Below are 114,740 nucleotides of genomic sequence, written 5' to 3'. Positions count from 1 at the left end.
ACAACCTCGAGGGTTTGCGCGAACAGGTTGCCGAGGCCACCGAGATCGCCGAACTCAAGCTGCGCATCACCAGCAGGGTGCAGCTGATGGGCAGCGCACTCGATGATTTTCAGGCACGCGAGGCGCAGTTGCGGCTCGAGTTCGAACAGCAGACCGCCGCAATGCGCGTGCGTATCCAGGAGCTCGACGAGCGTTCGCGCGAAGCGGAAACACGCATTGTCGAGCAGCGGCGGCTGGCACTGACCGATTCGCTGACGCAGTTGCCGAACCGCGAAGCGTATGCACGGCGCCTGGTCGAGGAATTCGAGCGCTGGAGGCGCTATGCGCGGCCGGTGTCACTGGCGCTGTGTGACGTGGACCACTTCAAGAAGGTCAATGACCGTCACGGACACGCGGTCGGCGACACGGTTCTGCGCGATGTCGCTACGACGCTGCGCAACCATCTGCGCGAAACGGATTTCCTCGCCCGTTACGGCGGCGAGGAGTTCGTGATCCTGCTGGCGGAAACGGACTCCGCGCAGGCTCATGCTGCCCTCGACAAGGCCCGCCAGGCCATCGCCGACAACGTGATCGAATGCGCAGGCGGGAAGCTCAGCGTCACCAGTTCGTTCGGCGTGGCCCAGTTCGGCGAGGGCGACGACCCTGAGCGCGTGTTCACCCGCGCGGACGCCGCGCTGTACCGGGCAAAAAACGGCGGGCGCAACCAGGTGCGGGTCTACGACCCCGGCGCGGACGGGAGCGCCGACGTCGACGGATGAGCCGCCTGGAGTGGAGAGCCCGGCAGTGAGCGGATGCGTGTTCCATTTCGGCATGCACAAGACCGGCAGTTCCTCGATCCAGAATTCGCTGTACCACGGGCTCGGGGATCCGGCATTTCACTATGCCGACCTGGGCCAGCCGAACGCCAGCGCCCGTATCGTCACCGCATTTCGCGCCGAGCCCGAAACCCAGAACATGAACCGCAAACTCGGACTCAGCCGTGAGCAGCTGCAACCACAGATTCGCGAAACACTGGAACGGCTGCACCGCGAGCTTGGCCACTGCACGCGGCAAACGGTGATTCTCTCGGGCGAACACATCGCGTTTCTCAAGCAAACCGAATTGCGACGCTTGCGGGAATTTCTCCGCGGACACACCTCCGAACTGCGGGCAGTGGGTTATATCCGGGCACCGCGCAGCTACATGGAGAGCGTGTTCCAGCAGCATTTGCAGGGAGGCCATGGCGTATTCGAGCTCGAGCGGCTCCTGCCCCGTTATCGGACGCGGTTCGAGAAGCTCGAAGCCATCTTCGGGGCGGCGTCGATGCACTACTGGTATTTCGAGCCGGAAAGCTTTCCCGGCGGCTGCGTGGTGCGGGATTTTTGCCGGCGACTGCAGATCGACTTCGATGCGCGCGCGATACAGCGGGTCAACGAAGGGCTTTCCCTTCCGGCCGTTCGCCTGCTGTATGCCTACCGCAAGTTCGGGCCCGGTTATGGCACCGGCGAGGTCGCGGTGCGCCAGAACGCGGCGCTGGTGCGCAAGCTGCGCGAACTCGCCGGGCCGCGGCTGCGTCTGCACCCGGAACTGGTCGCACCGGTGATTGCGCGGCACGCCGCCGAGATCGACTGGATGGAGCAACGCCTGCAGCGCTCGCTGGATGAAGCCGCGGCGGAACCGGGAGCAGGCGCCATCCGCGCCGAACACGAGTTGCTTTGCTTCGAGCCGCGGACCCTCGAATGGCTGGGTGCGCAACTCGGTGTGCGTACAACTACCAGGCTGCGCCCGGACAGCAGCGCCGAAGAGGTGGCGAGCCGGATGCACGAGCTGCGACTGGAAGCGGACCGCGCGGAAATGGCCGCACGCACCGGTTTCAGGCGCGGCGTGCGCCGTCTCTGGCGCAGGATCCTGCCACGAACGCTGCGCTAGCCCGCACCGCTCGCATCGCGCTGGCGAAATCCCTGCATCACGGCAATCACCGCCAGCAGCACCAGGCTCGCGCAACCCTGATGCACGACTGCGGCCGTCAGCGGCACGAGACGCAGCAGGGTGTATACGCCGAGCAGATATTGCACCGTCACCACCAGCAGCAGCGCGTGGATCCGGATTTGCCGGGAAGCCCCCCAGTCGGCACGGCGCGCGCGCAGCCACAATGCAGTCACCAGCAGCAACAGCAGGGTGCCGAGCCAGCGATGCACGAACTGCACGGTGGCATGACTCTCGAACAGATTGAGCCACCAGGGCTGCAGGGCCATGACCGCATCGGCAATCCACAACTCGCCCATTTTCGGGAAGGTGTTGTAACCGAGCCCGGCCCGAAGACCCGCAACGAATGCGCCGTAGACGATCTGCAGCACCGTCACGATCGCGATGCTCCACAACAGGGCGCGCGCGGACGTCGTCGTCCCGGGCGAGCGCTCGTCCACGGCAGCGGCACGCAAACCGAGCACCAACCACAGGATATAAGCCATGATCGAGAACGCCAGCCCCAGATGCAGCGCCAGCCGGTAGTGGCTGACACGAGGCTCGTCGACCAATCCGCTTTTTACCATCAGCCAGCCGACCAGCCCCTGCATCCCGCCGAGTGCCAGAGCACCCAGCAACTGCCAGGAGAGGCGACGGCTAAACGCTCCACGCACCCGGAACCACAGGAATGGCAACAGGAACACCACGCCGATGCCGCGCCCGAGCAGGCGATGCATGTATTCCCAGAAAAAGATCCCCTGGAACTCGGCCAGGCTCATGTCCGGGTGGGTGATCTTGTACTGCGGGAACTGCTGGTATTGCGCGAAGGCGGCCAGCCAGTCGGCATGACTCAGTGGCGGCAGGGTCCCCATGATCGGGGCCCACTCGACAATCGACAATCCGGAGCCCGTCAGCCGCGTGACACCGCCGACAACCACCATGCAGAACACCATCGCGATGATGAATACCAGCCAGCCGAGCACCGCCCGGCGCGAATGGCGCAAATCAGCCGGCGTCGGCATTCTTCTTGTCCGTTGCGTGCGGCGGTTCTTCCAGGTAATCCTCGAGCGACTTGCTCAGCTCTCCGTGAACATAATCCGAAACCTTGAACGCCCAGTTCCCCAGGCGATCATTGATGGTGCCGGGGTCCACTTGTTGCGGCGCCGCGCCGCCCGCAGCCATCGACGCGGCATCGGGATCACCACCCTCGACTGCCACCTGCTGCGCAGAGCCATCTTCGGCCCGGGCAGCCACCGCGAGTGCCCTCACCCGCACCCAGCTGCCACTTTCGTCCTTGATGGTCCCGATCTCCAGCCCCAGTCCGTCCGCGGTTTCGATCAGCGTCGTCGCGGTTTTGTCTGCCGCGAAATCACTCTGTTGCAACGGCTTCACATCCTCGATTTCCGCGCTGAGTACTGCCCGCGCCGCGCCATCGAACACCCCTTCGTAACGCGGTTTTCTGCCTGTGGGCAGTTCCCGCACGCCGAGGCTCGCCGCGCCTGGCGTCTCGCGCACGGCAACGAAACCGTTGCCTCCGGGCACCGTGCGCGTGACCCGCTCGACACGCGAAAAATCCACATCGAGAAAATGACGATCGATCCAGTCCGCGGCATCCGTCAATGGCTCCGGCGACTGGTCGATCAACCAGGTTTCGCTACCCGAGGCAGCACGGACATAGCGGCCGTTGCGGCTTTCGGCGGGATCGCCGATCAGCACCCTGACCAGCGCCTGCTCGGCGCCACTCCACAGCTCGAGCAATACCGCTTTGCTGTCCGGCTGCTCTATATCGACCAGACCAAGCCGCGAGAAATACTCGGGCCTCGAGGTCTTCTGCTCCAGCAGGCGGGCTTGCGACAGCGCGCGCAACAGTTCCTCGAGCCGTTTGAAGTCGACCGGGTAGCCGGAGCGCTCCACGACACCCCAACCGGCCTCCGTGCGCTCGAGCGTGACCCGCTCCGTGCTCGACTGCAGCGCCACCTTGCGCAGCTCCGGCAGCGCCGGCTTGAGTTCGGGCAGCCACAATGCGTTCTCGCGCGCGCTCTCGGGCGCTTGCTGGCGACCAAACACCGCCACCAGCAGCACCATCAGCGCGACCAGCGCCACCGCCACTGCCAATTTGCTGTTGCCCTTCATGACCCGACGCCTCCCTGCCCTGCCTTCCGCCTGGCGGCTCCTCGGCCCCGGCGCCACACATGCCAGCCATAGAGCAGCAACGTCAGCAGCAACGGCATGATCAGGATGTTCACCAACTTCAGCAGCATCCCGAGGTGTTCGATATCCTGGTCCAGCTGGTGACGGACTTCGCGCAATTCCTTGCGAATGCGCAGCTTCTCATCCTGGAATTCGAGCAGGGCATGCTCCTGCTCGGGCGACAGCACCAGCTGGTTGTTCTGCTCCCTGCTGCGCTGCAACTCGCCCAGCTTCTGCTCGGTCTCGTCGAGGCGCTGTTGCAACTGTTCCGCGCTGGCGCGGTAGCGCGCGTCCGCATTGAGACGGATCTGCTCCACCCGATCGAAGGGGCGCGAGAACCTGCCCCGGCTGCGGATACCGATCAACGAGGAACTGCCACCGAGGTTTTCCAGCGCATTCTGCGCGAACGAGGCATTGTCGGCCCAGGCGGTCGCCAGTCGCTGCCCGAAGAAATCCTGTACCTGCACCCAGAAGCGATCCGCGAGCATGTCGGCGTCGGCGACCACGATCAGGTTGATGTCCTCGCTTTCCGCAATGTGCTCCTGGCCTTCGGTCTGCGCTGCTGCAAAAGCCGATTTCGCCGGTCCGCTGATACGCGCCGCCAGCGTGTAACGCTCCCCGCTGGGCATGAAGCCTTTCAGCAAGGCGCTCGGATCTCGGCTCACCTGCACCTGCATGCTGTCGAGCAGCGCGACCTGATCGCTCGACTGCATGAGCGGCTCGAATCGGGTGCTCGCGCCGGGGGCCGGGGCGAGCGCACCGGCCATGCCGAGATTCAGCAGTTCGAGATTCCCGGTTACCACATCGTCACGCGCAAGGTTGGCAACACCGAGGCCGAGGAAGCCGAGATGTTTGACCGGTGGCTGATCGGCCGCAAAACTGATCTGCAACGCGGTACCCGCATCGCCAACGACCTTGTCGGGCGAGTATTGAACCCCCCAGGCCTTGAACAATTTTTCCAGATTCGACGAGGTAGGCGCAGACCCCTGCTCCAGCAGCGGGTTGGCCGAGGCCTTGGCCGATTCACAATACGGATCGACATACACGATGGCCTTGCCGCCCTTCAGCACGAACTGATCGATGGCATATTGCAAGGCATCGGAGAGGCCGGTCGGGTGCACAATCATCAGGGTCGTGATATCGGGGTCGATCTTGTCGGCCTGCGGTGCGATATTGCGCACCTCGAAGCCCTGCTGCAGCTGCTCCATAACGGCCCATGCCGGCGTTGGCGAGGAACTCATCATGTCGAAACCGCCGTTGATCTGCAGGCCTGAAATCAAGCCGACCACCGGCTTTTTCACCGTCACCAGGCTGTGCACCAGCTTGCTCAACTCGTATTCGAGAAACTCCTCGCGCTCGGGCTGGAAAAACGCGATGTGTTGCTGATCACCGTAGGCATTCGTGCCCGCCAGGCCGAAATAGACCTGTTCGCCGCCCTGATCGAGCGGCACCGCCTGCAGGCCGAATTCCGCCGCCTGGTCCTCGGCTTCCGAAAACGGCACCGGGTCGATGATCCTCAGGCGAATCTTGCCGTTCGCCTGCAATGCGTACTCCTCGATCAGTTCGCGCACCCGCTTGGCATAACTGCGCAGCGGCGCCAGCTCGCGCGTGGCCCGGTCGGAATAGAAAAAATACAGGTCGATCGGCTCCTCGATACTGTCAATGATCTCGCGGGTACCGGGAGAAATCGTGTACAGCCGGTTTTCGGTTAGATCGAGCCGCAGGCTGCCAAACAGCAGCGTGTTCAGGGCGCTGAAGCTGATCAGGCCCACCACCAGCAGCACCAGGCCGAGACGCGGATATATCTTGCGGTTCATGCTCATGTTTCTCAGTCCGCCTGTTTCATTTCGATCACCAGCGCCGTCGCCGCCAGCCAGACCACAACGAGCGACAGGAAGAACAGCAGGTCACGCAACCCGATCACGCCGCGCGCGACGGAATTGAAATGAGTCAGGAAACTCATTGCCGCGATCCCGTCGACCAGCACCCGTGGCGCCCAGGCGCTCACCGCATCGAGCACCAGCGGAAAGCCGCTCAGCACGAACAGGAAGCACACCACCACGGTCAGGATGAATGCGATCACCTGGTTGCGGGTCAGCGCCGACATGCACGAGCCGATCGCGAGAAAACTTCCTGCCATCAGCCAGCTGCCCAGATAGCTCGAGACGATCACCCCGTTGTCGGGCCTGCCGAGAAAATTGACCGTTATCCACAGCGGAAAGGTCAGGGCCAGTGCCAGCCCGGTAAAAAGCCAGGCCGCGAGGAACTTGCCCAGTACCGCCTGCATGCGTGTCAGCGGCAGCGTGAGCAGCAGTTCGATGGTGCCGCTCTTGCGCTCCTCCGCCCACAGGCGCATCGAGATCGCGGGCACCAGGAACAGGTACAGCCAGGGATGGAAATTGAAAAACGCGCTCAGGTCTGCCTGCCCGCGCTCGTAGAACCCGCCGATATAGAAAGTGAAGGCACCGCTCAGCATCAGGAAAATCAGCACGAACACATAGGCCAGCGGGGTCGCGAAATAGGCGCCGAGCTCACGCCGCGTGATGATACCGATCATGCTCATTACGCCGCCTCCCGGGTGATCTGGCGAAACACTTCATCGAGCCGTCCGCGCTCCACGTGCAGGTCATCGATCAGCCAGCCGCTGTCATGCACCAGCCTTGCGACCGCAGCGAGCGGATTGGTGCCGGGCTCGGCAATCACCACCAGGCGCCGGCCTTCGGCGTGTACCTCGACCTCGCTGACCGATGGCAGCGCGGCCAGCGCATCGCGGGCCGCGTAATCGGCCGCGAAATGAATATGCACCGCGCGATGGTAGCGCGAGCGCGCCTCGAGTTCCGCTGGTGTACCATCAGCCACGATCCGGCCACCCGATATGATGATCGCCCGATTGCACACCGCATGGACCTCCTCGAGGATATGCGTCGAGATGATCACGATCTTGTCCCGGGACAGCCCGCGGATCATTTCACGCACCTGGTGTTTCTGATTGGGATCGAGCCCATCGGTCGGCTCGTCCAGGATCAGCACCAGCGGATCGTGCAGGATCGCCTGGGCCAGACCGACACGACGTTTGAAACCCTTGGACAGGGTCTCGATGGGTTGCTCGGTCACACCCTGCAGGTTCATCGTCGCGACCACGTTCTCCACACGGGAATCGCGCTCGGCTCCACGGAAGCCGCGCACTTCGGCAATGAAGCGCAGGAATCCGGCCACGCTCATGTCTTCATAGCCAGGCGCGCCCTCGGGGAGGTAGCCAATCAGGCGCTGCGCCTCGAGCGTATCCTCGGTCACATCCCGACCGCAGACCCGCACCGAACCCGCGCTCGGCGTGACAAAGCCGGCAATCATTTTCATCGTGGTCGATTTGCCGGCGCCGTTGGGGCCGAGAAAGCCCAGCACCTCCCCCGGGCGCACCGTGAAACCGAGCTCGCGAACGGCTTCGATCCGTCCGAAGTGCTTGCTGAGTTGGGTGACTTCGATCATGCAGATTCTCCAGACACAGCCGTGGGAAAAGCGCGCCGCACTATAGCGGCGCTCCGCGGCCCCGGCAACCGGCTCGCGGTCGCCGCACCCGGCGCCAGCGTGAGTATTTCATTGTTGCGTGGAGCGCGGGCATCTATAGTGCCACTGGCTGCCACAAAGCCAGCTTACCCGCAGCTGGCATCATTGGGCGAATAGGACCGGACGCGAGGAAAAAAGTTTCAATGCGATTCCTGTATTGGGTAAAACTCGCGTTGCTGCTCGGTGTGTTCACCGCGCTGCCGGGCCGCGCCGAGGAGCCGGCACCGCAGGAGCGTCCGGCCTATGGCGTGATGTACACGGCATGGATCAAGGCGGGGCAACCAAGCGCCACCGTGCGCATCCGCCTGAGCCGGCATCCGGAATGGGTACGCTGGATGAGGTTCAATGCCGATCCCGCCCGCTACAGCGATTTCAAGGGAAGCGGCGAGTTGCGGATCGAAGGCCACAGCGTGTTGTGGCGCCCACCACAGCAGGATGCCTACCTGCAGTATCGGGTGAAGCTGGAAAGCCGCCGCGAATCCGGGCGCTACGATGGCCTGGTCACCGATACCTGGGCCCTGTTCCGCGCCGACGACCTGGTTCCCCCGGTGCACCTCGACATGCAGGACGGCACCCAGTCGCAGGCCAAGCTGCAGCTGAATCTGCCGCAGGGCTGGTCGGTGGAAACGCCATTCCCTCGATATGCCAGCGGGCGTCTGCGGATCGACAATCCGCAACGCCTGTTCGACCGCCCGACCGGCTGGATCGTTGCCGGAGATATCGGTACCCGCCGCGAAACCATCGGCGCGACCCATGTCACCATCGCCGCACCGACCGGTCAAGGTGTGCGCCGCATGGACATGCTCGCATTCCTGCGCTGGACCGTGCCCACGCTGCAATCGCTGTTTCCGCAGTTCCCGCCGCGCCTGCTGGTGGTGAGCGCCGCCGATCCGATGTGGCGCGGTGCGCTTTCCGCACCCGGCTCGCTGTTCGTTCACGCCGATCGGCCGATGATCAGCGAAAACGCGACCAGCACCCTGATTCACGAACTGGTGCACGTGGCCATGAGCGCGCGCAGCGTACCCGGTGCCGACTGGATCGTGGAGGGTCTGGCGGAATACTACTCGCTCGAGACCCTGCGCCGCTCCGGAGCGATCAGCGACAAGCGCTACGAGAAAGCCCACGCTGATCTCGCTGCGTGGGGCAAGGACAGCAAGCCACTGGATTCGGCGCGCTCCTCGGGCGCCATCACGGCGCGTGCAGTCGGTGTATTGCGCTCGATCGACCTCGAGATCCGCCGCTCGAGTGGCGGCAACAAGAGCCTCGATGATGTAGTGCGGGAACTGGCGCTCGAGGCAAAGCCGGTCACCCTCGCCCGCTTCCGCGAACTGGCGAATGCCGCTGCCGGCGCGCCGGTGTCATCGATTCCCCGGTAGCGCGGCGCGGGCTTAGCCCAGCACGCCGGCGGCTTTCATCCGCGCGATGCGCTCGCTGTCATAACCCACCTCGGCCAGCACTTCGAGCGTATGTTGGCCGAGCTCCGGCGCGCGCCCCGCGCTGCGCTTGGTTTCTCCTTCGACGAACACCGGACTGTTGACGGTATGCGTGGCGCTGCCGGGAACACCCTCGAGCGGCACGATACCGGCATTGGCGATCACCTGCGGATCGCGGATCACGTCATCGAGCGTATTGACCGAAATCAGGTCTATGCCCTGATCCGGCAGCAGGACGCACCAATGCGACCAGTCCTCGCGCTGCACCGTGGCAGCGATAGCCGCGATCAGCGCCCGGGCATTGGCCCGCCGTTCGGTGGTCTCCACGAAGCGCGGATCCTCCACCAGCTCGCGCAGCCCGAGGGCAATCACGAAGCGCACCCAGTCACGCTCCTCATCGAACAGCCAGGGGTAGAACCAGTGCCCATCACGGGTCTCGTACGCAACTGCAAGCGCATTGTCCATCTCGGGCCGCGGCGTCTCGAGTCCGACCTCGGCGCCGCTGAGCCGGGCCTGCAATGGAATACCGTTGGCCCAGATGCCGTTGGCCAGCAACGAAGTCGACACCTTGCCACCCAGCCCGCTGCGTTCGCGCCGGTAGAGGCCCATCATCACCGCGCCGAACAGCGACATCGCGCTGGCGTGATCGCCCCAGCCGAGAATGCCACCGGCCGGGGGATGATCGCGGTAACGCATGCGATCCATCATTCCGGAGCGGGCCCACCAGCCGGTACGGTCATAGGCCGCAAGATTCGCCTGTGGTCCCTGCTCTCCGTAACCCGAGAGCTGCCCGTACACCAGGCGCGGGTTGTGTTCGCGCAGATCCTGGTAGCGGATACGCAGTTTCTCCAGTACCGCGGGCGGAAAATTGCTGAGAAACACATCAGCCGTTGCGACCAGACGCAACAGTGCGGCGTATCCGTCCGGGTGCTTGATATCGAGCACGATGCTGCGCTTGTTGCGGGCGGTGAGTTGCCATGAATAGTTGTCGTTGCAGCGCGGAAACCCCGGCACGAACTGCGCGCACCAGCGGTAAGTGTCACCACCGGGTGGCGCCTCGATCTTGATGACATCGGCGCCGAAGTCGCCAAGTACCGTGGCCGCCGCCGGCGCCGCCACCCAGGTTCCGCAATCGATCACCCGGATACCCTGCAACATGCCATTTGCCTCGCTCATCCGCATTGTCCTCCGCCCACTGCAAAGCACCATCATAACGGGCGCGCGGCCCGTCGCCAGCAGAACGTCTCCTGCCGCGAATATCCGAAGCCGGCCGCAAGTCCGATCGTTTCATTCCCGATAAACAAAACGTAATGGCCCGGCGTTTGAGGCGGCAGGACAAATCGTCGACAATGGCCGCCTTTTTCGGGCTACGGAGCGGGATCAGGTGTCCATTCATGCGCGCGCCGGCAATGCCGCGTACGACTACATCATCGTCGGGGCCGGCTCCGCCGGTTGCGCGCTGGCCTCGCGCCTGAGCCGCGAGGCCAGCCGCCGGGTGCTCCTGCTCGAGGCTGGTGGCTGGCCGCGCAACCCCATGATCCACGTGCCGCTCGGTTTCGCGTTCCTGATGAATCACAAGGGCCTCAACTGGTGCTACCAGACCGAGCCCGAACCCGAACTGGATTACCGCAAGATCGCCTGGCCGCGCGGCAAGGTCGTCGGTGGCAGCAGCGCGATCAACGGCATGGTCTACATCCGCGGCCAGCGCGAGGATTACGCCGAGTGGGCCGCGGCCGGAAACCCCGGCTGGTCCTTCGACGAGCTGCTGCCCTATTTTCTCAGGAGCGAGCACAACACGCGCGGGGCGAGCGAGTTGCATGGCGTGGGCGGCGGCTTGTGGGTCAGCGAAGTCGGACCACCACTCGACGCCACCGATCTGTTCATCCAGGCGGGAGTCAGCATTGGTTTGCCGCACAACACGGATTTCAACGGCCCCACGCAGGAAGGGATCGGGCGCTACCAGGTGAGCGTGCGCAATGGCCTGCGCCAGACCACCGCAACCCACTACCTGAAGAGCGCGCGCGGGCGCGCCAACCTCGATATTCGCACCCGGGCGCTGGCCGAGCGCCTGCTGCTCGACGGCAAGCGCGTCAGTGGTATCGAGTACCGCCACCAGGGCGGTGTGCAGCGCGTGTACGCAAGCAAGGCGGTGGTGCTGTGCGGCGGCTCGATCAACAGTCCGCAACTGCTGGAACTCTCGGGGATCGGCAATGGCGCTCTGCTGGCCCCGCTCGGTATCGAAACGAACCACGAGCTGCCGGGGGTGGGTGAGAACCTGCAGGATCACCTGACCGTGCACGTCCAGCAGGGACTGCGCAATACCGGGACCTTCTTCGAGGAAACCCGAGCGCTGGGCCTGATCCGCAACGCGCTGCGCTTCGGCTTCAAGCGCCAGGGCCTGCTGATTCACCCCGCCTGCCAGGCGGGTGCGTTTCTGCGCAGCTCCGCGGATGTTACGCGGCCCGATGCCCAGATCCATTACACACCCGCCGCGGGACGCCTCAACGCCGCGGGCCGGATCTACACCGTGCCCGGCACCACGGCGACGGTCTGCAACCTGCGCCCGAGCAGCCGCGGCAGCGTGCATATCCGCACACCGTTTCCCGACTATCCGCCGGCCATTCGCGCCAATTACCTGTCCACCGAAGAGGATCGGCGCGTGACCATCGAGGCGGTCAAGCGGGTGCGCGAGATTTTCGCCTCGAGCGTGTTCGACGGATTCCGCGACGACGAGATCCTGCCCGGCCCCCACTGCGACAGCGACGAGAAGATCCTCGCCTACATCCGGCGCAGTGCCGGTTCGGTATACCATCCGGTGGGCACCTGTGCGATGGGCCGTGACGATTTCGCCGTGGTCGATCATCGTTTGCGCGTGCACGGACTGGAGGGGCTGCGTATCGCCGACGCCTCGGTGATTCCGCGCATCATCAGCGGCAACACCAATGCGTTGTGCGTGGCGATCGGCGAAAAGGCCGCCGATATGCTGATCGAAGACCATGAATGAGCCCGGACAACAGCCGAGTCCGGGCAAGATTCACACCCGAGTGGAGCAACTCACATGAACTCGATATCCGAACAAGCCAGTGCAACGGCCGATGCCTGCGCCGGTCTCAATGAACTCCTCGAGCGCCAGCGCACGGCGTTTCGTGCCGAGGGCGCGGTTGCCTACGGCACCCGTATCGATCGCATCGAGCGTTGCATCGCGCTGCTGGTCGACAACCAGGCAGCCATCTGCGCTGCATTGTCGGCGGATTACGGCTGTCGCTCCCCGTATATGACCCGCATGTCCGAGGTCATGACCGCGGTCGGCAACCTGAAGTACGTCAGGAAGCATCTCAAGTCGTGGATGAAGCCGGAACGACGCAGTGCCCCGGTGCCGATGAATCTTTTCGGCGCACGCGCCCGCGTGTATCACCAGCCCAAGGGAGTCGTCGGCAACATGACGCCATGGAATGTGCCTTTCGCCATGATCTTCAGCCCGATGGCGGATATTCTCGGAGCCGGCAACCGGGCGATGGTCAAACCCTCCGAGTTTGCGCCACAGACCTCCGAACTGGCCCGGACCCTGATCGCGCGCTATTTCGATCCCACCGAAATCGCGGTGGTAACCGGCGGCCCCGAGGTCGGCGCCGCGTTTGCCGCGCTGCCCTTCGACCACCTGCTGTTCACCGGTGCCACCTCCATCGGACGCATGGTGATGCGCGCCGCGGCGGAGAATCTCACACCTGTCACGCTGGAACTCGGCGGCAAATCGCCGGTGATCGTGAGTGCCAGCGCGGATATCGAGGATGCCGCCGACAAGATCATGAGCGGCAAGGCACAGAATGCCGGGCAGCTGTGCATCTCGCCCGACTATGTATTCGTCCCGCAGGCGCGGCTCGAAGTGTTCCTGGACGCCTGCCGACGCACCTTTGTCACCCAGTTCCCGACCACGGTCGGCAATCCCGATTACAACTCGATGATCAACGAGCGCCATTACCAGCGCGTGCTCGGCTATATCGAGGAAGCCCGTGCGAGTGGCGCGCGGGTACTCGAGTTGAATCCCGCCGGCGAGGATTACAGCGACCGCTCGCTGCACAAGATCCCGCCCCATATCGTGGTCGATCCCGGCGATGAGCTGAAACTGATGCAGGAGGAGATATTCGGGCCACTGATGATCGTGAAGAGTTATCGTGACCTCTCCGACTGCATCGCCTATATCAACGCCCGGCCGCGGCCACTGGCCCTCTACTGGTTTGGCAAGGACGCGGCGGAACGCGAACGCGTATTGCAGGAAACCATTTCCGGCGGCGTGTCGGTGAACAATGTGCTGATGCATTTCGCCTGTGACGATCTGCCGTTCGGCGGCATCGGTAACAGCGGCGTCGGGCATTATCACGGACGCGACGGCTTCCGTACCTTCAGTCACGCCAAGGGTGTCTATCGCGAGGGCAGGATCAATCTCGCCAAGCTCGCCGGCACCATGCCGCCGTTCGGACCGAAACTGGCGAAAATGCTCGACGGACAGATAAAGAAATAACCCGGCATGCCTCAGCGCGCAGGCGCTTCGCGCAGAAAATCGCGGACCAGGCGCAGGAACACCGCCGGCTTCTCGGCGTGCAGCCAGTGCCCGGCTCCGGCAATCACCTTGAGCCGTGCACCGGGAAACAGCCTGCGCGTGGGTTCCAGGTGCGAGGGAAGAATGTACTCCGACAGCTCGCCCTTGAGGAACAGCACCGGTCCCGGGTAGCTTGCGTCGGAGTGCGGGGCCGCAAGAATCTGCGCATAGTCACGCTCGATCGCCTCGAGATTGAAGCGCCAGTGCCAGCTGCCGTCGTCGCTCCGGGCACGGTTCATCAGCATCAGCGCGACCACCCCGGGCTCATCGATGTGCGCCTCGAGAATCTGCCGGGTGCGGTTGCGATCGGCCAGGAAATCCTCCGCTGCCTCGCGCAACGCGACCAGCAAGCGGCCGTGATGCGGCTGATAGTCGATCGGCGCGATATCCGCGACCAGCAAGCGCTCGATACGCCCGGGATGATCGAGCGCCGCCTGCATCGCGACCTTGCCGCCCATGGAGTGTCCGATCAGCGCCGCCCGTGCAATGCCGTCCGTGTCCATCAGTCGCACCACATCGGCGGCCATCAGCGGGTAATTCATTTCCGCCGCATGAAACGAGCGCCCGTGATTGCGCAAATCCGGCACCAGCACCCGGTAGTCACGCGCCAGCTCACGTGCGAGCGGTCCAAGATTCGCCGACAGCCCGAACAGGCCATGCAGCAGAATCACGGTGCGATCACCCTCTCCGAAACGCTGGAAATGCAGTAATTTATCCATGTTGTGCGCAATCTAAGCGTGCGTATTCCGGTGCAACCGGAGAGTCATGCCAGCCCAAACCGGACCGTCGTCGGAATGAGGCGGCTCGGGCAATGCGTCATGCGGCCAGGCGTGCGGCTCACGTCGATCGCTGTTGGCATTTACTCATTGATTCTCCGGGCAGATGAGGTTTGTACGCGCAAGAATATCACGTATGATAACGCTTCCGGTTTGCATTTACGGTGTCTGGTGCGCGGTCAATGGACTGCATGGAAACAACAAGGCCGGTTGAGCCCCGGCGTCATTCGTAATTCTGCCGCACATGAACGCGGCGACTGCGCGCCGATCACGGCGCCGCCCCACCCTGCAAGAGGGAGTCCTTCGTGAACACCGCGTCCATCCTGCTGTCCGCCTTCGTCCTGTCCTTCGTCGCCCTGCTGCTATTCATCTGGTCGCAGCGCAGAGGTCTGTTCGATCGCAGCAGTCGCGGCGCCGAAATCATCTTTGCGCCCGATGAAATCGGCCGCGTCGAAGAACCCGCGGCCACTGGCGTCGCACGCGGCGCGCTGCAAAAAGGCACTGACGCCGCACAAGGCGGCGCCATCGGCGACAGCGACAGCAACGAAATCCTCGAGCGCGCGCGTGCCGACGCCTCCACGGGGCCAGTGGTATTCTTCTTTTTCTGCTGTGCCATGGTGTGGCTGCTGGTGGCTTCGGCGGCCGGCCTGACGGCATCGATCAAACTGCACAATCCCGACTGGCTGGTGCAGCAAGCGTGGCTGAGCTTCGGGCGCATCCGCACCATTCACTTGAACGCGGTGGCCTACGGCTGGGCGCCGATGGCCGGGCTGGGCGTGGCGCTGTTCATCATCCCGCGGCTGCTAAAAACACCATTGATGGGCGCACGCTACGCATTCATCGGCGCGGTGCTGTGGAATGCGGCGCTGATCGCCGGGCTGGGCAGCGTCGGCGCGGGCATCAGCGACGGCCTGGAATGGCTGGAGATCCCCTGGCAGATCGGCACGTTGTTCGCGCTCGGCGGCGCGCTGATCGGACTGCCGTTGGTGTTTACGCTTGTCAACCGCAAGGTCGACCATCTGTACGTGTCGGTGTGGTACATGGCATGCGCGCTGTTCTGGCTGCCGGTGCTGTTCATCGTCGCCAAGTTCCCCGGCGTGCACGTCGGCGTCGAACAGGCCACCATGAACTGGTGGTTCGGCCACAACGTGCTCGGCCTGTTCTACACGCCACTGGCGCTGGCTTCGGTGTACTACTTCCTGCCCAAGGTCATCGGCCGACCGATCCAGTCGTACAACCTGTCGCTGCTGGGTTTCTGGGGGCTGGCGTTCTTCTACGGCCAGGTCGGCGGCCACCACCTGATCGGCGGACCGGTGCCTGGCTGGATGATCACGCTATCGATCGTGCAGAGCATGATGATGATCATTCCGGTGGCCGCTTTCACCGTCAACCAGTTCCAGACGCTGCAGGGCTACCTTGCGGCATTTCGTTATTCGCCGACGCTGCGTTTCGTCGGCCTGGGCGGGCTGATGTACACGGTCAGTTCGGTGCAGGGTTCGTTCGAGGCACTGCGCAGCGTCAACGTCGTCACCCACTTCACGCATTACACCGTGGCGCACGCGCACCTGGGGCTGTACGGCTTCGTCAGCATGGTCTTCTTCGGCGCCATGTACTTCGTAATGCCGCGCATTACGGCGCGCGAATGGCCGTTTCCGTGGTTGATCAGTGTACATTTCTGGCTCGTCAGCCTGGGCATCGCGATCTACTTCATCAGTCTGACCATTGGCGGCTGGCTGCAAGGCGAGGCGATGCTCGATGCTGCCAGACCGTTCATGGATTCGGTGACCCTGACCTTGCCGTATCTGAAGGGGCGCAGCGTCGGCGGCGCCATGATGGTGATCGGCCATCTGGTCTTCGCCGCGCATTTCATGCTACTGGTGCTGCATCGCGGCCCGCAACGCGACCAGCCTGCGCTATTCAGGCATTTCTTCGGCCGGGAGGCCATGTCATGAAAAGCGAGATCAAGCTGATCTCCGGAGCGATGGTGATGCTGGCGCTGTCGACCAGCGTGCTGGTGGTGCTGCCGTACCTGCAGGTACGCGACGTCGAGCCCACACCCGGCCTCAAGCCCTACACCAGCGCGCAATTGCGCGGGCGCGAGGTGTACATCGCCAACGGCTGCGTCTACTGCCATACGCAGCAGCCGCGCGCCCAGGATTTTGCACCTGACTTCAAGCGTGGCTGGGGCCGCGCCACGGTGGCCGGTGACTATGTCTACGACCACCCGCACCTGCTGGGCACCAGCCGCACCGGCCCCGACCTGATGAACATCGGCAAGCGTCAGCCCAGCGAGGACTGGCAACTGGGCCACCTGTACGAGCCGCGTGCCTATGTGCCCGGCAGCATCATGCCGGCGTTTCCGTTCCTGTTCGAACTCAAGACCCAAGCCGACAGGGAAGACCACGTCGTCAAGCTGCCGCCGAGCGCCGAGCCACCGGGCCAGGTGGTGGTGGCGCGCCCCGAGGCACTCGACCTGGTCAAGTATCTGCAGTCGTTGGATCGTAGCTTCCCAGTGGTGGCCACACCGGTCGCACCCGCCGCTTCGGCTGCCGCGAAATGAGCCGCACGCATCGCACCGAAGCAATGCGCAGCACGGAGGCGTGACGATGACCGATCCCGAAATCCGCGCTCAACAAGAACGCGAGAACCCGGAGCCCGAGGAAGGCGCGAACCCGATGCCGTGGTTCGTGATCCTGCTCACCGCCGCGCTGCTCGGCTTTGGCATCGTCTACATCGCGCGCACGTCGCTGGACAATCCGCCGACCTGGGGTGACGGTCGCAGCGTGGCCGAACTGCAGGGTCCCGCGCCCGCACCGGTCGGTGCCGAGGCGGACGGTGCGGCGGTGTACGCTGCACATTGCGTGGCCTGCCACCAGGCCAGTGGTGGCGGACTGCCGGGCGTGTTCCCGCCGCTGGCGGATTCCGAATGGGTGGCCGGCAAGCCCGAGACGCTGGTGGCCATCGTGTTGCACGGCATCAACGGGACGCTGAGCGTCAAGGGCACGACCTACAACGGCGCGATGCCAGCGTTCAAGGACCAGTTGCAGGACGCGGAGATCGCCGCCGTGCTGACGCATGTACGCGGTACCTGGGGCAACCAGTCGCCAGTGATCGACACCGATATCGTCGCCAAGGTACGCAAGGACACCGCCGCGCAGGCCGAGCCGTACAAGGGCGACGCCGACCTGAAGGCGCTGGAATAGGCCGCGGTGATGCGCACACCGGCTTCCCGCGACAGGCTCGCACGCCGGCTGAGCGCGGCGCTGTGCCTGGGACTGGTCACGCTGTCGGCGTGGGGGGCCTGGCACCATACCGCCGGCCTCTCGGTCTGGACCTTCGAGGGGCGCCGCGAGTTGCAAGTGGCCGCCGGCGAATTACACGCCCCCCGTGTGGCGATGCACACCGCCTTCGGTGACGACGAACTGGCGTGGCCAGCGAGCCCGACCGCCCCCGCGGCCTACCTGGTCGACTTCATCTACACGCGCTGCCCGAGCGTATGCCGCACCCTGGGCAGCCAGTACCAGCAGATGCAGCGTGAGCTGGCTGCGCAAGCGCGAACCGACGCGGCGGCAACAAGGGTTCGGCTGGCATCGATCTCGTTTGACGTACGCCACGATGGCACGGCCGAATTGAAGCAGCTCGCCGGCAGCCTGCATGCCAATCCAGCACACTGGAGCTTCGCGGTGCCGGCCAGCGAGGGCGATTCGAATACCCTGCTGCGTGGGCTGGGCGTGGTGGCGATCACCGATGGTGAAGGCGGCTTCGTGCACAACGGTGACATCCATCTGCTGGACCGGCAAGGGCGGCTGCGCGCACTGTTCGCCATGGACGAATGGCCACTGGCGTTGGCGGCGGCGAGCCGTCTGGCAGCACAACCGTCCGAGGGCAGGCGATGATGCGCAGCCCGCTGTCTGCACGCTCCGCGCTGTACGCTATGTTGGCGGCATTGCCGCTGCTGCTGCTATGGCCGGCGTTGCGCCACATGATCGAAGGCCGCATGTCGCTGCACATGCTGCTGGAATTTCCGGCACTGCTCGCGGGTGGTTGGGCGGCGCAGTACCTGGGGTTGCGCGCTGGCTGGTTGCACTGGATCGACTGGCGCGGCTGGACAGGCGCGACCTTGGTGACGCTGGTCAGCATCACCTGGATGCTGCCGTCGCTGCTCGACCTGTCGTTGCTGCTGCCGGCCGTGGCCGCCGCCAAGTACCTCAGCTGGTGGCTGGCCGGCTGGTGGCTGGCCCACAGCTGGCGCCGGCTGGACCCCGAAGTGCTGCTATTCGGTATCGGCAACATCGCCTGGATGACCGCCACCGCAGGCATGCTCTACCTGGACACGCCACAGCGGCTGTGCGTCAACTACCTGCAAGATGACCAACGCCACGCCGGCATCGGCCTGGTGCTGCTGGCGCTGCTGCTCGGCGCGGTGGCGATTCGCCGGGTCATGGAGCCGCATGGGACGGCACTGCCCCCGTTGTGCATCAAAGTGAGCGCAGATACTGCGACGGATCGTTGAGCTGCTGTGCAAACCGCCCGGGCGCGCTTGCGATCACGGCGATACTGCGCCATCGCGTCACCGCAGGACTGACTCGCCTTCCGGTGGTCGCAGCGCGAGCTTCACGCTAGAATCCATCGATCACGCCGACATCCCCGAGGAAATTCATCATGCGCATTTTCTGTCTCATGCTCACGCTGCTGCTGGGCGCCTGCGCCGGGGGAAACAGCGCTGGCGATGCCGGTGGCACCGCATACCAGGGCAGTTACGACGCGCAGCTCGCCGACAAAGCCCGTTTCGGGCGCATCGTGATCGCTCCGATAAATTTCGGCAAGCCCTCGCGCAGCTACCTCGCCGAGCACGACGCGCGTATCGACGCAATGATAGAAAAGCGTCTGCGCAAGGCAGGCTACGAGATTTTGCCCGGCACCCTGTTCGACGAGGCCTGGCTCGAAGGCGTGCGCAAATGGGGTGAACCCTACAACCCCACGACCGGCAAGCTGAACGACACCTCGTTCCAGTACGTGCTGAGCGAAGCGGTGCGCTGGCTCGAGGCCAACAGCCAGGCGCAGGCGGTGATGTTCACCAATCTCGAGGAGCTGCAGACCTACTTCTCGCCGAGCGGCAGTCACACCACCCATTTTCTCGGCGTGACACGCAAACCCTCCAGCCGTGGCGGTGACGGGGTTCCGGCTGATTTCGACTGGATCCAGGCAGTCGATGCCGTCGGGATCTACGTGAATGTCTTCGATCTGAAACTGCAGCGACTGTTCAATGGCGCCGGCGGAATCGAAGTCACCGAAACCCTGGATCTCAAGGGCTCCAAGCCGCTATGGAAGCGCCAGAAGAAGGTGCTCGACAATGACTCGTTCATCGAGGAGGGCTTGAACCTTGCCCTCCAACCCTGGCTGCGCCCCGAATAACTCTCAGCGCAACCCGGCATTGATACTGTCGAGGAACTTGACCCCCGGGCAGAGTTCCTTTTCCGTCAGCGAATTGAGCGGACGCCGTACCGTACCGAGGGTTTCGTGCAATTCCTGCGCATCGCGATTGATGTGCAGCAGGCCCGTCAGCACGCGTCCGCTCTTGCCGTGGTGGGCAATGGCCTGCAGCGCGGACTGCGGGTCCTCGATGTCGTATTCGTCATCGTGCTTGTGGAGCCTGATCACTGACCCGTCGTGCATGCAGACATCCTGGGTCGCGCCCGGCGCGTAGCTGGTGCGGATTTCCTCGCGCATCGGCACGAAATCAATCGGCGTAACATCCGCATGTTCGCGAAAATAGGTATAGCTCTTGGTGGAGCCCTCATGGTTATTGAACGTCACGCAGGGTGAAATCACGTCGAGAAATGCAAATCCCTTGTGGCTCAGCGCCGCCTTGACCAGCGGTACCAGTTGCTGGCGATCCCCCGAGAAGCTGCGCGCGACGAACGTTGCGCCCAGCTGTATTGCAATACTGACCAGATCGATCGGTTCATAGGGGTTCGCCATACCCTTCTTGTTCTTCGAGCCAAGGTCCGTGGTAGCCGAGTCCTGGCCCTTGGTCAGCCCATAGCAGCCGTTGTTCTCGACGATGTAGACCATGTTGAGATTGCGCCGCACCACATGGGCGAATTGTCCCATGCCGATCGAGGCCGTATCCCCATCGCCGGACACCCCTATGTAGACCAGTTCGCGGTTGGCGAGGTTGGCACCGGTGGACACCGAGGGCATGCGCCCATGGACCGAATTGAAGCCGTGCGAGCGGCCCAGGAAATAGGCCGGCGTCTTCGACGAGCAGCCGATACCCGACATTTTCGCGATGCGGTGCGGCTCGATCGGCAGCGAAAAGCACGCCTCGATGATTGCGGCACTGATCGAATCGTGACCGCATCCGGCGCACAGGGTCGAGAGCGCCCCCTCGTAATCGACACGGGTATAACCGAGCTCGTTTTCCGGTGTGCCGGGGTGACGGAAGGAAGGCTTCTGGTAACTCATGACTTTGATTTCCCTGCACCGGTGCGCTTGCCGCGCAGCGGCGTGACATTGGACCCGCTCATGCTTCCACGGATCACCGCGGCGATTTGCCGAGCGGTGATCGGCAGGCCGTCGTAATTCAGAACAGACACCAGTTTTTCCTTGACGGAAACGTGGGTTTCATTGATCAGCAGGCGACGCATCTGGCCGTCGCGGTTCTGTTCGATCACGAACACCGTGTCGTGGCCGGCGATGAAGTCCTCGACTTCGCGGGAGAACGGAAATGCGCGCAGGCGCAACGTATCGATCGCGAAGCCCTCGTCCGCGAGTATCTCGGTCGCCTCGTAGGCAGGCGATGCGGTGGTACCGAAAAACAGGGCGCCGAAGCGCGTGGGGCCGGACGGGGATTTGACCTTGGGTGCCGGAACGTACTGTTTCGCGGTCTCGAATTTTTTCAGCAAGCGGTCCACGTTACGCACGTATTCCGCGCCATCCTCGGTATATGCCGCATATTCGTCACGCGAGGTGCCGCGCGCAGTGCTTGCGCCCTTGGTCGGATGCGTGCCCGGATAGGTACGGTAGGTGATGCCGTCGCCATCCACGTCCTTGTAGCGGCCATAACGCTCGCTCAACTTGTCGAGCGCCTCGGCATCCAGCACCTTGCCGCGATCGTAGACACGATTGTCATCGAATTCCAGGGGTGGCGACATCCAGTCGTTCATGCCCAGATCCAGATCCGTGAGCATGATGATGGGTGTCTGCAGACGCTCGGCGAGATCGAACGCTGCAACGGTGAGGCTGAAGCACTCTGCGGGCGTTGCGGGAAACAGCAGCACGTGCTTGGTATCACCGTGCGAGGCGTAGGCGGCCGACAGTATGTCGGACTGCTGCGTACGGGTCGGCATGCCGGTCGACGGGCCGGCTCGCTGCACATCGATCAGCACCGTGGGAATCTCGGCGAAATAGGCCAGCCCCAGAAACTCGCTCATCAGCGACAGGCCCGGGCCGCTGGTAGCGGTAAATGCGCGCGCACCGTTCCACGATGCACCCACCACCATGCCGATCGCGGAGAGTTCGTCCTCTGCCTGCACGATAGCGTAATTCTTCTTGCCGGTCCCGGGGTCGATGCGCAGGCGCCTGCAATACCTGTCGAAGGCATCGACCACGGAGGTCGAGGGGGTGATCGGGTACCAGGCCGCAACCGTCGCACCGCCGTATACCGCACCGAGTGCCGCGGCGGTATTGCCATCCATCAATATGTGGTCGGTCTCGAGAATGTGCTTGGCAATATTGCCACCACGCTGCACACGCAGTCCGATCGGGCAGCTGAAATGCTCGACAGCATACTGATGACCGAGTTCCAGCGCGTAGATATTTGGCGTGATCAGCTTTTCCTTGCCCTTGAACTGATCGGTAATCAGGTTCTTGAGAATGCTGAAATCGATATCGAGCAGGGCCGCCAGCGCACCGACATAGATCACGTTCTTGAACAGCAGACGCTGGCGCGCATCGCTGTATTCACGCAGGCAGATCTCGGTGAACGGAATGCCGATGTAATTGAGATCGTCACGGATGAGGCGCACGTCGAGCGGCTTGGTCGAATCGTAGACAAAATAGCCACCCGGCTCGACTTCGCGCACATCGCGCTCCATGCTCTGGGGATTGACGCACAGCATCAGATCGACGCCCCCCCGCCGTCCGAGGTAGCCCTTGTGGCTGACCCTCACCTCGAACCAGGTCGGCAGGCCCTGGATATTCGAGGGAAAGATATTGCGCGGGCTGACCGGGATGCCCATGCGAAATATCGCCTTTGCGAACATGTGGTTCGCACTTGCCGAGCCAGTGCCATTGACATTGGCAAACTTGACTACGAAATCGTTTACCGCTTCTCTGGCGTGCATGCCTGTCCTGCCTTGGTGACGTTGTAGAGAAATTTCTGCATATCCCAGGCGCCGGTCGGACAGCGCTCGGCACACAAGCCGCAATGCAGACACACATCCTCGTCCTTGACCATGACCCTGCCAGTCTGTGCCAGGGTGTCGGAGACATAGAGATCCTGCGCCAGGTTGGATGCCGCGACGCGCAACTTCTGCCGCAGCGCCGCCTCGTCCTCATTGGCGATGAAATTGATGCAGTCGGTGGGGCAGATATCGACGCAGGCATCACACTCGATGCATTTGGCGGTGGTGAACACCGTCTGCATATCGCAGTTGAGACAACGCTGTGCCTCGAGCAGGGCTGCACGGGTATCGAATCCAAGCTCCACTTCGATCTTGAGATCCTTCAGCGCGAGCGCCTTGTCGACATGCGGCACCTTGTAACGGGCATCGTTGGCGACCTGGTTATCGTAGCTCCACTCGTGCACACCCATCTTCTGGCTGACCAGCGTCACTCCGGGCGCGAGCCGCTTGCGGACATCCTCGCCCCGGCACAGCAGATCGATCGAGACCGCCGCCTGATGGCCATGGGCCACGGCAGTAATGATGTTCTTTGGTCCAAGAGCGGCATCTCCGCCGAAAAAGACCTTGGGCAGCGTGGACTGGAACGTCGCGGACTCCACGACCGGCATGTCCCATTTGCCGAATTCGATGCCGATATCGCGCTCGATCCAGGGAAATGCATTGTCCTGGCCGATTGCGATCAACACATCATCGGCCGGGAAAAACACCGGCTCGTCGCCAGTGGGAACCAGGCTGCGCCGCCCGTTGGCGTCGTACACCACATCGACCTTGTCGAACAGCATTCCGCTCAGCTTGCCATCCGCGTGCACGAATTCGCGCGGCACATGGTTGTTGAAAATCGGGATGTCCTCGGCCATCGCATCGTCCTTTTCCCAGGGCGAGGCCTTCATCTTGTCGAATTCCGAGCGCACCACGACCTTCACGTCCTCACCGCCGAGGCGTCGTGCCGTGCGGCAGCAATCCATCGCGGTGTTGCCGCCGCCAAGCACCAGAACGCGCTTGCCTACCGCGTTGATATGCTCGAAGGAGACGCTGGAAAGCCAATCGATACCGACAAAAATATTCGCTGCCGCTTCCTTGCGCCCCGGAATATCGAGATCGCTGCCACGCGGCGCACCGGTGCCGACGAAAACGGCATCGTAATCCTGCTCGACGATCGTCTTCAGGCTCGAGACATAGGTATCGAACACACGATTTACGCCCATCTCGAGGATATAGTCGACTTCCTCGTCCAGTACCGCGGGCGGCAGGCGGAACACCGGAATCTGGCTGCGCATCATGCCGCCGCCTTTCTTCTGATCATCGTAGATATCGATGTCGTAGCCGAGCGGCGCGAGATCGCGGGCAACCGTGAGCGATGCGGGGCCGGCACCGATCAACGCGACGCGCTTGCCGTTCTTGCGTCGCGGGACCTTTGGCATTCGCGCCGCCACATTGCCCTTGTTGTCGGCGGCAACGCGCTTCAGGCGGCAGATCGCGACCGGTTCCTGCTCCAGGCGTCCGCGCCGGCAGGCCGGTTCGCAGGGTCGGTCACAAGTGCGTCCGAGAATGCCCGGAAACACGTTCGATTCCCAGTTGATCATGTACGCATCACTGTAGCGTTCCGCGGCGATCAACCGGATGTACTCGGGCACCGGCGTGTGCGACGGGCAGGCGTACTGACAATCCACGACTTTGTGGAAATACTCGGAATCACTGATATTGGTGGCTTTCACTGTGGTATTGCCCTGCCATTAGCACTCGTTTCAGCTGCGAACGGACGCGGCGAACGTCCTTCGCTTCCAGCTGTGAAATGTTATATCAGTGACTCGTCGCAGGTCGCTTGATTTTGAATCAATTAATTGTGAATTTGCCGTATCCGGGGCTCGGCCATCCGTTCGTTGGCGCGCAGGAACTCCAGCAACCGCGTCTCGTCCCAGACCTCTACGCCAAGCGAATTCGCCTTGTCGAGCTTGGACCCCGCACCCGGCCCGGCGATCACCAGCCGGGTGCGCGCACTCACACTGCCGGCGATCTTCGCACCGAGTCGCGCCAGGCGTTCGCCCGCCTCATCGCGGCTCATCGACTCGAGGCTCCCGGTCAGTACCACACTGGCACCGGCCAGCGGCGCCGACGCGGGCGGGTGCTCCGTATCGGCCCATTCGATGCCTGCGCAGCGCAAGCGCTCGATCAGGGCACGATTGCGTGGCTCACCCATGAACGCCTGCACATGCCCGGCCACCACCGGCCCCACGTCAGGAACCTGTTGCAGGGCTTCGGCATCGGCGGCCATCAGCGCGTCGAGGTTGCCGAAATGGCGCGCCAGCGCCAGTGCCGTCGCCTCGCCGACCTCGCGAATTCCCAGCGCATACAGAAACCGCTCCAGCGTGGTGTGCTTGCTGCGCCTGATCGCGAGCAACAGCTTGTCGGCCGATTTATCGCCCATGCGCTCCAGCGCCGCCAGTGCACCACGCTCGAGATGGTAGATATCGCTGACGTTGGACACCAGGCCCTTCTCGATCAACTGTTCGATGAGCCGCTCGCCCAGCCCCTCGATATCCATCGCCCGCCGTGACGCAAAGTGACGCACGGTCTCTTTCTGCTGGGCCGCGCACACCAGCGCCCCGGAGCAACGTGCCACGGCTTCGCCCTCGGCCCGCTCCACCGCCGAACCGCAGACCGGGCATTGGCGCGGCATGGCGATCGGCAAGGCATCGGGTGGGCGGCGCTCGCCAAGCACCCGCACGATCTGGGGGATCACGTCACCGGCGCGGCGCACGATCACGGTATCGCCGCAATGCAGGTCGAGGCGTTCGATCTCGTCCATGTTGTGCAGGGTCGCATTGCTGACCGTGACTCCGCCCACGAATACCGGCGCGAGACGCGCCACCGGGGTCAGCGCGCCGGTGCGTCCCACCTGAAACTCCACTTCCTGCACCACGGTCAGCTCTTCGTCGGCGGGAAACTTGTACGCGATGGCCCAGCGTGGCGCACGCGCCACGAAGCCCAGGCGCTCCTGCAGATCCAGGCTGTCGACCTTGAACACGATGCCGTCGATGTCGTGGGGTAGTTGCGCGCGCCGCTGCTGCATGCGCGCGTAATACTCCAGGCAGTGATCAACGCCATGCACCAGCCTGACTTCGGCGCTGGTTTTCACCCCGAATTCGCGCAAGCGTTCCAGCATCCCCGACTGCGTGCGCGGCAGGCCGGCGCCATCGAACACACCCACACCGTAGGCACAGAACTCCAGGGGACGGCGCGCGGTGATGCGGGGATCGAGCTGACGCAGGCTGCCGGCAGCGGCATTGCGCGGATTGACAAAGCTTTTCTCGCCCGCCTGCACCGCACGCCGGTTCATTTCGGCAAAACCTGCCCGCGGCATATACACCTCGCCGCGCACCTCGAGCCGCGCCGGAACGGCCCCGTCCAGCAAACGCAAGGGCACCGATGCAATGGTGCGCACATTGGCGCTGATGTCCTCACCGGAGCTGCCGTCGCCACGGGTCGCGGCGCGCACCAGCACACCCTGTTCATAGAGAATGCTGACCGCCACGCCATCGAGCTTCGGCTCACAGCAATAATCCAGCCCATCCCGGATGCCGAGCCGCTCCCTTGCCCGACGATCGAAGGCACGCAACTCCTGCTCGTCAAATGCGTTGTCGAGCGACAGCATCGGCAATTCGTGACGCACCGTGATGAAGGCCGCGAGTGGTTCGCCGCCCACACGCTGGGTCGGAGAGTCGGGGCTGAGCAGGTCCGGATGCGCCGATTCGACTTCCTGCAGGCAGCGCATCAGACGATCGTATTCGCTGTCCGGCACCAGCGGATCGTCGAGCACGTAATAGCGATGCGCGTGCAGACGCAACTGCTCTCGCAGCGAGTCTATTTCCTTGCGCAACTCATCGGCTTTGGTCATCGCCGGGCCGCCAGGAATGCGCCGCAGGATCTCTCAACGGCGTCTCCGCGCCCGGTGCACGAAATCGCGCACCCGCTGCCGGCAGTGCTCGACCGTCTGGGGCGTGAAAACGCTGTGGCTGTCATCGCGCAATTCGCCGTCCAGGTTCTTGGCGATGCTGCGGGCCGTCTCGAGCATGCAGTCAAAGGCTTCGAGCGGTTTCTGCGGGCCGGGGAGTTGCATGAAGAAGCTGAGACCCGGAGTACTGAAGGTCTCCATCGCATCCGGATCGAACACGCCCGGTTCCACGCTGTTCGCGATGCTGAACTGAACCGCACCCTGCCCTTTTTCCTCTTCGGTACGATGAAAAATGCGTTGCTGTCCGAATCGCACATCACACAACTTGAGGATTTCCAGCAACTCGCGCCCGGCAAACCCGCCGGGGGCGCGCGCCAGTACGTGGATTACCAGCACTTCCTCCGCCGTGGCATCGGTGGCCAGCGATTGCCGGGGGATACCCGCGTGGCGCGGCTCGGCAACCAACACAGGTTCGGGGAACAGGGCAGGCTCTGGCGGAACCGGAGCAGGCGTGGAGTCGATTCGCGGTTCGAGCCGCTCCGCCGCCCGTGCAGGTACGGAAGGGGACGATCCGGGCTGCGCGTCGCGTTGTCGCACCACCCGTGCCCCGCCGCCCGGGAGTTCCGAGTTCCCGGTTTCCGCTTCATCGCGCGGGAAGCCGCCGCCCATGCCGATCGACGCTTTGCCCAGACGGATCGGATTGCGCCGCTCGTTGCGATAACGGCGGTATGCATCCAGGAGCACGCCGACTATCAGCAGCGCGCCGATCGCGATCAACCAGTCCTGTACACTCAAATCCATGCGCTTCGAAAATCCTCGTTATGCGTGGCCATGGGGGCGTCCGACTGCCATTTTATAATACCAATATAGAAGGTTTCCGCGATTGCGCCCCCGCCATCGACTCAACCCGCCAGCGCTACTGCCTCGTCGACGTCCACGCTGACCAGGCGCGAGACTCCCGGCTCCTGCATCGTCACACCCATCAGGTGTTGCGACATTTCCATGGTGATCTTGTTGTGGGTGATCACGATGAACTGCACCTGCTCTGCCATCTCCCGCACCAGGCGGGTAAACCGTCCGACGTTGGCATCATCGAGTGGAGCATCGACCTCGTCGAGCATGCAGAACGGCGCCGGGTTGAGACGGAATATCGAGAACACCAGCGATATGGCGGTCAGCGCCTTCTCGCCACCCGACAGCAGGTGAATGGTCGCATTGCGCTTGCCCGGCGGGCGCGCCATGATCGCCACGCCGGTATCGAGCAGATCTTCGCCGGTCAGCTCCAGGTACGCGTGGCCGCCGCCGAATACGCGCGGGAAAAGCTCCTGCAGACCGTTGTTGATGCGGTCAAAGGTATCCTTGAAACGGGTGCGTGTCTCGCGGTCGATCTTGCGAATCGCGTTCTCCAGCGTGCTCAGCGCCTCCTCGAGATCGGCGTTCTGCGCATCGAGATAGGACTTGCGCTCGGACTGCGAGCGATGCTCGTCGATGGCCGCCAGGTTGATCGGCCCGAGCCGCTGGATCTGATTGCCCAGGCGCTCGAGCTGCGCCTGCCAGAGTACCTCGTCGGCATCCTCGGGAATCCCGGCCAGCAACGCATCGAGCTCGAAATGCCCGCGCTTCAGTTGCTCCATGATCGTGCCAACCCGCACCTGGATCGTCTGCGCGGCCAGCCGCTGTTGCTCGAGCCCGGTGCGTACGGCTTCCGCATCCTGTTCGATCAGGTGCCGGTTGCGCTCCGATTCACGCAGCTCATGCTCGACGGCCTGCACCTGGGAGCGCGCGCCCGTCAGTTCACCCTCCACCAGGAGCCGCTGCTGCAGTTGCGATTCCAGTCGCTCGTGCCCCTGCGCAATGGGCTCCGCGCTCGCCTCGATCTGCTGCGCCAATTGTGCCGTGCGCTGTTCGAATTGCGCAAACTGGGCCTCGATCCGGACGATCGCCGCGCCCAGGTTTTCCACCTGGGTGCCGAGCGACTGCCGGCGCATGGCCAAGCCGTGTGAACGGTCTTTTTCCTGGCGCGCCATCTGCCGCGAGCCATCGAGCTCGTTGCGCAGGCGTTCGCGCCGCTCCTGGAGCAGCTCGCGCTGCTGGCTGTCACGATGCATCGTGTCGAGCGCAGCTTCGAGCAAACCGCGCGCGCTCTGCAGTTCGGTCCTCTGCAGCTCGTGTCGCTCGCGACACTGTTGCTGCTCGGAGCGATTGCGCTCGCGCCGCAGGCTCATCTGCTCCAGCCGTGCGGTGCAGGCACTGAGCGCCGCCCGCGCCTCGGTGTAGCGCGCGGTAGCGGCACGCAATTCCCGCTGCAGGTTCTGCAACTCGTCCTCATCGGCGCGGCGCATCGCACGTGCCTCTTCGAGCGCCTCGGAGAGTCCAGCTTCACGCAGGCGACTGCGCTCGATGGCCTCTTCCAGACTGGCGATCTCGCGCCCGCGCTGGATCACACCGGCGCGTGGATCCGCATCGCGCGCGAGCCGCAGCCAGTCGCGTCCGAGCCAGATGCCATCGGAACTGACCACCGATTCGCCCGGCGCCAGCCCGGCCTGGACCTCGAGCGCTTCGGCCAGCGTGTCAACCGCGTATACCCCGGCCAGCAGATCACCCAGATCGAAATCCGCGCTGACCCGGTTGAGCAGCTGGGTCGGACGCAGCGCCGATACCGCTCCGGGCCGGGGGCTGAAAAGCCCGAGCGCACCGCGACCGAAGCCACCCAGCGAGGAAGCCAGGGCCTGCATATCGGCAACGCACACGGCCTGCAGATGGCTACCGAGTACGGTCTCGACCGCTGTTTCCCAGCCCGGCTCGACCGTCAGACGCTCGGCGAGACGCTGGTTGGCATCGAGCTGCTGTGTTGCCAGCCAGCCGCTGACCACCTCGTCGGTCTGCCCGAGCGCTGCCTGCTGCAGTGCCTGCAGCGATGCGAGTCGCCCGCGCTGTTCCTGGAACTCGCCGCGCGCCACATCGAGCTCGCCACTCAGATCGGCGATGCTCGCGCGCCGGCTATCGATCTGCTGACGCACGGTATCCGCCCGCTCCTGCCAGCCGTGGGAAACGGTCTCGAACTCCGCCACCCGCGCATCGAGATCGTCGCGCTGCGCTTCGATCGCAGCGGTATCGAGTTCGCTCTCCTCCTGCACCAGTTGCGCGAGCCGCTCGGATGCCTGGTTCAGGGATTCCTCGAGGTGACGAATGCGCGATTGCTGTACTTCCACCTCCTGACGCGGTTTCTCGGCCGCCGCACTGAAGGACTCCCACTCCGACAGCAGCGACTGCATGGCCTGCTCGGCCGCCGCCAGCGCTTCCTGCGCGCAAGCCTCGCGCATTTCGGCCTCGCCGAGCTCGGGTACCACCTGCGCGAGCTCCGCGCTGAACTGATCGCGCTGGCGCTGATCGTCACGCAGGTGGCGCTCGGCCTCGTCGCGGCTGCGCCGTGTCTGGTCCAGATCGAGGCCCAGCTGTCGTGCGCGCTCCTGCTGCAACTGCACGGCCTGCTCGGTACGCGCGATTTCCGCGCCTATGGCGTAAAAGCGCTCCTGCACACCGCCCAGCGCTTCATTGAGCTCGCTGTGCCGGTCGCGCGCTTTTTCTATATCGGCATCGACCCGCGCATGCCGGGCATTCACCGCCGCCAGATCCACCTCGCGCCGGCGAATCGCATCATGCACTCCGCTTCCTTCGGCATCCAGGATCCGCCACTGCAGCGCCAGCAACTCGGCTCCGACCCGGCGTTCGTCCGCCTTCAGTTCGGTATAGCGTTCGGCCGCGTTCGCCTGCCTCTTGAGGTGCTGCAGCTGGCGCTCGAGCTCGTCGCGCAGATCGGTAAGCCGCTCGAGATTCTCGCGTGTGCGCCGGATCCTGTTCTCGGTATCGCGACGCCGCTCCTTGTATTTCGATATGCCGGCAGCCTCTTCGATGTAGACCCGCAGTTCCTCGGGCTTGGCTTCGATCAGCCGCGAGATCATGCCCTGCTCGATGATGGCGTAACTGCGCGGCCCGAGGCCGGTGCCAAGAAAAATGTCGGTGATGTCTCGCCGCCGGCAGCGCGCGCCGTTGAGAAAGTACTGCGACACACCGTCGCGCGCCACGGTGCGGCGAATCGCGATCTCGGCGTAGCTCGCGTACTCGCCCCCCAGCTTGCCCTCGGCATTGTCGAATACCAGTTCTATGGCGGCCTGGCCGAGGGGCTTGCGCCCGGCCGAGCCATTGAAAATCACATCGGCCATCGATTCGCCACGCAGATGCTTGGCGGACGCCTCGCCCAGTACCCAGCGCACCGCATCGATGATGTTTGACTTGCCACAGCCATTCGGGCCGACCACCCCGCACAGATTGCTGGGGAGTACTACCGTTGTAGGGTCGACGAAAGACTTGAATCCCGCCAGCTTGATGGTCTTGAGTCGCATTACGAATCCGCTAAACAGGGCCCCCGACCGCAACGTCCGGCCGGCTGGCTCACGAATGAAGCGCGCAAGTCTACCGGGTTTGCCATCGGATCACTATCTGCGCAGATGCGTCGAGCATGTGTTCGCCCGGCGAAGCGAGTTCGCCGGCACGAGGCACCCGGCCAGGGCCGCTCCGGCGCCACGCAACCAGAGCACCTCGTCGGCAGTCGCTGCCGCGCACCGCAACCCACTCAGATGGTACGGTCGATAACGACAGCTATGGCTTGTTCCGTCCCATCGAGGTCGATCGGCTCCCCGCCACCCTCGAGATCACCTGGCTGTGCCGCGACCGCGCCCCCACGTGACACGCGCGCCGTGACGCTGACGCGCTCGAAGCTCGACAGTTTCAATCCGGGCGCCATTGCCATGGAGTCGTTGAGCTCTACCTGACGGGGGAGTTCGCTGGCGGCAAAACGCGCGACCGCGAGCGGCATCGGTGGCCCCTGAACCGCGCGCGCAAACACGAACACGGTATCTCCCGGGTTCAACCGCAATCCATCAGCCACGCTCACGGATACCTGCAAACGGGAACCTCCTGCCACGCTCTCCGGCGGCTTTGGCACTGCCGCTGCGTCCTCGGCTGACAGGCCGAGGCGCGCGCGTGCCATCGCGATGCCGTCGCGGATCACCCGTGCATCGGGTGCATCCGCCGGCAGGTGATCGAGCAGCTTCTGCCAGTTCCCGATCGCCCCGGAATAATCGCCGGCCTGAAACCGGTCCATCCCGACCATGCCGAGCAGCGTCAGCTGCTCGGGATCGATCGCAAACGCACGATCGATCAGCGCCTGCACCGCGGGTGTCAGCTTGCGCGAGGATGCCAGGTACAGCGCCTGCGCGCTCTGCGCGATGATCGCCGCATCCTCGGGATAGATGTCCACCAGCTCGGCATAGACCGCAGCGGCCTCCGGATAGCGCCCGGCAGCCATATAGCTGCGCGCCAGCAGGTAGCGGTACTCGCCGTCGGGATCATCGCCCCCGGCCACCGACTCGAGCAGCGGGAGCATGCTCTCCTGCAGCTGCGTCCGCTGCTCCTCGCTGATATCTCCGGCCAGCTGCTTGAGCATCGCGTCGAGGCGCATGGCGGCGGACGCACCAAGCCCCTGATACAGCGCCAGCGCCAGCACCGGTATCGCGAGGGCGCCAAGCCACACCGCGAGCGCGCCCCCGGGCGCGGCGTCTGCCGCAGCACCCGCCACGACAGGATCGGTGTCATCGAGCAAACGGCGATCGAGCTCCACCCTGGCAAGCTGGTAGTCGGCATCCTCGATCGCGCCGGCCTCGCGCTGCAGTTCCAGCTCCGCCATCCGCTGCCGATAGCCCGCGAGGTTCTCCTCGCGTCGTGCATCGCGCAGCGTCTCGCGTTGCGTGCTGCGCCGCAGCGCCCACAGCACCGGCACGCTCGCCAGCACGCCAAGCATCCCTGCGAGCAACCAGAATGAGTTCATCGACGCGTGGCCTCGTCCTTCAGCAATTCATCGAGCCGCCGACGTTCCTGCTCACTCAGCGCAGCCGGGCCGGTTGCCTGCCGGCTGGCGTCCAGGCGGTTTGCTCGAGCACGCCGCAACATCCCTGCAAGCACCATCAACCCGCCGCCCAGCATTGCGAGCGGAGCCAGCCACAACAACCAGGTCCTGCGCTCCACCGGTGGATTGTAGAGCACATAATCACCATAACGACTGACCATGAAATCCACGATTTCCGGATCGGTCCTGCCTTCGACGAGCAGCCGATGCAATTCACGGCGCAGATCGGCGGCAATGGGCGCATTGGAATCCGCGAGATTCTGGTTCTGGCACTTCGGGCAGCGTAACTCGCGGGTAAATTCGAGATAGCGCTGGCGCTGCTCCTCGCTGTCGAAGTCGTAGGCATCGATGGCGGCGTGCACAAAACCCGCGATCACCAGCAGCAATACCGGCATTGCTCGCCTCACCGGGTATCACCGGCCAGCAGGCGATCGAACTCCGGCTTTATCTTCTTCCGCCAGACGCCTTCGTCGATCGGACCCTGATAGCGCATCCGCACCACACCCGCGGCATCGATGAGGTAGGTTTCCGGGGCCCCCGTAACGCCGAGGTCGAGTCCCAACCGGCCGCTCTCGTCAACCAGATTGATCCGATAGGGGTCACCTTTCTGATCGAGCCAGCGGCGCGCCGCCGCAGGTTCGTCCTTGTAATTGATGCCGAAGATCGGCACGCCTTCACGGGCAAGCTCATTCAGGTAGGCGTGCTCGGCATGGCACGAAGGGCACCAGGTTGCCCAGACATTGATCAGGGCCACGGCGCCCAGCAGATCCGCCCGTGTCACCTCGCGCTGATCGAGCGTGGGAACGCTGAACTCGGGCAAGGACCGGTCCTCCAGCGCCGCGGGCATGTAATTGGGATCGAGCGCCAATCCACGCCACAACAACGCGCCGAGCACGGCAAACACGATCAGCGGCAGAAAAAGGCGCCAACGCTGCATGGTTCAGGCGCCGGCTACGCCGAGTGCCGCACCCTGCGGCGGCACCCGGGCCGCGGCACGTACACCCCGATAACGGCGATCGGCGAGCGTCGCTATCCCGCCAAGACCCATCAACAGGCCACCGATCCACAGCCAGCGCACGAAGGGCTTGTGGTGCACCCGCACCGCCCAGGCCCCCCCTCCTACCGGTTCGCCGAGCGAGACGTAGAGATCGCGAAAGAAGCCGGGGTCGATCGCGGCCTCGGTCATCACGTTGCCCATCTGGCTCTTGTAATCACGCTTTTCAGCGATCATGCGCACCGTCGATCCAGCAGGAGTGCGCACCATGAACGTCCCTTGCTCACCGCTGAAGTTGGCACCATCTACATGGTTTGTACCGAGAAAACCGAATGTGTAGCCAGCCAGCGTCACTTCATCGCCCGCAGCCATGCGCACATCCCGTTCATCGCTGTACACCGACGTGAGCCCGGCGCCGGCAATGCAGAAAGCCATGCCGAGATGCGCGATGAACATGCCCCAGTACGCTGCGCCAAGGCGCGTTATTGCGTGCTGCCCCCCGCGCTGCGTCAGTCTTTCCCGCAAACCGGTCAGCAGGGTCGCAACGATCCAGGTTGCGATGAGCACACAAAGCGCCACACCGGAATGCCAGGCTCCACCATAGAGCAGCGGGAACAGCGCAGCCGCGAGCAGACTGGCCGCCGCCGGCGCCACGAGCCGCCGACGCAGGCCGGCAGACCCGCCATCACGCCAGCGCAGCAACGGACCAACGCCCATTATCAAGGCCAGCAATACCATCAACGGTCCGAATGTCATATTGAAGTACGGAGGGCCCACCGACATGCGTCCCAGATCGAGCGCCGATATGATCAACGGATACAAGGTCCCCAGCAGAACCGTTGCCATCGCAATGACCAGCAGGATGTTGTTGCCCAGCAATGCCGTTTCACGCGACAGCAGGGCAAATTCGCCGCGCGCCGAGACCGCCGGCGCGCGTAGCGCAAAGAGCGTCAGCGAACCGCCGACCACGATGCCGAGGAACGCCAGCACGAACAGGCCGCGCTCGGGATCGGTGGCAAACGCATGCACCGAGGTCAACACCCCCGAGCGAACCAGGAAGGTGCCGAGCAGGCTGAGCGAAAAGGCCATTATCGCAAGCAGCACGGTCCAGCTTTTGAACAGTCCCCGCTTTTCGGTTACCGCCAGAGAGTGCAGCAGCGCGGTGCCGACCAGCCACGGCATGAACGAGGCATTCTCCACCGGATCCCAGAACCACCAGCCACCCCAGCCCAGCTCGTAATACGCCCACCAGCTGCCGAGCGTGATGCCGATGCTCAGGAACACCCACGCGGCGTTGGTCCATGGTCTGCTCCAGCGCGCCCAAGCGGTATCGAGACGCCCGCTCCACAGCGCGGCCAACGCGAATGCGAACGCCACGGAAAAGCCCACATAGCCCAGATAAAGCATCGGCGGATGCAATACCAGGCCGATGTCCTGGAGCAACGGATTGAGATCCTTGCCCTCCATCGGGACATTGGGAAATGAACGAGCGAAGGGATTCGAGGTAAGCAGGACGAACAGATAAAAGCCGCAGGCGACCATGCCCATCACCGACAATACACGCGCCCGCATGTCGAGCGGCAAACTGGCGCTGAACATCGCGACCGCCGCGCTCCACCCCGCGAGTATCAACACCCACAACAGCATCGAGCCTTCGTGGTTGCCCCACAAGGCGCTGAACTTGTACCACGCCGGCAGCAGGGTGTTGGCATTCTGGGCCACGACCCGCACACTGAAATCGTCATGCAGGAACGCATGGGCGAGACACGCAAACGATATCGCCACCATCAGGAACTGCGTGATCGCCAGCGGGCGACTGGCTTCCATCCACACACGCACATTGCGCATCACCCCGGCCAGCGGCAATACAACCTGGAGCAGCGCAACGCAAAAGGCGAGAATCAGCGCGAAATGTCCGGCTTCAACCAGCATCGGATCCCCCCTTCGCGGTGGCCGCGTCAAAGGACTCACCGGCCTTCAATGCATCGTGAACTTCAGGTGGCATGTAGTTCTCGTCGTGCTTGGCCAGCACCTGTGCCGCCCTGAACCGGTTGCCCTCCAGCAGTTCGCCCACCGCCACGATGCCCTGGCCTTCGGAGAACAGGTCGGGAAGGATGCCCTGGTAGGCGATGTCGATTGCCGAGTGGTTATCGGTCACGGTAAATGTCACCTCGAGACCCGAATCCGAACGCTTCAGACTGCCCGGAACGACCAGCCCTCCTACCCGGATGGTCTTGCCCAGAGGCGCCTCTCCCCGTTCGATCTGGGTCGGCGCATAAAAGAAATTCATATTGTCCTGCAGCGCCCAGAAAGCCAGAGCGGCGGCGATACTGGCGCCCGCAACGATAAAGATCACGATATAGAGCCGCTGTTTGCGTACCGGATGCATCTGTCTCACTCCTGCCCTTTCCCGGCATCCCTGATCTGCAGGCGCGCGCGCACCCTGGCCAGTACCTGCCGGCGGCGGACCAGCGGGGCGCGCAGCAGAAGAATCAGCACCAGCCACACGATCGCGTAGGCACCCCACACATAGGCACCATGTCCATCCATCGACCATAACTGGGCAAAGCTCTCGAAATACATCGCCTCACCCGATCCCCGGCGTGCTGCCGGGGCCTCCGCTCGCGAGTTCCTCCACCCAGCGCGCCCTTTCCTCGCGCTCGAGGATCTCGCTGCGCAGGCTCAGCACCACGGCCAAGGCATACAGGCAATAGAAACCCGCGATCATGACGAACAATGGCTTCCACATGTCGGGATGCATCGAGGGTGCACCACTGAACTTGATGCTCGCAGGCTGGTGCAGGCTGAACCACCAGTCAACGGACTTGTAGATGATCGGAATGTTGACCGTACCCACCAGGCTCAGCACGGCACAGGCCTTGGCCGCGACATCACGGTCCTCGAAGGCCTGATAGAGCGCCACCACTCCGAGATACAGAAACAGCAGAACGAGCATGGAGGTAATCCGCGCGTCCCACACCCACCAGGTGCCCCAGGTCGGCTTGCCCCAGATCGCACCGGTCACCAGGGCGATGAAGGTCATGGCGGCACCGATGCCGGCACAGGATTTCAGCACCATGTCCGAAACCTTGATTTTCCAGATCAGGCTTACGGCGCCCGCAGTGGCCATCAGGTAATAGCCTGCCAGCGACACGAATGCAGCCGGCACGTGCACGAATATGATCCGGTAGCTGTTGCCCTGACGAAAATCGGGTGGCGCAAAGGCCAGTCCCCAGACGCTGCCGGTCAGCAGCAGCAATCCAGCGGCAAGCGCCAGATACGGCAACCACGGCGTGGTCATCTGGTAGAACCAACGGGGTGAACCCAGCTTATGAATGAAAGACCACACGCTTTTCTGACAACCGTCCAGTTCAGGGAGGAGCGCCCGAGCAGCGGGCCCAGGCAGGGTGCAGTATATCCGATCTGCCTTCGGGGTTGGCAGCGACCGCAGCCCGACGATCCGCAGCCCCGATGAATTGATGCAGGTCAACACCAGAGTCTCCCGATCGATTAGTCTGCTGGCGATCCGGGAGTAATGACTGTTGTGATTGATACGGCATTTTCTCGGGACATACGCTTCTTGTTCTCTCCTCCTTCAAAGCCCGGCAAATGCCGGGCTTTTTTTACTGATCCAGATTGATGCGCAACGCGGCGGCCACGGCAAGCGGCGCCAGCGTCAGCGCCAGCAGCGCAAACGCCCCCAGTATCGCCAGGTGGCTGCCGAATTCGTGACCGAATGCCGCGGCGTCGACCGCAGCGGTGCCAAACACCAGCACCGGGATATACAACGGCAGGATCAGCAGCGACAGCAGGATGCCGCCCTTGCGCAGCCCCACGGTCAGCGCCGCACCGATGCCGCCAACGATACTGAGCGAAAGCGTCCCCAGCAGCATCGAAAGAAACAGGGCCATCATGGCCCCCGAGGGCAGGTACAGCAGCCCGCCAGCCAGCGGTGAGCACAAGGTGAGCGGCAATCCTGTCATCAGCCAGTGCACCAGTATCTTGGCAATGCTCAGCAGGTACAGCGCGGCGGGGCTGCGCACCAGTTGCTCGAGCGAGCCGTCATCGTAATCGCTGCGAAACATCATGTCCGTCGACAGCAGCGAAGCGAGCAGCGCAACCACCCATACCACACCCGGCGCGATGCGCTGCAGGTCCTCGGGAGTGGGCCCGATACCGAGCGGAAACAGCGCAATCACGATCAGGAAGAACACCAGCGGGTTGGCCATTTCGCCGGGGCGCCGGCAGGCGATCAGCAGATCGCGGCGCGCGGTCTCCAGCCAGGCTCCCCGGTTGGCATCCATCAGTGTCCGGCCTCCTGCCCGAGCTGCAATTGCTGTACTTCACGACCGAGGGCGAGCTGGTGGTGCGTGGTGAGCAGCACGGCTCCACCCGTGGCGGCGTGCTCGACGATCAGGTTCTCGAGTTGCGTTACGCCGGCAAGGTCTATCGCCGTGAAGGGTTCATCGAGGATCCACAGCCGGGCCGGACTGAGCAGCAGGCGGGCCAGCGCGATGCGCCGCCGCTGACCCGCCGAAAGATTCTGGGCCGGCGTATCGCGAAAGGGTGCCAGACCAAGCCGCGCAAGCGACTGCGCCATTGCGATATCACGGGTGCGACCCCACAGCCCTGCATGCCAGCGCAGGTTCTCCAGCGGCGTCAGGGCCGGTTTGACCGCTGCATCGTGCCCCAGGTAAAGCGTTTCGCTCAGATACTCGTAACGCGCGCGGGCAAGGGGCTGACCGCGCCACAATATGGTGCCGGTGCAGCGCTCCGACAGTCCCGCCAGGGTGCGCAGCATCGTGGTCTTGCCACAGCCATTGGGGCCCGCCACCTGCAGAATGCCTCCCGTGCCCAGCACGAAATCGACGTTTTCGAACAACAGGCGCCCTACGCGCTCGCAGCGCAAGCCGCGAACCTCGAGCAGTGGAGTCGAGCCGCCGTCATTCATTCCGGGCAATCCAGATGCGGGACGCGATGGACGAGATCGGCCAGACTCAACTTCCGAGGCGAGTGGCCGCTATAATCCGCATGTTCCACGCGATTATAAGTGAAGCACGCATCGAGCTGGCAACGAATATGGAAATAACCCCGGGAGGCGTTTTGCCACCGCCGCCGCAGGCCCAGCAGCCGCTGCCCAACGCGGCACCCGGCCAGCCTCTCCCGCCGTCGCTTGCCGGCGCTCTCGAAGCCTTGATTCTCGCCATCAATCCACCGGTGCGAGCAGCCCAGGGAAACGCCAGCTATTCCATCGAAATCGCGCTGTCCGGAGAGCGCCTGCAGCTTTCGAGCACCAGCTATTTTCCGCCTGGTACCCGCCTGCTGTTGCGCGCGCTGTCTGATTCGCGGCTGCGCGTCGAGCAGGTGCTGCCGGCGGCGCCACCGGTTCTGGTCAAGGCCGCATTGCGCAATGCCCTGCCCGCCCAACTGCCGGTGCGCGACGCCCTGCTGGCCATACGCGAACTCGGCGGCGACGCCGCCTTGCCGAATCCGGTGCGCCAGCGCATCGCAGAACTGCTGATGCGATTGCCGATCCCCGCGCAAGCCCAGTCGCCGCGCAGTCTGCGCGAGCTGGTACTGAACAGCGGACTGCTGCTGGAAGGACGCCTGCGCGCGTCCGCGACCACCGCAGCGCCCGGCAATTTGCAGGCGGCGGCGAACGCAGGGCTCGCGGCGGTGACTGCGCGCCCGGGCGGGCAAGCCCTCTCGCCCGCTTCCGTCCTGACGCGCAATCAGAGCACCGCGCCTGCGGATGAACCGTCCACGCCATCCGCCGCAACCGGGCATCCGGATCCACGCAATGCAGTCAGCGCACCTCCTGGCGGTCGAACTGCGGCTGGCATGCACGCAATTTTGCGCCTGATGCAGCGGTTCTCGGGTCCGGCTTCCGCTCCTGCCACTGCTGCTCCGCCAAGGACCCAATCGAGCGCAATGGGCAGTGGCGCCCCGGCGCCAACGACGACTTACGACGCGCGCGGGCAACTCGGCCCTGCCGGCACCCCACCCGGCCCCGGAGAACGCATTGCGGCGGGCGCTGCTCGCGGCGCGCTGCCGCCTGATTCCACGAGCCCCGGTTCGGGTTTGGCCATCAGCGGCGAACCCGTTTCCGTGGCCCGCAAAGAAGCCTTGGCTGGGGCACTGCGCACCGCAAATCCGGGCGCACCGGCGCCGCGCGAATCTCCGGGCATCACATCAACCGCTCAGGGCGCTGCCCGATCGACGACAGCGACCGCAGCGGTCCGGGCACCGGTCTCGCGCCCGGAAGTCAGCGGTTCTGCGGGCGCCGGTACCGGGTCCACCCCCGGATCACCGGGACAGATGGGCGATGCGCGCAACGCACTCCCCGTGAATCCGGTTTCACCGCGCTTGCTGAGCCACGATTTCAAGGCGCAGCTGCTGAGTCTGCTGGAGTTGCTCGCGGCTTGGCCTTCCGGCGCACGCTCCCCGACAGCCGCGCAGACTCATTCCGCAACCCCGGCGCCACCGGCCCTGGCAACGCCCCTGCTCTATACCCCGCGCGGGCATTTGAACCCGGGCGCCATGGGGACTCCGGCAACCGACGCCGGTGGATTCGCGCAGCCGCCAGGCAATGCACCGGGGCAGCGGGTCGGACTGAGCGAAAACGCGACCCCGGAGGTTCAGCACCTGCTCATCAGGTATGTCGAGGCCGCGCTGGCGCGTACCCGGATCCACCAGATCGCGGGTCTTCCCGAGGCACGCCAGGCAAATGACAACGCGCCGCTGGCAAGCTGGACCGTGGAGATCCCGCTGCAACGCGGACAGCAGCTCGATCTGCTCGAAATGCGGGTCGAAGACCATGGTGAACAGCCATCGGCAGCGGGGCAAGCGCTGCGCCTGTGGCAGCTGATGATGACGCTCGACATCGATGTGCTCGGGCCGATGCATGCCTATCTTCAGCTTGCCGGCAATCGTCTCTCGGCAACCTTGTGGGCCGAGCGCAGCAGCACACTCGAAGCGGCGCGCAGCGCCTTGCGCTCGCTGGTCGAAGCGCTCGAAACGCAAGGGGTCGAAGTCACTCAGTTGGAGTGTCTAGCCGGGCGACCGCCCGCCTCGCAATCGCCGCTGTTCGAGCGGCTGCTCGACGTGCACACCTGATCGCGATGGAGGACACCCGGCCAAAACGCGCGGTCGCGCTCGAGTACGACGGAACCAATGCGCCCCGCATCACCGCGCTGGGCAGCGATGCCCTGGCCCTGCGCATCGTCGAGATCGCGCGCGAGCACGGCATTCCGCTGCTGGAAAACCACGAGCTTGCCGGGCTGCTCTCGCAACTGGACCTCGGGGACGAAATACCCGAAACACTCTATCTCTGCGTCGCCCAGATCATCGCATTCGCCTACCGCCTGCGCGGACGCGTGCCGCAGGACTGGAATCCGGCCGGGAACAACATGGCGGGCAGCGAAACACCGGCCAGCGAGCAGACGCTGGCGCTACCGCCCGCGCTCAGTTGATGCGCTGCGAACCGAGCCGCGTCCGGAGAAGTTCCGCGAGCCGGCGCTCGGCTACGCATGACTGGGCTGAAGCCGGGGCCGGGGCCGCGAATTCCGCCACCTGGCGCAACACCGGCACCTCGGGCGCGGGTTCCGGGCGGCTGCGCTGCAATCCGCGCAGTTCGTTCTCCAGCATGGTGACATGACGCCCCACCGCGGCATTGGCGTTGTTGTAGGTGCGCAGGGCGTCCTCGAGGCGGCCGATCCGTTGCCGCGTCGCCTGGACCGTGCGAAAAACCAGGGCGCCCGCGCCCAGCAATACGCCAAGAGCGACAATCACGAACATTGCAGGAACATAAGGATCAGGGATCACGTTGACGATACTCCGTGCGCCAGATCATTGACGGTGAGCGCTGTTCTGCAGCATCCATGCCACGCCATGCGCCCCACCACTTCAGGCAACCGGCCACAATGCGGTTCGGGCCGGCTCATCCAGCGCTCCCATATTGCGCAACAGCGCGCGATAGGCGCGCACACCCTTGCTGTAAGGCGCGAACTGCGAGGGCGTCAGCCCGCGATAACTCGCCTCCCTGAAGCTGTTGTCCATCGGCACGACCGTCTCTCCGACCTGGTCGGCAAAGGTGCGCAACAAGGTTCGCAAACCATTGACCGAGGTCTCGCTGCCCTGCTCGTACATCGTCGGCACCACGCAATAGCGCAATTCCTTGCCGCGTGCGCGCACTACCATGGCAAGCGTGTGGGCCATCCGCTCGAGCCCCTTGATGGCGAGGAAATCGGTCTGTACCGGTAACAGCAACCGCTCGCTCGCCGCCAGCGCGTTGATCATCAGCACGCCCAGCACCGGCGGCGTGTCGATCAGGGCGTGGTCGAAATCCCCGCGCAGCGTGGCAAGCGCCCGGGCCAGTCGCAACCCCACGCCTTCAGCCGAGCGGAACTGCCGTTCCACCGTGGCCAGGGCGGTGGCGGCAGGAAACAGCATCAGACCGGAAACCGGTGTCGCGAGCAGCATGGCGCGCAACTCGTCGACACCCGGCAGCTGTGGCTGGCGAAACAGATCATAGGTACTGCGCTCGAGCGCATCGGGATCGAAACGGAAATAGGAGGTCAACGAACCGTGCGGATCGAGATCGACCACCAGCACCCGCTTGCCCGCATCCGCGAGCAGGCCGGCGCAACTGACCACCGTGGTGGTTTTGCCCACCCCGCCTTTCTGATTGGCAACGGCCCAGATCTCCACCCGTCGTTCCCTCCGGACCCGCGACGCGGCATTGCGCGCGGGCAGTGATCTATTGCGGCGCTTGCGTCTCCCCGGTTGCCGGTAGCGGCTCTGCCGGTCGGCGCGCGCGTGCCGCGTCGTTGGTAAACAGCACGCCTCCGCCCTCGAGTTCCACCCGCAACACACCCGCCGGCGCAGCCTCCGCGGGTGTTGCGCCGACCGCGGGCGTGGTACCCGCCACGGCACCCGATGCCCGTGCTTGCGCAGCAACCCCATCCCCGGGTACTGCGTCCGGCGGGGTCGTATCAGCGACCGGATCGCGCGCCCGTTCAAGGCGCGGCAAATTCGGACGCAATCTGGCACTGCGGGAAATCAGCAGTACCACACGCCGGTTTTCCGCGCGCCCTGCCTCGCTGTCGTTGGCCGCAATCGGCTGAAACTCGCCATAACCAACCGCAACCAGCCGCGTGGGACTGATACCATTCTCCGTCAACAGCTTCACCATCGATGCGGCACGCGCCGAAGACAGCTCCCAGTTGGACGGGTAGATGTCGTTGGCGATCGGCCGGTCATCGGTGAAACCTTCCACGCGGATCGGCAGATCGCTGTCGCGAACCATTTCGGCCATCGCCTTCATGATGGGCTCCGCGGCGCTGCTCGGACGCGCATCGCCGGAGGCGAACAACAGGCTCGACTTGAGTTCGATTTCCAGCCATTCCTCGTTTCCCTGCACCGAAAGCAGATCCTGATCCACCAGCGTCGCGAACTGCTCCTCGACGCGTTGCGATATCTTGCGAAACTCCTCCGGCAGTTGGGGTTCCGAGGTCGTGGCCTTGACCTCCTCCTCCTCGACATGGCCGGAGCCCGGCATCTGTTCGGGAGATTCTATGCTATCGGATACCACTCCTGGCATGACGGCCGTCACAGGATCGCCAATCTGTATCGGATTGATACTGCGCTCGGGGATGTTGAATGCCTCGGTGAGCGTCTTGGTCAGCACCCGGTACTTCCCCTCGTTCACCTGGGAGACCGAATACATCACCACGAAAAACGCCAGCAGCAGGGTCAGGAAATCCGCATAGGAGACCATCCATCGCTCGTGGCTGATGCGGTCTTCATGAATCACCCGTTTGGCCATGACGCGGCTTGCTCCGAGCTAGCCGAGGTAACCGTTGAGCTTCATTTCGATGGCCCTCGGGTTCTCGCCATCGGCGATCGCGATGATGCCTTCGATGACCATTTCCCGATATTGCGCCGCTTCGCGCACGCAACTGCGCAATTTGCCCGCGATCGGCAGGAAGAACAGGTTCGCGAGTCCCACGCCGTAGATCGTGGCAACGAACGCCACCGCGATGCCGGGGCCGACGCGTGCCGGATCCTCGAGATTGCCCATCACGTGGATCAGCCCCACCACCGCACCGATGATCCCGATGGTCGGTGCATAACCGCCCATGCTCTCGTAGAATCGGGTGGCATCGACATCGCGCTGCTCGCGCAGGCCCGACTCGGATTCCAGCACGTTGCGGATCGCATCGGGTTCGTTGCCATCGACCAGCAACTGCAACCCCTTGCGGGCAAATGCGTCGGCTTCGAGTTCGGCGACCGATTCAAGCCCGAGCAAGCCCTCGCGGCGCGCCGTAGTGGCCCAGCGCACCACCCGCTCGATCCCCGGCATGAACGCCTGTTGCGGCGGCTTGAACACCCACGACAGCATGTTTATTGCGCGCCGCAGCCCCGACATCGGCATCTGCAGCAATCCGGCTCCGATGGTTCCGCCAAAGACCAGGACCGCGGCCGGAATATTGACCAGGATCGACAGATCGTTTCCTTCGAGGAATACGCCTCCGAGCAACGCGGCCATCACCAGCGCGATGCCGCTGAAACTCAATGTATCCATGCCCGTTGACTCCCGCGATATGGTGCGCCGGTCACCAGTTCCCGAGGCGCGCGCGCAAGCGCTTGGTCGCCTGACTCAGGATCTGGCTCACGCGCGATTCACTGACCTGCAACACCAGGCCAATTTCCTTCAGGTTGAGTTCCTCGTCGTAATAGAGCGACAGCACCAGGCGCTCGCGCTCCGGCAGGCGCTCGATTTCGCTGCCGATATCCTGCGCCAGCCGTAGCCGCGCGGTTGCATCGGCGGGATTGTCGGCCGTGCTGCCGAGACTGCGCTCGGCGCCACCCTCGGTGTCGATCAGTTCCTCGAGACTGAACAGCCTGCTCCCGGCCGTGTCCTGCAACATGCCATGGTATTCATCCAGGCTGATGCCGAGTTCGCGCGCAACCACCGAATCCGCGGCATCCTCGCCGGTTCTCGTTTCGATGGCGCGTATCACCTCGGCAACACGTCGTGCATTGCGATGCACCGAGCGTGGCGACCAGTCGCCGCGCCGCACCTCGTCGATCATCGCACCGCGGATACGGATACCGGCATAGGTCTCGAAACTTGCGCCCTTCGCCGCATCGTAATTGGCGGCAGCCTCGAGCAGGCCGATCATCCCGGACTGCACCAGGTCATCGACGTTGACCGAGGACGGCAGCCGCGCAAGCAGATGGTACGCGATACGCCGGACCAACGGACCGTGCTCCTCGACCAGCTTGCGGGAATCGGGTTTTTCAGTGGCGCTCGCGTACATCACAATGCCGTTCACTGGCTCGCTCAGCCAGGCACCGCGGAGCCGAGCAGCTGCTCGACGAAGAACTCCAGATGTCCGCTGGCGCTCGCCGGCAACGGCAGGCGTTCAATGCGTGTCGCGAGCTCGCGAAATGCCATCGCTGCCCGCGAACGGGGCGCTCCGAGCACCACGGGACGCTGGCGCTGTATACATTTGCGCACCATGTCGTCGTAGGGGATGTCGCCCGCGTGATGCAGCGTGACATCGAGAAAGCGATCGCAGACCTGCGCCAGCTTGTTGAAGAGCTGCACCCCCTCCTGGCTGCCGCGCACCATGTTGGCGATGATCCGGAACCGCTGCATGCCGTAATCCCGGCTGAGCAGCTTGATCAGCGCATAGGCGTCGGCAAGGGACGAGGGCTCGTCGCACACCACCACCAGACACTCCTGCGCGGCGCGCACAAAACTCAGCACCGATTCGGAAATTCCGGCCGCCGTGTCGACGATCAGCACGTCCATCCCGGCAGCGATCTCGCTGAAGGCACTGATCAGGCCGGCATGCTCCTTGCGCCCGAGTGCCACCATCGACTGGGTGCCCGAGGATGCCGGTATGATGCGGATGCCGCCCGGGCCGTCGATCAGGATATCGGCCAGCCCGCAATCACCGGCGAGCACATCGGCAAGGTTGCGCTTCGGTCTCAGGCCAAGCAGCACATCGATATTGGCCAGCCCCAGGTCGGCATCGAGCAAAACCACGCGCTGCCCGCGCTCGGCGAGGGCAATGCCGAGATTTATCGAGACACTGGTCTTGCCGACACCGCCCTTGCCGCCGGTAACGGCCAGCACCTGCACCGGCCTTGCTCTTTCAACCGCGGTAGTCATGCGCGCTGGCGTCCCCAAGATCATCATTGGGCCATTCTAGCCGCAATGGGGCCCGCGGCGGCAGCGGTCGCACTTTGCGTTGCGTGGGCATCGGAGGACTTCGCGGAATCGCCCTCGGGATCGAGCAATACGGCCCGTACGACCAGCGCATCGGCCGAAGCAACACTAAGATCGTCCGGAATCTCCTGTCCATCGGTACTGTAAGCCAACGGCAGGTGTTCACGCGTCACCACTCCCAGCACCTCGCCAAGGCTGCGGGTCTCATCGAGCTTGGTCACCACCGCGGCAACCGGAGCAGAGGGGCGGTAATCCTCCATCGCGGAGTCGAGCCATGACAACTGTGCGTTGGCCGGCAGCACCAGCAGGGTTTGCACGCGACCATGCAGCGAGCCCAGCGACTCGAGCAGGCGATTGTGCTCGAGGATCTTGCGATTGATACCGAGGGTGTCCACCAGCACCAGTCGGGAAGGTCCCGCCGTGGAAAGCATTTCCGGCAGTGATTCGCCATTCAGCGCGGCGTGAAACGGTACATCGAGCAAGCGGGCCACTGCGCGCAGCATATCGCATCCGCCCAGGCGCACGCCGTCCATGCTGATCAGCACCAGCCCCTGCGCCCCATGACGCAGCGCATGGCGCACCGCGAGCTTGCACAGGGTGGTGCTCTTGCCGGCGCCGGTGGGGCCCACGAAAGCAAATATCCCGCCATCCTCGATCAAGTCGCCCGCCTCGCCTACACCACGCGCCAGCCCCGCCAGCACGCCGCTCCAGGCTTCAGACCAGCTCGCCTGCGGGTCGATTTCCGCAACCAGTTCCCGCACCTGCGGATTGGGTATTCCGATACGGGTGAGCCGGCGCCACGCACGCCCCTCGATGCCGGGCCCGTATGCCGCACGCTCGCTGCTCATCTCCGCCAGACGCGCCTCGAGGAAGCTGCGCATGCTGCGCAGCTCGCTTTGCACATCGGCGAACGGCGACTCGAGCGGCAAGGGCGTCAGCGGCGGCGGCACCGCTTCACAAGGCAGTGGCTGCGGCGGGGGCGTGGCGCGCGCAGCGGCCGGTGCGGCGAGAATCTCCACTCCCTCGGCGACACGACGGTTCGACAACACCAACGCATCCGGACCGAGCTGCTCGCGTACCATCCGCAACGCGGTACGCACATCCGGTGCGAGGATTCGTTTCATGTCCATTTGCTGATCCTCCAGTTGACCCATCACGCTAACCCACCGTTGCTTCGATCGTGACCTGCTTGTTGTCAGGCACTTCCTGATAGGAGATGACCTTCAACGCCCGGTGCGTGTGGCGCATGAATCGCGCCAGCACCCCGCGCAATGGCGCCGGTACCAGCAGCACCACCGCCTTGCCCTGCAATTCCTGACGCTGGGCCGCCTCGCTCATCGAGCGTTGCAGGCGCTCGGCGAGCCCGGGCTCCAGCACGATATCCTCGCTGTCCACGCCGCCCTGGGGAGTGCGCTGGAGCGATTTCATCAGCACCTGCTCGACCTGCGGGTCGAGCGTGATCACCGGCACACTCGGCGCGCTGCCACTGATCCCCTGGAAGATCGTGCGACCAAGCGCCACGCGAACCGCGGCGGTGAGCGAGGCCGTGTCCTTGGCGCGCGCCGCCTGGGCCGAAATTGCCTCGGCGATGCTGCGGATATCGCGTATCGGCACGCCCTCGACCAGCAGGCTCTTCAACACCATCAGCAACTGGTTGATGCTGACCGCACCGGGTACCAGTTCCTCGCCGAGCTTCGGGGAGATCCGGGCAAGCTTCTGCAGCAACTGCTCGACCTCTTCGTGTCCGAGCAGTTCGCCGATATGATCGAGCAATACCTGGTTCAGGTGGGTCGCAATCACGGTGCTCGAATCGACCACCGTATAACCGAGCGTCTGGGCACGCTCATGCTGTGACCGCTCGATCCAGACGGCATCCAGTCCGAACGCGGGGTCACGGCATTCGAGCCCCTCCAGGCGTCCAAACACCTGCCCCGGGTTGATCGCGAGTTCGCGCTCCGGATAGACCTCCGCTTCGCCCATGGTGACGCCCATCAACTGGATGCGGTAGGCGTTGGGCAGCAGTTCGAGATTGTCGCGAATATGTACTGCCGGCACCAGGAAACCCATCTCCTGCGATAATTTCTTGCGCACCCCCTTGATTCGGCCGAGCAACGCGCCACCCTGCGCCTTGTCGACCATCGGGATCAGCCGGTAACCGACTTCGAGTCCGATCATGTCGACCGGTGCCACATCGTCCCAGCCAAGTTCGACGGGTGCCGGCGCGCTCGGGCGCGGCAGCTCCTCGAGTTCGGTCCCCCTTTTCTTGCCGGCACCGATCCGCCTGCGGATAAACCAGGCGCAACCACCGGCAAGCCCGGCGAGCACCAGGAATGCCAGGTGCGGCATCCCCGGCACCAGGCCCATTATCAGCAGCACACCGGCCGCCACGGTCACCGCCCGCGGTGACTCGAACATCTGCTCGAGCACCTGATCGCTCATGTCGCGCGCGCTGTTTACGCGGGTAACCATGATTGCGGCCGTGGTCGAGAGCAACAGCGAAGGGATTTGCGCGACCAGGCCATCGCCGATTGTCAACAGCGAGTAGCGCTGCATCGCCACCTCGAACGCCATGTCGTGCTGCATCATGCCGATTGCCAGACCACCGATCAGGTTGATGGCGAGAATCAGCATGCCCGCGACCGCGTCGCCGCGCACGAATTTCGATGCGCCATCCATCGCGCCGTAGAAGTCTGCCTCGCTCGACACCTCGCCGCGACGCAGCCGCGCCTCCTCCTGGGTGATCTGCCCCGCATTGAGATCGGCATCGATGGCCATCTGCTTGCCGGGCATCGAATCCAGGGTAAAGCGGGCGCTGACCTCAGAGATGCGTCCCGCGCCCTTGGTGACCACCACGAAATTGATGATGATCAGGATCAGGAACACCACCATGCCGACCACATAGTTACCACCGATCACCACATTGCCGAATGACTCGATGACCTTGCCGGCGGCATCGGCACCGGTGTGACCTTCGAGCAGCACCACGCGCGTGGAGGCAACGTTGAGTGCCAACCGCAACAAGGTCGTGATCAGCAGGATGGTCGGAAACACGGCGAAGTCGAGCGGACGCATCGCGTAGACCGCCACCAGCAGCACCACCAGCGACAACGCGATATTGAAGGAGAACAGCACGTCGAGCAGCACCGGCGGAACCGGCAAGGTCATCATTGCCAGAACGGTCAGCAACAGCAACGGAACGCCGAAACTGCCCTGCGCGAGCAGGCGCAGCTGCCCGCGCACACCCGCGCCGCTCAATTCCATCCCGCCTAGCGCCATTTCAGATCCTGCATGACTGGTACCCGGGAGCGCCACCCGCGGTCAATATTCTGACGCGCGCGCGCCGGTCATGAAGCCATTGGCAAGAATCATTCCCACCCGCCAGGGCCGGCTGACGCATCACTTGCGACCGCGCCGCGGAACATCCATTCCTTCCGGAACCTCGAGCTCCTCGGGAAGCGTCGGCGGGGCGCCCCGACCGCGGCGGAAATTGCGCAGATGGTAGACATATGCCAGCACCTGCGCGACCGCCAGATAGAGGCCGCCCGGGATCTCGGCATCGATTTCAGTAGTGAAGAAGATCGCGCGCGCCAGCTTCGGCGAGCGCACCACCGCAACGGCATTGGCTTCGGCGACCTCGCGTATCCTGAACGCCACCAGGTCCGAACCCTTGGCCAGCAGCGTTGGCGCGCCGCCACGCTCGAGGTCATAGCGCAACGCCACCGCGTAGTGGCTCGGGTTGGTTATCACCACATCGGCCTTGGGGACCGCGCTCATCATGCGCGACCTGGCCAGCTGACGCTGCAGCTGCCGGATCCGGCTCTTGATCTCGGGTTTGCCCTCGGTTTCCTTCATTTCGTCGCGGATCTGCTGGGTCGACATGCGCAATTTCCTGGCGTGATCGAAGATCTGGAACGGCACGTCGACCGCGGCAATCAGCAGGGTCGAGGCGCTCAGGGCCAGCGCCGACCAGCCGAGCACCCGCAGCGAATGGCGCAGGGCAGGCTCCAGCGGCTGAACCGCCATGCTGTCGAGATCGGCACGCAGCAGCCACAGCAGCAGCACCGCGATCGAGCCCACCAGCAGCACCTTGGCAACCGCTTTCAGCAGTTCGACCAGCGAGCGCACCGAAAACATGCGCGCCAGCCCCTTGAGCGGACTCAAACGTTCGAGCTTCGGAACCATGGCCTTGGCGCTGAACAACCAGCCCCCCAGCACTGCCGGTGCCAGCAGCGCCGCCACCGCCAGCAACAGGAATATGGGCGTGATCATCCCCAGCGCGCGCTCGAGCGCGTTGCCCAGATGGATCGCCATGTATCCGGTATCGAATATCTCTTCGCGGTTGAGCGCAAACGAGGCGCGCCCGATGTCGAGAATCCGCGTAGCCAGCCATTGACCGAACATCAACAGCGATGCGGAACCGGCCAGCAGGATCGCGGCAGTGTTCAGCTCGCGCGAGCGCGGTACCTGCCCTTCTTCACGGGCACGCTCGAGGCGGCGTGGGGTCGCCTGTTCGGTCCGTTCCTGACCGGTGTCTTCTTCGGCCATGGGGGCGCCTGAAAATTGTCAATAGCGGACCCTTTGCAAGTATCGTGCGCACCGTCGAGCCGATTGGACAGCGCGGTTCCCGCAGGCTATAAAGCGCCGTTTACACGATGGCGAAACCCATGAGCGCCTACAAATTCGATCTGCTGGTGATCGGCAGCGGACCCGCCGGAGAAAGTGCCGCGCTCAACGCCGCCAAGCACGGACAGCAGGTCGCGGTCGCCGTGGGCCACACGATGGTCGGTGGCAGCTGCACCCACAGCGCCACCATTCCCTCGAAGGCATTGCGCCAGGCAGTGAAGAGCCTGGTTCGCTACAACTCCAATCCCATCTTTCGCGCCATAGGCGAACCACGGCGGCTTTCGTTCCAGCTCCTGTTGCAGAATGCCGAGACCGTGATTCGCAAGCAGGTCGCGATGCGCTCGCAGTACTACGCCAAGAATCGCATCGCAATGTATTTCGGCACGGCCTCGTTCAGCGGTCCCAACAGTGTCAGCGTGACTCTGCCCGACGGCGCGCTGGAGACCGTGACGGCGCGCAACATCGTGATTGCGACCGGCTCGCGCCCCTACCGCCCGGCCGATGTGGATTTCGCTCATCCGGCGGTTTTCGACAGCGACAGTATCCTGTCGATGCCACATACCCCGCGCAAGATGATCATCTACGGCGCCGGTGTGATCGGCTGCGAGTACGCCTCGATATTTTCCGCCCTTGGCGTCAAGGTCGACCTGGTCAACACGCGCGCGCAGTTGCTGTCCTACCTGGATGACGAGATTTCGGATGCGCTTTCGTATCACCTGCGCACCCAGGGCGCGGTGATCCGCCACGGCGAGGAGTTCGAGCGACTCGAGTACTCGGCGCAGGGCGTGACGCTGCATCTCAAATCGGGCAAACGCCTGCAGGGGGAAGCCCTGCTGTGGTGCAACGGGCGCACCGGCAACACCGATGGCCTGGCACTCGGGAAAATCGGACTCGTCGCCGACGAACGTGGCCTGTTGAACGTCGACGAGCGCTACCAGACCAGCGTTCCCGGCGTGTTCGCGGCCGGTGACGTGATCGGCTTTCCGAGCCTTGCCAGTGCCGCCTATGACCAGGGTCGGTCCGCGGCGGCGGCGGCGCGCGGCAAGGAACATCCGCGCTACGTCGACGACACCCCCACCGGCATCTACACCCTGCCGGAGATCAGCTCCATCGGCGCTACCGAGAAGGAGCTGACCGATGCGTGCATTCCCTACGAGGTGGGGCGCGCCTTTTTCAAGGAAACCGCGCGCGCGCAGATCAGCGGCGAGGATGTAGGCATGCTGAAGCTGCTGTTCCATCTCGACACGCTGCAAATTCTCGGCGTGCATTGTTTCGGCGCGGAAGCGACCGAAATCATCCACATCGGCCAGGCGATCATGAAGCAGCCCGGAGCCGCCAACAATATCCGCTATTTCATCTCCACCACGTTCAATTATCCGACCATGGCCGAAGCCTATCGTATCGCCGCGCTCAATGGATTGAACCGCCTTACCCGCTTCTGAGCCACGCGCCTCAGACCGGGGCGCCGATCAGTTCGCGCAACATCGCGAAGGCCTGCCCCGAAAGCAGATCGAAACGCGGCAGGAAACCGCCCATGCTGGCCCATATCACGAAGAGGCCAAAGACCATCGACACCGGAAAGCCAAGCGAGAAAACGTTCAGCTGCGGCGCGGCACGGGTCATCACCCCGAACGCCATGTTGACCACCAGCAGCGCGGTGACCGCCGGCAGCGCCAGCAACAGCCCGCTCAGAAACATCCACGACGCCCAGTTCGCGATGTTCCAGCTCGCCTGGGCGCCGATCCAGCCGCCGCCGATCGGCAGGTAACGGAAACTTTCCAGCAGGATTTCGAACATGGCCAGATGGCCATTGGTGGCCACGAACACCAGGGTGAGCAGCAGCAGGAAATATTGCGCGACGACAGTGACGCTGACACCGTTGGCGGGATCCGCCATCGACGCAAAGCCAAGTGCCATCTGCATCGCAACCATCTGCGCGCCGAATACGAATATGTGAAGGAAGATCTGCATCACGAAGCCGATGCCGATTCCCACCAGAACCTGCTGCGCAATCAGCACCGCGGCCGCGGGCGACAGCGGATCGATGGCCGGTACCGGGGGAATCATCGGTGCAATGAGCACGCTGACCAGCAGCGCGAGCCCGATACGAATGCGCGCCGATACCAATGCCGCACCGAACACCGGAGCCACCATGAAGAACGCGCCGATACGGAACAGCGGGTAGAGATAGCCGCCCAGCCAGGTGCTGAGCGTCGGCAGCGACAGCTCGAGCATCGTGCTCAGCCCAGCAGGATCAGCGAGAAGGAGTCGGTCACGCGGTGCGTGAATTCGATCAGGCGCGACAGCAGCCAGGGACCGGCAACCAGCAGCGTCAGCAGCGTGGTGAGCAGCCGCGGCAAAAAGCTCAGGGTCTGTTCATTGATCTGGGTGGCGGCCTGGAACACGCTGACCACCAGGCCGACGATCAGGCTCGGAACCACCAGCACGCTCACCATCAGCACCACCAGCAGAAAGCCGTCACCAAACAGCTTGAGGGTCATTTCCGGCGTCATCCGATCCCTCCTACAACGCGAAGCTCGACGCCAGCGAACCAATGATCAGGGCCCATCCGTCCACCAGCACGAACAGCATGATCTTGAACGGCAGCGAGATGATCATCGGCGAGAGCATCATCATGCCCATCGCCATCAGTACGCTCGCGACCACCAGGTCGATGATCAGGAACGGGATGAACAGCAGGAATCCGATCTGGAAAGCGGTTTTCAGTTCACTGGTCACGAATGCCGGAACCAGCACCATGAACGGCACGGCTTCGGGACCGGCGAGCGGGCCACTTGCGGATATGCGCAGGAACATGTCGAGATCGCTCTCGCGCGTCTGGGCCAGCATGAAGGTCTGGAACGGTTGCCGTACCTTGTCCAGGGCCTGGACCGCCGTGAGTTCTTCGCGCAGATAGGGTTGCAGTGCGTCCTGGTCCGCCAATTCCAGTACCGGCGACATGATGAAGAGAGTCAGGAACAGCGCCAGTCCAAGCAGGATCTGGTTGGATGGCGTCTGCTGCAAGCCGAGAGCCTGACGCAGAATCGCGAATACCACGATGATGCGCGTGAACGAGGTCATCAACATCAGCAGCGCGGGCAGCACGGTCAGTGCCGTCATCAGCGCCAGGATCTGGATGGTTACGGTGTAATCCTGGCTGCCGTCGGGGTTGACGGTCACTTTCATGGCGGGCACGCCAAGATTTCCACCGGCGCTCAGGATCGAGACCGGGTCAGTCTGGGCCACCACGACCCCAGGCGCCAACAGCAGCACGGTCAGCAACACCGGCACCGCGATTACCAGCGCGCGACCTGCTCTCATGGCGCGCCCCCGGCGCCGATCGCCTGACGCAACCGGGTCGCGAAATCAGCCGCGCCCCGGGTCTCCGGAGCCACTACCTGGCCACCGAAGCGGTGCAGTGCAGTGATCTGCTGCGCTGTTACACCGAGCAGCACCTGGGTACCCGCCACATCCACCAGCAATACCCGCTCGCGCGGACCAACCGGCAACGAGGCAACCACCTTGAGATGTGCGGAACCGGAGATCACACCGCGCTGGAGCCGCTTGAGCAGCCAGGCCAGTGCCAGGATCGCTAGCACCACCGCAGCCAGCGCCAGCGTGACCTGCCAGATGTCGCCGCTACCCGCCGCGCCAGATGTCACCCCCATCGCCATGCTGCCACCCGCGCCAGATTGTTGTCACCCGGAGCAGGTTGAGCAAGGTGCGTGCCAGCGATTGCGGTGCCCGCGGTGCGGACGAAAATGCCTTCAGGCAAGTTTCTTGATGCGTTCCGAGGGGCTGATCACGTCGGTCATGCGGATGCCGAATTTCTCGTTCACCACCACCACCTCGCCATGCGCGATCAGCGTGCCGTTGACCAGCACGTCGAGCGGCTCGCCCGCCAGGCGATCGAGTTCGATCACCGAGCCCTGTCCCAGTTGCAGCAGGTGGCGGATCGAGATCTGGGTATTGCCGATCTCCATCGAAAGACGGATCGGGATGTCGAGAATCATCTCTAGATCCGGGTTCGCCTTCGCCGGGTTGCCGGTGCCGCTGAATTCGGGAAGATCGTCGGGCTGTGCCGGCTTCCCGCTTTGAGGCGTGTTGTTCGGATCCTGATTTTCCATCGCGACGCTTCCTGTTTGCCCGAGCCTCAGCCGGGCCGATCAATCTTGTTCAGAACCTGCAGGGCAAGGTTACCCTTCAGGGTACCGAGGCGCACACTGAACAGGGGTATCGTGTCGGCGCGCAGCACCGGTTGCGGAATCTCGATCGGGATCACGTCACCGACATCGAGATCGATCACCTCGCGCAGGGATATCTCCGTCTCGGCCACCTTGCAGCGGAGATCGATCATTGCGTCCTTGATGTTCTCCTTCAGCGCCGCCTCCCAGCGGGAATCCCGTGCATCGGCCTCGGTAACCGACGAGCGATCGAGCAGTTCACGTATCGGCTCGATCATGCCGTAGGGCACCACCAGGTGCAACTTGCCTCCACTCACATCGAAATCGACACTGAAGCTGCTGATCACCGCGATATCGTTGGGATTGTAGCTGGTGGTCGCATCCGCGCTGGCTTCCTTCTGCAGCAACTGGACCTTTATCGCCGCCAGCACGCCCCATGCCTTTTGCAGTTCGCCAAACACCGTCTCCAGCGCGCGGTCGACAACCAGCGTCTCGGACGGCGTGAATTCGCGCCCCTCGACCTTGGCATTGAAACGCCCGCCACCGAAAAAATTATCTACCAGCAGGAACACCAACTGGGCGTCCATCACGATCAGGGCAAGCCCCGGCAGGGGCTGCAGGCGAACCACGTTGATGCTGGTCGGTACCAGCAGGTTGGTAAAGTACTCGCCGAATTTCTGGATCTGCATCCCGTCGTAACCGACCTCGAGACCGCGTCGCAGCAAGCCGCGGAAACCGGTGCGCAGATGGCGTGCGAAGCGTTCGTTGGCGCGCTCCAGCGATGGCATGCGCCCCCTGACGACGCGATCCTGGGTGCTGAGATCGTACTCCTGCACATCGGCCGCAGGCACACCATATTCGACCTCCACCTCGCCCTCGTCCACACCGTGCAACAGCGCGTCGATTTCCTCCTGTGACAGCAATTCCTGCACGCCCGGACTCCGTTGCCTGTGGATCTCGCCGCTCGTTACTGGAGCACGAATTCCGTGAAAAACACCTGTTCGACACCCGCGTGCCCGGTCTCCGCGGTGAGAATTTCCTGCACCGTGCCGAGTATCGAGGCACGCAAGGCCAGTTTGCCCTGCTCGGTCTGCAGTGCGGCAAAATCCTGTGATCCCAGCAGGCTCACCAGTCGCCCCCTGATCAGCGGCGCGTGAACCGTCAGCGCATCGATGGCGGATTGCTCGCGTGCCATCACGCTGAGCGAAACCTGGAAGTAGCGCTGCTTCCCCTCCTGCTGCAGCGTCACCACGAAGCGCTCACCGAGCGAGGCGTAGATCGCCGGTGCCGGCGTCGCAACCGTCGCTGCGGAATCTGCGGTCCCGGCGTCACCGGAACGCAGGAACCACGCTGCCCCACCGCCCAGCACGAGCAGCAAGCCGACTGCGGCGGCGATGATCAGCAGCTTTTTCTTCCTGCCGGCGGCGGCAGCACCAGCATCCAGTTCCCCCGCAGAGTCATTATCGTCGTTATTGTCTTTTTCCATGCCAATCTTCCGTCACGCTCAACTCGACCAGTGAATGCGAGCAATCGGCATGCCATCGCGGCCGCCGTTGATCCGGGAGATCGGAAGTTAACACACGGGGATGGCACCCGGTAGCACGCACGCGGCTCCGTGACACCCGGACTCAGGCATAGTAATCAACCAGCCCGCGGTGCGGGCGCGCAGCCGCCGGATGACCAGCTGCCGGATCGAGCGCAAGCAGCGGTTCGGCATAGGGGGCGATGTCCGCCAGCGCCTCGCGACGCCCCTGTCCTCCCCCGTCCTGGTGCTGGGCAACGTTCACATCGAGCAGGTTCATGCCGCTGCCCTCGAGCATTTCCCGCAGCCGCGGCAGGGACTGCTCCACCATGTCGCGCACGACGGCGCTGTGGGTGGTGAACTGCACACTGGTGCCGTCACGATGTGCCTGCACCTTGACCTGCAAGGGACCGAGCTCCGGCGGATCGAGGTGGATATCAGCCGTATCCATGTTGCCCGTTGACAGCCAACGAATTCGCTCGCCGAGCAGTTCGCCCCAGGCGCCGGACGCAAGCGGCAAGGCCGCGACGGTGGCGGCACCCGCAACAACGGAATCCAAGCGCGGCGCCGGGACTGCGTGCAACGGGCCGGCGCCGTGAAGCGGCGCCGGTTCGGCCGTCACTTTCGGATCGGAGGCGCGGGCCACGGTATCGTGGAGCAGGCGCGCGGCGCTCAGCGCCACGGCGTCATGGCGCTGTGCCTGATCCAGGCCGGGTGCACCCGGAACCGGGATCGGGGGTCGATCACGCCCGCTCTCCTTCGTCGCCCCGGACGACTGCCGCTGATCGGCGCCGGTGCGCGACAACCCCGCGCCCTGCTCGTTACGCCCGGCAATCATTGGCTCGAGCGGAATTGCTGCGGCAGTTTGTTGCGGGGTGCCGGGGGCAGCGGCTGTGCCACCGCCTGCGCCGGCAACCGGCGCTGCCGCGGCGGCCGTATTGACCTGCGTCCGCTGCACCACGGCCGCCAGCGAATCCAACGCCGCGAGCTCCGCTGCGCCAGCATTGATTGAGGGTCTCGAACCACCAGCCGCGCCAGCGATAGCCGGCACCAAAGCGGGGGACGTGCCCGCATCCGCCGCGTTGCGGGACTCAATCCCGGCAACGACCGTCTCGCCCATGGCGCCCTGGCCCGCGAGCGCGCCGCGATCGGGCGTTGGCAGTCGCGCCTCGGCAGCGCTCAGCGCGGCCGGGGTGGCCATGGCTGCGGCGGCTTGCAACAGCGCCCGCGGATCACGGAGCAGATCGTCCTCGGTCCGACCGGAAGCCGCCGCGAGCTGCGCCAGTATGTCGCGACCGGACTGCGCGAGGGTGCGCATCGCCGCGAATGCCAGCGGCAATGTATCAGCGCCGGGTTTCGCCATACCGGATTCGGACCCGAATACGCCGGCACCCTCCCCGGGTACACCCGCGATCGTCGGCAAAGCCTCGCCTCCCGCCGGCAATTCCTTGCCCTCGCCGGCAACTGGCGGCTTGCCGAGCGCCAGTGCGAGGGTGCTGCTTGCGGGCCCTCCCGCTGACCCCGGCTCAAGCTGACCCTGCGTCGCTGCCTGCACGCCGATGCCGTTTGCCAGCAGCTCGCTGGCGATCGCTTCAGGGGTTATGGGAACGGTGAGGTTTTCCATCGAAAAATTGATATTTAATTCTTTATTTTCTGCAAGTTGCAACTTCTTATTGATATTATTTATATGCTGCGCCAACAACTTCTGAAATCCATCCAGGGCCTCGCTTGCCACGCCTTGCGGCGAGCCACCCGGCACCTGCGACCCCGCATCCAGCGCCATCGTCAACGGTGCACCGAGCAAGCCGGCCACGCCATTCAAAGATACTGATGTCATTCGCGGTATCCAGTGGTTGCGAGATCCCCTCAACCCGCAATGCAACTGCCGCGCCAGCCGCCTTCATACTCCGCGGCTCGCCGGCTGGGACCCGCTGCCCGCCATCACCCGTTCGATCCTGGCCTTGAGGGTGGCTGCCGTGAACGGCTTGACCAGGTAGCCATCGACGCCTGCCTGCATCGCCTCGATGATCTGCGCGCGCTGCGCCTCGGCGCTGAGCATGAGTACGCGCAGGGAGTGCAATCGCGGATCCGCGCGTACCGCACGCAACAGTTCGAGACCATCGAGTTGGGGCAACAGCGCATCGGTAATCAGACAGTCGAAGGAACCGTTCTGCAACAGGGCCAGTGCGGCGCTCCCATCCCCGACCAGCGTCACATCGTGAAAGCCGACACTGTTCAGCGCATGCTGCACTATCCGGCGCATGCTCTCGAAATCGTCCGCCACCAGGATCTTCAGCCCGTTACTCACCGGTATCGACACCACCGGCGCGCAGGTCATCGATTGCACGCTGCTCCCTGCGCTCCGCCACGCGCCGCTCCTGGTCGCGCGCACGCTCGACGAGGTCTCCGAATACACGCATACGATTGCGCTCCTGCGACCAGTTGCCCGCGTCCCGCGCCAGCTGGGTACGTGCGGTTCGCACGGCTTCCTGCTGGATCTCGATGGTCGAAGCAAGGCTCGCGCGAAACGCGGCCAGCCGACCGAGGTCCGCACCGCTCAGCCCGACGCGCCCGCGCTCGATCCAGCCCGCGGCGTATTCCACATCATAGGACTCGAGCAAGCGGCCCTGCTGCTCTTTTCGCCCCAGGTCCTGGCTGGTCTGCGCCAGGCGCAGCCGGGCCTGGCGCTCGGCCGCTCCGGCCAGGCGCACCAGGGTCTGCAGACGCCGCGAGCGTTTCACGGGGTCTCGACCGGCGCCACCGGCAGCGCGCTGCGCAGTTGCCGGCGTGCGGCCGTCGCTGCGGGACGCACTTCGGCGGGTGCATTGTCAAACTGCATCGCCAGTTGCCGGACGCTGCTCGGGTGATCAACACGCTCATCGAGCCCCTGCTGCAGATAGGCGCGCATCACCGGCATCCGCGCGATCGCCCGATCCGTGTCCTCGTCGCTGCCCGGCGCATAGGCGCCGACGCTGATCAGGTCGCGGTTCTGCTGAAAACGCGCATACAGCTTCTTGAATTCCTGCGCATTGCGCCGGTGCTCGGGGTCGGCAATGGCGGGCATGGCGCGGCTTATCGAGGCCTCGATGTCGACCGCCGGGTAGAGGCCTTCCTCGGCCAGGGTTCGCGACAACACCACGTGGCCGTCGAGTATCGCACGCGCGGCGTCCGCCACCGGATCCTGCATGTCGTCACCCTCGGTAAGCACCGTATAGAACGCCGTGATCGAACCGTGACCGATTTCGCCGTTTCCCGCGCGCTCGACCAGCTCCGGGATGCGCGCAAACACCGACGGCGGATAGCCGCGCGTTGCCGGTGGCTCGCCAACCGCCAGGCCGACCTCGCGCTGTGCGTGCGCAAAACGGGTCAGCGAATCCATCAATAACAGCACGTTGCTGCCGCGATCACGAAAATCCTCGGCGATACGCGTCGCCAGCCGTGCGCTGCGCAGGCGCATCAGCGGCGCATCATCGGCCGGCGAGACCACTACCACCGCGCGCCGCATGCCGTCTGCACCAAGAATATCCTCGACGAATTCGCGCGCCTCGCGCCCGCGCTCGCCGACCAGCGCGACCACGGTCACGTCGGCTTCCGTGAAGCGTGTCATCATGCCCAGCAGCATGCTCTTGCCGACACCGCTGCCGGCGAAAATGCCGAGCCGCTGCCCGCGCCCGACCGTCAGCAAACCGTTCAGCGAGCGCACCCCGACATCGAGCACCTTGCGGATCGGGGCGCGATGCAAGGGGTTGATCGGATGCGCGTCGAGTTCGACGAAGTGCACGCCGTGCAGCGCGCCGCGTCCGTCCAGGGGTTGGCCCGAACCGCCCAGCACCCGGCCCAGCAAGCCATCTCCGGCCGGCACCGTGGACTGCTGCACAAGCGGGCGCACCCGCAGTCCGGGACGCAAGCCCGCGACCCGTTCGGTAGGCATCAGGAACACCCGATCCGCGGCGAATCCCACAACCTCGGCCTGGACCGAGCGTGCTCCCGGCGCGACGATGAGGCAGCGCTGGCCGAGCGCGGCATCGATGCCCACGGCTTCCAGGGTCATCCCGACCACACGGGTCAGGCTGCCTTGCGCAACGGGTGCGCAATCCACCCGCAGCCCGGCCTCCAGCCGCCGCACATACTCCGCAATATCACGGCTCATCTGCCCCGCCTGCATGGAGCTGTGCAAGCATCGCGTCGAGGCGCGCCGACACGCTGTAGTCGATCACCGAATCCCGCGCCTCGACGCGGCAGTCTCCGGGCTCCAGGGAGTCATCGACATCGAGCGGCCAGTTGCGTGCCTCGCCGCCGAATTGCCCGAGCAGTTCCCGATCGGCCGCGCAGACGAACACACGGACGTTGCGGGCGCCAAGCGGCAGCGCGGCGAGCGCCTCGGCCACCACCCGTTCGATACTTTGCGGCTGGGTGCGGAGTTCGCTTCTTATGACCGCGCGCGCAACGCGCGTGGCCAGTGAGAGCATCGCCGCACGCAGTTTTTCTGTCTGATGCTGCAGCGGATTCTGAATGCCGTCGATCAGCGTCGCAAAACGCGTGGCTGCGTCCTCGATGATCCCACGCCCGGCAGCGAGCCCATCGGCGCGTCCCTGGACATGTCCTTCCTGCAGCCCCTTGGCAAAGCCCTCGGCATACCCGTCCTCGCGTCCCTCCTCCGCGGCATCGCGCACGATCGCCTCGAGCTCGCTGGCGCTGATTCCCGCCGCGAAGCGACCGGAGCGGATATTCGCCACCAGTTGCTCTTCGAGAGATTCACGACGCCAGGGCTCGGCCAGCGGCGCCGGCGCAGGACGCTCGCTACGGGCGGCTTCGGCCTTCAGCACCGGGCCCTGCCCGACCGCCGGCAACGACCAGCGGGTATAGGCCAGCGATCGTTGCGCGGGGATGCGCCGCTGGCTCATTCAATGTGCCTGCCATGACGGCGCACAGCTCATATCATGGCCTCCGAACTGCCGCCGAGGCTGATCTCTCCGGCATCCGACATGCGTCGCGCCACGGCGAGAATCTCGCGCTGCGCGTTCTCCACATCGCTCACGCGCACTGGCCCCTTGGCTTCGAGATCCTCCTTGAGCAACTCCCCGGCACGCTTGGACATGTTGCCGAAGATCTTGGCCTTCAGCTCCTCGTCCGCGGCCTTCAGCGCCAGCACCAGCACTTCCGAGGAAACCTCGCGCAACAGCGCCTGGATGCCTCCGGCGTCGACATCCTTGAGGTCGTCAAACACGAACATCATGTCCTGGATGCGACTTCCGAGCACCTCGTCCGACTCCTTGATCTGGTCGAGCAGCGCCTGCTCCGCCGCGCTATCGAGATTGTTCATGATCTCGGCCACGAACTTGACGCCGCCCATCCTCTGGCCCTGCTGCAAACCGCTGCCGCTCAACTCGCCTTCCACGATCTTGTTGAGTTCCTTCAGCGCGGAGGCGTTCAGGGTCTCCATCGTCGCGACGCGCAGCACCAGCTCCGCGCGTGCCGCTTCACTGAAGTAGGTCAGCACCTCGGCCGCCTGGTCGGCGTGCAGATACGACAGGATGACCGCCTGGATCTGGGGGTGTTCACTGCGGATCGTGTTGGCGACCAGCTTCGGGTTCATCCAGCGCAGCGCCTCCAGACCCTTGGTCTTGTCACTCATCAGGATCTGGTCGATCAGGGTATTGGCGCGCTCGTCGCCGAGCGCCTCGATCAGCACGTTGCGAATATAGTTTTCGGTTCCCATGCTGAGACCGGTCGCCGCGCCGACTTCGACCAGGAACTGCTCGAGCACCAGGTTCACATCGTCGACCTTGATATCGTTCATACGGGTCATCTGCGAGCCCACCCGCTGCACCTCCTTGGGCGACAGATAGCGCAGGATGCGTGCGGCGTTGCTCTCACCAACCGACAGCAACAGGATTGCCGCCTGCTCGAGCGGCTTCAGATGCTCGAGCCCCGCCACTTGCTCAGTCATTTTCTCCTACCCACTTGCGCACCACCTGGGCTACCCGCTCGGCATCGCCCTCGACCATCGTCTGCACCGCCGAAAGACGCCGTTCGTACTCGCGCTTGGGTCCGGGCAGCATCAGTTTTTCGTCATCGACGGCCTGTGCAGCTGCAGCCTCGGCGAGCATTTTCTCGACTCGATGGCGCTCTTCGATGGCGCGCAACTGCTTCACGTTGCTGCTCAGCGAACGCAACACCGGGCGTATCACCGCGAGAACCAGCAGCAGTATAAACAACACTCCCACGCTCTGTCTCAGCACCGGGAAAAACCAGGTCTGCTGCCAGAAAGGAATCGAAACGGACTCCTCTTCGCCTTCGGGAACGCTGAAAAACGCGGCATTGACCACGTTCACGCTATCGCCACGCGCGGCATCGTAACCCACCGCATCGCGCACCAGCGTGGTGATGCGCTCGAGCGTCGCCGGATCCCAGGCCACGCTGGAGCGTTCTCCGGTTTCGGCATTGACGCTGCTCTGGTTGTCGAGCACCACCGCCACGCTGAGGCGACGCACCCGCCCGACCTGGTGACGGGTGTAACTGAGCGAACGATCGAGTTCGTAATTCCGGGTCGACTGGCTGCGCACATTGCGCGGCTGCTCGACTGCGACCGCCTCGGTACCGGCTGCCGCGGTCGCGACTTCCGGTGCCGCGCCCGTAGCCGGAGGCTGGTTGCTGAGCGCTCCCGGTATCCCGGCACCGGCATCGCCCGGCAAGCGCTGTTCATCGAGTTTCTGCTCGCTGCGTATCGCCGGAAGGTCCGGGTTGTAGATCTCGTCGGTCTGTTCCACCGCGGTGAAATCCACGTCGGCGGTTACCTCCGCCTTGTAGCGACCGCTGCCGAGCACCGGATCGAGCATGCGCTGGACGCGCTCCACGAGTTGCATCTCCAGCTTCGCGGTGTATTCGAGCTGCTTGTTGGCGGCCGCGGCGTCCGCGTCCTGGCTAAAGTTCGACAGCAGGTTGCCCTTCTGATCGACGATCGTGACCTCGGCAAGCTGCAGATCCGGAACACTGGAGGCGACCAGGTTGCCGATCGCGCGCACCTGGCTCTCCGCCACGCTGCGCCCCGCCAGCACTTCGAGCAGCACCGATGCGCTCGGCTTGCGCTGATCGCGCAGAAACACCGAGCGTTCGGGAATGGCCAGATGCACCCGTGCGCCCTTGACGCTGGTGATGCTCGAAATGGTGCGAGCCAGCTCTCCTTCGAGGCTGCGACGGAAACGCGCGGTCTCCATGAACTGGCTGGTCCCGATACCCTGCTCCTGGTCCAGCAGCTCGAAGCCCGCGGCCGTCTCGGCCGGCATGCCGGCTTCAGCGAGCTTCAACCGTGCATCGTTGATGCGGGCGGCATCGACCAGCAGTATCCCGCTGTTCTCGTCGATGCGATAACGGATCTTGTTCGACTCGAGGACACTGACCACGGCCGCTGCATCGAGGTGCTCGAGGCTGCCGTACAGGGGTCGCAGATCTGCGCCCTGCGACCAGATCACGACCCACACCGCCAGAGCAACGCTGGCCGCCAGCCCGACGATCACACCGATCTGGCGCGGAATCGGCAGGCGCGCGATCCCCTCCAGATAAGGGTTGGCCGGCAATGCCGCCGCCGCTCCCGTCAGGACCGGAAGCTGACTGCCCGCGCCCTGTTCGTTGTCGGCCATGGCTGCCTAGCTCCCCCTCGCCCTCAGCCGGTTCAAACCGGCATGCTCATGATTTCCTTGTAGGCATCGACCAGCTTGTTGCGCACCTGGGTCATCGCCTCGAAGGCGACGCCCGATTTCTCGGCAGCTACCATCACCTGCGTCAGGCTAACCCCGGCCTGTCCGCCTTCATAGGAATCGCGCAGGCGGTTGGCCTGTTGCTGGGTATCGTTGACGCTGTCGATGGCACGGCTGAACAATTCCCCGAAGCTCGCCTCCGGCTGCGGACGCTGGAACTGAGCCGGTGCAATGGCCGCCGCAGAAACATCATTGACCGGCCGTTGCAGCTGGGCCTGCACCGCCCGCATCTGTGACAACACCTGGCTGATATCCGCGCGCTCGACCATTTGCTTTCTCCCCTGACCGAAAAATGCCCGAGAACCCGTTCGCGGTCACGAGCGGGCGCACCGACGACGGATATTTGACGATATCGGCATCGACGGAGACTCTTCGGATTGCGGCTGCATAATCCGGGCCAGTTACCGCCAGGAGACAGGCTCTAGATATTCAGGGCACCGATACGTTGCGCCAGCGGGAGTTGCGCACGCAACGAGGCGAAATCAAACAACGCGACATCGGCGAGCTGCGAGGGAGCAACATGGGACAACGCCGAGAAAATCGCCTCCTTGCGCCCGGGATAGCGTCGCTCCCAGTCACGCAACATGTTCTTGATTTCCTGACGCTGCAGGTTTTCCTGCGAGCCGCACAGGTTGCAGGGAATGAGCGGAAAGTCCCGGCATGCGGCGAACGCTGCCAGATCCTCTTCCCTGCAATAGGCGAGCGGCCGGATTACGACATTGTCACCGGCGTCGCTCAACAGCTTGGGCGGCATCGCCTTCAACTTCCCGTTGAAGAACATGTTGAGGAACAGCGTCTCGATAATATCGTCGCGATGATGCCCGAGGGCGATCTTGCTCGCGCCGATCTCGCGGGCAAAGCTGTATAGATTGCCCCGCCGCAGGCGCGAGCACAGACCGCAGGTGGTCTTCCCTTCCGGGATCACCGATTTGACGATGCTGTAGGTATCGCGCTCGAGGATATGGAAAGCCACGCCGATCGATTCGAGGTAGCGCGGCAGCACCTCCTCGGGAAAGCCGGGTTGCTTCTGGTCGAGATTGACCGCGACGATCTCGAATTCGAGGGTGGAGGTCCGCTGCAGGTTCAGCAGGATATCGAGCATTCCGTAGGAATCCTTGCCTCCCGACAGGCACACCATCACGCGATCGCCGCTCTCGATCATGCGGAAATCATCGATCGCACGCGCCACGTTGCGCCGCAGGCGTTTCTGCAACTTGTTGAATTCGGTACGGCTTTTTCGCGGATCCGCCGGCGTCACGACCGTGCTCCCTGTCGGCTTGAACGGGCGCGCATTCTAATGCCAATGGCGCGCCCACGTCCCGCGACCCGGTCACAGTTGCGTGGGGCGATGGCGCGAGCGGGATTCACCCTTTACAATCGCCAGCCTCCAAAGTCCGCTGCCCTCACGGCGGGCAAACGCCAGGCATCCCCACTGCACAGGAACCCGTGATGAAAAAACCCGTTCGTGTAACCGTAACCGGCGCCGCCGGCCAGATCAGCTACAGCCTGCTGTTCCGCATTGCCTCGGGCGCGATGCTTGGGCCCGATCAGCCGGTGATTCTGCATATGCTCGAGATCACTCCGGCGCTCGAAGCGCTGCGCGGTGTCGCGATGGAACTCGATGACTGCGCCTTCCCGCTGCTGGCGGGCATGGTGTGCACCGACCAGGCCGAAGAGGCCTTTCGCGATGCGCAGTATGCACTGCTGGTCGGCGCCCGGCCGCGCGGACCGGGCATGGAGCGCAAGGATCTGCTGGAAGCCAACGCGGCAATTTTCTCGGTACAGGGCAAGGCGATCAATGCCGTGGCCGCGCGCGATATCCGGGTGCTGGTGGTCGGTAACCCGGCCAACACCAATGCCCTGATCGCCCAGCGCAACGCGCCCGACATCGATCCGCGTCGCTTCACCGCGATGACCCGCCTCGATCACAACCGCGCCATGACCCAGCTTGCGGTCAGGACCGGGAGCGATGTGAACGCGGTGAGCCACATGACCATCTGGGGCAACCACTCCTCCACCCAGTACCCGGACCTGTTCAACGCCCGGGTCAACGGCAAGGCGGCACTCGAGTTGGTGGACCAGCAGTGGTACGAGCAAGAGTTCATCCCCACGGTGCAGCAGCGCGGCGCCGCCGTGATCAAGGCGCGTGGCGCCTCGAGTGCGGCATCCGCGGCCAACGCCGCGATCGGCCATATGCGCAGTTGGGCACTCGGCACGCCGGAGAACGACTGGGTCAGCATGGGTGTCTGCAGCGATGGCAGCTATGGCATCCAGAAAGGCTTGATCTTTTCATTCCCCTGCACCTGCCGCGACGGCGACTGGCAGATCGTTCAGGGAGCAGCCGTCAACGACTTCTCGCGTGCCCGCCTGCAGGCAACCGAGAAGGAGCTGGCCGAGGAGCGTGATGCGGTGGCGCATCTGCTGCCCTGAGCAATAGCGCTCCCGCGCCGCCGGCACAGCAATAAAGTCCGACCCGCGAACCACGATGGGTCGGGCTTCACACCTGCCGCGAGCATTTGCCGCTGCGTTGCTCGCCAAGCCGAGGGTCGATTGCCATGACTGCCAACAATGACATCGCCGAGCTTGCTGCGGCGTGGGATCGTTTTTGCGACGATTTGAAAGCGGCAGGCCGCATTCCGCTGCGCGAGCAGGTGCCGCCCTATTCGCTGGATCGTGCCGCCGGATTCCAGCAGATTGCCCGCAACATCTCCCTGGCGCTGCAGTTCAACTACGAATACAAGGACCCGCTGTTCCCCGAGCTGGCTCGCTATTTCGATCCCACCCGCAAGCAGGGCGGTGACAACTCGGACTGCGTCTACGTCGGCGCCCAGATCAACGGCACCGATCTCTACCGGATCAGTGGCGACCGCGGCACCTCGCGCTATTTTTCGGTGGTAGCCGTCGAGACCGGCACAACGCCCTGGGGTGGGCGCGTGGTCAGCACGCTCTACGGACATGAGTTGAAAACCGAAGTCGATGGCAGTTTCGAACTCCTTATCGGCCCCGATCCACAGCCTGGCAACTGGCTGCGCACCACTCCCGGCACCTTTCGCGTCACCATCCGCCAGTATTTCGCCGATTGGGAGAACGAACGCCCGCTGCGCGCGCAGATCGATCGCATCTCGGGACCCGCGCTGCCGCCGCCACAGTTGTCGCCGGCGGGCTTGGCGCAGGGTCTCGGGGACGCCGGACGATGGCTGCAGGATTCGATCGAATACTGGCCCGCGATGCTGGAGAAATGGAAGGATTACCCGAATCAATTTCGTTCCTATTGGCAGCTGGAAAAAAACCGGATCGATGCCACACCGGGCGGCGATCCACTGGTCTGTTACTGGCAGCTGCCGCCGGATGAGGCACTGATCATCCGCGTGGTGCCGCCGCAATGCGTGTTTTGGGGTGTGGAGTTCGGCAATTGCTGGTGGGAGACGATGGACTACCGCTATCGACTCTCCAATACCAATATGCACTATGCACGGCTCGAGGACGACGGCGAGCTGATCGTGGTGGTGGCGCATACCGATCCCGGCCTGCCCAACTGGCTGGACTGCTCCGGCTTTGCTGCAGGCTATATCACTTATCGCTGGATGCTGTCGGAACGACAGCCAATCCCCCAATGTACGCAGATCGAGTTCAGCGCGTTGAGCGACCACGTGCCTGCCACGGTCAGACGAATTACTCCGGCGGAGCGCCGCGAGCAGCTCGCCGCGCGCCGGCGCGGCGTGACCAGGCGTTTCGGATACTGACCCTGATCCGCAGATTCCGGGCGCGGATCACCGGCGCAGCGGACGATGATGAGAAGAGCATGATGGATAACCGCGAAATACACTGGACACCACCGCCGAGACCCGACTGGCTGCGGCGCTTCAATGCCGAGGCACTGCACGCGGATATCAGAAACCTGGTGCCGCTGGAGGCCGATGAGCTGATCGGTACCGCCAGGCGCGCCACGGGCTTCAACGATTTCGGCAGCGATGAGTGGCGCGAACCCTTTGAAATCCTGATCAGGTCCCTCAACGAGGAAGCCGAGCTGCATTATTTCGGCAGGCTGATGACACGCAGCGATATTCTGGTCTGGCTGCAGGCGCTGTTGGGCGTCGAGGCGGCGTTCAGGCAGCATCCCGAAATCGCCGATGAAGTCATCGATCGGCCGCTGGTAATCGCCGGCTTGTCACGATCGGGCACCTCGATCCTGTTCGAGCTGTTGTCCCAGGATCCGCAGTTCGGCTCGCCCCGACACTGGGAAATGATGTTCCCCTATCCGCCACCCAAGCGTGCGACTTACGATACTGATCCGCGCATCGAGCGCTGCCAGCAGCTGATCACGCAATGGAGCCGGGTGACCCCAAGCTACGCCACCATGCACGAGATGGATGCACGGCTGCCCAACGAGTGCATCATCGCGCAGTCCTGCACCTTCGTTAGCGAGAATATTCCCTTTTTGTTCCAGGTGCCCAGTTACATGGAATGGCTTTCCACGCGGGCAAACTGGGAGTATCCGTATGCTTTCTACCGGCGGATGCTGCAGCTGTGGCAGTGGCGTAACCCGCGCACGCACTGGCTGTTGAAAGCACCCTCGCACCTCAATTATCTGCCTGTGCTATTCCGAATTTTCCCCGATGCGCGGGTGTTGTTCACTCATCGCGATCCGCTGCGCGCACAGGCGTCGGTGACCAACCTTGCCGGTACCTTTTACTGGATGCGCAGCGACAAGCCGCTGGACGTGACGGCGTTCGAGGGCTTGCTGTCACCGCACCATATGGCGATGCGGCTCGATCGGGTGATCGATTGGCTGGAGCAAGACGCCATTCCCCGACAGCAGTGCTCCAACTCTTTGTATGCGGATCTGGTCGAACAGCCGCTGGTGGCGTTGCGCAGCGTTTACCGCCAGCTCGGGTTGACGTTGACTGTCGAGGTCGAAGCGCGGATGCGCCAATACCTGCGAGATAAACCCAAGGGCAAGTTCGGGCGCCACGAATACGGCCTGGGAGAGAGCGACGAGGTGCGCCGCCAGCGCGAGTATTTTCGGCGCTATCAGCATTATTTCGGCGTACCAGACGAGGCTGCGTAGCACCGCCTCTGACTCTTCGATCTGCGCGCGGCCCCCAATCTCGCGGTTACTGCACGAGGTAGACGCGGGTGGCATTGATCGTCAGCGCCCCGATCCGGGGCTCCTGACCACTGATACGCAGCACCGCGCCCGAGCGCAGGTCGAGGTACATCAGCAACTCGCCGCGCAGCCCCAGCAGGCTGAACTCCGCTTCTTCCGTGGCCTGGCTGCGCGCCGCCACGCGCACCCGCAGGCAGCGGGTCGGGGTACTGATACGCATCGTTTTATCACCCTGCCATTGCCGATGGGGAATACGCAAATCCACCTCGCCATCGGCGCGCATGGTGACCTCGCGCAAAGCCCCGTCATCGTATACCAACCACTCAACGACCGCGTCGCCGCGCTGCACCAACGCCGCGGCGGCCAGCAACAGCGCCAGGGTATCCGTATACGCACGATCACCGATCGGCGCTGTCGGGCTGAAGCCTTCACGTTTTATGCGCCAGCTTGCCGGTTCGGCGTTGGCGTCATCGGCCTCGGCACGTCGCTGCCACCGGTAGATGCCGTCGCGAAGAACACGGCTCGATTTGTAGCGTCCGTAGCCACGCTCATCGATACGCTCCTTCTGCAACAATTGCACGGTGTCGCCATCGAGCCACAACAGCGTCCGCGATTCGGACATCAGAAATGAACTCGCGGCTTCCATGCGCAGCAACGATCCCGGTGGCGCAACGCGGACCTCGTAACCTGGCACCTCGAGCAACTCGGCGCGATCCGCATGGCGCAGCCGCACGCTGGCGGTGGCGCTGAGCAGGAACTTGTGCGCCTCGAAATCGATTCGCGACCAGCCTGGCAAATCTCCGGCTGCAACCGGCAGGGCGCGCAGCATCAGCAGAACCAGCAACGATGCAAGAACGAGGTCGACACCCTGGGTGGCGCGTGCCCTGGCCATCGCACACCGTGGTTCGCGACTGGCGCCGGTCACCCTGCGGATTCTGTCTCCCGATCCCGGATCCATTGCCCTCCCCCCCTTCGATACCACCGGGTTTCAGCGGAATACTATAGATTTGCCGTGGGTTATACTGCCAGCGGCTTCAAGCAGCACAGGATGGCGGACGCGCATGGCGGAAGGCGGGTTGAAAAAACTGATTGGCAGCCTGCTGTCCAGGACGCGCAACGACGAGACCGAGGCGGAACCGGTGGCGGAAACCAGCCAGGCGAGTTTCGAACAGACCGTGATCCGCCTGCAACAGATGGTCGAGGAGCGCAGTTTCGTCGAGGTCCGTTTTCCGGGGCGGGCCGACAACACCTACCAGAGCCTGATCCTGAAAGTCGATCCACTCGAGCGCTACGTGCTGATCGACGAGTTGTTTCCCTCGCACGGCGCCTTTTTCGTCTCCCCCGGCGACGAGGTCGAAATCACCAGCATACGCCGTGGCATACCGGTGCGCTTCAGCACCTGGGTCAAGTCGATCAGCATCACCGAGCAGGACGGCATCCCGGCTTACCGCCTGGCGCTGCCGGATGCGGTCGAAGCGAAACAGCGGCGGCGCAACTTTCGCGTTCCGGTCGATGCCGACGCGGGAGTGCGCTTGCGCATCCGTGACCCGGAAGGCAACAAGCTGCTGTGCACGGTGCTGAACATGTCGCTCGCAGGCGCATGCTTCAGTTGCCAGGGCAACCTCAGCGAGCATCTGCGCACCACCCCGGTGTTGCGTAATTGCACGCTGAGCATACCGGGCGTCGGCGACATCGGTTGCGATCTCGAGGTGCGAAGCTTTGAATTCCGCCGCCAGCCCTATCGCTATACCGTGGTCGGCGTGCTCCTCGACGGACTCAACAGTGGCGCGTCCAAGCTGCTCGAACAGTACCTGGTGATGGTGCAGCGCCAGCAACGCCGCGAAACCACGCGCTCCTGATCAGCCGAGATCGCGCAACACCGTGATCGGTGGCGTGTTCACTACCCGGCGACACGACATCAGGCCCAGCAGCGCCGCCACCGTAGCGCCGCACACCGGTCCGCTCAGCCACAGCAGCGGATGCAGGCGAAAATCCATGTCCATGATCCGCGTCTGGATGTACCAGCCCGCCAACTCGGCACCCATCGTGGCAAGCAGGCCCGCAAACAGCCCCAGCAGCGCGAACTCGATGATCAGGCTGCCGAGCACCAGGCGCCTTCCCGCACCCAGCGCGCGCAGGATCGCGCTTTCCTGGAAGCGTCCATCGAGCCCCGCCTGCACGCTGGCTATCATCACCAGCGCGCCGGACACGAACAGCAGCAGCAACACGAACTCCACCGCCAGCGACAACTGCCTGATGATGCCGCGCAGTTGCGCGAGCAGCGCATCCATCTCGAGCACCGAGATGGTCGGATACTCGCGCACCAGCTCGTTCAGCAGTTCCTTGCGCCCGGGCTCGAGATAGAAACTGGTGAGCCACATGCCGGCGCGCTGTTGCAGCACCTGGCGCGGGAACATCAGGAAGAAGTTCGGCCGCATGCTGTCCCAGTCGAGCTGGCGAATGCTGCTCAACGTGGCCTCGAATCGATCCGCACCGATCTGTATCCCGATGCGATCCCCGAGCTTGAGCCCCAGTGCACGCGCAACGCCCTGCTCCGCCGAAACCTCATCGCGTCCATCGCGGCCCCACCAACGCCCCTGCACGAGACGATTGTCCTCGGGTAGCGTGTCGGACCAGGTGAGATTGAATTCGCGATCGATATTGAGTTCCTCTCCGTCGAGGACCCGCGCCGGTGCGCCGTTGATGGTCAGCACCCGCCCGGGAACCATCGGATACAGTCCCGCATGCACCAGGCCATGTTCGCTCAGGAATGCCTTCAATCCCTCGACCTGGTAAGGCGCGATGTTGACCAGGAAATGGTTGGGGGTGCGTGGCGGCAGTTCGCGCTGCCACTCATCGAGCAGCGCTGTGCGCACCAGCACCATGATCAGCAACAGCATCAGGCACAGCGAGAAAACCAGTATCTGCACGGCATTGAGCGCGGCGTGTCGCTGCAGCGCGGCAAATGCCAGACGCAATGCGCTCTGGGCCTGCACGCCCGGCAAGCGCGCACGCCGCAGCAAGCCATAACTGAGACCGCCCACCACGAGGCTCGCCAGCAGCAGGCAGCCCAGCACCAGCAGGCTCAGTTGCAGGTCGCCGCTGTACCAGTAGAGCAGCAGCGCGAACGCGAGCAGGCCACTCGCATAGACACCGCGCCCCGCGCCGGAATCCTGCGCATCGCGGCGCAGCACCCGCAGTGGCGAGGATCCGGCCATGCGCAGCAGCGGCGGCGTCGCCAACCCGAGCAGGCACAGCGCACCGGTTCCGACACCGAGCCACAGCGACTTCATGCCCACAGAACCTGGTACGTCCAGTGCGAAAATTTCGCGCACGGCCATGAAAGCCAATGCCTGCACCAGCCAGCCGAGCGCCCATCCAAGCAGGATGCCGAGCATCGCAAGCAATGCGAGATTTCCCGCGTACAGCGAGCGGATCATCGCGGCGCTGGCTCCCAGCGTCTTCAGGATCGCCACGTAATCGGCATGGCGTTCGGTATAACGGCGCGTCGCCATGGCCAGCGCTACCCCCGCCAGCACCACCCCCAGCGAACCTGCCAGCAGCAGAAACGAGCGGGCGCGCTCGATCGAGCGCGCCACCTGCGGCTGTCCCTCCTCGACACTGATGAATTTCTGGCCTTCCGTGATCAGCGGCTCGATCCGCGCCCGCCAGCGCGCCAGCGCCGCGGGCTCGCCCGCGAACAGGTAGGAATACTGCACCCGGCTCCCCGGCTGGATCACGCCACTGGCGGGAATGTCCGCGATATTCATCGTGACTCGCGGCCCGAGCGCGACAAGGCTGCCTCCGCCATCGGGCTCCTGGTGCAGGACCGCGGCAAGCACCAGCTCGGTGGTGCCGAGCCCGAGCCGGTGACCGACCGTTAGGCCGAGTGCCGGCAGCAAGCGCGCATCGGCCCAGATCTCGCCGGGTGGCGGTCCGTGGGATACCTCGCGCGGCGGCGCGCCCGTGGCATCGCTGATGGTCACCCGTCCCAGCAATGGATAGTTGCTGCTGACCGCTTTCACGGAAGCGAGCTTCATGTTGTCACCGGCGAACACCATCGACGCAAAGCGCAACACCTGCGCGGTGCGCAAACCTTCGGCGCGGGCGAGCCCGAGCCATTCCTCCGGGACCTCGCGCGTGGCGCGCAGCACCAGGTCACCGGCCAGGAAGGTGGCACTGCGGATCTCGACCGCGCGCTGCATCCGGTCGACGAACAACCCCAGGGTAGTGACGATGGCAACCGCCAGCACCACCGCGAGCAGCAGCACCCCGAGCTCGCCACTGCGCCAGTCGCGCCAGAACAGCCTCAAGGCCAGCCTCACCAGGTGGCCTCGCCCGATGATCCCGGCGCCAGCAGGCGACCGGCCGCGAGCGCAAGACGACGATCGCAACGCGAGGCCAGCCGTTCATCATGGGTGACCAGAACCAGGGTGGCGCCCTGCTCCGCACGCAACGCAAGAATCAGGTCGATGATGCGTGCGCCAGTCGCGGCGTCGAGGTTTCCGGTCGGCTCGTCGGCAAACAGCAGGCGCGGCGCCGAAGCGAACGCCCGCGCAATCGCCACCCGCTGCTGTTCTCCTCCCGAGAGCTGGCGCGGGTAATGCCCGAGGCGCTCGGCGAGCCCGACCTTGTCGAGAAATTCGCGCGCGCGCGCCGCCGCATCGTGATCGCCGCGTATTTCCAGCGGCAGCATCACGTTCTCCATGGCACTCAGCCCCGGCAGCAGCTGGAACGACTGGAACACGAAACCAACCATGCGTCCACGCAATGCGGCGCGCGCATCCTCATCGAGCGCCGTGATCTCGACCCCGTCGACATGGATCGTGCCGGCACTCGGCAGATCGAGCCCGGCGAGCAGGCCGAGCAGGGTGGACTTGCCCGAGCCCGAGGCGCCGACAATGGCCACCGCCTCTCCCGGGTTGATTTCCAGGCTGATCCCTTTCAAGATGCCCAGCCCACCCCCGGCGGTGGCAACTTCCTTGTCCACATGGTCCGCAACCACCAGTGCTTTCATGATCCGTTCACGCGCATTTACCTTGTTCCTGCTGATCCAGTGGGCATTATTGGCCGGCCACGCCGCGCACGGCAACGAGCCTGCGGTGCTGGTGTTCGGCGACAGCATCAGCGCCGCGCTCGGCGTGCCGAACGGGGCCGGATGGGTCGACCTGCTGCGCGAGCGGCTCGCGCGCGAACACCCGCGCGAGGTCATCAACGCCAGCATCAGCGGCGAGACCAGCGAGGGCGGCAAGGCCCGCTTGCCGGCGCTGCTGGCCGAACACCGGCCAGGCATCGTGGTGCTGGAACTTGGCGCGAACGACGCACTGCGCGGTTTTCCGCTCACGCTGACCCAGAGCAACCTGCTGGCCATGATAACGGCCGCTCGCGCCTCGGGGGCCGATGTACTGCTGCTCGGCATGCGTATTCCTCCCAATTACGGCCCGCGCTACACGGAGCAATTCCAGTCGATGTACCGCGATCTCGCCGCTCGGACCGGAGTGGCAAGCGTTGCCTTCCTGCTCCAGGGAATTGCCCCCGACCCGGCCCTGATGCAGGAAGACGGCATTCATCCGCGTGCCGAGGCGCAGCCCATGATCCTCGACAATGTGCTGCCCGCCCTGACTCCTCTGCTACGGAAATGAGCCGGTGACGGATCGGCGCTGGACCCGGAACGAGATCGACGAACTGCTGCGGCGTGACCACGCACATGCCTGGCATCCCTACGCACCGGTGCGCAACGCACTGCCGGCCTACCCGGTGCTGGGTGCCTCCGGAGTACGCCTGCGTCTGGCCGACGGACGCGAGCTGATCGACGGCATGTCGTCCTGGTGGGCCGCGATCCACGGCTACAATCATCCGCTGCTCAATCGTGCCCTCACCGATCAGCTCTCGCGCATGGCGCATGTGATGTTCGGCGGCCTTACCCACCCGAGCGCGGTGGAACTGTGCGAGCTGCTCAGCGCGATCACACCGGGCAAGCTCGAGCACGTGTTTCTCGGCGACTCGGGGTCGGTCGCGGTCGAAGTCGCGATCAAGATGGCGCTGCAGTACTGGCAGTCACGGGGCATTGCGGGGCGCACGCGCATACTCGCGCTGCGCGGCGCCTACCACGGCGACACGTTCATGGCGATGTCGGTGTGCGATCCGCTGACCGGCATGCACCATCTGTTCCGCGGCGCGGTTGCCGAACAGCTGTTCGCGCCACGCCCGCTCGCGGGTTTCGAGGAGACCGATGTGGCCGCCGATCGCGCGGCCTTCGTCACGCAACTGCGCGAGCACGCGGGCAGCATCGCGGCAGTCATTCTCGAACCCGTGGTGCAGGGCGCGGGCGGCATGCATTTCTACTCGCCCGCCTTTCTGCGCGAGGTGCGCACGCTGTGCGACGAGCACGATGTGCTGCTGATCGCCGACGAGATCGCCACCGGCTTTGGCCGTACCGGGCGCCTGTTTGCCTGCGAGCATGCCGCGATCGCGCCCGATATCCTGTGCCTCGGAAAGGCGCTCACCGGCGGCTACCTGTCGCTGGCCGCGACGCTGTGCAGCGAACGCGTGGCCGCCGGCATCTGCGACGGTGAAGCCGGCGTGCTCATGCACGGCCCGACCTTCATGGGCAATCCGCTGGCCTGCGCGGTCGCCGTGGCCAGCATCCGTCTGTTGCTGTCGCAACCCTGGCAGCGTACGGTACAGCGCATCGAACAGGGACTGCGCGCGGGGCTGGCCGCGGCCACCACGCTGCCCGGTGTCGCCGGGGTACGCGTGCTCGGCGCGATCGGTGTGATCGAAACCCGGCAAGCGGTGGATATGGCGCGCCTGCAGCCGCTGCTGGTGGAACAGGGCGTCTGGATCCGGCCCTTTGGCAAGCTGGTTTACACCATGCCGCCGTTCATCATGAACACGCAGGATCTGGCTAAACTGACAGCGGGCATGGTGAACGCGCTCGCGCAATATTTCGACAACACGCAAAGGGAGTGAACGATGAGCGAAATGAAAGTGGACGTGGAGCGCGACATGGCGCATCCGGCAGCAAAAGTCTGGGCGGTACTGGCCAATTTCGGTGATCTGTCCTGGGCGCCCGGAACCGAGCGCGTCGAGGTACTCGGCGACGGAATCGGCATGACCCGACGCATCTACATGCCGGGCATGGATCCGATCGACGAAGTGCTCGAGGCGCTGGACAACGAGGCCTGCCAGTTGCGTTATTCGATTCCGCGTGGCCTGCCCATGCCACTCGACGATTACCAGGCCACGGTGCGGGTCGAGGCACTGCCCGGCGGCGGTTCGCGCATTCACTGGAGCGCGCGGGCGCAACCCAGGGGGATCGATGCCGCCACCGCGAGCGGCTTAATGCACGGCAGCTACGCGCAGATGCTCGACTGGCTCGACACCCATCTCGGCACGCTCTGAGCGCAAGAACGTCGCTGCGAACCGTTTCGAAAAAGACCCCGGCGTGGCGCCAGGCGGCGAACACTGATCCTCGCGCTTCAGCTGCGCCGGATCCAGTCGCGCAACTGTATCCCCTGCGCCGGCGTGAAACTGCGCACTTCGGCGCTCACGAACAGCGCCGCGATGGCCGGAATCGCGCCGGTCCACGAGCGCGGACCGAGCACCGCGACCCGCAGGATGTCACGCCCGAAATGGCGCAGGAACCGGATCTGGGCCGCGAACGCACCCACCGCCCCCCAGCCGTTGAAGTGACGCACGTCGAGTATCAGGAACGCAATATGGCCGTGACGCGCGCGCAGGCGTTCCGCGGCCGGCATCACGGTGTCGCTGAAATCTCCGGCCTGGAGCCTGTCGATGAGCCTGACGCGCATGATCGCACGTCGCGAACTGAGCTTGATATGAACCATTGTCGCCAACCTCCCTGTCAGCATCGATATGTAGCGGGCACTTCCTGCGCCCTCTCACACACGCCGATTATGGGCCGCGGCCCTGGCGCCTGCAAGCCTTCGTACCCGCGCCCGGGAAGGGATGGCAGAACCCTGGTTTGCGCCCGCTTGCAGGGCGCACTCCGGTTCGCGCGGCTGCTGCCGATCGACCGTCACCACGCGCCGGTGCTATGGTAGGCTTGCGCGGTCGATACTCCCGTGCCCGGCCGTGCGGAGAACAACGAATGAAACTGAAACTCTACAGTTATTACCGTTCTTCGGCGGCTTATCGGGTGCGCATCGCGCTCAACCTCAAAGGGCTTGCCTACCAGCTCGCGGCGGTCAATCTGCTCGGCGCGGAGCATCGTGGCGATGCCTATCTCGCGCTGAACCCGCAGGGCCTGGTACCGGCACTCGATCTCGGCGACGGCCGCGTGATCACCCAGTCACCGGCGATTCTCGAATGGCTCGACAGCAGCCATCCGCAACCTCCGCTGCTGCCCGATGAGCCCTACCGACGGGCACGCGTGCGCAGCCTGTGCAGCACCATTGCCTGCGATATCCACCCGCTCAACAACCTGCGGGTACTGGAGTATCTCGAGTCCACGCTGAACGTGGACAAGGAGGCGCGCACCGTGTGGTACCACCACTGGATCGACACCGGCTTCAGTTCACTGGAACTGCAGGTGGGCGAGACGGATTTCTGCGCCGGCGACCAGCCCGGCATGGCCGACGTCTACCTGGTCCCGCAGATCTTCAACGCCTTGCGTTTGCGGGTCGATATGGCGCCCTATCCGCGCCTCTACGACATTTACCGCCGTTGCCAGCATCTCGAGGCCTTCGCCCGCGCCCACCCCGACGAGCAACCCGACCGTCCGCCAGCCTGAGCGGCGCACGGCGCGGCCGGCCGCAACCGTGGCAATCGCCGCCGGGCTTCTTGACGCCCTGCGCGAGCACCAATCAACACCGTTATACTGTCCGCGCGCAGCCTGTCTGGAGCGGATGCATGCAGCAGTTGACCGGTATCGACACCCTGTTTCTCACCCGGGAGAGTGAACGCGCGCCGCTGCATATCTCGCCACTGCTGATCTACGATCCGTCCACCGCACCCGGCGCAATGGTGCGCTTCAAGGACATCCTGCGCCTGTTCGAGAGCCGGCTGCATCTCGCGCCGATCTTTCGCCGCAAGCTGGCCGCAGTACCCTTCGACCTCGATTATCCGTACTGGATAGAGGCAGATGATTTCGATCTCGAATTCCACGTGCGCCACATCGCCCTGCCGCGCCCGGGTGACTGGCGCCAGCTGTGCATCCAGGTGGCGCGGCTGCATGCGCGCATGCTCGACCGCTCGCACCCGCTGTGGGAAGCCTATGTGATCGAAGGGCTCGACAATGTCAATGGCCTGCCAAAGGGCAGCTTCGCGCTGCTGCTGAAAATGCATCACGCCGCGATCGACGGCGTGTCGGGGACCGAGATCATCGGTGCGATCCATGACCTGAAGCCGCGAGTGCCCATGCGCCAATCGACGCGCGCTGCCCATTGGCGCCCCGATGCAGCGCCCGCGGGCGGGTCGCTGCTGGCGCGCGCATGGCTCAACAACCTGCGCCAGCCCGCACGCATGCTGCAGACCGTCGCCGGGCGTATTCCGGCGGTCCGGCGCGTACGCAAAGGTTTGCGTGAAAGCCGTTTCCGTGCGGCGAACGAACAGCTCAGGACCCGCTTCAACGGACGCATCAGCGGACATCGCAGCATCGACGCCCGGTTTTTCCGCCTGAGCGATATCAAGACCATCAAGGACCTGGTACCCGGCGCCACGGTCAACGATGTGGTGGTCACCATGGTGGCCGGCGCGCTGCGCCGCTACCTGCTCGCCAAGGGCGAACTGCCGGCGACCTCGCTGGTGGCCGGTGCGCCGATCAATGTTCGCACCGAGACCGACCGCGGCACCGGTGGCAATCTCGTCAGCATGATGACCCTCTCCATCTACACCGATATCGCCGATCCGCTCGAACGCCTGCACCAGGTACACGACGAGTGCGTTTCCTCGAAAGAATATTCCAGTGCCGTCGGTGCGCGGACCCTGACCGACCTGACCCGGACCATACCTCCGCGCGTCGCGGCGCTCGGATTTCGGGCCGCGAGCCAGACCATGCTGCTGACCGGCGCGAGTTCGCCGATCAACACCATCATTTCCAATGTGCCGGGACCGCAGGTGCCGCTTTACCTGTGCGGTGCAAAGCTGGTATGCAGCGCCGCCTGTGGGCCGGTGGCGGATCATATGGGCCTGTTCCATGCCGTGCTCAGTTACGAGGGCGGAATCTCGGTCACCATTACCGCGTGTCGCGATATGCTCCCGGACCCGGCGTTCTATGCCGAGTGCATACAATCCTCGTTCGAGGAGCTCAAAAAGGCGGCTGCAAGCCTTGGCAGCATGCGGCGCCGCGCCATGGCAGGAACCGCCGGCGGGAAGACCTCCCGCGGACGCAAATCGTCACGGCGCCGGGCTGCGAGAGCCTGACAGCACGACCGGAGCCAGCGATTGATCCGTCCTCGCGCGGATCACGTATATGCAGCACCACACACGGGGGATGAGCATGATCGAGCAGCTGACTGAAAACTACCGGGGCATTCTCGAAGGCTTGGGCGAGGACCCGCAGCGCGAAGGACTCCGCGACACGCCGCAGCGCGCCGCCAAGGCAATGGCGTTCATGACCGAAGGGTATCGCAAGAACCTGCAGGATATCGTCAACGATGCCGTGTTCGAGTCGGATAACGACGAAATGGTGCTGGTGCGCGACATCGAACTCTATTCGCTGTGCGAACACCACCTGTTGCCCTTCATCGGGCGCTGCCACGTCGCCTATCTTCCGGCCGGCAAGGTGATCGGCCTGTCAAAGATCGCGCGCATCACCGACATGTTCGCCCGCCGGTTGCAGATCCAGGAAAACCTCACCCTGCAGATCGCCAATGCGGTGGCCGAAGTGACCGGTGCGAAAGGCGTCGGGGTGATCATCGAGGCGCGCCACATGTGCATGATGATGCGCGGCGTGCAGAAGCAGAACTCGGTGATGAGCACCTCGGTGATGCTCGGTCGCATGCGTGACAGCGCCGCGACCCGCCAGGAATTCCTGGCCCTGGTGAGCAGCGCCCGCGAGTGAGCCGCCTGGCGCACCGGCGCTGACCGGACCGACGCCGCACCGCGCAGGGACTCAGGCAATCCTGAAAACGACAGCCAGCGACAGCGCAAGGAGAAACAGGCCCGAGAACCGCTTGTTCAACACGAAGGCCTGGTGCGCAAACCACAGCGGCCACACTTCAGCCGGATAATCCGCGGGACGTTGCGTGGGCTTGGGCGCGCCAAAGGCATCGATGGCGCGGCGCGCGGCCGGTATGTTCAGAAAGCACAACAACAGCAGCCACGGCGCCTGGTTCAACAACACCAGTGCCCCGATCAGCAGCAGTTGGACGATGATCATGCCTGCCACCCAGAGCCGCGCACGCTGCTCGCCCAGCAGCACCGGCAAGGTCCGGATTCCCTTGACGCGGTCCGCCTCCAGCTTGTCGATATGCTTGCCGAACAGCACCGTGGTGGGCCCCAGACCGTAAACCGTGCCAATACCCGCCACCGCCCAGCTCCACTCGCCACAGGCAACGAAATAGGCACCTCCGGTCATCAGCGGCCCCCAGACGAGCAGCACCGCGGGCTCTCCGAGACCGATGTACTTGAGCGGCCAGGTGTAAAACAACACGAAAAAGCCACCCGCGAGCATCAGGGGCAGGCTGAGTCCGCCGCGCAGCCACACCACCGCGATGCCGGCCGCAAGCGCCAGCAAAGCCGTCACCCCGATATAGGCGAGCATCCCGCAACGGCTGAGCAGGCCGGATTCCAGCGCATGGGTGCCGTATTGGGCACGGTAGTAGTTTTCGCGATCGACCCCGCGTGCCGAATCGACAAGATCGTTGATCAGATTGTTGGTGGCATGCGCGAACAGCAGGCCGGCGCAGGCCAGCAGCCATAGCCACGCGTCAAAACGCTCGTGAGCGAGCGCCAGCATGCCGCCGATTGCCGCGGAAGTGAAAGTCATCAGCAGCACGCTGGCACGTGCAGCCACGGCCCAGCGCGTGAGCAGCGACAACCTGGCCCACCCGGCGGCATCGACTTTCGGTACCGTGCGCAGGGCCTCGATAAATCGCGTCACCCGTTGTCCCCTTCAAGCTGTTGCAGTGCTCAGTATACCCTTCGCGCAGCGCTGCTTCGCATCGCAACAATGTGCGTTATGCTGCGCATTGACACCGGGGAGTGACCATCATGCCAGTTTCATCGATCCGCAAGGGAAGCGCATGGGATGCCGCGCGCATCGAGCGATTCCTCGTGCAAAGCACCATTCCTGCAAGGGTTGCCTGCAATGCCGGACATGGCTTCCCGCTGCTCAATTCGCTCTGGTTCGAGTACCGTGACGACAGCCTCTGGTTCGCGACCCACGAGAGCTCCGCCATACTGGGCTTTCTGCGGCGCGATCCTCGCTGTGCCTTCGAGATCGCGGTGAACGAACCACCCTACTGCGGCGTACGCGGCCAGGCACGCGGCGAAATTTCCCGCGACGGTGCAGGAGAATTGCTCGAACGTTTGATCGAGCGCTACCTGGGCGACAGCAATCCCGACTTGTCTAACTGGCTGCTGGGGCGCTCCGAGCAGGAATGCCTGATTTGTCTGCGCCCGACCTGGTTAACGGCCTGGGACTACAGTCCGCGGATGCGGACGCGCTGATCAGATGAACACGTCGCCATTCTCCATGCCGAGCTGCACCGCGCCGAAATTGCGCGCAAACGGCACCGGATTGTTCGCGACATGTGCACGCGCCGTGTTCACATCGAGAAAGCGCTGCTGGATCGGGCTGCCAAGAAACACCGAGCGCCCGCCCGCGTTGGCGAACAGCTCACCGACCACCGCCACCGATTTCTCGATGATCTGCGAGGCCTCGTAACGATAGCGCACGCGATCGGCAAGCGGAATTTCCATGCCGCTCCCGACGCACCCGACCATCTGCGCCATGCTGCGCTCGAACACCGCGTCCAGCTCCGCCAACGCGAGTTCGGCACGTGCAATGATGCCCTGCGTGTGGGTATCGCCGGCCAGCTTGGTGGGATCGTTGCTGGAGCGATTCTGACAGCCGTGAATGAACAGGCGCAGCGCAGCGCGCGTGGCACCGATCGCCGGATTGGAGACCGTGCGGCAGAACAACTGTCCCCACGGAATGCGGTAAAGCGGACCGGTGTTGAGCGTATTGCCCGGGTTTCTGATATTGAACCCGTCCATCTGGCGGTGCGTGCGGTACTCCGGCACGAACGCATCTTGCACCACGATGTCGTTGCTGCCCGTTCCCTGAAGCCCCATCGCCTGCCAGGTATCCTCGATGCGGTAATCGCTGATCGGCAGCAGGAAGGTGCGGTAACCGTCATCGGGCACGATGGCACCGAGGAACACCCACGCACAATGACCGCTGCCGCTCGACCAGCCCCAGCGTCCCGCCAGGCGGAATCCGCCATCCACCGGCGTTACCTTGCCCAGCGGGGCGTAGGAGGACGAGATCAGCCCATCGTCACTGCTCCATACTTCCTGCTGCGCGCGCTCATCGAACAGCGCCAGCTGGAACGCATGCACCGCGATGATGCCGCCGACCCATGCCGATGACATGCAGCCTTCGGCAAGCCGTGCCTGGGCCCGGAAAAATTCACGCGGATCCGCTTCCAGTCCGCCATGACGAAGTGGTTGCAACAACCGCAGAAAGCCGGCCGCCCGCAGTTCGGCGATGGTTTCGTCGGGCACCCGCCGCTCGCTGCAGGTTAGGGCTGCGCGTTCCTCGAGACGCGGCACGATGGCATCGATTGCCAGGTGCATGCGCGCGATCTCGGCAGTTTGCTCTGTCGCCTGGTTCATTTTCGGTTTCCTTTCGCAATTTGCGGCCGCTGGCCAGTGTAGCGAAAAGCCATCGCCATCGCTGCTTCTCGCCCATCGGCACGGCAGCGGCACCGACGATGGTACTTGCCTCGGGCGGGCTGCGGATGCTATGACTCGCGCCGGCAGGAGATCGGAAAATGGATATGAGCACTACTCTCGAACTGCGTGAATTCGTTACCGGGCTGGGTTTTGGCGAGGCGCCGCGCTGGCATGCGCAGGCGCTGTGGCTCTCGGATATCGTGCAGCACACGGTGTTGCGCATCGATACCGCCGGCGCGGTCCACACGGTGGTCCGCACCCCCGGCGAGCCCTCCGGTCTTGGCTGGCTCGCCGATGGCAGCCTGCTCGCGGTGCAGATGGAGGAACACGAGATCTGGCGCCTCGACAACGGCAAATTCAGCCGTTACAGCGGTACCGCGCCGATGACGCGTGGCAAATTGAACGACATGGTCGTCGCTGCCAATGGTCGCGCCTGGGTGAGCAGCTTCGGCTTCGATTACGAGCGCGAGAAGCCCTGCCCCACCAACCTCATGTGCATCGATCCGGGTGGACACGCCTATATCGCGGCCGAGGGGCTGTGGTGTCCCAACGGCATGGCGATCGACGCCGGCGGCGACACCCTGCTGGTCGGGCAGAGCGCCTCGCGCGAGGTCATCTCTTTCCGGATACAGCCCGGCGGCGCGCTCGACAAGCGCACGGTGTTCGGCACCCTGCCGGACAAGGCGGTATGCGACGGCATCTGCCTCGACGCCGAGGGAGCGCTTTGGATAGCCTCGCCGACCACGCATGAATTCCTGCGCATGGAACCGGGTGGGCGCATCACGCACCGCGTGCCGACCGGTGAACGTCATGCGATCGCCTGCGTGCTGGGAGGGCCGGGGCGCACCACGCTGTTCTGCGTGACTGCCGCCACCATCAGCCTCAGGAAGGCCAGGCAGCGGAACGAAGGGCGCGTCGAGACAGTGGAAGTCAGTGTACCCGGCGCCGGTGTGCCCTGATGCCCGAGTCCGTCGACAAACACTGGATCGGGGCGGAGGAACTGCTCGAGGACTCGCTGGAACTTGCCCGCCGGGTGCTGGAAAGCGGCTACGCGCCCACGCTGGTGATCGGCCTTTGGCGCGGCGGTGCACCGGTGGCGATCGCGCTGCACGAGGCGTTGCGGTTCTGTGGCTTGCGCGTGGATCACCTGCCGCTGCGCACCGCGCTGTACACCGGCATCGACCAGCGCGCCCCCACGGTACGCATCGACGGGCTCGAGGCACTGCACGAGCATGCGCATGCGGACGCCCGCATGCTGCTGGTCGACGATGTGTTCGACACCGGCATCACCATGCAACAGGTGCTCGGGACACTGGAACAATTCCCCGGCGAGCGCCGCATCGCCGCGCTGTGGTGGAAGCCGACCCGCAACTTGACGGCGCTGCGCCCCGACTACTGCGTGCACCGCAGCGAGCGCTGGCTGGTGTTTCCGCACGAGCTGTGTGGCCTGGACGAAGCCGAGATCAGTCGCCACAAACCTGCCGCGTGTGTCGCGACCCTGCTGGCGATGCGCGCCCTGGCCGCGGCACGGCGCGGCTCGGGCTGAGGCTGCGTTCAGGGAATGCCAGCCAGCTTGTGGCTCTGCATGCTGAGCCGCCAGCGGGGGTGATCGAGGCAATAGCGCACGGTCGCGGCCAGGTTGCGCGGCGCGTCCGCGCCATCCATCGGCTGCAGGAAGAACTCGCGGAATTCGAGGTCGGCAAAGCGTTCGGGATCCACGCCTGGCTGCGGATAGACGAGTTTCAGCTCATCGCCACGCAACAGCACCAGGGTGCTGTGTGCTTTCGGACTGACGCACAGCCAGTCGATACCCCGCGGCGCGGGCAGCGTGCCATTGGTCTCCACCGCGATCTCGAAACCGAACACATGGATCTCCGCGATCAGCGCGGCGTCGAGTTGCAGCAGCGGCTCGCCACCGGTGAACACCACCAACGGTCGCGCGCGCGGATCCGCCGCGGACGGCCAATGCGCGACGATTCGCGCGGCCAGCTCCCCAGGCCCCGCAAAACGCCCGCCACCGGGACCATCGGTACCGACAAAATCGGTATCGCAGAAATTGCATACCGCCTGCGCGCGGCCCTGCTCGCGCCCCGACCACAGGTTGCAGCCGCTGAAACGGCAGAACACCGCCGGGCGCCCGGCATTGCTGCCCTCGCCCTGAAGCGTGTAGAAGATCTCCTTTACCGCGTAACTCATGGCGTGCGACCCGGCAGCGCCGGTCCCTGCTCGCCCCAGCACAACGTCGCGCCGGCCAGCGGGGTCTCGTAGAGATCGATGCGATCCAGCGCCGGCAACGCCGCCGCGCAACGCCGCCGCAACCAGTCGAGCAGCGACGCAAGATCACCCCCGGTAGCGGTCGTGTCGTTCAACAGCTGGTGGTCGAGCTCGCGGAATGCCGGGGTAAACGCCTCGCGCACATCGCCATAATCGATGGTCCAGCCGAGCAACGGATCGAGCGGTGCGCAGAGATGCAGGCGCGCGACATAACTGTGGCCGAACAGCACGTTCGCGGGATCGCGCACCGCGCTCTCGAAACGCTGTTCCTTCCAGATACGGAAATGCGCACCGTCATAATGACATCCCGCGGTGACGGTCTCGTAGACCGTCACCCATGAAAGTTCCGGCAGTCGTGGCTGCAGCCGTTGCCAGATCCAGCGCGCGAGCATTTCGCTGGTCGGATTCCGCAGACCCTCGATATCGTTCAGGCAGCGCCGGTGCAACTCGGCGTACAGCGGTTGCCACAGCGCACCGAGGCGCTCGTAATCGACACCCATGTCGCGGCTCGCGAGATCCTCTCCCAGGTGCACGATTACCTCGAATCCATGCCCATGCATGCGCCCGCACGGATGCCCGGCACGCACTCCGGGCAGCCGGTGCGCCGCCTCGAAGCGAAACCGCCGCCACAGGTGCGCGCGATTCGCGCCATCGAGATCCACGCCCTGCTCGCGTGTACTCTGGATGCCGATCGATTCGATCCGCGCATCGGCGAGCCGCGCGCGAATCCAGCGCGCCACGTTTTCATCGGTTGGCACCTCCAGCGTATCGTTGAGATAGCTGTAATCGAGCGGTGCGACCGCCGCCGCCAGCCGCGCCGCCAGACCCTCGGCACCGTCCGCGGACGCAGCACGCACGCTCGCCAGGTAACCGTGCCCATGCAGTCCCCGCGCGCGGTGCCCCGGCGCCAGCACGGTGACGCGTGCCGCTGCCTCGAACGGCGCGCTCGCGAGATAGAGCAGTCGGGTGTTCATCCCGGAGCCAACCCGAAGCGCCGCAGCAACGGGTCCTCGATACCGGCATCCGCGAATCCGCGGGCACGCAGCACGCAGGAATCGCAGCCGCGGCACGGCCGTCCCGTCGCGTCGGGGTCGTAGCAACTGCTGGTCAGCGCATAATCGACACCCAGCGCGAGCCCCTGGCGAATGATATCGGCCTTGCCGAGTGCGATCAGCGGCGTCCGGATGTGCAATTGCGCGCCACCCTCCACGCCAGACCTGGTAGCCAGATTGGCCATGCGGGTGAACGCCTCGATGAATTCCGGGCGGCAATCCGGATAACCCGAATAATCGATCGCATTGACGCCGATGAAAATATCGCGGGCATCGAGGACTTCGGCGAAAGCCAGTGCATAGGAAAGAAATATGGTGTTGCGGGCCGGAACGTAGGTGATCGGGATGGTCCCGGCACCGCTGTTCCCGGGCTCGTGCCGCGGCACCTCGATATCCGCGGTAAGCGCCGAGCCGCCGAACACCCGCAGATCGATATCGGCAATCACATGCTGCGCGGCTCCGATCGCCTGCACCAGCCGTTTGGCACTTTCCAGCTCCACCGAGTGGCGCTGCCCGTAGCGAAACGAAAGCGCGTGGGTGCGATAGCCGCCGGCGCGCGCGATCGCAAGCACGGTGGCCGAATCCAGCCCCCCGCTGAGCAATACCACCGCCGCTCGTGCCACCCGTTCGACTCCGCCGCCCCTTCGAGGCTGGCATTGTAGACGCGTGAGTGCGCAATTTGCATGACACCCTGTCACGCGCGGGGCCCGCCCGCCGTTGCCGTCCGCGGATGCGGATATCGCCACGCACCCGTTTCCCGTTTGCGCTCCTCCCGGTATCGCGCTCGCGCCGGAATGCATCGTTTGCCCCGGCTGGCCATGGACCCCCATCTGCTCTACAGTATCCGGGGAATCATGTGTCAACCGGAGCCCTGTCGATGTGTCGCCGCCTGATCGCGCTGCTCTGCTTCCTGACCTGCCTGCATGTCGAAGCGGGCTATGACACCGGAAACCGCTTGTTCGAGGACTGCAGCTCGGAAAATTATTTCAACCGCGGCTACTGTGGTGGCTATATCGTCGGCATCGTCGACACCATCGAGGCGATGCAGGCCAGCGGACTGTTGCCAAGGAACGCGCTGTGCATCCCGGACGGGGCCACCAAGGGACAGATCGCGGACGTTGTGCGCCAGCACCTCGCCGATCATCCCGAACGCCGTCATCTCGATTCCGGGAGCCTGGTTCCGGAAGCGCTCAACGCGGCATTTCCCTGTGGCGGATGACACCGCACCGCCCACCAGCGCGGCGGCACAGTGGGCGGTCTATATCATCGAAGCAAGCGACAGTTCGCTCTACACGGGAATAAGCACCGACCCCGAGCGACGCCTGCGCGAACACCGCTCCGCGGGTCGCGGTGCGCGCTATTTTCGTGGTCGCGAGCCGCGTGCCCTGCTCTACATCGAGGCCGGCCACAGCCGCAGCAGCGCCGGCTGCCGCGAGGCCGAGATCAAGCGCTGGTCGCGTGCGCGCAAGATCGCGCTGATCAGCGCAGCCACCGCAACCAAACGCGATGAATGAGCGGGCTGCGGACAGGAATCGCGCCGATGCCACGTTGATTGCCGAGCTCGAACGCCGGATTGCGATCATCGAAACCGATGACGACGCCGGATTCGGACACTTCGGCGCTCTCGACTGGTGCGCCTGTGTGCTGGGTGCGCTGGTGCTGCCGTATCTTGCGGTGCTGTGGTTCTGGCCATGAATGACGGTACCGGTGACGCCTCCCAGGCCAGTGTATTCGGACGCTTGCCGCTGACCATCGGCGAGCGCGAGTACGGCAACCCCGGCGCCCACGCCACCTGCTTTGCCTATGCGATCGCGACCTGGTGTTTCCTGGTCGGCAGCTATGCGGCCGACCTGGTCGGCGCAGTGGAAGGCACCGTCTGTCTGCTGGCCGGCAACGTGATCGGCGTGTTTCTGACTACCATGCCGCTTTCGCTCGGTTGCCAGCGCTACGGACTCGAGCAGATGGATTTCTGCAAGACCGCCTTCGGCCAGCAGGGATCGCACGTACTGCTGCTTTTCTATCTGGTGAACATGCTGGGCTGGTCAGGGCTGTTGCTGGTGATGTTTGGCAACGGCATCTACAACATCGGCAACGCACTGGAAATGCATCCCGGCAAATGGGTGGTCGGCGCGGGCGTGGCGCTGGGAATCTGGCTGTCCTACCTGATTGCCTTGCGCGGCGTGCACCGCCTCGGCATGGTCAACAACTTCGTGACACCCGCGATCGGCCTGGTGGTGCTGTACATGCTCTACATGCTGTTCAGCAATTTCGGATGGGAAGCGATCGCCGCCGCCGAGCCACTCGATCCGACCCCGGATGCCGCGCTCAACTACGCGATCGTGCTGGAACTGGGCATCGCCAACGGCTTTTCCTGGTGGGGTGGAATCGGCTTCATCGCGCGCAACACCCGTACCCGGCGTGCCGCCACCTACCCGCAGATCCTGCAGCTCGGCCTTGCCTCGGGCATCGTCTCATCGATCGCGCTGTATTCGGCGCTGGTGGTGGGCTCGGACGATCCCACCGAGTGGATGGTTCCGCTCGGCGGCATCGCGATGGGCGTGGTGGCGCTCGCATTCGTGGCACTGGCGAACATTTCTTCCACGGCACTGTCGCTGTATGCAAGCGGTCTCGCACTGCGTCATGTGCCCGTGCTGCGCCACCGTCCCTGGTGGCAGATCATCGTGATCACCATCGTACCGTGTTCGCTGTTCGTGTTCTGGTCACAGGAACTGTACGATTTCGGCGATGCGTTCCTCGCCTACAACGGGACCATGTATGCGCCCATCTCGGGGATCGTGTTCGTCGATTTCTTCCTGTTGCGCAAACAGCGGATTTGTCTGCGCTCGATATTCGACAACGCACCGCACGGTGCCTATCACTACTGGAAGGGATTCAATCCGCTCGCGCTCGGCGGCGTGGTGCTCGGACAGGTGGTGTACTTCGCGCTCTACAATCCGGCGACCGGCGAGGCACACTGGCTGTTCACCTATATGCCGGCATCGCTGGCGGCGTTCCTGGTGCCGGCGCTCCTGTATTGGGCGGGAATGAAGGCCGCGCGCGTCCCGGTCTCGCACACACCGCGCGGCGCGGCCGACGGGCTGCTCGCACCCAACATCTAGCCGGGGCGGCTACTCGGGCTTTTCTTCGGGCACAAAGCGCGGCTGCGAGCGTCCATCCACCTCCACCGACCCGAGAAACATCGAGAGCGGGCGCACCCACAATCCTCGCTTGCCGTAACAGGCACGATAGACGACCAGTTGCTCACCGCTTTCACTGTGCACTGCGGTGCCGAGCACCTCGTAGAACTTGCCTTTGTAATGGCGGTATATGCCCGGTTCGGGCAACTCGGCCGTGAAGTGACTTTCCATAAGAAAACAGACCCCGTTCTCCAACAAATCCGCGCTGCGATCAGGCTCCGCAAGAGCACCTCGAAACATTGCCGACAGGATACCGCGCACCATCGTGCTCAGGCCATGGTGCGCAGCCGGTGGATTGCCTCTGCCGCCGCCCCGTCCTGCGCCGGATCATCCGGCATCATGAAGGTGATGGTACCGGAAAGTCCGCCATACCAGTCGCGCAGAACCGCCGGTATCGTCGCATAAGTTGCCGAAGGTACGAAGGTGTCGAGCATCCCGTCGTCGATGATGGCGCTCATCTGATCCCAGCGATTCTCGCGCGTCATGCGCAACAATTCCTCGCCCTTGTGCTGCCAGCCAAACAGTTCGAGGCTCGGCCAATAGGCCGGCGTGGAATAAAGAAAACCGAGCATTTTTCGCCACTTCTCGCGCTCGCGCCGCACGCTGTCGGCATCCGGCCCGGTGGCCACCAGGGCACACAGCAGCAGATTGAATCCATCGAGCTCCCGGCCGCCGCGCCCGGCGCCCTCGCGCAACCTCGGCAACACCACCTCGCGGATATAGCGCGGTGGCGTGTTGGTTGGGTGAGTGATCATGCCGTCGGCAACCTCGCCCGCGAGATTGGTCATCACCGGCCCCACGGCTCCCATCAGCAACGGTATCCGCGGATGTTCGATCGGTCCCGGGTTGAAAAACGGCTGCATGCGGGTAAAGCGGTAATTCTCGCTCACATAATCGAGTTTGCTGCCGTTCTGGAAAGTATCGAAGATCGCACGCAGCGCGCCGATGTACTCGCGCATGCGCGGCACCGGGCTGGTCCACGGTGTGCTGTAGCGACCCTCGATATTGCCTTTGACCTGGGTACCCAGCCCCAGTTCGAAACGTCCGTCCGACATCGCCTGCAGATCCCAGGCCGCAAGCGCCACGTTCATCGGGCTGCGCGGAAATGCCACCAGCACGCCAATGCAGACCTTGAGCCGGACAGTGGCGTTGAGCGCCATCGCCGCCAGCAGGAAGCCATCATGGACCGCATCGGGCACCTGCAGTCCGTCGAAACCCATTGCCTCGGCGCGCTGCGCATGGGCGACGATCTCGCGTGGACCCATGGACTCGGGCGTGCTTGCATAGACTGTAAACATGTATGACAGGCTCCTGTTGCTCAAAGCGGATTCAGGACGTGGCGCGCAATCCGATACGGATCGCCGGCGGCACCACGAGTGCCGCCAGAATGCCGGCCCATACGCCCTTGAACAGCGCGTAGGCCAGCGGCTCGAAGGGCGGAACCGGCAACAACACCAGCACCCCGACCGTGGCGCCGGCAAGCATGGCACCCGCCACGCCAAACAGCAGGCTGTTCAGCCAGTCACTGCGCGAAGCCACGCGCGCGATCGCCCCGAGCGCCTGTTCGGGGACGGCCTCATGCTGACCCTTCGCAAGCTGTCCGCGATGGATTTTCATCGTGAACACCGCGACCAGGGCCGCAAGCAGGAATCCGGTGATGACGAGGTCTGGTCCGTAACCGTGCTCGCCACCCGCGCTGAGCGCCGGCTTATCCTTGAGCAGGAACCAGGCGATGAGGCCATTGAGCACCAGGTTGATGAGGAAGTTGTTGCGCGACTGGGCACGGATATGACTGGCCAGCTTGTGGTTCATGTGGGCCTCAATGTTGACGATAACGATATTGCACATGACGCTGCCGCGTGCGGATTACCGCGCGCCGTTCTTGTTCGCTGACCCGCCGGGCGGCGGGCAGATGGGCACCGATCTGGTCGAAACGGATTTTTGTCGCGGTGGCCGATGGCATGAGCTCCGGCTCGGTCGGCTTGTTGCCGTATGCCCAGCGCACCGACATGTACCCCTCGGGCAACAAGGTGGTGTCGACCCAGTTCGCAATGCCCGGGTCGCGGTGTGCAATCACGTAGCGAAAAACGCCATCGGCATCGCGATCGGCCTGAAATGCGTTCAGGCTGCACTGGTGATTGGCGAAATCAGGTGATTCTCCCCACATATTGGCCAGGTGAAAGCCGATGTAATCGGGCTCCACGGGCTGGCGCAACTCGACAATCATCGCCTCGTCATCGGCCAATTCGTAGATGCCACCACAATAGATATTGGTGCTCATGCCACCACCGGTTGCGAGTCCGGCGGCGTTCGGCGCATTGAACCCGTTGCGCGGGATGAAGCATTTGCCGTCGCCGTTCATGTCACCATAGACCTCCATGGCGACCGCGTAGAACTCGTTCCAGAAATGTACCTGGTTGCGGGTCAGATAGCCGATCTCGCGGATCTGGCGTACCGCATTGCTGGTATCGAGCGCCGCCGGATGCTCACCGTGGCGATCGAGCCGCGAGATATCGAGATCCAGGAGGCGTTCGTTTTCCCAGTCATAGAAAATCTCGCGCAACACCACGAAGCGCGAAACGTAGTCCCGCGTCACGGTGCTGCCGTCCTTTTGCGTGCGACTGCGCGTGGCGCGGGTGGCGATGAAATTGCCGGTGTATCCCGCCGGACGCTCGGGTGCCAGCAATATCTCGAAACTGCCATCGGGCTGCACCTGGATCGCGCTGCTGTCCAGTGTTCCGCAATTGGTGCGTGAACCCGGCGCCATCTCGCGAATGCTGCCGGAATCCCCCGCATAGCCGCTCGGGGCCTCGAAAATCACGTATTGCGGTGCCGCCTGCAAACCGGGCACGCGCGCCTCGCCACGCCAGTGCCGGGTGTCGGCGGCACGAGCGCGTATGCGGTAACTGTAATTGCCATCGATTGGCGCGCACAGGTAGACGGCATCGGCGTTGTCGATCGTCGAGCGGTTGAGCGGCTGGATCGCGCGCTGGAACAAAGGGTGCTCGACACTCGGCCCAAGCACGCGCTGGATCGAGCCATACAGGAAGCCGAGCACGTAGCGATAGCCTTCCGCGAGCACGCGCTCGCTCGGTGGCGGCGGATACAGGGCCGGGTCGTCGATGGCGTTGCGCGCCTCCTGCAGGCGGGCGATCAGGTCATCCCAGGCGGCGCGCAATTCGGCGGCGCCATTGTCGTTGCTCATGCTGTGTGCTCTCCAGCGTCTTTTTGGGGTGTCGGGCGCGGCCAGCCGAAACGCAGGAACAGATCCTCCAGCTGCGCGTGGATTTCCTCGCTGTCCAGCCCGAATTCCTCGAGGCTGTAGCTGTGCGCGGTCTCGTGTTCGCGTACCTTGCCCTGCTCCAGTGCCAGTCGCGCGGCAAACGCCGCGCCGGGTTCCAGACCGATATCGGAATATACCTGGCGCACGGTTTCCTCCGGTGCACTCACCAGCGCGCGGTAGTCGACCACCGAGAAGCGTGTCGCGGGGTGGCGCGCCAGCACCTCGAGCGGCCAAGTGTAGTTGTGGCAGGACATCGACGCGAGCACCGCCAGCGAATTCCTGATCCGCTCCTCGTCGAAGTGACGCATCTTCCAGCTCACTTTCATCAATTTCAGCAGGCTCGGGATGGTCTCGTAGGGATTGCGATACAGCAGCACGAAGCGCGCATCGGGAAAGGTTTCGATCAGGCTCTCCACACGCCCGCAGAACAGCGGATTCTTGCTGAGATGGATGCGGTTGCCGCCATTGAGGTAGATCTGCCGGCGCACGCACTCGCGGTAGTAATTCATCAGCCGCGCGCGGCTTTTGGCCGGCCTGCGGTCGACATGGTAGAAATCCAGCTCACCGATATAGGGCAGCGCCACGATCCAGCCACCCGAGGCGCAGGAGTGCATGAACAGGAAATCATCCTCCTCGGGAATGGTGTAACCCATGCGATGAATATGCTGTGTCGCACCGAACTTGCGCTGCTCGCTGGCGCGCACCCGGCGCTCGAGCGCGCCGCCGAAAAAACTCCGGTCGAGCGCGGCCAGCCAGTGCACGATTTTCTTCTGCAGCAGCGAGGGCGCGAACAATTCCCAGTACTTGAACACGCTGAAGCTTTCCCGGTCCTCGCTCATCAGGCGATGCATCAGCGTGGTGCCGCTGCGGGCATGCCCGATCACGAATACCGGCGCCCGGACCTCGGTGCGGCGCAGCCCCGGAAAAAGTATCGGATCGAGGAAAAAACACACGGCCGTGAAAAGCGCGACCAGCGGTGTCCTGATCAGCAACCTGATATAGAGCCCGAAACGCCGCCGTGGACTCGACTCATGGGCAGCGAGTTGCACCAGCTTCAGCCAGGTACGGAAATCGAAATACATCAGCACCCGAACCATCCCCTCCTGCCAACCGGCCCGTCCAAACAGTGCCCGCGCCCCAAGTCGATACACCCGGAAGCTACAGTAACGCGTCATGACGCGCTCTTGAATAGCATTTTCCATCAGGCACTGCTGTTGATTGCGTTCAGCCGACCGCGAAGCGGTGCAACAGTTCCGTGGCGGCAAGGCGCGAAGCGGCGCACAATGCCGCCTGTCACAGACCGTCGGAAATGCATTAGAATCGCGCCACAAATCATCGGGTTGCAGGCATTGAGCGGCGACAACGTAGTTGAAATCGAAAACCTGTCCTTTGCCTATGCCGAGGGGCGCCAGGTCCTGTCACGCATCAACCTGCGGATTCCGCGCGGCAAGGTGGTGGCAATCATGGGGCAGAGCGGCTGTGGCAAGACCACGCTGCTGCGCATGATCGGCGGCGCATTGCGCCCCTCGGAAGGCGAGGTCCGGGTATTCGGCCAGCCTGTCAACCGGATGGGACAGGAACAGATCTATGCAATGCGGCGGCGCATGAGCATGCTGTTCCAGTTCGGCGCATTGTTCACGGATATGACGACCTTTGACAATGTGGCATTCCAGATGCGCGAGCACACCCGTCTCGATGAGACGCTGATACGCGACCTCGTGCTGATGAAGCTGCACGCGGTAGGACTGCGCGGCGCGGCAGCGTTGATGCCCTCGGAACTCTCGGGCGGCATGGCGCGGCGCGTTGCACTGGCCCGCGCGATCGCGCTGGACCCGGAACTGATGATGTACGACGAACCCTTCGCCGGGCTCGATCCGATCTCGCTCAGCGTGATCGGCCAGCTGATCCGCACCCTGAACGACGCGCTCGGCGCCAGTTCCATCATTGTCACCCACGATGTGCAGGAGTCGTTGAAGATCGTCGACTATGTTTATTTCGTTGCCGATGGCAAGGTGATCGCGGAAGGCACGGCGGAGCAGGTGCGCGCGTCTTCCGATCCCTATGTGCACCAGTTTATTTGCAGCGAAGCTGACGGCCCCGTGCCATTCCATTATCCGGCACCGGACTACGCAGTCGATCTGCTCGGCGGGACCGGCTGATGAAAGCGCTGGCAGGATTGTTGCGCACCCTGGGCCATTCCACGATCGAGGCGATATGGCGGCTCGGCTTCGCCACCCGCTTCCTGATCGCAACGCTGAAGCAGACGCCGGCTGCGTTCCGGCGCTTGCCGCTCACGATCCGGGAATTGTATTTCTCGGGCGTGATGTCGCTGACCATCATCCTGGTATCCGGGCTGTTCGTCGGGATGGTTCTCGGCCTGCAGGGCTACGATACGCTGGTTCGCTATGGCTCGGCGGAGGCGCTCGGCGTATTGGTGGCACTGTCGCTGGTGCGCGAACTCGGTCCGGTAGTGGCCGCACTGTTGTTCGCGAGCCGCGCCGGCAGCGCGATCACCGCCGAGATCGGCCTGATGAAAGCCACCGAACAGATCGATGCGATGGAAATGATGGCGGTCGATCCAATCGCACGCGTGGTGGCTCCGCGCTTCTGGGGCGGCGTGCTGTCGATGCCGCTGCTGGCCGCGCTGTTTTCCGCGGTCGGCATTCTCGGCGGCTATCTGGTCGGGGTGGTGTTCATCGGCGTCGATGTCGGACAGTTCTGGTCACAGATGCAATCCGCGGTGGATTTCCGCAACGATGTCATCAACGGCGTGATCAAGAGCGTGGTATTCGGCATCGCGGTGACCTGGATCGCGGTGTTCGAGGGCTACGAGGCCCCGCCCACCGCCGAGGGTGTATCACGAGCCACCACGCGCACCGTCGTCACCTCGGCCCTGGTGATCCTCGCACTCGACTTCGTTCTTACAGCCTTTATGTTTCGCGGTGTAGGTTAGAGCATGAAACGCACGATTCTCGATCTCTGGGTAGGCTTTTTCGTGGCGCTTGGCATCGGCGCCCTGGCATTTCTTTCGTTCCAGGTTGCCAACCTGACTTCGCTCACGCGCGGTGCAACCTACGAGGTGAGCGCGCGCTTCGACGATGTCGGAGGCCTGAAAGTCCAGGCACCGGTGAAAAGCGCCGGAGTACTGGTCGGGCGGATCACCGGCATCAGTTTCGACAATACGAGCTTCGAAGCGGTGGTACAGATGTCGATCGAGCAGCGCTTTCACTTCCCGAGCGATACATCGGCCAGGATTCTCACTGCCGGGCTGCTGGGTGACCAGTATATGGGGCTCAGTGCCGGTGCCGAAGCCGATGATCTCGAGAACGGCAGCGTGATCGAGATCACCCAGGGCGCCGTCGTGCTCGAGAAGCTGATCGGGCAGTTCCTGTACAGCAAGACTACCGAAAGCGAGCCCGCCAAGTGAATGCCTTGTCTGGAAATCCACTTGTTGACCGGAGGAACAGGAGAATCATGAACTTTCGCTCGTTGAGCCTGCTGCTGACACTGCTTTTCGCGCTACCCGTGCACGCCGATGCCGAGGCGCCCGATGCGCTGGTGAACCGGGTCAGCGCCGAGGTGCTGCAAATCCTGCAGGGTTCGTCCACGCCCGGCAGTGCCGAGGTCGTCGCTCAGGTAAAGGAGAAAATTCTGCCGCATTTCGATTTTGCCCGCATGACGGCACTGGCAACTGGTGTCGGCTGGCGCAGTGCCAGCAGCGCGCAACAATCCGAGCTGACCGCGCAGATGCGCACTTTGCTGGTGCGCACCTATTCCTCGGCCTTGTCGAAATACCAGAACCAGACGCTCGAATTCCTGCCCTCGCGCGAATCGGCCGACAAGAATAAAGTCATCGTGCGCTCGCTGCTGAAACAACCGGGAGCCCCGGCGATAGCGGTCGACTACCGCATGTCCCGCGGCTCCGAGGGCTGGAAAGTCTATGATGTGGTGGTCGATGGCGTGAGCCTGGTGACCACCTACCGCGACGCCTTTTCCGCAGAAGTCCGCGACAACGGTATCGACGGCCTGATCCGCATGCTCGATGACAAGAATGCCTCGCTGGCGAAGGGCGCGCAATGAGTCTGCGCAGCGAAGGCGGCCGCCTGTTGCTCGATGGCGCACTGAACATGGACACCGTACCGGCACTGCTGGCCGAGGTCCGGCGCGCCTGCGACAAGGACATCGAGATCGTGGACTTTGCCGCGGTAGTCGAAATCGACTCTGCCGCGATCGCATTTGCGCTGGAGTTGAAGCGCGGAGCCATCGCCGCGGGACGTCGTATCAGCTTCGCGAATCTGCCCCCGGGTATGCTCAACCTGGCGCAGATGTATTCGGTCTCCGAACAACTCCAGCCCTGATCACGACGAAGCGTACGCGACGGCAGACAGACTCCATCCGCAGATGCCCTCAGCCCGCGTGGGGCGACGTGGGATTGGCACGCGTCCACTCGAGGAAGCGGTGTACCCCGTCGAGCGTGTATTCGGTACGCGCGGAGTGCAGGTTGTCGAAGCCATGCTCGGCGCCGCGCAATTCGAGAAACACCGCGGGACTGCGCGAAGTGCGCCGCAGGCGCTGGGTGAAGATGCGCGCGTCGCCGACCGGAATGATGCTGTCGATCGCGCCGTGCACGATCATGAACGGCGGCGCGTCCTCGTGGATCTGTGCCACCGGCGATGCCAGGTCCCACAAGGCAGGATTTTCCTCCGGCGTCTGGTGCAGCACGCGATCGCGCAGGAAATCGATCACCATCTGCGGATTGGGATGCTGCTCGTGCCGGGTCAGCACATCGTAGAGCCCGTAACACGGCACACACGCCTGCACCGTGGTGTCGACCTGTGGAAACTCGCGCTGCAGTTCGACCCGATTCGCGGTAAGCGCCATCAGCGCCGCCAGGTGTCCACCGGCAGAGCCGCCCGTCACCGCGACAAAATCCGGGTTCATGCCATATTCACGCCCATGGGTGCGAATCCAGCATAACGCCCGTTTGCAATCCTCGAGATGCACAGGAAACCCGACGCTGGGACTGAGGCGGTAGTTGATCGACACACAGATCCAGCCGCGGCTGGCCATCGCATACATCAGTGGCAACGCCTGCTGTGCCTTGTCACCGATCATGAACGCACCGCCGTGGATCTGCAGCAGCACCGGGCAGCCTGCGGGCGGCAGCACCCGCGGGCGATAGATATCGAGCTTCTGGCGCACACCTGTCGGACCGTAGGCAATATTGCGAATCACCTCGACATCGGCGCGCTTGCTCGAAAACGGCCTGCACCAGTCACGAAAACCCACGGTATCGCGAAAGTTGCCACGCATCTCCAGTGGAACCGCAGCGCGATAATCCTCTCCGAGTCCCGCCTGCAACGCGTTCTCGACCGGCTCCTTCGCCAGCAGCGAGAGCCGGATGCTCCAGGCGAGCCCGGGCCAGCTCAGCAGCAGTACCAGCAACGCCAGCTCGCCGAGCCCGCTGTCGAGCGCGCCGCCGAGAACCAGCAGCCACGCCAAGCCAATCTGCAGCGGCAACCAGATCCACGCGAGTTCCGTCGCCAGCACCGCAAACCCGTACAGTACCCACGGGATCGCTTTACGCGGCACGCCGCGCGGCACGAACACGGTGTACATCGATCCCAGGTTGAACAGCGCCAGTGCGGCAAGCAACCAATCCATGCGGGCAATGCTCCTTCGAATGTTTCATCGATATGGCGCAACGCGCCGGGAGCGATTATGCCTGCTGGCAGATGCAAGAGCTATTTTTCGACAAAAGCACGCTCGATCACGTAATGGGCGCTCTCGCCATGGCGAGATTCCCGGAAACCGCTTGCATCGAGAATCGTGCACAGATCGCGCAGCATCGCCGGGCTGCCGCAGAGCATGAAGCGATCGTCCGCGAGCGCCGGCGCGGGCAAACCCAGGTCATCGAACAGCTTGCCGCTGGCGATCAGATCGCTCAGGCGTCCCTGGTTGCGGAAGGGCTCGCGGGTCACAGTCGGGTAATACAGCAGCTTGCGGCGGACTTCATCACCAAAAAATTCATTCGCCGGCAGCTCCGTCGTGAGTTGTTCAACATAGGCCAGTTCCGAAACATGGCGGACGCCATGGGTGAGTATCACCCGCTCGAAACGCTCGTAGGTCTCGGGATCCTTGACGATGCTGAGAAACGGAGCGAGTCCGGTACCCGTGCTGAGCAGGTAAAGATTGCGCCCTGGCAGCAGATGGTCCAGCAGCAGCGTTCCGGTAGGCTTGCGGCTCACCAGCACCCGGTCACCTTCGCGCAGGTGCTGCAGCCGCGAGGTGAGCGGCCCGTCGGGCACCTTGATACTGAAGAACTCGAGTTCCTCTTCGTGGTTTGCGCTGACGATGCTGTAGGCACGCAACAGCGGCCGCTCGTCGACCTCGAGGCCGATCATCGTGAAGTGACCGTTGCGGAAGCGGAAGCCGCTGTCGCGGGTGGTCCTGAAGCTGAACAGCGTATCGTTCCAGTGCCGCACACCGGTAACCGTTTCGACATTCAGATTACTCATCTGGAACTCCTCGCAGCGGACCCACACTGCGCGGGCCATCACCGGGGAGGCACTTTAAGGTCTTGTGTTGATATCGGTAAAATGGTTTATTCAGATATATTTATTCTGATTTACAGATAATGAGATACACCCTGCGCCAGCTCGAGATATTTGTCGCGACCGCGCGCCAGGAAAACCTGGGGCGCGCCGCCGCCAGCCTGTCGCTGTCGCAATCGGCCGCCAGCGGCGCCCTTGCGGAGCTCGAACGCCAGTTCGAGCTGCAACTGTTCGACCGCATCGGCAAGCGCCTGCAACTGAATGAATCGGGTCGCAGGCTGCTGCCGGCAGCCGAGGAGCTGCTGGTTCGAGCCCGCGAACTGGAGCAATCCTTTGGACACCGGGGCGAGGCGGGTTCGCTCCGCGTGGGCGCCACGCTCAGCATCGGCAACTACCTTGCCGTGCCGGTCATGACGCGCTACATGGCAGCTCACCCGAATACACAGATCACCCTGGATGTGGCCAACACCGCCAGTATCGTCGCCAAGGTGGCACGCTTCGAGCTCGATATCGGGCTGATCGAGGGCGAGATCCGCCATCCCGAACTCGAAGTCATTCCCTGGCGCGACGATGAACTGGTGGTGTTCTGCGCGCCCGACCACCCGCTGGCAAAAAAACCCCGGCTGGGCGAACGTCAATTGCTGGGGGCACGGTGGATCCTGCGCGAACCGGGCTCGGGTACGCGCCAGACTTTCGACCGCGCGATGCACGGGTTGCTGCCGCGCCTGAACGTGCTGTTCGAATTGCAGCACACGGAAGCCATCAAACGCGCGGTCGAGAGCGGTATCGGCATCGGCTGCCTGTCACGGGCAACTCTCGTCGAGGCCTTCCGGCGCGGCAGCCTGGTGCCGCTGTCGGTCCCGGGGCGTGATTTCAGCCGTCGCTTCTATTTCATCCTGCACCAAAGGAAATACCGCAGCGCCGGCATCGCACGCTGGATGGAGCTCTGTCGCGAGACGCTATGACCCGAGCGCACAGTCCGCCGACGCGCGGCTGTCGAGCGATCGGGCGACCCGAGCTTCAGGCAACGACAAGGAAATCCTCCGCAGTCAAGCCCGGGTGCGTTCCCGTGCCCAACTGCGCAAACTGCACGGCCGCTGTCCCCCCCGCTCCGTCTGCGTCGTAGTACAACGCGCCGCTGGCGGTGTTATAGATGATCCGGTCGTCGGCATCGTGGGCGCTGGTCGCGCCGGCCGCGACCAGCAACTGCGCGGCACCGAGCGCCACGCCCGCGCTCAACGCAGTGAATACATCATCATCGAGCCGCAGCAGATCCTGACCCGATACGAAATCGGTGATCGTGTCGATGTTATTGACCGAGAGCGCGGTATCGAAAACAAAAACATCCGCGCCATCATTGCCGGCCAGCGTGTCAGCGCCACGCCCGCCCTTGAGCACGTCGATCCCCGCACCACCGCCCAGAAAATCAAAGCCGTCGCCACCGACCAGCGTGTCGTTGCCGGCGCCGCCCTGCAGCGCGTCAGCGCCATTGCCGCCGCCGATACTGTCGTCGCCTTCGCCACCGAGCATGCTGTCATCGCCTGCCCCTCCATACACGGTGTCATTGCCATCGCCCCCGTCCATCGTGTCGTTGCCGGCGGCACCGCGCAGCAGGTCATTGCCACCGGCGCCCGCGATCAGGTTGTCACCCACGTTGCCGTTGATGGTATTGGCGACTGCATTGCCGGTCGCCTGCACCGAGGCGGTGCCGATCAGGCGGAGATTCTCGAACTCGACGCCGAGCGTCCAGTCGGCCGCGCTCTTCACCACATCGACACCTGCGCCCGCGCTCTCGAGCAGCACATCGCCGACGTCCACGAAATAGGTATCGTTGCCAAGCCCACCAGACAAGGTGTCGATGCCGAGGCCGCCGGTCAACGTATCATTGCCGGCACCACCCGCCAGACTGTTGTTGCCACTGTTGCCAAAAAGCTGGTTGTTCAGTTCGTTGCCGGTACCATTCACGTTGGCGGAGCCCGTCAGAAACAGCTTCTCGATATTGGCCTCGAGCGACCAGCTGATTTCGCTGTAGATCTTGTCGTAGCCCTGGTTGGCGAGTTCCACGACCACATCGCCCGCGGTGACCACGTAGCTGTCGTAGCCCAGGCCTCCAACCAGCGTATCGACGCCAAGGCCGCCGTCCAGCGTGTCATAGCCCTTGCCACCGGTGAGAAGATTGCCGGCACTGTTGCCGACCAGCGTGTTGGCACCATCATTGCCGGTAGCGCTCGAGGCCGCATCTCCGATCAGCTCGAGCACCTCGACGTTGGCATCCAGCGTCCATGACACGCTGCTGCGCACCGTATCGATGCCCTGCAACTCGAGTTCGACCACGACATCACCGGCCGTCACGAGGTAAACATCGGATCCGCGCCCGCCAACCAGCTGGTCGGCGCCGGCGCCACCGTCCAGCGTATCGTCCCCGTTGCCGCCATTGAGCGTGTTGGCGCCGCTGTTGCCGGTGATCAAGTTGGCGAGAGAATTGCCGGTGCCGCTGATATTCGCGCTGCCGGTGAGCAGCAGATTCTCGACGTTATCGCCCAGGTTGTAACTGCGGCTGGAGCGCACCAGATCAATGCCCGAGTCAATCAGCTCGCTGACCACATCGCCGGCGTTGTCGACCACGAAGGTATCATCGCCGGTACCGCCTTCCAGGGTATCGGCGCCCTCCCCACCATCGAGCCAGTCGTTCCCGGCCAGGCCCTGCAAGCGGTTCGCTGCCTCGTTGCCGACAATCTCATTGTCCAGCGCATTTCCCGTACCGTTGATCGCGAGCAAGCCGGTCAGCGTCAGGTTTTCGAGTTCGCTGCCAAGGGTATACGTGATCGAGGACCTCACCAGGTCGACACCACCACCCGGGTTTTCGACAATCACGTCACTGGTGGCATCGATCGTGTAGACGTCATCGCTGATCCCGTAGCTGAACACCTCGACACCGGGTGTATCGTCATCGACTATGGATATGGTCGCCGTACTGTTGCCAAGGCTTGCGTTGGTCGGCGAACCGAGGGTGAAGGTGAAGCTCTCCAGGCTCTCCTGCACGTTGTCGTCGGAGATCGCGATACGTACCGTCCTGGTGGTCTCGCCGCTCGCGAAACTGAGTGAGCCCGAAACCGCCGTGGCATCCGCGCTGTTCGATATCACCGCGGTGCCGTTGTAGGTGGTGTAATTCACCGTCACCGCCTGGGTCCCCGGCGCGCTCAGGCTCACCACGACATCCATGAAACCGTCAGCTTCGCTGACCTGAAAATTGGCAACCGACAGCAACGGCACCGCGACTGTCGCCGCATCACTGCTGCCGATCACCGCGACCGCATTGGGGTCGATCAGAACCGCATTGTCGGGATTCGACAATACCAGGTTGAGGCGCTCGCCTCCTTCGGTCGCGCCATCATCGTTGATATCGACGACGATGGTCTTGGTGGTTTCTCCGGGTGCGAATATCAAGGTGCCGGTGTTCGCCGCATAATCGCTGCCCGCCGTCGCGCTGCCATCCGCGGTGGCAAAATCCACCGTCACGATATCGATGCTGGCCTCACCTTCCGTGGTGCCGAGCGTCACCACGAAGCTGGCGGTTCCGGCCTGCTCATCGACCACCGCATCGCGTATGTACACGTCAGGAAGCAGGACCGGTGTATCGTCATCGACAATGGATACCATCGCCGAGGCATCCGCCAGCGTCGCATTGCTCGCACCCGACAGCGTAAAGACGAAGTGCTCGAATCGCTCCGCCGTACTGTCATCGGTGATCGCCATGCGCACCGTCTTGGTCGTCTCACCCACCGCGAAACTCAGCGATCCCGAGACCGCCGTGGCATCGGCGCTGTTCGATATCACCGCGGTGCTGTTGTAGGTGGTGTAATTCACCGTCACCACCTGGGTGCCCGGCGCACTCAGGCTCACCACCACGTCGAGATACCCATCACTCTCGCCGACCACCATGTCAGCTACCGACAAGCGCGGCACCGCCACCGCCGCCGCATCGTTGGCCGCGATCACCGCGATCCCCTGCCCGTCGACGATCGTCGCATTGCCGGCATTGTCCAGGTTCAGCGCAAAGCGCTCGATACCCTCCGCCGTCACATCGTCCGTGATATCGACCACCACCGTCTTGACCGTCTCGCCCGGTGCAAATGTCAGCGTGCCGCTCGCTGCCGTGTAATCGCTGCCCGCCACCGCACCGTCGTTGGCCGTCGCGTAATCGACGGTGATCACATTGGTGCTTGCCTGCCCCTCCGGCCCACCCAGCAGCACCACGAAGCTCGCGGTGCCGGCCTTCTCGTCGACCACCACATCGCGCACGAACAGCCCCGGCAGCACCGCACTCGTGTCGTCGTCAACAATGGATACCATCGCCGAGGCATCCGCCAGCGTCGCATTGCTCGCACCCGACAGCGTAAAGACGAAGTGCTCGAATCGCTCCGCCGTACTGTCATCGGTGATCGCCATGCGCACCGTCTTGGTCGTCTCACCCACCGCGAAACTCAGCGATCCCGAGACCGCCGTGGCATCGGCGCTGTTCGATATCACCGCGGTGCTGTTGTAGGTGGTGTAATTCACCGTCACCACCTGGGTGCCCGGCGCACTCAGGCTCACCACCACGTCGAGATACCCATCACTCTCGCCGACCACCATGTCAGCTACCGACAAGCGCGGCACCGCCACCGCCGCCGCATCGTTGGCCGCGATCACCGCGATCCCCTGCCCGTCGACGATCGTCGCATTGCCGGCATTGTCCAGGTTCAGCGCAAAGCGCTCGATACCCTCCGCCGTCACATCGTCCGTGATATCGACCACCACCGTCTTGACCGTCTCGCCCGGTGCAAATGTCAGCGTGCCGCTCGCTGCCGTGTAATCGCTGCCCGCCACCGCACCGTCGTTGGCCGTCGCGTAATCGACGGTGATCACATTGGTGCTTGCCTGCCCCTCCGGCCCACCCAGCAGCACCACGAAGCTCGCGGTGCCGGCCTTCTCGTCGACCACCACATCGCGCACGAACAGCCCCGGCAGCACCGCACTCGTGTCGTCGTCAACAATGGATACCATCGCCGAGGCATCCGCCAGCGTCGCATTGCTCGCACCCGACAGCGTAAAGACGAAGTGCTCGAATCGCTCCGCCGTACTGTCATCGGTGATCGCCATGCGCACCGTCTTGGTCGTCTCACCCACCGCGAAACTCAGCGATCCCGAGACCGCCGTGGCATCGGCGCTGTTCGATATCACCGCGGTGCTGTTGTAGGTGGTGTAATTCACCGTCACCACCTGGGTGCCCGGCGCACTCAGGCTCACCACCACGTCGAGATACCCATCACCTCGCCGACCACCATGTCAGCTACCGACAAGCGCGGCACCGCCACCGCCGCCGCATCGTTGGCCGCGATCACCGCGATCCCCTGCCCGTCGACGATCGTCGCATTGCCGGCATTGTCCAGGTTCAGCGCAAAGCGCTCGATACCCTCCGCCGTCACATCGTCCGTGATATCGACCACCACCGTCTTGACCGTCTCGCCCGGTGCAAATGTCAGCGTGCCGCTCGCTGCCGTGTAATCGCTGCCCGCCACCGCACCGTCGTTGGCCGTCACGTAATCGACGGTGATCACATTGGTGCTTGCCTGCCCCTCCGGCCCACCCAGCAGCACCACGAAGCTCGCGGTGCCGGCCTTCTCGTCGACCACCACATCGCGCACGAACAGCCCCGGCAGCACCGCACTCGTGTCGTTGTCAACGATGGATACCATTGCCGAGGCATCCGCCAGCGTGGCATTGACGGGAGCCGACAGGTTGAACCGAAAATGCTCGAATCGCTCCGCCGTGCCATCGTCCGTGAGCAATACCCGGACGGTTTTGAGTGTCTCGCCTGCAAGAAAGCTCAAGCTGCCCGAAACAGCGGTAGCGTCGGCACCGTTGGATACCACCGCGGTGCTGTTGGAGGTGGAATAGTTGACGGAAACATTTTGTAACGAGGATTCAGTGAGTTCGACCACGATGTCGACAAAACCATCGCCTTCGCCGACAACGACATCATTCACGAATATTGCAGCCACGACCGCCTCCCGTCTTGTTGTGTTGGGGGAGCTTCGGCTCTGACTGCCAATGTATGGCTCCCAGCCAACTATTGTCTGGAAAACAAGGGAAAGGAACCTGTATACGCTTGGGTCCGGGGCTTTTCAATATGCCCGTCGAAATATAGGCAGTACTCCTCGGAAGCACTCGGGCGAACCTGGCGCTGGGAACTCGGAAACCCGGAACGAGGCTTCGATCACCCTGAACGATCAGGACTCCAGCGCCTCGTCGAGCACTTCGATCCAGTGCCTCACGGGAGTAGTGGATGCCGACTGCAAATGCATCAGGCAGCCGATATTGGCGCTCGCGATCAGGGCAGGCGCATCGGCCTGCAACGCCGCGAGCTTGCGCTCGCGCAGTTGCCCCGACAGCGCTGGCTGCAGTATCGAATAGGTACCGGCCGAGCCGCAGCACAGATGCGCATCCGCAACCCGTGTCAGCTCGAAACCGGCATCTCCCAGGATCGACTCCACCACGCCAACCAGCCCCTGGCCGTGTTGCAGGGTACACGGCGAGTGGAAGGCCACCCGCACGCCGGCACCGCGATTCGCGCCTGCCAGCCCGCCACGTTCGGCCATCAGTACCTCCGCGACATCGCGGGTCATTGCGGAAATACGCGCGGCCCTGCCCGCGTAAACGGGATCGTCACGCAACAGGTATCCATAGTCCTTCACCATCACCCCACAACCGCTTGCGGTCATCACGATCGCTTCGGCGCCCTGCTCGACATGCGGCCACCAGGCATCGATCGCGCGACGCACAAAACCGAGCGCCTCCGCCGGGGCGTCGAGGTGATGACCGAGCGCGCCGCAACATCCCGCCTGCGCCACCCGAACCAGGCTGATACCGAGACGGTCGAGCACCCGCGCCGCTGCCGCGTTGATGCGCGGTGCCAGCGCCGGCTGCACGCAACCATCGAGCACCAGCATGCGCCGCGCATGGCGCGGTGCAGGCCATTCACCGGCAGCGACGCGCGACGGCACCAGCGCCCGCAGAGCTGCCGGCAACAGCGCGCGCACCGCGCGTCCCAGACCAAGCAGTGCCGCGAACACCATGGTACGAGTCATCACCGCGCGCAGCGACCAGCGAGTCATGCGCTGCAGCGGTGAACGCCCGATCCGCGCCACCGCCACCTCGCGCCCGATATCGAGCAGCTTTGCGTATTCGACCCCCGATGGGCAGGTGGTCTCGCAGGCGCGGCAAGTGAGACAGCGATCGAGATGGCGCAGGGTGCGCACCGTGGCTTCGCTACCCTCCAGCATCTGCTTGATCTGGTAGATACGCCCGCGTGGCCCGTCGAGCTCGTCGCCCAGCAGCTGGTACGTGGGGCAGGTCGCGTTGCAGAAGCCGCAATGCACGCACTTGCGGATGATCGCCTCGGCGCTGTCGCCGGCCGCGGTGCCGCGAACGAAATCGGCCAGATGCGTTTCCATGCGTTTCAGATTTCCAGGTACATGCGACCGGGATCGAGAATGCCGGCCGGGTCGAATGCCTGCTTGATCCGGCGCTGCAACTGCATCATCGCCGGCGCCAACGGGTGAAATACCGGCTCGTCATCTCGGGCACCGCGATACAGCGTCGCATGCCCGCCGAGCGCGCCGACGGCATCACGCACCGTCGCGGCGTCTTCATCGCTGAACAACCAGCGCAACGCCCCGCCCCATTCGATGTACTGCTTGCCAGCGAGTGGCAACGGCGCGCAGGCGGGTGGAACCGAGAGCCGCCAGAGACGCCCGTTCCCGCCAAAGAACGGCAGTCGCTGATCGCGCAGCCGTTGCCAGTACCCCGGCTGTTCGCGACAGTCATCCGCACCGAGACTCGCGCTCGCGGCACGCACTGCGGAGTCCGCGCCGCTCAGGCGCACCCGCAGCACCTCGCCGTCATGAGCGCTCGCGGACAGCGGCAGGGGCATTCCGGCCCAGGCGTTCAGCAACCGGATCGCCTCCCCCGGCTCGCACTGGCGCTCGAGCGTGAGTTCCTGCCGGGCAAGAGGCAGCACCTTCAGCGAGATATCGAGCAACACGCCGAGCGTCCCGAATGCCCCGGTCATCAGCCGCGACACATCGTATCCCGCGACATTTTTCATCACCCGCCCGCCGAAGGAGAGCAACTCGGCGCGCCCGTTCAGGCAGCGCACACCGAGCACGAAATCGCGCGCTGCCCCCGCATAGGGACGTCTTGGACCGGACATCGCCGTGGCGATGGCACCGCCAATGGTCGAGGCGCCAAAGCGCGGCGGTTCGAAGGCCAGCATCTGGCCGTGGCGCCCGAGTTCGGCTTCGAGTTCATCGAGCGGGGTTCCCGCGCGCACCGTCACCACCAGCTCGCTCGGCTGGTAATCGACAATGCCACGATGCCCACTGACATCGAGCGCCTCACCACGGAGCGCCCGCCCGTAAAACGCCCGGGTATCGGCAGCGTGGATGCGCAGCGCCGCCTGTCGCTCCAGCGCATCGGCCACCTGCTCGCGCAGCGACTCGCTGCAGTCGCGGTCCGCCATCAGAAGCGCTCCAGCTCCGGGAATGGCAGCCGCCCCCCGTGCACATGCATCCCGCCGAGTTCCGCGCAGCGCGCGAGCGTGGGCACCGCCTTGCCCGGATTGAGCAGGCGCGGCGGATCGAAGGCCTGCTTCAGCGCGTGAAACTGCGCGAGTTCGGCGCTGCGAAACTGCACGCACATCTGGTCGATTTTCTCGACCCCGACACCGTGTTCACCGGTGATGGTTCCGCCCACCTCGACACAGAGTTCGAGAATCCGCGCCCCGAATGCCTCGGCCCGCGCCAGCTGTCCTTCCCTGCCGGCGTCATAGAGAATCAGCGGATGCAGGTTGCCGTCACCGGCATGGAATACATTGGCAACCGGCAAATCATGCTGCCGCGAAAGCTCGCCGATGCGCCGCAGCACCTCGCCGAGCCGGGCCCGCGGAATGGTGCCATCCATGCAGTAATAATCGGCGGCGATGCGCCCGACCGCCGGAAATGCCGCCTTGCGCCCCGACCAGAACGCAAGCCGCTCGCGCTCGTCGCGGGCGACGCGGATATCGCCGGAGCCGGCCGCAACCAGCAGTTCGCCGACTTGGCGCGCCTGGACCTCCACCTCCTCGGCACTCCCATCGAGTTCGCACAGCAGCATCGCCGCCGCGTCCACCGGGTAGCCCACGTTGACGAATCCCTCCGCGGCACGAATCGCCGGGTTATCCATCATCTCCAGCCCGCCCGGCACGATACCCGCGGCGATGATTGAAGTAACCGCATCGCCGGCGCGCTCCACATCATCGAAGGCGGCCAGCAACAGGCGCACGCTGTGCGGCTTTGGCAGCAACCTCACCGTGACTTCCACGATCACACCGAGCATGCCTTCCGAGCCCGTCATCAGCGCAAGCAGTTCGTAGCCCGGCGTGTCGAGACTGTTGCCGCCGATCGTCAGTCGCTCGCCCTCGATCGTGATCACCTCGAGCGCGAGGATATTGTGCACGGTCAGGCCGTATTTCAGGCAATGCACACCACCGGCGTTCTCGGCCACATTGCCACCGATGGTGCAGGCAATCTGCGAGGACGGATCGGGCGCGTAGTAGAGCCCCAGGTGCTCGACCGCCTGTGATATGGCGAGGTTGCGCACGCCGGGCTGTACCCGGGCGCTGCGATTGTGCGCATCGATATCGAGAATGCGGTTGAACTTTGCAAGGCCGAGCAATACTCCGTTCGCGAGCGGCAAGGCGCCGCCGGACAGACCGGTGCCGGCACCGCGTGCCACCACCGGCACCTGCAATTCATGACACAGGCGCAGTATCGACTGCAGCTGCTCGATGGTGTCGGGCAACACCACCACCAGCGGCGACTGGCGATGGGCCGACAAGCCATCGCATTCATAGGGGGCAAGCTGCTCGGCATGCGCGAGCACCGAGTCTTCGCCAACGATCGCACGCAGGCGACGCAGCAGCGTCTGTCGCCATGGGCCAGGCATCACATCGGTTTCGGGCACCTGGTTGCGCATGGACGATCCGGAACAGGACAGGTGCCGCATCCTACCACCTGGGGCGCTGGCGCAGCAGCCATCCAGCAACGCATCGACTATCATGAAAAACCGGACTATCGAAGCGAGAAACCATGGACACCGTCACCGCCAACAAGCGGATCGTCACCCGCTATTTCGACATCATTTCAGGACGACGCACGGATCTGCGTCTCGAGGATTGCTTCACCGCCGACGCGCGCTGGCACGTGCCGTTCAGCAATCCGATGATCAAGCCAAATCCCAAATGCGGACTCGCCGGGGTCATGGAAGTGCTGAGTTCGGGCGTCGCCATCTATCAGGCGGGCAGCCTGGACATCCGTATCGAATCGATGACCGGTGACCAGGAAGACGTGGCGGTGCAGCTCACGTTCATCGCAAGGCTCGCCAATGGCGCGCCCTACGACAATCGCTATTTCTTTCGCTTCCGTCTCGAGGGGGAGCGTATCGCGGAAGTGTGGGAATACCTCGACACGCTGCATCAGCAACATCAGGGCGCGTTTGCGCACCTGCCATAGAATCGACCCATGTGCGAAAGGTGCCGGCAAATCACGCCGGCGTTTTCTTGCGTGACGGACGCTTGCTTGCCACCGCCGCGCTGCGTTTTGCCTTGCTCGCGGCTGGCTTCCTTGCCGTGGCGGCAACCGTGCGCTTCCGCGCGGCGGCGCGCTTCGTCGCTTTCGCTGCAGCCGGTCGCTTCCTGTTGCCGGACGCCGGTTCGACAGCGGCTGTCGCATCGGCAAGAAGCTCCACAGCGAGCTTGCCGACCTGCTCGTTGATACGACGAATCAGATCGTAGATCGATCCTATGGTCTGATCCTGAATCTTGCCCGCCTTGCCGACCGGGCCACGCAACACGTCAATGTCCTTGAGCCATTTCAATGGCATCGCGGCGATCGATTTGTGCACATCCTCCGCGGTGGTCGCTCCCTTTTCGATGCTGTCGCGAACCAGCTTCAGCAGCTTTTTCTTCTTGGCCATGACTCGATCTCCTTCATTCATTGACGAATACCGCACGCTATGCGCAGTCGGGCAGCGCTTGCAACCGGGTCAGATCAAGGTTCCATGGAACAGTTTGCGGGGACGCACCCGCCCGCAAGCAGCGGCTCGCTGCCAATCCGGCCCGCAACGACCAATCTCCGCGATCAGGCAATGACCACGAAATCGCTCGCCGACAGCACCGGATGCGTACTCGTGCCAAGCTGCGCGAACTGCACCGCCGCGCCCGCGCCGGTGCCGTCGGCGTCGTAGTACAACGCGCCGCTCGTGGTGTTGTAGATGAGCCGGTCATCCGCATCCTGGGCACTGGTCGCGCCCGCTGCCGCCAGCAGCTGCGCGCCACTCACTGGCACACCCGCGCTGAACGCAGCAAACACGCTGGCATCGAGGCGAAGGGTGTCGCTGCCCGGGGCAAAATCGGTGAGGGTGTCGATATTGCTCGCCGCCGAGAGCGCGGTGTCGAACACAAAGGCATCCCCGCCACCGCCACCGGTCAGCGTGTCATTTCCCGTGCCGCCGCTCAGCACATCGTTGCCTCCCAGCCCGAGCAAGGTGTCGCTGCCGTCGAGACCATGGAGCTGGTTGCCCGCCGCGTTGCCGGTGAGCCGGTTGGCCAGCTCCGAGCCGATGGCGTTGTGCGCCACTTTGTTCGACGCCGAGGACAAGGTGAGGTTCTCGATGCCGCTGTAGGTTTTTGTCGCCGCCAGACCGGACACCGTGCCGCCGAGCGACACCGTTCCCGCGCTGCTGACGCTGTAGACGACGGTGTCCTTGTCATTGCCGGGTGTCGGGTAAGCAATGGTCTCGCTGACGACGTCGGCATTCGAGTTGACATAGTAGGTGTCTGAGCCACGGCCCCCGATCATCGTGTCATTTCCGATGCCGCCATTGAGGATGTCGTTGCCGCTGCCGCCGGTCAGTCGATCATTGCCTGCCAGACCGAAAAACTTGACCGGCGACGTGGGTGCGCCGATGTAGGTGGTGGCCGAGATCTTGTTTGCCAGATCATTGCCGTAGGCAGTGATCGTCTTGGGCTTCGGTGTGTAACTGACGGCCTCGACATCGAGGTTCTCGACGTTGGCGGCCAGCGTATAGCTGCTCAGCCCGTACTGCGTACTCATCGTGACCCGATCATAGTTGCCGCCGCCGGCCAGCTCGATGACCGTATCGCCGATATCGGAAACGAAGTAGTGGTCGTTGCCGGTGCCACCGGTCATGGTATCGGCACCGCCACCACCGTCGAGCCAGTCGTTACCGGCGCCGCCGTTGAGGCTGTCGTTGCCCGGAATTGCCAACGGATTGAAGCCGCCGCCAGGATCATCGCCGTACATGAAGTCGTTGCCGGCGCCACCATCCATCGTGTCGTTGCCGGTGCCGCCGGTCATCTGGTCGTCACCGTCGTTGCCGTTGAGCACGTCGTTTCCGCCATAGCCGCTCATGGTGTCGTTTTCGGCCGAACCGCTCAGCACATCGTTGCCCTTGAACAGGTAGGCCGGCACCGCGAACGAGTCGGTCGAAGTCGCGACAGCCGTCATCAGCCCGGAAAACGAAAGTGCGAGCGCGCTGGTATTGGTCATCACCTGCACGTTGACCGCGGCACCCGAACTCAGGTCGACCTGGTAGAGCTTTGCCCCGGTGATGGTGCCGGTCGGCGGACTGCCGAGCGAGAACCCGTTGCCGCTCACCACGAGACGGTAGTCGCCGACCTCCCACACGGCGGCCGTTCCACTGACCTGGGTCAGGTTCCAGCTTTCGTAATCGTTGAGGTCGGAGAAGATATCGGTGCCGGCGTTGAAACTGAATGAAGCCATGACGGAACCCTCCACTGATGAAAGAAACCGAAACTGGTCGAGTATAAGCCCGGCACCGATCCGGTCTCAATCGAATCTTTTGCCGGCTGATCGGCCGCGGCAGGATGGGTCCGGACCGGCAATTCCGCTGGTTCTGATCGAGGTAAATGGTGCTGCGGCTGCGCGCGATGGGGAGACAGGCGGGATCAGGTTTGCGCCTTTTTTCGTTTCGTTTGAGCCGGCGTGATGGGCGTGCTGTGCCGCGATGCACGTTTTCCGGTGGCGGAATTGACCGATTTCCTGCCAGTGGCAGGTGCCACTCCGAGCTGCATTCCCTCTTTCCGGGGCCGCGAATTTTTCTTCTTCGTTGCCACCACAACCTTCTTCTTCGCCGATGCCCTGGCCGGCTTTTTTAGCGCGGCAGTGGCCGGCTTCGTCCGGCGGGTTGCTGGCTTCTTTTTCGTGTCCGGCAACACCTCGGGGACGTCCATCTCGATGCCGAATACCTCGGCAAGTCGAGAATCGTCGAGCACCTTGCCCCTGGCCGGCTTTTTCCCGGTTTTGACGCTCAGTTGCGTTGCCTGTGTCACGAGGTCGCTGGCATCCACCTGGCGCAACGTGAAGAGAAGTTCGGGCTGCGCATCCAGCCGCGCGCCCACGCCGTAGAGAACGGCGGCGACATGCTTGCACATCGTCGCCCAGTCCGGACAAGAGCAGTCGAGCCGGATGTCCGCGGGCGCGGGAAACAGCCCCGTCTTCGGTTGACAGATGCGCTCCATCACGGCATTCGAGAACTTGCCCTGCAACAACTCGACCAGCGAGGCGATGGAACCGGTGCATTCCCTGGTCAGCGACTTCCAGCGGGCATCCGGCACGGCGGCGATGCCGATTTCGATTTTGTACAGGCTGGAGCCCACGACCAGCGCGCGCACCTTGCCCGGCTCTATCTTCAGATCGATGACCGAGCCGTTGCGCACATAGGTGCGCCCACGCGGCAGACGATTCTCGAAGTCGCTGTAGGCTTCCAGATTGGTGCACCAGGCCTTGCCCCAGAAGGTCCTGGCGATGGTCCGTCCCTCGATACGCACCGGGCGCATATCCGCTCCGGCCTTCTTCGCCTTCGTGATCGCCTTTGCGGTCTGCGCCCGCCGCCTGGCAACCGGCACATAGGGTTTCCAGTATCCGTAACTCATACGCTCATTCTCCGATGGAGTGGATGTCGAGCCTGATCAGGTCGAGCAACTCCGCATCGCTCATTGTGGTCAGATTGATTTCGGCGCCGCCTTCGAGCAAGTTCTGCGCCAGTTGTTGCTTGGAGCGGATCATCTCATCGATGCGCTCTTCGATGGTGCCCCGGCAAACGAATTTGTGCGCCAGCACATTGCGATGCTGGCCGATACGCCAGGCGCGGTCGGTGGCCTGATTTTCCACGGCGGGGTTCCACCAGCGGTCAAAGTGGATCACATGAGAGGCGGCAGTCAGGTTCAGTCCGGTGCCGCCGGCCTTGAGCGACAGAACGAAAAAGGGGCACTGCTCATCTTCCTGGAAGCGCTTGACGAGTTCGCGACGTTTGCCCACTGGCGTGCCGCCATGCAACACCAGGCCTTCGCGCCCGAAGATATTGCCCAGAAAAGCCGCCAGCGGCGCGGTAACCTCCCTGAACTGGGTGAAGACCAGCATCTTTTCCTGCTTGGCAGCAATGGTCTCCGCGATTTCGGCCAGGCGCCCGAACTTGCCGCTGTGTTCCGCTTTCCAGGTACCATCGCCGAGCCATTGGGATGGATGATTGCAGATCTGCTTGAAGCGCATCAGGAAGGCGAGCACCAGCCCCTTGCGCTCGATACCCTCCGCGGTTTCCAGTTTGGCGGCCAATTCCTTGACCGCGCGCTGATACAGGGCGGCCTGGACGGAACTCAATGCGCACCAGGCGGTCATTTCCGTCTTGTCCGGCAAATCATCGATGATGCGTTTGTCGCTCTTCAGGCGGCGCAGGATGTAGGGGCTGACCAGCGTGCGCAGCGGGCCGAAGTGGTGATGTTGCGCCATGTTTTTCGTCAATCCGGCAAAGGCCTTCCGCGATCCCAGCAGCCCCGGATGGGTGAAGTCAAATATGGACCAGAGATCGGCAATACGGTTTTCCACGGGTGTGCCGGTGAGTGCGATGCGCGCCATGGCCTGGAGCTGCTTGACTGCCTTTGTCTGCTTGGCGGACGGATTCTTGAGCGCCTGGGCCTCGTCGGCCACCGCCAGGTGCCAGCGCAACGCCAGCAGATTCGGCAAGCGCATCAGCGTAGCGTAGCTGGTGATGACCAGGTCGATGCCCGCCAGCCGTTCGGCGTCCAGCGCACGCAGTTCCTCCTGGGCCACGGCCGATGGGTGCGCGATAAGGCAGCG

The 114,740-nt window shown here is 64.0% G+C and carries 110 protein-coding genes and 5 pseudogenes (1 of these 115 running past the window's edge); 38 read left to right on the top strand and 77 right to left on the bottom strand.

Translation table 11 applies throughout. The features are described 5' to 3' along the window. On the top strand, positions 1-758 hold the 3' end of the coding sequence (locus IPF49_00715; GenBank protein MBK6286164.1) for a diguanylate cyclase. The gene continues 973 nt to the left of window position 1, outside the view; the window shows 758 of its 1,731 coding nt (coding positions 974-1,731); its start codon lies beyond the left edge, outside the window; the stop codon is at positions 756-758. 25 nt (positions 759-783) lie between these two features. Continuing rightward, positions 784-1,908 (top strand): hypothetical protein, encoded by a 1,125-nt coding sequence (locus IPF49_00710; GenBank protein ID MBK6286163.1) that lies wholly within the window; start codon positions 784-786, stop codon positions 1,906-1,908. Here IPF49_00710 and IPF49_00705 read toward each other — a convergent pair. Genes IPF49_00705 through IPF49_00685 form a run of 5 tightly spaced genes read right to left on the bottom strand, consistent with a single transcriptional unit; the run spans position 1,905 to position 7,620 of the window. After that, positions 1,905-2,966, bottom strand: coding sequence for a COX15/CtaA family protein (locus IPF49_00705; GenBank protein MBK6286162.1), 1,062 nt, complete (start codon positions 2,964-2,966; stop codon positions 1,905-1,907). The two genes, IPF49_00710 and IPF49_00705, sit on opposite strands and share 4 nt — an antisense overlap. Next, on the bottom strand, positions 2,950-4,077 hold the full coding sequence (locus IPF49_00700; protein ID MBK6286161.1) for a DUF4340 domain-containing protein: 1,128 nt from the start codon (positions 4,075-4,077) through the stop codon (positions 2,950-2,952). The genes IPF49_00705 and IPF49_00700 overlap by 17 nt, the downstream gene beginning before the upstream one ends. Then, positions 4,074-5,951 carry a Gldg family protein gene (locus IPF49_00695; protein ID MBK6286160.1) on the bottom strand — a complete coding sequence of 626 codons (1,878 nt, stop codon included), beginning with the start codon at positions 5,949-5,951 and terminating at the stop codon, positions 4,074-4,076. The genes IPF49_00700 and IPF49_00695 overlap by 4 nt, the downstream gene beginning before the upstream one ends. A gap of 11 nt (positions 5,952-5,962) precedes the next feature. After that, positions 5,963-6,697 carry an ABC transporter permease subunit gene (locus tag IPF49_00690; protein MBK6286159.1) on the bottom strand — a complete coding sequence of 245 codons (735 nt, stop codon included), beginning with the start codon at positions 6,695-6,697 and terminating at the stop codon, positions 5,963-5,965. After that, the gene (locus tag IPF49_00685) at positions 6,697-7,620 is read right to left on the bottom strand and encodes an ATP-binding cassette domain-containing protein (protein MBK6286158.1); all 924 of its coding nucleotides are present in this window, start codon (positions 7,618-7,620) and stop codon (positions 6,697-6,699) included. Before IPF49_00685 ends, IPF49_00690 begins: the two co-directional genes overlap by 1 nt. 221 nt (positions 7,621-7,841) lie before the next feature. Between IPF49_00685 and IPF49_00680 the strand changes: the two genes are divergently transcribed. After that, positions 7,842-9,074 carry a hypothetical protein gene (locus IPF49_00680; GenBank protein MBK6286157.1) on the top strand — a complete coding sequence of 411 codons (1,233 nt, stop codon included), beginning with the start codon at positions 7,842-7,844 and terminating at the stop codon, positions 9,072-9,074. 12 nt (positions 9,075-9,086) lie between these two features. Here the strand turns inward: IPF49_00680 and IPF49_00675 are convergent, their stop codons facing one another. Further along, entirely contained in the window at positions 9,087-10,307 is a 1,221-nt protein-coding gene (locus IPF49_00675; GenBank protein ID MBK6286156.1) for a CoA transferase, read from the bottom strand. Positions 10,308-10,521: 214 nt separating this feature from the next. On the opposite strand from IPF49_00675, the gene IPF49_00670 reads away from it, so the two are divergent. Both IPF49_00670 and IPF49_00665 read left to right on the top strand, forming a co-directional pair. Beyond that, complete coding sequence (locus IPF49_00670; protein ID MBK6286155.1) at positions 10,522-12,135, top strand: GMC family oxidoreductase N-terminal domain-containing protein; 1,614 nt, start codon at positions 10,522-10,524, stop codon at positions 12,133-12,135. A gap of 54 nt (positions 12,136-12,189) precedes the next feature. Further along, the gene (locus tag IPF49_00665) at positions 12,190-13,650 is read left to right on the top strand and encodes a coniferyl aldehyde dehydrogenase (GenBank protein ID MBK6286154.1); all 1,461 of its coding nucleotides are present in this window, start codon (positions 12,190-12,192) and stop codon (positions 13,648-13,650) included. Positions 13,651-13,661: 11 nt separating this feature from the next. Here IPF49_00665 and IPF49_00660 read toward each other — a convergent pair whose 3' ends face one another. Further along, complete coding sequence (locus IPF49_00660; protein ID MBK6286153.1) at positions 13,662-14,435, bottom strand: alpha/beta fold hydrolase; 774 nt, start codon at positions 14,433-14,435, stop codon at positions 13,662-13,664. A 374-nt stretch (positions 14,436-14,809) separates the two neighbouring features. Between IPF49_00660 and IPF49_00655 the strand changes: the two genes are divergently transcribed. The 6 genes from IPF49_00655 (at position 14,810) to IPF49_00630 (ending at position 19,919) form a co-directional block, all read left to right on the top strand. Continuing rightward, positions 14,810-16,456 carry a cbb3-type cytochrome c oxidase subunit I gene (locus IPF49_00655; protein ID MBK6286152.1) on the top strand — a complete coding sequence of 549 codons (1,647 nt, stop codon included), beginning with the start codon at positions 14,810-14,812 and terminating at the stop codon, positions 16,454-16,456. Next, positions 16,453-17,064, top strand: a complete 612-nt coding sequence (locus IPF49_00650) for a cbb3-type cytochrome c oxidase subunit II (GenBank protein MBK6286151.1) — start codon at positions 16,453-16,455, stop codon at positions 17,062-17,064. The genes IPF49_00655 and IPF49_00650 overlap by 4 nt, the downstream gene beginning before the upstream one ends. Before the next feature lie 46 nt (positions 17,065-17,110). After that, positions 17,111-17,707 (top strand): cytochrome c, encoded by a 597-nt coding sequence (locus tag IPF49_00645; GenBank protein MBK6286150.1) that lies wholly within the window; start codon positions 17,111-17,113, stop codon positions 17,705-17,707. A 6-nt stretch (positions 17,708-17,713) separates the two neighbouring features. Beyond that, positions 17,714-18,400 (top strand): SCO family protein, encoded by a 687-nt coding sequence (locus tag IPF49_00640; GenBank protein ID MBK6286149.1) that lies wholly within the window; start codon positions 17,714-17,716, stop codon positions 18,398-18,400. Continuing rightward, a complete protein-coding gene (locus IPF49_00635; GenBank protein ID MBK6286148.1) occupies positions 18,397-19,017 on the top strand; it encodes a hypothetical protein in 621 nt (206 codons plus the stop codon). The genes IPF49_00640 and IPF49_00635 overlap by 4 nt, the downstream gene beginning before the upstream one ends. A gap of 149 nt (positions 19,018-19,166) precedes the next feature. Beyond that, on the top strand, positions 19,167-19,919 hold the full coding sequence (locus IPF49_00630; protein MBK6286147.1) for a hypothetical protein: 753 nt from the start codon (positions 19,167-19,169) through the stop codon (positions 19,917-19,919). Positions 19,920-19,922: 3 nt separating this feature from the next. Here IPF49_00630 and IPF49_00625 read toward each other — a convergent pair whose 3' ends face one another. From IPF49_00625 to ccmA, 15 genes are all read right to left on the bottom strand, one after another. Next, a complete protein-coding gene (locus IPF49_00625; protein MBK6286146.1) occupies positions 19,923-20,972 on the bottom strand; it encodes a 2-oxoacid:ferredoxin oxidoreductase subunit beta in 1,050 nt (349 codons plus the stop codon). Beyond that, on the bottom strand, positions 20,969-22,852 hold the full coding sequence (locus tag IPF49_00620) for a 2-oxoacid:acceptor oxidoreductase subunit alpha (GenBank protein MBK6286145.1): 1,884 nt from the start codon (positions 22,850-22,852) through the stop codon (positions 20,969-20,971). The genes IPF49_00625 and IPF49_00620 overlap by 4 nt, the downstream gene beginning before the upstream one ends. Continuing rightward, on the bottom strand, positions 22,831-24,627 hold the full coding sequence (locus IPF49_00615; GenBank protein MBK6286144.1) for an FAD-dependent oxidoreductase: 1,797 nt from the start codon (positions 24,625-24,627) through the stop codon (positions 22,831-22,833). Before IPF49_00615 ends, IPF49_00620 begins: the two co-directional genes overlap by 22 nt. A 122-nt stretch (positions 24,628-24,749) precedes the next feature. Next, the gene (gene ligA / locus IPF49_00610) at positions 24,750-26,807 is read right to left on the bottom strand and encodes an NAD-dependent DNA ligase LigA (GenBank protein MBK6286143.1); all 2,058 of its coding nucleotides are present in this window, start codon (positions 26,805-26,807) and stop codon (positions 24,750-24,752) included. Between the two features lie 33 nt (positions 26,808-26,840). Further along, the gene (gene zipA, locus IPF49_00605; GenBank protein ID MBK6286142.1) at positions 26,841-27,665 is read right to left on the bottom strand and encodes a cell division protein ZipA; all 825 of its coding nucleotides are present in this window, start codon (positions 27,663-27,665) and stop codon (positions 26,841-26,843) included. A gap of 101 nt (positions 27,666-27,766) precedes the next feature. Next, positions 27,767-31,267: a chromosome segregation protein SMC gene (smc, locus tag IPF49_00600; protein ID MBK6286141.1), complete on the bottom strand. Its 3,501-nt coding sequence runs from the start codon at positions 31,265-31,267 to the stop codon at positions 27,767-27,769. A gap of 230 nt (positions 31,268-31,497) precedes the next feature. Then, positions 31,498-32,751: a c-type cytochrome biogenesis protein CcmI gene (gene ccmI, locus IPF49_00595; GenBank protein ID MBK6286140.1), complete on the bottom strand. Its 1,254-nt coding sequence runs from the start codon at positions 32,749-32,751 to the stop codon at positions 31,498-31,500. After that, positions 32,748-33,236, bottom strand: a complete 489-nt coding sequence (locus tag IPF49_00590) for a cytochrome c-type biogenesis protein CcmH (protein MBK6286139.1) — start codon at positions 33,234-33,236, stop codon at positions 32,748-32,750. Before IPF49_00590 ends, ccmI begins: the two co-directional genes overlap by 4 nt. Further along, complete coding sequence (locus tag IPF49_00585) at positions 33,233-33,766, bottom strand: DsbE family thiol:disulfide interchange protein (protein MBK6286138.1); 534 nt, start codon at positions 33,764-33,766, stop codon at positions 33,233-33,235. The genes IPF49_00590 and IPF49_00585 overlap by 4 nt, the downstream gene beginning before the upstream one ends. Before the next feature lie 3 nt (positions 33,767-33,769). Next, positions 33,770-35,755 (bottom strand): heme lyase CcmF/NrfE family subunit, encoded by a 1,986-nt coding sequence (locus IPF49_00580; GenBank protein MBK6286137.1) that lies wholly within the window; start codon positions 35,753-35,755, stop codon positions 33,770-33,772. Beyond that, positions 35,745-36,212: a cytochrome c maturation protein CcmE gene (ccmE, locus tag IPF49_00575; GenBank protein ID MBK6286136.1), complete on the bottom strand. Its 468-nt coding sequence runs from the start codon at positions 36,210-36,212 to the stop codon at positions 35,745-35,747. The genes IPF49_00580 and ccmE overlap by 11 nt, the downstream gene beginning before the upstream one ends. Before the next feature lie 5 nt (positions 36,213-36,217). Further along, a complete protein-coding gene (ccmD, locus tag IPF49_00570) occupies positions 36,218-36,406 on the bottom strand; it encodes a heme exporter protein CcmD (GenBank protein ID MBK6286135.1) in 189 nt (62 codons plus the stop codon). A gap of 4 nt (positions 36,407-36,410) precedes the next feature. Further along, positions 36,411-37,124 carry a heme ABC transporter permease gene (locus IPF49_00565; GenBank protein ID MBK6286134.1) on the bottom strand — a complete coding sequence of 238 codons (714 nt, stop codon included), beginning with the start codon at positions 37,122-37,124 and terminating at the stop codon, positions 36,411-36,413. A gap of 322 nt (positions 37,125-37,446) precedes the next feature. Next, entirely contained in the window at positions 37,447-38,127 is a 681-nt protein-coding gene (ccmB, locus tag IPF49_00560; GenBank protein ID MBK6286133.1) for a heme exporter protein CcmB, read from the bottom strand. Beyond that, positions 38,127-38,774 carry a cytochrome c biogenesis heme-transporting ATPase CcmA gene (ccmA, locus tag IPF49_00555; protein MBK6286132.1) on the bottom strand — a complete coding sequence of 216 codons (648 nt, stop codon included), beginning with the start codon at positions 38,772-38,774 and terminating at the stop codon, positions 38,127-38,129. Before ccmA ends, ccmB begins: the two co-directional genes overlap by 1 nt. Before the next feature lie 128 nt (positions 38,775-38,902). Here ccmA and IPF49_00550 point away from each other — a divergent pair, with 128 nt between their 5' ends. Together IPF49_00550 and IPF49_00545 are read left to right on the top strand one after the other, a co-directional pair. Further along, the gene (locus IPF49_00550) at positions 38,903-40,939 is read left to right on the top strand and encodes a flagellar hook-length control protein FliK (GenBank protein MBK6286131.1); all 2,037 of its coding nucleotides are present in this window, start codon (positions 38,903-38,905) and stop codon (positions 40,937-40,939) included. Next, complete coding sequence (locus IPF49_00545; GenBank protein ID MBK6286130.1) at positions 40,900-41,295, top strand: EscU/YscU/HrcU family type III secretion system export apparatus switch protein; 396 nt, start codon at positions 40,900-40,902, stop codon at positions 41,293-41,295. Before IPF49_00550 ends, IPF49_00545 begins: the two co-directional genes overlap by 40 nt. Here IPF49_00545 and IPF49_00540 read toward each other — a convergent pair. From IPF49_00540 to flhB, 9 genes are all read right to left on the bottom strand, one after another. Continuing rightward, positions 41,288-41,647 (bottom strand): hypothetical protein, encoded by a 360-nt coding sequence (locus tag IPF49_00540; protein MBK6286129.1) that lies wholly within the window; start codon positions 41,645-41,647, stop codon positions 41,288-41,290. The genes IPF49_00545 and IPF49_00540 overlap by 8 nt on opposite strands. An 81-nt stretch (positions 41,648-41,728) precedes the next feature. Then, positions 41,729-42,532, bottom strand: a complete 804-nt coding sequence (locus IPF49_00535; protein MBK6286128.1) for a ParA family protein — start codon at positions 42,530-42,532, stop codon at positions 41,729-41,731. Positions 42,533-42,581: 49 nt separating this feature from the next. After that, positions 42,582-43,649 (bottom strand): flagellar motor protein MotD, encoded by a 1,068-nt coding sequence (gene motD, locus IPF49_00530; GenBank protein ID MBK6286127.1) that lies wholly within the window; start codon positions 43,647-43,649, stop codon positions 42,582-42,584. Between the two features lie 18 nt (positions 43,650-43,667). Further along, the gene (locus IPF49_00525; protein MBK6286126.1) at positions 43,668-44,408 is read right to left on the bottom strand and encodes a flagellar motor protein; all 741 of its coding nucleotides are present in this window, start codon (positions 44,406-44,408) and stop codon (positions 43,668-43,670) included. A 31-nt stretch (positions 44,409-44,439) separates the two neighbouring features. Then, the gene (locus IPF49_00520; protein ID MBK6286125.1) at positions 44,440-45,147 is read right to left on the bottom strand and encodes an RNA polymerase sigma factor FliA; all 708 of its coding nucleotides are present in this window, start codon (positions 45,145-45,147) and stop codon (positions 44,440-44,442) included. Positions 45,148-45,170: 23 nt separating this feature from the next. Beyond that, on the bottom strand, positions 45,171-46,007 hold the full coding sequence (locus IPF49_00515) for a MinD/ParA family protein (protein MBK6286124.1): 837 nt from the start codon (positions 46,005-46,007) through the stop codon (positions 45,171-45,173). A 23-nt stretch (positions 46,008-46,030) separates the two neighbouring features. Beyond that, positions 46,031-47,194, bottom strand: coding sequence for a hypothetical protein (locus tag IPF49_00510; protein ID MBK6286123.1), 1,164 nt, complete (start codon positions 47,192-47,194; stop codon positions 46,031-46,033). 28 nt (positions 47,195-47,222) lie between these two features. Continuing rightward, positions 47,223-49,325 carry a flagellar biosynthesis protein FlhA gene (gene flhA, locus IPF49_00505; GenBank protein MBK6286122.1) on the bottom strand — a complete coding sequence of 701 codons (2,103 nt, stop codon included), beginning with the start codon at positions 49,323-49,325 and terminating at the stop codon, positions 47,223-47,225. A gap of 135 nt (positions 49,326-49,460) precedes the next feature. Beyond that, a complete protein-coding gene (gene flhB / locus IPF49_00500; protein MBK6286121.1) occupies positions 49,461-50,609 on the bottom strand; it encodes a flagellar type III secretion system protein FlhB in 1,149 nt (382 codons plus the stop codon). Between the two features lie 119 nt (positions 50,610-50,728). Here flhB and sthA point away from each other — a divergent pair, with 119 nt between their 5' ends. After that, on the top strand, positions 50,729-52,129 hold the full coding sequence (gene sthA / locus IPF49_00495; GenBank protein MBK6286120.1) for a Si-specific NAD(P)(+) transhydrogenase: 1,401 nt from the start codon (positions 50,729-50,731) through the stop codon (positions 52,127-52,129). Positions 52,130-52,139: 10 nt separating this feature from the next. Here sthA and fliR read toward each other — a convergent pair whose 3' ends face one another. The 16 genes from fliR to ttcA all read right to left on the bottom strand — a co-directional run bounded on the left by fliR (position 52,140) and on the right by ttcA (position 65,408). Beyond that, the gene (gene fliR / locus IPF49_00490) at positions 52,140-52,922 is read right to left on the bottom strand and encodes a flagellar type III secretion system protein FliR (GenBank protein MBK6286119.1); all 783 of its coding nucleotides are present in this window, start codon (positions 52,920-52,922) and stop codon (positions 52,140-52,142) included. Positions 52,923-52,927: 5 nt separating this feature from the next. Further along, positions 52,928-53,200: a flagellar biosynthesis protein FliQ gene (gene fliQ / locus IPF49_00485; GenBank protein ID MBK6286118.1), complete on the bottom strand. Its 273-nt coding sequence runs from the start codon at positions 53,198-53,200 to the stop codon at positions 52,928-52,930. 10 nt (positions 53,201-53,210) lie between these two features. Then, positions 53,211-54,008 carry a flagellar type III secretion system pore protein FliP gene (gene fliP, locus IPF49_00480; protein MBK6286117.1) on the bottom strand — a complete coding sequence of 266 codons (798 nt, stop codon included), beginning with the start codon at positions 54,006-54,008 and terminating at the stop codon, positions 53,211-53,213. Continuing rightward, positions 54,005-54,361 carry a flagellar biosynthetic protein FliO gene (gene fliO, locus IPF49_00475; protein ID MBK6286116.1) on the bottom strand — a complete coding sequence of 119 codons (357 nt, stop codon included), beginning with the start codon at positions 54,359-54,361 and terminating at the stop codon, positions 54,005-54,007. Before fliO ends, fliP begins: the two co-directional genes overlap by 4 nt. A 93-nt stretch (positions 54,362-54,454) precedes the next feature. Continuing rightward, positions 54,455-54,814: a flagellar motor switch protein FliN gene (gene fliN, locus IPF49_00470; GenBank protein ID MBK6286115.1), complete on the bottom strand. Its 360-nt coding sequence runs from the start codon at positions 54,812-54,814 to the stop codon at positions 54,455-54,457. A gap of 26 nt (positions 54,815-54,840) precedes the next feature. Further along, complete coding sequence (fliM, locus tag IPF49_00465; GenBank protein MBK6286114.1) at positions 54,841-55,803, bottom strand: flagellar motor switch protein FliM; 963 nt, start codon at positions 55,801-55,803, stop codon at positions 54,841-54,843. Positions 55,804-55,838: 35 nt separating this feature from the next. Then, positions 55,839-56,357 (bottom strand): flagellar basal body-associated FliL family protein, encoded by a 519-nt coding sequence (locus tag IPF49_00460; GenBank protein ID MBK6286113.1) that lies wholly within the window; start codon positions 56,355-56,357, stop codon positions 55,839-55,841. Positions 56,358-56,499: 142 nt separating this feature from the next. After that, on the bottom strand, positions 56,500-58,230 hold the full coding sequence (locus IPF49_00455) for a flagellar hook-length control protein FliK (GenBank protein MBK6286112.1): 1,731 nt from the start codon (positions 58,228-58,230) through the stop codon (positions 56,500-56,502). A 63-nt stretch (positions 58,231-58,293) separates the two neighbouring features. Further along, the gene (locus tag IPF49_00450) at positions 58,294-58,689 is read right to left on the bottom strand and encodes a response regulator (protein MBK6286111.1); all 396 of its coding nucleotides are present in this window, start codon (positions 58,687-58,689) and stop codon (positions 58,294-58,296) included. A gap of 4 nt (positions 58,690-58,693) precedes the next feature. Then, the gene (gene fliJ, locus IPF49_00445) at positions 58,694-59,134 is read right to left on the bottom strand and encodes a flagellar export protein FliJ (protein ID MBK6286110.1); all 441 of its coding nucleotides are present in this window, start codon (positions 59,132-59,134) and stop codon (positions 58,694-58,696) included. Next, entirely contained in the window at positions 59,131-60,543 is a 1,413-nt protein-coding gene (gene fliI / locus IPF49_00440) for a flagellar protein export ATPase FliI (protein ID MBK6286109.1), read from the bottom strand. Before fliI ends, fliJ begins: the two co-directional genes overlap by 4 nt. After that, the gene (locus IPF49_00435) at positions 60,533-61,297 is read right to left on the bottom strand and encodes a flagellar assembly protein FliH (GenBank protein ID MBK6286108.1); all 765 of its coding nucleotides are present in this window, start codon (positions 61,295-61,297) and stop codon (positions 60,533-60,535) included. Before IPF49_00435 ends, fliI begins: the two co-directional genes overlap by 11 nt. Positions 61,298-61,326: 29 nt before the next feature. Further along, a complete protein-coding gene (gene fliG / locus IPF49_00430) occupies positions 61,327-62,343 on the bottom strand; it encodes a flagellar motor switch protein FliG (GenBank protein ID MBK6286107.1) in 1,017 nt (338 codons plus the stop codon). Then, on the bottom strand, positions 62,336-64,033 hold the full coding sequence (gene fliF / locus IPF49_00425) for a flagellar M-ring protein FliF (protein ID MBK6286106.1): 1,698 nt from the start codon (positions 64,031-64,033) through the stop codon (positions 62,336-62,338). Before fliF ends, fliG begins: the two co-directional genes overlap by 8 nt. 32 nt (positions 64,034-64,065) lie before the next feature. Then, on the bottom strand, positions 64,066-64,419 hold the full coding sequence (fliE, locus tag IPF49_00420) for a flagellar hook-basal body complex protein FliE (GenBank protein ID MBK6286105.1): 354 nt from the start codon (positions 64,417-64,419) through the stop codon (positions 64,066-64,068). Between the two features lie 152 nt (positions 64,420-64,571). Next, positions 64,572-65,408 (bottom strand): tRNA 2-thiocytidine(32) synthetase TtcA, encoded by an 837-nt coding sequence (gene ttcA, locus IPF49_00415; GenBank protein MBK6286104.1) that lies wholly within the window; start codon positions 65,406-65,408, stop codon positions 64,572-64,574. A gap of 188 nt (positions 65,409-65,596) precedes the next feature. Between ttcA and IPF49_00410 the strand changes: the two genes are divergently transcribed. From IPF49_00410 to IPF49_00400, 3 genes are all read left to right on the top strand, one after another. Then, positions 65,597-66,580: a malate dehydrogenase gene (locus tag IPF49_00410; protein ID MBK6286103.1), complete on the top strand. Its 984-nt coding sequence runs from the start codon at positions 65,597-65,599 to the stop codon at positions 66,578-66,580. 125 nt (positions 66,581-66,705) lie between these two features. Beyond that, complete coding sequence (locus tag IPF49_00405; protein ID MBK6286102.1) at positions 66,706-67,893, top strand: DUF1214 domain-containing protein; 1,188 nt, start codon at positions 66,706-66,708, stop codon at positions 67,891-67,893. A 62-nt stretch (positions 67,894-67,955) separates the two neighbouring features. Continuing rightward, positions 67,956-69,218 (top strand): sulfotransferase, encoded by a 1,263-nt coding sequence (locus IPF49_00400; GenBank protein MBK6286101.1) that lies wholly within the window; start codon positions 67,956-67,958, stop codon positions 69,216-69,218. A gap of 46 nt (positions 69,219-69,264) precedes the next feature. Here IPF49_00400 and IPF49_00395 read toward each other — a convergent pair whose 3' ends face one another. Then, the gene (locus IPF49_00395) at positions 69,265-70,149 is read right to left on the bottom strand and encodes a hypothetical protein (GenBank protein MBK6286100.1); all 885 of its coding nucleotides are present in this window, start codon (positions 70,147-70,149) and stop codon (positions 69,265-69,267) included. A 184-nt stretch (positions 70,150-70,333) separates the two neighbouring features. On the opposite strand from IPF49_00395, the gene IPF49_00390 reads away from it, so the two are divergent. Next, on the top strand, positions 70,334-71,116 hold the full coding sequence (locus tag IPF49_00390) for a flagellar brake protein (GenBank protein ID MBK6286099.1): 783 nt from the start codon (positions 70,334-70,336) through the stop codon (positions 71,114-71,116). Here IPF49_00390 and IPF49_00385 read toward each other — a convergent pair whose 3' ends face one another. Further along, positions 71,117-73,582 (bottom strand): FtsX-like permease family protein, encoded by a 2,466-nt coding sequence (locus tag IPF49_00385; protein ID MBK6286098.1) that lies wholly within the window; start codon positions 73,580-73,582, stop codon positions 71,117-71,119. Then, entirely contained in the window at positions 73,579-74,274 is a 696-nt protein-coding gene (locus IPF49_00380) for an ATP-binding cassette domain-containing protein (protein ID MBK6286097.1), read from the bottom strand. The genes IPF49_00385 and IPF49_00380 overlap by 4 nt, the downstream gene beginning before the upstream one ends. Between IPF49_00380 and IPF49_00375 the strand changes: the two genes are divergently transcribed. The 3 genes from IPF49_00375 to IPF49_00365 are packed head-to-tail and all read left to right on the top strand — an operon-like array spanning position 74,273 to position 76,661. Beyond that, positions 74,273-74,899: an arylesterase gene (locus IPF49_00375; protein MBK6286096.1), complete on the top strand. Its 627-nt coding sequence runs from the start codon at positions 74,273-74,275 to the stop codon at positions 74,897-74,899. The two genes, IPF49_00380 and IPF49_00375, sit on opposite strands and share 2 nt — an antisense overlap. 34 nt (positions 74,900-74,933) lie before the next feature. Continuing rightward, positions 74,934-76,229 carry an adenosylmethionine--8-amino-7-oxononanoate transaminase gene (gene bioA, locus IPF49_00370; protein ID MBK6286095.1) on the top strand — a complete coding sequence of 432 codons (1,296 nt, stop codon included), beginning with the start codon at positions 74,934-74,936 and terminating at the stop codon, positions 76,227-76,229. 3 nt (positions 76,230-76,232) lie between these two features. Then, positions 76,233-76,661 carry an SRPBCC family protein gene (locus IPF49_00365; GenBank protein MBK6286094.1) on the top strand — a complete coding sequence of 143 codons (429 nt, stop codon included), beginning with the start codon at positions 76,233-76,235 and terminating at the stop codon, positions 76,659-76,661. Positions 76,662-76,738: 77 nt separating this feature from the next. Here the strand turns inward: IPF49_00365 and IPF49_00360 are convergent, their stop codons facing one another. Further along, positions 76,739-77,107, bottom strand: a complete 369-nt coding sequence (locus IPF49_00360; protein ID MBK6286093.1) for an STAS/SEC14 domain-containing protein — start codon at positions 77,105-77,107, stop codon at positions 76,739-76,741. A 269-nt stretch (positions 77,108-77,376) separates the two neighbouring features. Between IPF49_00360 and maiA the strand changes: the two genes are divergently transcribed. The 3 genes from maiA to folE all read left to right on the top strand — a co-directional run bounded on the left by maiA (position 77,377) and on the right by folE (position 80,283). Further along, positions 77,377-78,012 carry a maleylacetoacetate isomerase gene (gene maiA, locus IPF49_00355; protein ID MBK6286092.1) on the top strand — a complete coding sequence of 212 codons (636 nt, stop codon included), beginning with the start codon at positions 77,377-77,379 and terminating at the stop codon, positions 78,010-78,012. A gap of 119 nt (positions 78,013-78,131) precedes the next feature. Then, entirely contained in the window at positions 78,132-79,643 is a 1,512-nt protein-coding gene (locus IPF49_00350) for a wax ester/triacylglycerol synthase family O-acyltransferase (GenBank protein ID MBK6286091.1), read from the top strand. 76 nt (positions 79,644-79,719) lie between these two features. Next, positions 79,720-80,283 carry a GTP cyclohydrolase I FolE gene (gene folE, locus IPF49_00345; protein ID MBK6286090.1) on the top strand — a complete coding sequence of 188 codons (564 nt, stop codon included), beginning with the start codon at positions 79,720-79,722 and terminating at the stop codon, positions 80,281-80,283. Positions 80,284-80,334: 51 nt separating this feature from the next. On the opposite strand, the gene IPF49_00340 is transcribed toward folE, so the two are convergent. Beyond that, the gene (locus IPF49_00340; GenBank protein ID MBK6286089.1) at positions 80,335-81,210 is read right to left on the bottom strand and encodes a prenyltransferase; all 876 of its coding nucleotides are present in this window, start codon (positions 81,208-81,210) and stop codon (positions 80,335-80,337) included. Positions 81,211-81,434: 224 nt separating this feature from the next. On the opposite strand from IPF49_00340, the gene IPF49_00335 reads away from it, so the two are divergent. Continuing rightward, positions 81,435-81,893, top strand: coding sequence for a pyridoxamine 5'-phosphate oxidase family protein (locus IPF49_00335; protein MBK6286088.1), 459 nt, complete (start codon positions 81,435-81,437; stop codon positions 81,891-81,893). Here IPF49_00335 and IPF49_00330 read toward each other — a convergent pair whose 3' ends face one another. Then, positions 81,894-83,063: a flavin-dependent monooxygenase gene (locus tag IPF49_00330; protein ID MBK6286087.1), complete on the bottom strand. Its 1,170-nt coding sequence runs from the start codon at positions 83,061-83,063 to the stop codon at positions 81,894-81,896. A gap of 158 nt (positions 83,064-83,221) precedes the next feature. Between IPF49_00330 and IPF49_00325 the strand changes: the two genes are divergently transcribed. Continuing rightward, positions 83,222-84,082, top strand: coding sequence for an SMP-30/gluconolactonase/LRE family protein (locus IPF49_00325; GenBank protein ID MBK6286086.1), 861 nt, complete (start codon positions 83,222-83,224; stop codon positions 84,080-84,082). After that, positions 84,082-84,669: a hypoxanthine phosphoribosyltransferase gene (locus IPF49_00320; GenBank protein ID MBK6286085.1), complete on the top strand. Its 588-nt coding sequence runs from the start codon at positions 84,082-84,084 to the stop codon at positions 84,667-84,669. Before IPF49_00325 ends, IPF49_00320 begins: the two co-directional genes overlap by 1 nt. An 8-nt stretch (positions 84,670-84,677) precedes the next feature. Here the strand turns inward: IPF49_00320 and queE are convergent, their stop codons facing one another. From queE to queC, 3 genes are read right to left on the bottom strand one after another with little or no spacing between them, the layout of a single operon-like run. Next, positions 84,678-85,319: a 7-carboxy-7-deazaguanine synthase gene (gene queE, locus IPF49_00315; protein MBK6286084.1), complete on the bottom strand. Its 642-nt coding sequence runs from the start codon at positions 85,317-85,319 to the stop codon at positions 84,678-84,680. After that, a complete protein-coding gene (locus tag IPF49_00310) occupies positions 85,316-86,371 on the bottom strand; it encodes a 6-carboxytetrahydropterin synthase (GenBank protein MBK6286083.1) in 1,056 nt (351 codons plus the stop codon). Before IPF49_00310 ends, queE begins: the two co-directional genes overlap by 4 nt. Continuing rightward, positions 86,368-87,249 (bottom strand): 7-cyano-7-deazaguanine synthase QueC, encoded by an 882-nt coding sequence (queC, locus tag IPF49_00305; protein ID MBK6286082.1) that lies wholly within the window; start codon positions 87,247-87,249, stop codon positions 86,368-86,370. Before queC ends, IPF49_00310 begins: the two co-directional genes overlap by 4 nt. Positions 87,250-87,326: 77 nt before the next feature. On the opposite strand from queC, the gene IPF49_00300 reads away from it, so the two are divergent. The 4 genes from IPF49_00300 to IPF49_00285 are packed head-to-tail and all read left to right on the top strand — an operon-like array spanning position 87,327 to position 89,568. Further along, positions 87,327-87,668 carry a hypothetical protein gene (locus IPF49_00300; protein MBK6286081.1) on the top strand — a complete coding sequence of 114 codons (342 nt, stop codon included), beginning with the start codon at positions 87,327-87,329 and terminating at the stop codon, positions 87,666-87,668. Further along, the gene (locus tag IPF49_00295) at positions 87,658-87,963 is read left to right on the top strand and encodes a GIY-YIG nuclease family protein (GenBank protein ID MBK6286080.1); all 306 of its coding nucleotides are present in this window, start codon (positions 87,658-87,660) and stop codon (positions 87,961-87,963) included. The genes IPF49_00300 and IPF49_00295 overlap by 11 nt, the downstream gene beginning before the upstream one ends. Beyond that, entirely contained in the window at positions 87,956-88,144 is a 189-nt protein-coding gene (locus IPF49_00290) for a hypothetical protein (GenBank protein MBK6286079.1), read from the top strand. The genes IPF49_00295 and IPF49_00290 overlap by 8 nt, the downstream gene beginning before the upstream one ends. Beyond that, complete coding sequence (locus IPF49_00285; protein ID MBK6286078.1) at positions 88,141-89,568, top strand: cytosine permease; 1,428 nt, start codon at positions 88,141-88,143, stop codon at positions 89,566-89,568. Before IPF49_00290 ends, IPF49_00285 begins: the two co-directional genes overlap by 4 nt. Before the next feature lie 9 nt (positions 89,569-89,577). On the opposite strand, the gene IPF49_00280 is transcribed toward IPF49_00285, so the two are convergent. The 5 genes from IPF49_00280 to IPF49_00260 form a co-directional block, all read right to left on the bottom strand. Beyond that, positions 89,578-89,817, bottom strand: a complete 240-nt coding sequence (locus tag IPF49_00280) for a DUF1653 domain-containing protein (protein ID MBK6286077.1) — start codon at positions 89,815-89,817, stop codon at positions 89,578-89,580. 98 nt (positions 89,818-89,915) lie between these two features. Then, entirely contained in the window at positions 89,916-90,944 is a 1,029-nt protein-coding gene (locus IPF49_00275; GenBank protein MBK6286076.1) for a TIGR03617 family F420-dependent LLM class oxidoreductase, read from the bottom strand. Between the two features lie 31 nt (positions 90,945-90,975). After that, positions 90,976-91,458: a hypothetical protein gene (locus tag IPF49_00270; protein ID MBK6286075.1), complete on the bottom strand. Its 483-nt coding sequence runs from the start codon at positions 91,456-91,458 to the stop codon at positions 90,976-90,978. Positions 91,459-91,465: 7 nt separating this feature from the next. After that, a complete protein-coding gene (locus tag IPF49_00265; GenBank protein ID MBK6286074.1) occupies positions 91,466-92,851 on the bottom strand; it encodes a hypothetical protein in 1,386 nt (461 codons plus the stop codon). After that, complete coding sequence (locus IPF49_00260; GenBank protein MBK6286073.1) at positions 92,848-94,017, bottom strand: sulfotransferase; 1,170 nt, start codon at positions 94,015-94,017, stop codon at positions 92,848-92,850. The genes IPF49_00265 and IPF49_00260 overlap by 4 nt, the downstream gene beginning before the upstream one ends. Positions 94,018-94,278: 261 nt before the next feature. Here IPF49_00260 and IPF49_00255 point away from each other — a divergent pair, with 261 nt between their 5' ends. Genes IPF49_00255 through IPF49_00235 form a run of 5 tightly spaced genes read left to right on the top strand, consistent with a single transcriptional unit; the run spans position 94,279 to position 97,287 of the window. Then, the gene (locus IPF49_00255; protein MBK6286072.1) at positions 94,279-95,088 is read left to right on the top strand and encodes an ABC transporter ATP-binding protein; all 810 of its coding nucleotides are present in this window, start codon (positions 94,279-94,281) and stop codon (positions 95,086-95,088) included. Further along, the gene (mlaE, locus tag IPF49_00250) at positions 95,088-95,882 is read left to right on the top strand and encodes a lipid asymmetry maintenance ABC transporter permease subunit MlaE (GenBank protein MBK6286071.1); all 795 of its coding nucleotides are present in this window, start codon (positions 95,088-95,090) and stop codon (positions 95,880-95,882) included. Before IPF49_00255 ends, mlaE begins: the two co-directional genes overlap by 1 nt. 3 nt (positions 95,883-95,885) lie before the next feature. Further along, complete coding sequence (mlaD, locus tag IPF49_00245; protein ID MBK6286070.1) at positions 95,886-96,356, top strand: outer membrane lipid asymmetry maintenance protein MlaD; 471 nt, start codon at positions 95,886-95,888, stop codon at positions 96,354-96,356. 47 nt (positions 96,357-96,403) lie between these two features. Continuing rightward, positions 96,404-97,009 (top strand): ABC transporter substrate-binding protein, encoded by a 606-nt coding sequence (locus tag IPF49_00240; protein MBK6286069.1) that lies wholly within the window; start codon positions 96,404-96,406, stop codon positions 97,007-97,009. Continuing rightward, the gene (locus IPF49_00235) at positions 97,006-97,287 is read left to right on the top strand and encodes an STAS domain-containing protein (protein ID MBK6286068.1); all 282 of its coding nucleotides are present in this window, start codon (positions 97,006-97,008) and stop codon (positions 97,285-97,287) included. The genes IPF49_00240 and IPF49_00235 overlap by 4 nt, the downstream gene beginning before the upstream one ends. Positions 97,288-97,336: 49 nt before the next feature. Here the strand turns inward: IPF49_00235 and IPF49_00230 are convergent, their stop codons facing one another. Then, positions 97,337-98,593 (bottom strand): alpha/beta hydrolase, encoded by a 1,257-nt coding sequence (locus IPF49_00230; GenBank protein ID MBK6286067.1) that lies wholly within the window; start codon positions 98,591-98,593, stop codon positions 97,337-97,339. Positions 98,594-98,673: 80 nt separating this feature from the next. Next, on the bottom strand, positions 98,674-99,447 hold the full coding sequence (locus tag IPF49_00225) for a ferredoxin--NADP reductase (GenBank protein ID MBK6286066.1): 774 nt from the start codon (positions 99,445-99,447) through the stop codon (positions 98,674-98,676). Between the two features lie 119 nt (positions 99,448-99,566). Between IPF49_00225 and IPF49_00220 the strand changes: the two genes are divergently transcribed. Then, on the top strand, positions 99,567-100,448 hold the full coding sequence (locus IPF49_00220) for a LysR family transcriptional regulator (protein ID MBK6286065.1): 882 nt from the start codon (positions 99,567-99,569) through the stop codon (positions 100,446-100,448). Positions 100,449-100,503: 55 nt separating this feature from the next. On the opposite strand, the gene IPF49_00215 is transcribed toward IPF49_00220, so the two are convergent. The 10 genes and pseudogenes from IPF49_00215 to IPF49_00170 all read right to left on the bottom strand — a co-directional run bounded on the left by IPF49_00215 (position 100,504) and on the right by IPF49_00170 (position 109,509). Beyond that, the gene (locus tag IPF49_00215) at positions 100,504-100,959 is read right to left on the bottom strand and encodes a M10 family metallopeptidase C-terminal domain-containing protein (protein ID MBK6286064.1); all 456 of its coding nucleotides are present in this window, start codon (positions 100,957-100,959) and stop codon (positions 100,504-100,506) included. 327 nt (positions 100,960-101,286) lie between these two features. Then, positions 101,287-101,682 (bottom strand): annotated as a pseudogene (locus IPF49_00210) (furin). A 423-nt stretch (positions 101,683-102,105) separates the two neighbouring features. Then, a pseudogene (locus tag IPF49_00205) lies at positions 102,106-102,546 on the bottom strand (calcium-binding protein). A 285-nt stretch (positions 102,547-102,831) separates the two neighbouring features. Then, positions 102,832-103,239, bottom strand: a pseudogene (locus IPF49_00200) (Ig domain-containing protein,Calx-beta domain-containing protein). 288 nt (positions 103,240-103,527) lie between these two features. After that, positions 103,528-103,932, bottom strand: a pseudogene (locus IPF49_00195) (Ig domain-containing protein,Calx-beta domain-containing protein). A 288-nt stretch (positions 103,933-104,220) separates the two neighbouring features. Then, positions 104,221-104,625 (bottom strand): annotated as a pseudogene (locus IPF49_00190) (Ig domain-containing protein,Calx-beta domain-containing protein). 143 nt (positions 104,626-104,768) lie between these two features. Beyond that, positions 104,769-105,527, bottom strand: coding sequence for a hypothetical protein (locus tag IPF49_00185; GenBank protein ID MBK6286063.1), 759 nt, complete (start codon positions 105,525-105,527; stop codon positions 104,769-104,771). 228 nt (positions 105,528-105,755) lie between these two features. After that, positions 105,756-106,979: a glycolate oxidase subunit GlcF gene (gene glcF / locus IPF49_00180; protein MBK6286062.1), complete on the bottom strand. Its 1,224-nt coding sequence runs from the start codon at positions 106,977-106,979 to the stop codon at positions 105,756-105,758. Between the two features lie 5 nt (positions 106,980-106,984). Next, positions 106,985-108,046 (bottom strand): glycolate oxidase subunit GlcE, encoded by a 1,062-nt coding sequence (gene glcE / locus IPF49_00175; GenBank protein ID MBK6286061.1) that lies wholly within the window; start codon positions 108,044-108,046, stop codon positions 106,985-106,987. Next, positions 108,046-109,509: an FAD-binding protein gene (locus IPF49_00170; protein ID MBK6286060.1), complete on the bottom strand. Its 1,464-nt coding sequence runs from the start codon at positions 109,507-109,509 to the stop codon at positions 108,046-108,048. The genes glcE and IPF49_00170 overlap by 1 nt, the downstream gene beginning before the upstream one ends. A 143-nt stretch (positions 109,510-109,652) precedes the next feature. Here IPF49_00170 and IPF49_00165 point away from each other — a divergent pair, with 143 nt between their 5' ends. Further along, the gene (locus IPF49_00165) at positions 109,653-110,075 is read left to right on the top strand and encodes a nuclear transport factor 2 family protein (protein ID MBK6286059.1); all 423 of its coding nucleotides are present in this window, start codon (positions 109,653-109,655) and stop codon (positions 110,073-110,075) included. A 31-nt stretch (positions 110,076-110,106) separates the two neighbouring features. Here IPF49_00165 and IPF49_00160 read toward each other — a convergent pair whose 3' ends face one another. The 4 genes from IPF49_00160 to IPF49_00145 form a co-directional block, all read right to left on the bottom strand. Continuing rightward, positions 110,107-110,538, bottom strand: coding sequence for a hypothetical protein (locus IPF49_00160; protein ID MBK6286058.1), 432 nt, complete (start codon positions 110,536-110,538; stop codon positions 110,107-110,109). 164 nt (positions 110,539-110,702) lie between these two features. After that, on the bottom strand, positions 110,703-112,367 hold the full coding sequence (locus IPF49_00155) for a hypothetical protein (protein MBK6286057.1): 1,665 nt from the start codon (positions 112,365-112,367) through the stop codon (positions 110,703-110,705). A gap of 185 nt (positions 112,368-112,552) precedes the next feature. Further along, a complete protein-coding gene (locus IPF49_00150; GenBank protein MBK6286056.1) occupies positions 112,553-113,539 on the bottom strand; it encodes a hypothetical protein in 987 nt (328 codons plus the stop codon). 4 nt (positions 113,540-113,543) lie between these two features. Then, positions 113,544-114,740 (bottom strand): DEAD/DEAH box helicase (locus IPF49_00145; protein MBK6286055.1); only part of this gene is annotated, 1,197 nt, incomplete at its 5' end.

This window comes from Gammaproteobacteria bacterium (assembly GCA_016705365.1).
Classification (GTDB): Bacteria; Pseudomonadota; Gammaproteobacteria; order Pseudomonadales; family UBA5518; genus UBA5518.
Note: the sequence above shows the minus strand (reverse complement) of the source record. Positions and strands in the feature narration are given on the sequence as shown.

Bases quoted from the DNA above. Each gene is read 5' to 3' on its own strand.
- IPF49_00705 (MBK6286162.1), bottom strand. From the start codon at position 2,966: ATGCCGACGCCGGCTGATTTGCGCCATTCGCGCCGGGCGGTGCTCGGC.
- IPF49_00700 (MBK6286161.1), bottom strand. From the start codon at position 4,077: ATGAAGGGCAACAGCAAATTGGCAGTGGCGGTGGCGCTGGTCGCGCTG.
- IPF49_00695 (MBK6286160.1), bottom strand. From the start codon at position 5,951: ATGAACCGCAAGATATATCCGCGTCTCGGCCTGGTGCTGCTGGTGGTG.
- IPF49_00690 (MBK6286159.1), bottom strand. From the start codon at position 6,697: ATGAGCATGATCGGTATCATCACGCGGCGTGAGCTCGGCGCCTATTTC.
- IPF49_00685 (MBK6286158.1), bottom strand. From the start codon at position 7,620: ATGATCGAAGTCACCCAACTCAGCAAGCACTTCGGACGGATCGAAGCC.
- IPF49_00680 (MBK6286157.1), top strand. From the start codon at position 7,842: ATGCGATTCCTGTATTGGGTAAAACTCGCGTTGCTGCTCGGTGTGTTC.
- IPF49_00675 (MBK6286156.1), bottom strand. From the start codon at position 10,307: ATGAGCGAGGCAAATGGCATGTTGCAGGGTATCCGGGTGATCGATTGC.
- IPF49_00665 (MBK6286154.1), top strand. From the start codon at position 12,190: ATGAACTCGATATCCGAACAAGCCAGTGCAACGGCCGATGCCTGCGCC.
- IPF49_00650 (MBK6286151.1), top strand. From the start codon at position 16,453: ATGAAAAGCGAGATCAAGCTGATCTCCGGAGCGATGGTGATGCTGGCG.
- IPF49_00645 (MBK6286150.1), top strand. From the start codon at position 17,111: ATGACCGATCCCGAAATCCGCGCTCAACAAGAACGCGAGAACCCGGAG.
- IPF49_00635 (MBK6286148.1), top strand. From the start codon at position 18,397: ATGATGCGCAGCCCGCTGTCTGCACGCTCCGCGCTGTACGCTATGTTG.
- IPF49_00630 (MBK6286147.1), top strand. From the start codon at position 19,167: ATGCGCATTTTCTGTCTCATGCTCACGCTGCTGCTGGGCGCCTGCGCC.
- IPF49_00625 (MBK6286146.1), bottom strand. From the start codon at position 20,972: ATGAGTTACCAGAAGCCTTCCTTCCGTCACCCCGGCACACCGGAAAAC.
- IPF49_00620 (MBK6286145.1), bottom strand. From the start codon at position 22,852: ATGCACGCCAGAGAAGCGGTAAACGATTTCGTAGTCAAGTTTGCCAAT.
- ligA (MBK6286143.1), bottom strand. From the start codon at position 26,807: ATGACCAAAGCCGATGAGTTGCGCAAGGAAATAGACTCGCTGCGAGAG.
- zipA (MBK6286142.1), bottom strand. From the start codon at position 27,665: ATGGATTTGAGTGTACAGGACTGGTTGATCGCGATCGGCGCGCTGCTG.
- smc (MBK6286141.1), bottom strand. From the start codon at position 31,267: ATGCGACTCAAGACCATCAAGCTGGCGGGATTCAAGTCTTTCGTCGAC.
- ccmI (MBK6286140.1), bottom strand. From the start codon at position 32,751: ATGAACTCATTCTGGTTGCTCGCAGGGATGCTTGGCGTGCTGGCGAGC.
- IPF49_00585 (MBK6286138.1), bottom strand. From the start codon at position 33,766: ATGCAGCGTTGGCGCCTTTTTCTGCCGCTGATCGTGTTTGCCGTGCTC.
- IPF49_00580 (MBK6286137.1), bottom strand. From the start codon at position 35,755: ATGCTGGTTGAAGCCGGACATTTCGCGCTGATTCTCGCCTTTTGCGTT.
- ccmE (MBK6286136.1), bottom strand. From the start codon at position 36,212: ATGCATCCGGTACGCAAACAGCGGCTCTATATCGTGATCTTTATCGTT.
- ccmD (MBK6286135.1), bottom strand. From the start codon at position 36,406: ATGTATTTCGAGAGCTTTGCCCAGTTATGGTCGATGGATGGACATGGT.
- IPF49_00565 (MBK6286134.1), bottom strand. From the start codon at position 37,124: ATGACCACGCCGTGGTTGCCGTATCTGGCGCTTGCCGCTGGATTGCTG.
- ccmB (MBK6286133.1), bottom strand. From the start codon at position 38,127: ATGGATGCCAACCGGGGAGCCTGGCTGGAGACCGCGCGCCGCGATCTG.
- ccmA (MBK6286132.1), bottom strand. From the start codon at position 38,774: ATGAATGACGGCGGCTCGACTCCACTGCTCGAGGTTCGCGGCTTGCGC.
- IPF49_00550 (MBK6286131.1), top strand. From the start codon at position 38,903: ATGGAAATAACCCCGGGAGGCGTTTTGCCACCGCCGCCGCAGGCCCAG.
- motD (MBK6286127.1), bottom strand. From the start codon at position 43,649: ATGGCCAAACGGGTGATTCATGAAGACCGCATCAGCCACGAGCGATGG.
- IPF49_00525 (MBK6286126.1), bottom strand. From the start codon at position 44,408: ATGGATACATTGAGTTTCAGCGGCATCGCGCTGGTGATGGCCGCGTTG.
- IPF49_00520 (MBK6286125.1), bottom strand. From the start codon at position 45,147: ATGTACGCGAGCGCCACTGAAAAACCCGATTCCCGCAAGCTGGTCGAG.
- IPF49_00515 (MBK6286124.1), bottom strand. From the start codon at position 46,007: ATGACTACCGCGGTTGAAAGAGCAAGGCCGGTGCAGGTGCTGGCCGTT.
- IPF49_00510 (MBK6286123.1), bottom strand. From the start codon at position 47,194: ATGGACATGAAACGAATCCTCGCACCGGATGTGCGTACCGCGTTGCGG.
- flhA (MBK6286122.1), bottom strand. From the start codon at position 49,325: ATGGAATTGAGCGGCGCGGGTGTGCGCGGGCAGCTGCGCCTGCTCGCG.
- flhB (MBK6286121.1), bottom strand. From the start codon at position 50,609: ATGGCCGAAGAAGACACCGGTCAGGAACGGACCGAACAGGCGACCCCA.
- sthA (MBK6286120.1), top strand. From the start codon at position 50,729: ATGAGCGCCTACAAATTCGATCTGCTGGTGATCGGCAGCGGACCCGCC.
- fliR (MBK6286119.1), bottom strand. From the start codon at position 52,922: ATGCTCGAGCTGTCGCTGCCGACGCTCAGCACCTGGCTGGGCGGCTAT.
- fliQ (MBK6286118.1), bottom strand. From the start codon at position 53,200: ATGACGCCGGAAATGACCCTCAAGCTGTTTGGTGACGGCTTTCTGCTG.
- fliP (MBK6286117.1), bottom strand. From the start codon at position 54,008: ATGAGAGCAGGTCGCGCGCTGGTAATCGCGGTGCCGGTGTTGCTGACC.
- fliO (MBK6286116.1), bottom strand. From the start codon at position 54,361: ATGGCGATGGGGGTGACATCTGGCGCGGCGGGTAGCGGCGACATCTGG.
- fliN (MBK6286115.1), bottom strand. From the start codon at position 54,814: ATGGAAAATCAGGATCCGAACAACACGCCTCAAAGCGGGAAGCCGGCA.
- IPF49_00460 (MBK6286113.1), bottom strand. From the start codon at position 56,357: ATGGAAAAAGACAATAACGACGATAATGACTCTGCGGGGGAACTGGAT.
- IPF49_00455 (MBK6286112.1), bottom strand. From the start codon at position 58,230: ATGACATCAGTATCTTTGAATGGCGTGGCCGGCTTGCTCGGTGCACCG.
- fliI (MBK6286109.1), bottom strand. From the start codon at position 60,543: ATGAGCCGTGATATTGCGGAGTATGTGCGGCGGCTGGAGGCCGGGCTG.
- IPF49_00435 (MBK6286108.1), bottom strand. From the start codon at position 61,297: ATGAGCCAGCGGCGCATCCCCGCGCAACGATCGCTGGCCTATACCCGC.
- fliG (MBK6286107.1), bottom strand. From the start codon at position 62,343: ATGACTGAGCAAGTGGCGGGGCTCGAGCATCTGAAGCCGCTCGAGCAG.
- fliF (MBK6286106.1), bottom strand. From the start codon at position 64,033: ATGGCCGACAACGAACAGGGCGCGGGCAGTCAGCTTCCGGTCCTGACG.
- fliE (MBK6286105.1), bottom strand. From the start codon at position 64,419: ATGGTCGAGCGCGCGGATATCAGCCAGGTGTTGTCACAGATGCGGGCG.
- IPF49_00405 (MBK6286102.1), top strand. From the start codon at position 66,706: ATGACTGCCAACAATGACATCGCCGAGCTTGCTGCGGCGTGGGATCGT.
- IPF49_00400 (MBK6286101.1), top strand. From the start codon at position 67,956: ATGGATAACCGCGAAATACACTGGACACCACCGCCGAGACCCGACTGG.
- IPF49_00395 (MBK6286100.1), bottom strand. From the start codon at position 70,149: ATGGCCAGGGCACGCGCCACCCAGGGTGTCGACCTCGTTCTTGCATCG.
- IPF49_00375 (MBK6286096.1), top strand. From the start codon at position 74,273: ATGATCCGTTCACGCGCATTTACCTTGTTCCTGCTGATCCAGTGGGCA.
- IPF49_00380 (MBK6286097.1), bottom strand. From the start codon at position 74,274: ATGAAAGCACTGGTGGTTGCGGACCATGTGGACAAGGAAGTTGCCACC.
- IPF49_00365 (MBK6286094.1), top strand. From the start codon at position 76,233: ATGAGCGAAATGAAAGTGGACGTGGAGCGCGACATGGCGCATCCGGCA.
- IPF49_00360 (MBK6286093.1), bottom strand. From the start codon at position 77,107: ATGGTTCATATCAAGCTCAGTTCGCGACGTGCGATCATGCGCGTCAGG.
- IPF49_00350 (MBK6286091.1), top strand. From the start codon at position 78,132: ATGCAGCAGTTGACCGGTATCGACACCCTGTTTCTCACCCGGGAGAGT.
- folE (MBK6286090.1), top strand. From the start codon at position 79,720: ATGATCGAGCAGCTGACTGAAAACTACCGGGGCATTCTCGAAGGCTTG.
- IPF49_00340 (MBK6286089.1), bottom strand. From the start codon at position 81,210: ATGACTTTCACTTCCGCGGCAATCGGCGGCATGCTGGCGCTCGCTCAC.
- IPF49_00335 (MBK6286088.1), top strand. From the start codon at position 81,435: ATGCCAGTTTCATCGATCCGCAAGGGAAGCGCATGGGATGCCGCGCGC.
- IPF49_00330 (MBK6286087.1), bottom strand. From the start codon at position 83,063: ATGAACCAGGCGACAGAGCAAACTGCCGAGATCGCGCGCATGCACCTG.
- IPF49_00325 (MBK6286086.1), top strand. From the start codon at position 83,222: ATGGATATGAGCACTACTCTCGAACTGCGTGAATTCGTTACCGGGCTG.
- IPF49_00320 (MBK6286085.1), top strand. From the start codon at position 84,082: ATGCCCGAGTCCGTCGACAAACACTGGATCGGGGCGGAGGAACTGCTC.
- queE (MBK6286084.1), bottom strand. From the start codon at position 85,319: ATGAGTTACGCGGTAAAGGAGATCTTCTACACGCTTCAGGGCGAGGGC.
- IPF49_00310 (MBK6286083.1), bottom strand. From the start codon at position 86,371: ATGAACACCCGACTGCTCTATCTCGCGAGCGCGCCGTTCGAGGCAGCG.
- queC (MBK6286082.1), bottom strand. From the start codon at position 87,249: ATGCATTCCGGCGCGAGCGCGATACCGGGAGGAGCGCAAACGGGAAAC.
- IPF49_00300 (MBK6286081.1), top strand. From the start codon at position 87,327: ATGTGTCGCCGCCTGATCGCGCTGCTCTGCTTCCTGACCTGCCTGCAT.
- IPF49_00290 (MBK6286079.1), top strand. From the start codon at position 87,956: ATGAATGAGCGGGCTGCGGACAGGAATCGCGCCGATGCCACGTTGATT.
- IPF49_00285 (MBK6286078.1), top strand. From the start codon at position 88,141: ATGAATGACGGTACCGGTGACGCCTCCCAGGCCAGTGTATTCGGACGC.
- IPF49_00280 (MBK6286077.1), bottom strand. From the start codon at position 89,817: ATGGAAAGTCACTTCACGGCCGAGTTGCCCGAACCGGGCATATACCGC.
- IPF49_00275 (MBK6286076.1), bottom strand. From the start codon at position 90,944: ATGTTTACAGTCTATGCAAGCACGCCCGAGTCCATGGGTCCACGCGAG.
- IPF49_00270 (MBK6286075.1), bottom strand. From the start codon at position 91,458: ATGAACCACAAGCTGGCCAGTCATATCCGTGCCCAGTCGCGCAACAAC.
- IPF49_00265 (MBK6286074.1), bottom strand. From the start codon at position 92,851: ATGAGCAACGACAATGGCGCCGCCGAATTGCGCGCCGCCTGGGATGAC.
- mlaE (MBK6286071.1), top strand. From the start codon at position 95,088: ATGAAAGCGCTGGCAGGATTGTTGCGCACCCTGGGCCATTCCACGATC.
- mlaD (MBK6286070.1), top strand. From the start codon at position 95,886: ATGAAACGCACGATTCTCGATCTCTGGGTAGGCTTTTTCGTGGCGCTT.
- IPF49_00240 (MBK6286069.1), top strand. From the start codon at position 96,404: ATGAACTTTCGCTCGTTGAGCCTGCTGCTGACACTGCTTTTCGCGCTA.
- IPF49_00235 (MBK6286068.1), top strand. From the start codon at position 97,006: ATGAGTCTGCGCAGCGAAGGCGGCCGCCTGTTGCTCGATGGCGCACTG.
- IPF49_00230 (MBK6286067.1), bottom strand. From the start codon at position 98,593: ATGGATTGGTTGCTTGCCGCACTGGCGCTGTTCAACCTGGGATCGATG.
- IPF49_00225 (MBK6286066.1), bottom strand. From the start codon at position 99,447: ATGAGTAATCTGAATGTCGAAACGGTTACCGGTGTGCGGCACTGGAAC.
- IPF49_00220 (MBK6286065.1), top strand. From the start codon at position 99,567: ATGAGATACACCCTGCGCCAGCTCGAGATATTTGTCGCGACCGCGCGC.
- glcF (MBK6286062.1), bottom strand. From the start codon at position 106,979: ATGGAAACGCATCTGGCCGATTTCGTTCGCGGCACCGCGGCCGGCGAC.
- glcE (MBK6286061.1), bottom strand. From the start codon at position 108,046: ATGGCGGACCGCGACTGCAGCGAGTCGCTGCGCGAGCAGGTGGCCGAT.
- IPF49_00170 (MBK6286060.1), bottom strand. From the start codon at position 109,509: ATGCCTGGCCCATGGCGACAGACGCTGCTGCGTCGCCTGCGTGCGATC.
- IPF49_00165 (MBK6286059.1), top strand. From the start codon at position 109,653: ATGGACACCGTCACCGCCAACAAGCGGATCGTCACCCGCTATTTCGAC.
- IPF49_00160 (MBK6286058.1), bottom strand. From the start codon at position 110,538: ATGGCCAAGAAGAAAAAGCTGCTGAAGCTGGTTCGCGACAGCATCGAA.
- IPF49_00155 (MBK6286057.1), bottom strand. From the start codon at position 112,367: ATGGCTTCATTCAGTTTCAACGCCGGCACCGATATCTTCTCCGACCTC.
- IPF49_00150 (MBK6286056.1), bottom strand. From the start codon at position 113,539: ATGAGTTACGGATACTGGAAACCCTATGTGCCGGTTGCCAGGCGGCGG.